Raw genomic sequence first — 115,343 nt, 5'->3', positions numbered from 1 at the left:
TGTACGCCGTCGGGCTGGCCGCCGCGGCCGTGTCGGCCGTCTACAGCGTCAAGGCCCTGTGGTACGTCACCCGGCCCCTGCCCACCGACGCGGAGGCGGGGTATGACACCGAGGGGCACGGCACCCGCCGTGTCCCGCGCCCCGTGTCCTTCCCTCTGTGGGCGCTGACGGGGCTCGCGGCGGTGCTGGGCGTCCTGGCTCTCCCCGGTCCCGCCTCCTGGGTCAGGCATCTGGTCGGCACCCCCGCCGAGCCGTCGCCCACGGCGTGGGAGCTGGGTCTGTCGGCCGGCGTGGCGCTCGCCGCCGCCACGTGGGCCTGGAGGTACTCCTCCCGTCCTGCCCCCGTACCCGGGGCCGTGGCGCGCTGGGCGAAGGGCTGGCTCGGCCTGGAGCGGGGCGCGCGTCTGCTCGTCGCCGGTCCGGTGCCGGCCCTGGCCCGTGCCCTGGCCGTCTTCGACGACCGGGTCGTGGACGGCGCGGTCCGGCAGTCGGCCCGAGCCGGCCTTGCCGCCGCCCGGTTCGCACGCCGCCTGGACGACGGCGGCATCGACGCCGCCGTCGGCGCTGTCGCCTCCGGGGCGCGCGGTCTCGGGCGGTGGGCGCGCCGCCCGCAGACCGGGCTGGTGCACCAGTACTACGCCCAAGCCGCTGTCGGCTTCTGCGCGCTGATCCTGATCGTGCTGTTGGTGAGGTGACCCCCTGTGCTGAGTGTCGTCGTCTTCCTCCCGCTGGCCGTGTGCACGGCGCTGCTGCTCCTGCCCTCACGCGCGCTGTCGGACCGTGCCTGCGGCCGGGTGTGGATCGCCACCGCGACCGCCGATCTGGCGCTCGTGATCGCCTTGTGGGCGTCGTTCGACTCCCGCGGCGGCCTCCAGTACCAGCAGCGGGTGCGCTGGATTCCCAGCGCCGGGGTCGGCTACCACGTCGGTGTCGACGGGCTCTCCCTGCCCCTGGTCGCGCTGAGCTGCCTGTTGTTCCTGGCCGTCGCCGTGTTCTCGCTGCGCGAGCGGCGCCGGGTGCGTTCGTACGTGTGCCTGTTCCTGTTCCTGCAGACCGTCAGCCTGGGCCTGTTCGTCGCCCTGGACCTGATCCTGTTCTTCGTCTTCTTCGACCTCTCCATCGTCGGCATGTTCTTCGTCATCGCCGGCTGGGGCCACGGCGAACGCGCCCGCGCAGCAGCGCTGAAGTTCTTCCTCTACACCTTCATCGGCTCCCTCGCCCTGCTGCTCGGCTTCATCGGCCTGTATCTGGCCGCGGACCCGCACACCTTCGACATCGTCGACCTCACCCGCGCCGACCCGCTGGCCGGGCGAGGACTCTATGCCGGCCTGGTGCTGCTGGCCATCGGCGTGGGACTGGCGGTCAAAACGCCGACCGTGCCCTTCCACACCTGGCTGCCGCCCGCCCACACCGACGCCCCCGCCGCCGGCTCGGCGATCCTGGCCGGCGTCCTGCTGAAGATGGGCACCTACGGGTTCGTCCGCATCGCCATGCCCCTGCTGCCCGGCAGCTGGCGTCGCTACGCCCTGGCCATCGTCGTCGTCGGCGCCGTCTCCGTCGTCTACGGCGCACTGGTCGCCCTCGCCCAGACCGACTTCAAACGCATGATCGCCTATACGTCGGTCAACCACATGGGATACATCATCCTCGCCGTCGGCGCCGCCGGCACCCTCGCCGGCAGCGACGCCCAGACCCGCTCCCTGGCGGTGACCGGTGCCGTCACCCAGATGGTCAGCCACGGCCTGATCACCGGTGCTCTGTTCCTGCTCACCGGTGTCCTGTACGACCGCGGCCGCACCTACGCCATCGACGCCTACTCCGGCCTGGCCGCCCACACCCCACGCTTCGCCGCCGTCACCGCAGTGGCCGCCTTCGCCTCCCTCGGCATCCCCGGCTTCTCCGGGTTCATCGCCGAGTTCCAGATCTTCACCGGCTCCCTCGCCTCCCAGACCGTGGCCACCGCCATCGCGGTGACCGGCATCCTGATCACCGCCGCCCTGTTCCTGCGGGCGCTGCGCGGCATGTTCCTCGGCGTCCCCCGGCTGCCGCGTACCATCGCCACCCGTGGCATCGCCGACCTGAAGGGCAGCGAAGCGATGTCCACGGTGGCACTGCTGGCCGTCGCACTCGTCATCGGCGTCGCACCGCGGTGGCTGCTGGACGTCATCGAACCCGCCGGTCACACCGTCATCGGGCTGGTGGCCAGGTGAACCAGAACCTCACCGCTCTCATCCCCGAACTGTCCCTGGCCGGCGCGGCCGTGATCGGGCTGCTCGCCGGTTCCTGGCTGCCGCGCCGCCGCCAGTGGCTGATCGCCGCCCTGGCGGCCGTGGCATGCGCCGCGGGTCTGGTCGCGACCGCGGTCACGATGGCCACGGACCGCGAACAGACGGTCTTCTTCGGCCAGTTCGCCGTGGACGTCGCCACCGACGCAGGTCGCCTCATCGTTCTCGGCGCGCTGCTGCTGGTCATCGCCATGTCGGTGGAGACCGTGCGCGGCCACAAACGCGAAACCGAGTACTGGGTCCTGCTCCTGCTGACCGGCGCCGGCACCCTCGCCCTCATCGGTGCGAACGACCTGCTGATGCTGTTCGCCGCGTACCTGCTCGCGTCCATCCCCGCCTATGCCCTGGCCGCCTTCGCCAAGGACGCCCGCGGCACGGAAGCGGCCCTGAAGTACTACCTGATGGGCGCCCTGCTCGGCACAACCATGCTCGCCGGCGCGGCCCTGCTCTACGGCGCCGGCCACACCACTGTCTACCGCGCCCTGCGCACCGCCCTGCCCGCAGCACCCTACGGCCTGGTCGCCGTCGGCCTGGTCGCCGTACTGGTCGGGCTGCTGTTCAAAGCCGGCGCCGTCCCCGCGCACTTCTGGGTCCCCGACGTCACCGACGGCGCACCCACCCCCGTCGCTGCCTACGTCACCACCCTGCCCAAGACCGGCGCGCTCATCGCCGGCTACCGCCTGCTCCACCAGGCACTACCCGCCAGCGGCGTCAACTGGCCGCTCCTCCTGGCGATCCTGGCCGCCGCCACCATGACCCTCGGCAACCTCGCCGCGTTCTTCCAGACCTCCGTCAAACGCCTGCTCGCCTATTCCACCATCAGCCAGGTCGGCTACCTCCTCATGGCCCTGGCCGTCGCCACCCGCAGCGACCTCGCCCAAAAGAGCCTGCTGTTCTACCTGGCCGCCTACGCCGCCACCAACCTCGGCGCCTTCGCCGTCGTCACCGAACTCCCGCACGCCCGAACCCTCGACGACTACCGCGGCCTCTCCCGCCGCCGCCCCGCTCTCGCCGCCGTCCTGCTCGTCTGCCTCCTCGGCCTGGTGGGCACCCCGCCGACCGGTGTCTTCCTCGGCAAGCTGGAGATCTTCAGCGCCGCCATCGACGGCGGCTACACCTGGCTCGCCGCCCTCGCCGTCGCCAACACCGTCGCCTCCCTCTTCTACTACCTGCGCTGGCTCGCTCCCCTCTTCACCCCCACCGCCCCCGCACCGGCCGACACCCAGACCGTCCTCGGCCGCTGGGCCGCCGCCACCGCCTACGCCTCAGCCGCCGTCTCCCTCGCGCTGGGCATCGCCGGCGGAGCCGTGCTCCCCTTCGCCACCGGCAGCCTCCTGCCATGACGGCCCCACCCCGCCCGGGGCCCAACCTCCGCACCACCCATGGACCTACCGGACCACCGGGACGCGACACTCCTCACGGTCACCGTCCCTCAAACCGAGCCGCACCCATCCGACATCGCCGCACCCGATTCGTTGCTCCCGTCTTTCCCACTTCTGGTGCTGCTCGCCGCCGCCGAGGGGATGCCGCCTCGGCCCGGCACTGACGTCGATCTTCCGCGACGGTTCGTCGGGGCGTTGTCGACGTGAGCCGGTGGCCTCGGGGCCGATGGTGATGAGTTGATCAACTCCTTTACCGCGTGGGAAGCGGAAGTACAGCCGCCCGGAGTGCACGATGATCTCCACCAGGTAGCGGTGGCCCTTGTACGACGGCGATCACAGGCCCTTGCCGTGATCATCCCCGAGCGCGGCTCACCAGCGGGCTGACACGACAGCACCAGCGCTCTTCGGAGGCCCTAGTATGCCGAGCAGCGAGGCCGAGGGACCCGGGGTGGTTCGTCCGGCCGGTGTGCACCGCCTCCCCCTGCGGTTCGAGATCGTCATGGTGCAGCTTGTCGCTGCTCTCGCGGCACTCGACCAGACGAGTGTGTCGACGGCCTTGCCCAAGATCGTGGACGACCTCGGAGCGGTCGCGGATCTGCCGTGGGTGGTGACGGGCAGCCTGCTGGCTGTCACCGTCGCAGGCCCGTTCTGGGGCAAGCTCAGCGACATGTACGGCCGGTTGCGGGTCCTCCAGATCTGCCTCGCCGTCTTTCTGACGGGTTCGTTCCTGTGCGGGGCCGCGCAGGACATGTCGGAGCTGATCATCTTCCGCCTGCTGCAGGGGGTGGGAAGCGGCGGCTTGCTGGTGCTGGCACTGGCACTCATCGGTGATCTCGTGGAGCCACGCGACCGGGGACGCTACCAGGGGACGGTCAGCGGGCTGTACGCCGCTGCCAGTGGTGCCGGTCCTCTGCTGGGAGGAGCGCTCTCCCAGTACGCCTCATGGCGCTGGCTGTTCTACGTCAACGGGTTGATCGCCGCGGGAGCACTCTGCGCGTTGCTTGTGACGCTGCGTCGCGACAAGTCCCGCCGTGTCCCCCACAGCATCGACTACGCGGGCAGCTTCGCCCTCGCCGCTCTCACCTCCCTCGTGGTCCTGGCGATCTCACTCGCCGCCGGCGCCCAAACCGGAAGATGGAAGGCATGGCAGGTGATGATGCTGGTGCTGATCGTCGCGCTGCTGGTCGCGCTCTTCGTCTCCGTCGAGCGCCGAGCGGCCGAGCCGGTGATGCCTCTCGGCCTGTTCGGCAACCCTGTCTTCAGCCTCATGGCGCTGATGGCTTTCCTCATCGGCGTCGCCAGGTCGGCCGCGACTACATACCTCCCGGTCTTCCTGCAGTTCATCCGTGGCGTCGGTCCGCTGGGCGCAGGCATCTATCTGCTCCCGACAATCGTCGGGTACACGACCGGAGCCGTGGTGAGCGGGAAGCTGGTCAGCCGCACCGGCCGCTGCAAGCCCTACCTGGTCATGGGCACCGCGCTGCTCACCATCGGCTCGCTGGGCATGCATCAGTTCAGCACCCGCACTGGTGACTTGTGGCTGGTCAGCTCCTTCCTCCTTCTCGGCCTCGGCATCGGCATGACGCTGCCCGTCCTGGTCCTGGCCGCGGAGAACGCGGTCGACTACACGCAGATCGGTGTCACTGTCGCCGGCGTCACCTACTTCCGCAGTGCGGGCCAGGTGATCGGCGTGGCAGGTGTCGGCGCCGTGTTCACCATCCGGCTGGGCGCCCACATCGCGGACGTGGGCATCGCCCAGCAGGACATCCCCCCTGGCTTCGACCCGGCTGTGATCCGGGACAACCCGGCCCTCCTCCACAGCTACACGATGTCCATCACCGAGGCGTTCCTGGGTGCCGTCCTGCTGGGAGCGGTCGTCTTCATCTGCTCCTGGTTGCTCAGGGAACGGCCGGTCAAGCCCGCCGTGACGGTGCCCGACGTGAGCCAGACGCTGGGGAGCGCACCAGTGGAACGGACCTCACTGGAGGAGATCGAGCGGAGCCTGTCGGTACTCGGCAGCCGTCAGGCGCAAAGAAGCCTCCACCAGCGGATCGCGGAGGCATCCGGGCTCGGCCTCGCTCCCGCGGCGTGCTGGCTCCTGCTGCGGTCGTCCCAGCAGGCTCACGTCGAACCGTCGAGCCTGGCAGCGGGGAGCGTGGTGACGGAGGAGGCCATGGAAGCCGCCGTGAACCAGCTCCGCGACCGCCGACTCGCGGTGATGGAGAACAACCTGCTGGTTCTCACCGACAAGGGCCGCGACGCGGCAGCCGAACTCGCGCACGCCTGCCGCCAGGGCCTCGCCGAACTGCTCGGTGACTGGGATCCGGAACAGTACGCCGACCTGGCGAGGCTCCTGACCGATCTCAGCGAGCGGCTGCTGGGCGGTGAGGCACGTCGATGAAGGACTGACGGCCATCACCCGTACGGTGACCGTGGCCGCGGGCCTGTTCGCCCACGGCCACTTGGGAGAGCCGACCGCCGTGGTGCCGTTCGAGCTCGTGGCCGCGGTGCCGTTCGAGCTCGTGGCCGCGGTGCCGGCAGAGACGCGGACGGTGCAGCGGCGGCTGCGCGATCTGCCGCCCCGGGTCGGGAGGTACTTCCTGCTCGCGATGTGCCTGTTCCCCGAGGTCGGCAACTGTCCCGACGGGCCGGCACCGGGCTCATCCACAAGCTCGGACCCGGCCTCTACGCAGCCACAGCCTGGACCCGCGCGGACAAGCCGCTGCTGACGTTGAAGGGGCGAGGAGGCCGGACGGCGCCGGCTACGACGACACTCCGGCCGTGGCCAGCGCGGTTCGCGCCAGCCCGCGCAACCAGGCGTGGGCGTGGTCGGTGTCGTATCGCTGATGCCATGACAGGTACACCGGCGCCGACGGCAGTTCGAGCGGGAGGGGGAGCACGACCAGGCCGCGGTCGGCGGCCGCCGACCGCGTGGTGGCTTCGGGGACGCTGATCAGGAGATCTGAGTCGCGCGCGAACTCCATCGCGGCCGCTTCCGTGGGCGCGGTCGCCACCACGCGGCGGGTGAGGCCGAGCCGCGCGAGGGCGTCGTCGATGGCGTTGCCGAGGTTGCCGCGCCGGGAGACGGTGACGTGCTCGGCGGCGGCGTACCGCTCCGCGGTGACGGCCCTGCCCCGGGTGAGGGGGTGGCCCTGCCTGACCGCGATGACGAGGCGGGTCTCGCCGACGCTCTCGGCGCGGATGTCCGGCGCGCTCGGGCGGTTGGCGTTCGCCTCCAGGTCCACCTCGCCGCGCCGCAACTCGGGTGTGTCGAGGCTCGATTCCGCGACGAAGCGCAGTCGCACGCCCGGCGCCTGCGCGCGCACGGCCGCGAGCAGCGCGGGGCCGCCCAGGGCGACGAGGGAGTCGTGCCAGCGGAGCGTGAAAGTGCGCTCCATTGTCGCCAGGTCGAGTTCACGGCTCGGTGCCAGCACTTGCCGGACCTGGTGCAGCAGTTCGTGCACCTGTTCCCGGACGGCGATCGCGTACGGCGTCGGAGTCATCGTCCGCCCGGTGCGTACCAGGATCTGGTCCCCGGTCGTGCGCCGGATCCGGCCCAGACTCCGGCTCATCGCGGGTGCGGTGACATGCAGGCGCGCAGCCGCCCCGGCCACGCTGCCCTCCTCCAGCAGCGCGTCGAGCGCGGCCAGCAGGTTCAAATCCAATTGCATGCGAGTAATCCTAGCCGTGCTTTACATGCATTTGAAGTTAATCGTGGGGCTGTATAGCTTCGAGACCGGAGCGCCGGACAGAGCACGAAGTCCGGCCCCGAAAACCCCACCGCATCCTCCACAAAAGGGAGTTCGCCATGTCCGAAACGCTGCGGACCACTGACGTCGCCGCCTCCGACGCCGACGTGCTCGGCCAGAGTGCGACCGCCGTGCGCGCGGCCGGATCCGCACTGCGCGAGCGCTTCGGGGAGGTCGTCCGCCACCAGACCCGCGAAGAGCTGATGCGCGCGCTCGCCGCCAACGACGACACGGCCCTCGCCATCCTGCGCCCCCGCCTCACGCGCCTGCGCCCGGACGCCGGCTGGGTGGAGGACGAACTGGACGGCGGGGCTCTGCCGCCCGGCGAATGGTGGGTCGTGGACCCGGCCGAGGGCAACGTCAACCACCTGCACGCCCTGCCGGAGTGGGCGGTGACCGCCACGCTCGTGCGCGACAACCAGCCCGTGCTCACCGCGGTCCACCTGCCGTTGACCGGCGAGACCTACACCGCGCTCACCGGCGCGGGCGCCCACCTCGACGGCCGGCCGCTGCACGTCTCCCGGACCACGGACCTCGGCCTGAGCATCGTGGCCACCAGCCAGGCCCGGCCCGACGAGGACGAGGAGGTCGTGCGCCGCGTCGGCTCCTCGATCACCGCCATGCTCTTCGACACGCTCGTCGTCCGCACCTCCGTGCCCGCGACCCTGCACCTGCTGAACGTGGCCGCAGGCCGGATCGACGCCTTCTGGCAGTTCGCCGGCGCCCGCGCGGACCTGCTTCCCGGGGCGCTGCTCGTCACCGAGGCCGGCGGACAGATCTCCGACGCCCAGGGCCGCCCCTGGACCCCACAGAGCGAGAGCTTCCTGGCCGCCGCGCCCGGCGTCCACGCCGCGGCCGTCGCCACGCTCTCACGCTGACCACCACCAACGCACACGGAAGGACCAGATCATCATGACCACGATCGCAGTTCTCGGAAACGGCCGCGTCGGCGGCGGTCTGGCCACCGCCCTCACCCGGGCGGGACACCAGGTGAGGGTGGCGGACCGCACGCCGGGCGCCGCCGCCGACGCCGCCCGCACAGCCCGGATCGTCATCAACGCCACCCCGGGAGCCGGCTCCCTGGAACGGCTCGCCGCCCTGCGCGCGGAACTGCGCGACAAGATCCTCGTCGACGTCTCCAACGCCACCGTCGACGGACCGGACGGCCTGCCGGTCGACCTGCTCTACCCCGGCTCGAGCCTCGCCGAGCAACTCCAGGAAGCGCTTCCCGGAACGCGCGTCGTCAAGACGCTCAACACCATGCTCTTCCCGGTGATGACCGCGCCGGCCACGCTCACCCGGACACCGACCGCGTTCCTCTCCGGCGACGACCCGCAGGCCAAGCAGACCGTCCGTGAACTGCTCACCGGCCTCGGCTGGCACGAGGAATGGATCACCGATCTCGGCGGTATCCGCACCGCCCGCGCCACGGAGGCCGCGATACTGTTCGTCCCGCACGTGATCCGGTCCAGCGGATTCGCGCCCTTCGCCATCTCGATCGCCCGCTGATCCGCACACACTGAGCCCTCACCAGCCTGAAGGCGCAGGTCAAATCGCTGGTGTGACAGTCTTCGGGGATGCTCACGCTGGTCCGGAGCGGCTGTCTGTGGAGTAAATCGTCGGTCAGCAATTGACTTCAAGGTTCGACAGGACGAGAAGGGCGCGCAGGAGGTGGGTGGCGCGGGCGGGGTCGGTGCGGAGTCTGGTGAGGGTCCGCCAGTTCTTGAGGTGGGCAAAGCCGTGTTCGACGGGAGCGCGTCCGGTGGCGAGGACGCGGTTGGCGGTCTTCTGGCCGGGGCTGAGCTTGTGAGCGCGGGTGGCTGTGAAGCCGGTGACGACCACGGGGTCGCGTACTCCGGCGTCCCTGGTCACAGGCAGGTGGTGAACCGGCCGTCGGGAAGCTTTCGCAGCCAGCCGCGATCGACGAGTCTGACCAGTATTCCGCGTAGCGGTTCCGGCTCGGCCCGCACGCTGACGTCGGTCCCCAGCGCGTCGCCGACCTGCCGGGCCATGACCGGTCCGGCGGCCTGCCGCACGGAGGCGAGAATGCGCTGGCAGTCCGGCGGGAGTGTGCTCTCCTCTACGCCTGACGTGCGGTGCGGGATCAGCATCACCGCTCTCCCGCCCACCCGCCCGGGCGTCGGCGTGACCGAGGCCCGTTCGTTGGCAAGCTGTTCGCTCACCCGTTCAAGGACGTGTTCGGCGACGGCGAGTTCGTCCCGCTCGGTCCGTACCTCCACCAGCTGCTTGACCAGATGTTCTTCGAGTTCGTCCAGTTCCGCGCGCCGCGCGGTGATCCGTTCCAGCAGCTCAGGATTCATGCACCGGATCGCAGGGACGCCGAGCCACAGCGAGCAAGAACCGGCGAGCTGGCGAGGTTCAGGCCGTGTTCGACGGGCCCGGCGATCAGCCAAGGGCGTCCCGTCGCGCCGTGCCCCACTCCCACATGCTGCGCACCACTGGTTCCAGCGCCCGTCCCTGGCTGGTCAGAATATAGCGGACGCGGGGAGGCCAGCCCGGGGTGCGGTGGCGCTCGATGACGCCTGCACTGGTCAACTGGGCCAGCCGGTCCGAGAGGACCTTGTCCGAGAGAGCGGGCAGGGCGCCGGACAGTTCGGAGTATGTGGCCTCGCCGCGGCGTAGGAACTCGCGGACTGCCAACGGCGTCCACCGACCACCCAGCGCAGCGAGGGTGACGTCAACAGGGCATCGCGGTTCGTGGCCCGGCGGAACGAGGGCGCTGTCCGGGCAGTCCGCCAGCGGGCCGTCCCGATCAGCCGTCGGTGCCACTCGGCGAAGAACTTCCGGACGTCGCCATGAACCGCGAACGGGCCGTTGCCTGCCATTGCCTGCTCATCGAGACGGACTCGGACGGGCTGGTCCTGGTCGACACCGGCCTCGGCACCGCCGATCTACAGCACCCTGACCAGTCGCTGGGTGCGGCCTGGGTGGCCTACGCCCAGCCCGAGTTGAACCCCGAGGAGAGCGCGCTGCGCCAAATCGTCCGCCTCGGGTACGCGCCCCAGGACGTGCGGCACATCGTGCTCACCCACCTGCATCGCGATCACACCACTGGTGAAGAGTCGGTGTTCCAACCTCGCGCTATTCGCTGGGCTGGACGACTCCTTCGGTCACCGGCAGGGGCAGAGGCAGTCGGGAGCAGCCAGTGGGAGCGGACCGCCTCGACAGGAAGGGGCCGCGTGTCGGCGCGGTGCCGGAGCCAGACGCCAAGCGAGGACACCGACGTGGCCGGCGAGTACGCCGCCGTTCCAGGCCGCGCCCGGTGACAACCAGATCACTTTTACCCGTTTGACTACTCATGGTCGTTTTCCACCAGATTGCGCACCTCCTGAGCCAATCGGTGACTCCATGCAGTCGCCGAGCTGCTCTTTGTGTGCATCCTGGGTCTGCCGGGATCTTGGAGTCATGAGCCCGGGCAGGCCGGTACAACACACGCCACTGGAGAGGAACACTCATGGCCATCGATCAGTCCACCGAGTCCCAGGACAGCGCGCCGCAGAACAGCGGGCTCTACGACACGCCGCCGCCGGAGTTGGCGGAGAGGGCGGAGCGCGCGCGCAAGGAGCTGGAGGCGCTGGGCGCCACCGTGGACTTCAAGGCGAAGTGGTGGGGGTTCGAGGTTCACCTGAACCAGGCGGCGGTGGACGCGTACCTGGAGATCAAGGACCTCCTCGCAGACACCCTCGGTGAGGTGCTCAAGGAGCCCCTCTCATCGCTGGTCACCCTGGCGGCCATGGCGCAGAAAGTCTGGGTGCAGGCGGTGTCGAGGGGGTATGGCTGCAAGCTAGTCTCGCCATGGGTCTCACCGACGATGCTCATCCCGATCGCTGTCAATCCCGCCGAGGACCCCAACTTGTGGTGGACGGTGTTCGGCCGGAATCCGGATACTGGTCGCTTTCAGTGGAACGAGGACACCATGTTCCCGGGCCACGCCAGCGCCGCGAACCCGGCGGCGGCGGTGTTCAACGGCCGTCTGATCGTCGTCCACCGGGGTCACGGCAACGGCGACCAGCAGCTGTGGTGGACCGAGTTCGATCCGGACAAGGGCTGGTCCGAGGACAAGCAGTTCCCGGCCCACTCCAGCGCTGCTGGCCCGGCTCTGGCCGTATACGAAGGGAAACTGCACTGCGTCCACCGGGGCCACGGGAACGACACCCAGCTGTGGCACACCACCTTCAACGGCAACGGTTGGTCCCAAGACACGCGGCTCGGCGCCCACTCCAGCTCTGTCGGCCCGGCCCTGGCGGTGTACGAAGGGAAACTGCACTGCGTCCACAAGGGCGCCAGCTCTGACAGCCAGCTGTGGCACACCACCTTCGACGGCAACCGCTGGTCCGAAGACCGTCGGCTCCCCGCCCACTCCACAGCCTCGAACCCGGCCCTGGCGGTGTACGGCGGCAAGCTGCACATGGTCCACCGCGGGAGCGGCAACGACACCTCCCTGTGGCACACCACCTACACCACCAGCGGTGGCTGGACCACAGACAACCGGTTCCGCGCACACTCCAGCCTGGAAGGGCCCGGTCTGGCGGTCTTCGACAACAAGCTCTTCTGCATCCACCGCGGACATGGCAGTGCCGACCAGAATCTGTGGTGGACCACCTATCAGAGCGGCAGCCCCTGGACCGACGACCAGCAGTTCCCCGGCCACACCAGCGGCGCCGGACCAGCCGTGGTCGTCTACCGGGACAAGAACGGCACGCAAAACCAACTCATGGTCATCCACCGCGGCTACGGCAAGCGCGCCGCCGGCACCGACAGCGCCGAAGTGCAGGCCCGGATCGCCGCCGAGGAAGGCGCCGGCTGATCACCCGCACTCCCGCCGACCGGCCCTGATCGCCGGTCAGCGGGAGCGCCACCCGCGCCGGTCTTCTGTGGCTGTGACCCATCCGGCGGCGCGGGCGGGCGACACACCGAGTGCCGCCCGGCCCGGCCTCCGCCGTCCCCCGTCCTCAACCCCCTCACCTACTCGCATCCGGTGACCTGGGCGGGTGTGTCAATTTAGTTAATTAGACACTCCCCCGGCTGGCGCCCTCGGGCCACAGCACCCGCACCGAGACGCCGGCCCGTTCGGCGTAGGCGACCACGTCTGCGGTGCCCCCGTAACCCCGGGCCGGTTTCCCGTCCCATACCGCGACCAGCTCGTCGACCAGGCCGACGAGGATCTCGGATCCGGCCTGATGGGCTTCGGAGGTCGACTCGGTCATGCCTGTGTGGTGGACTTCGGCTGCGCGGGCGATGAGCTGGTCGTAGACCCGGTGGTGCCAGTCGGGCAGGCCCTGGCGGTACTCGGCGGCCGGGATGACGACCTCGAGGCGGCCGCCGTGGTGCAGGACGGTTTCGGCGAACCAGGAGTCGGGGCCGTCGGCGATGCACGAGACGCCGACCAGGTCGCTCGGGTCGTGTGCCGTGACGTACTCGGTCACAACCGCCCGTACCTGTGCCTCGACCGGTGTGCTCAGTCCGCGGTGCCCGGTGATTCCCACCCTCATGCGGTGTTCCCCTCCTACAGGTAGACGCCGTGCAGGCGCTCGTCGAAACCCCGTACCACCCTGGGCGGCGAGGCGGTGGTGAGGCTACGGCGCAGGGCACGAGCGTGTTCCACGATCCGCCCGGACCGGTACTGCAGGCCGGCCTCAAGGGCGCGGGAAGCAAGAGCGAACGCGGCCTCCACCCGCCCGCCGGCGAGGTGCCCGGCGGCGATGTCGAGCACGAGCAGCGCGCGTTGTTTCGCATGTCCGGTGGCGAGGGCTTCCACGTCCTCGGCGAGCACCCACTCGGGCAGCCCGAGGCGTGCGCCGCAGGTGACGCGGCAGGCGGCCACCTTGCCGGGAGTGAAGGAGAACACCCACGGCCACGGTGGCGGTTCCTGCTCGGCGGTCAGCGCCTCGGCGGCTGTGCGGGACTCGGCCAGGGCCCGGTCCGCCCCGCGCCGGTCGCCGACTGCCGCGTGCCCGAGGGCATCCACGGTCAGCAGCCAGGCGTCGGCGACGGCCGGGCGCTGCTCGCCCAGAATCCGCCGGGCGCGCCGGGCGAGGTTCAGCGCTTCCACGCCGTTGCCGGCGTGTGCCTCGAACTGGGCGAGCGTGCCTATCTGGTACGCGGTCAGGAGCGGGTTCTGGGCAGTGCGCGCGGCTTTGACGGCTCCGCCGTACCAGGAGCGGGCCGACCCGTGGTCGCCCTTGTCCCACGCGAGCCAGCCCGCGAAGGAGGCGGCCTCGCTGCCCACGGCGGCCAGCCGTGCCCGGTCCGCATCGCCGGTCGCGGTGCGGGTGATGGTCTGGATGAGCCGGATATGGCCTTCCACCGCGTCGGCGAGGTCACGGGACGGGGTGGTGCCATCGAGTCTGCGGTAGGAGCTCGTGGTCAACCGGAGGGCGGCGGCCTGCCCGCCGATCGTGTCGTGCGTGTCCGGCACGGCGGCCAGGATGGGGGCTGCCATCGCGGCGACCGCGCCACCGAGGACGGTGCGTCGGTGCATGGGATCGTCGTCTCTCACCTGAACCTGCGCCGTGCTCCCGTCTGCAAGGCCCACCAGCGCCGGCGGGATCTGAAGATGGGCAGCCGCCGCAGCCAGGACGTCGGTGCTGTAGGAGGCTTGGCCGCGTTTCTCCAGACGGGAGACGGCCGACTGGGACATGCCCAGGGCCTGTCCCAGAGCCGCCTGCGTCATCTGCCGTCCCTTGCGGGCCAGTTCGATCACGCGTCCGTAGTCCCCAGCTCGTGAGGCGTCCCGGATCGGCCCTGCCTGGAAGTCCACGACGTCCCCCACGCTACGAGTCCCTGCGGCTTTCGGCGCCTGCCCGTACCCGCTGAGCGCGTACCCGTATGCACATGCCGCATGGGTGATGGTCCCACAGCGGACGGTGATCGTTGACTGGTGGCAGCCGAACCGGCCCCGCACCAGGGTGGGTTGCGGCCGGTGGTCGTCCCCGCAACCCCCGTCGGGGACGACCACGCCGAACCGACCGCGAGCGCGAGGCGACTGCTCATGACGACGCGCAGCACGAATGGCCACCTGCCGCCGCTGGTGGGCGCCCCGACGATCAACCTGGACGCCCTGACGGACCGGCAGCGTGCGGGCACCTCGTGCGTGTGGTGCGCGGGCACGGCATCGCCCCGGTACCCCGTGGGCGGCCTGCGTGCCTGCGAATGCTGCGCGGCCATGTACGGCGTCCCGGCCGCTGGGGCGGACCAGTGAACGGCGCCGACGAGGCATTCCTGTCGGCCCTGGACCAATGGACCCCCGAGGACTGGCAGGAGTACCGCCGCCGCATCGAGGACGGCGAGGGCAGCGTGAGATCCATGGACGCGATCACGCGTCGCCGCACCCGCGAGTCGGAGACGTCCCGGTGACCAGCGGGACGACTCCCCCTCATAGACCCCGGCGAGGCCGGGATCAGTCGGCCAGCTTCACCCGTCGCCCGGCTTGCGCGAAGCCGGGCACGGGCCAGTCACACCCACCACCGTTGGAGGCGTACGTGAGCACCACATCCGTGAGCACCTCGCCCGACCTTGCGACTCCCACCGCAGCGGAGGTCTTCGCCTTCGCGGACCTGGAGATCGGCGCGGCTGCCACCGAGCAGTGGCCGCACGCCGACTTCGATGTCGGCGACCAGGTCCCGAGCGTCACCGGATACGTGCGCCGCATCCATGTGGACGGCCGCCCGCTCCACGCCAAATACTCGCTGCTGGGGGTGCCTGGTGTCGTTGCTGCGCGGCGACACCGCGGCCCCTGGCCCCAGGTCCGCGTCGCGCAGCAGGAGTACGTGCAGCGCACGGACGGGCTGATCGGACGGGAAGCGGCTCAGCTGCAGCTCCTGGCGGAGCTCGGCCGGCCCCGGGTCTGCCCGGTCGCCGGCGTGCGGCGGGGCGTGCTGTTCACCGAGTCCGTCACCGGCCCGAGCCTGGCCCAGCTTCTGCTGGACCAGGCGCAGGACAGCGCCGGTCTGCTCGTCGGGATCTTCGGCGAACGCAGCATCGCCGGTACCTTCCAGCGCAAGTTCAACGGACTGTCGGGCCCCATCGAGCCTCCACCAACTTGAAGTCGCTGGTCAAGGGGCTGTTGTGACGGGCTTTCGGGGTGCTCGTGCTTGTCAGGGGCAGCAGTCCGGGGAGTAGATCGTCTGCCATCGGTTGGAGTCGAGGTGCGTCAACGCGGCAGTGATCCGACGCGGCTGGGCAAGGATCCGAGGTTTCCTGTGACGGTCGCCGCTGCGTGCCCCTGATCTTCAGCAAGTTTTTCGCGGCGCGATCTGTGGGGTGCATGTCGTGGACGCCGTCACGCCGAGTCCCCGAAGGTGGAGGCGTGACGAAACGCAGCATTGTCTTCGTGATCTATGAGGGGTTTCAGCCCCTCGACCTCACCGGCCCGCACGAGGTTTTCCAGCACGCGGGGCGGCTGGCCGGCGGTTATCGCCGACTGGTGGTGGCGCCTCGTTCGGGGCCGGTGCCGGCGGCGAGCGGGCTTGTGGTCCACGCCGGGTACGGGGTGGACGAGGTGGATCCCGAGGGTGTCGACACTCTGGTCGTGGCCGGTGGCGAGGGAGTCGACCTGGCGCGCCTCGATACGGGGCTGACCGGGTGGATCCGAGCCGTCGGGTCGCATGCCCGCCGCGTCACCTCGGTGTGCAGCGGGGTGTTCCTGCTGGCTGCCGCCGGACTCGTCGACGGACGCAGGGTCACCACCCACTGGGCCCGCGAGCAGCAGCTCATCAGGGAACATCCGGGTGTCGAGGTCGACTGCGAGCCCATCTTCATCCGGGACGGGCAGGTGTGGACGTCGGCCGGTGTGACCGCCGGAATGGATCTCGCTCTCGCGCTCGTCGAGGAGGATCTCGGGCGGGACGTCGCTCACGCTGTTGCCCGCGAGATGGTCATGTTCCTGCGCAGGCCCGGCGGTCAGTCCCAGTTCAGCGTGGCGCTGTGGTCGAAAGAACCCGAGACCGACCCGGTCCGTGCCGCGGTGTCGGCCATCCACGCCGATCCCGCCGCGCGGCACACAATCGCCGATCTGGCGCGGAGCGCGCGGCTGAGCCCGCGTCATCTGCAGCGCCGGTTCACCGCCGAACTGGGCACGCCGCCCGCCTCGTACGTGGAGCGAGTACGTGTCGAGGCCGCCCAGCGCGCGCTCGCCGGGGGCGACGACCCGGTCGAGGCCATCGCGCGACACTGCGGGTTCGGCACCACCGAGACACTGCGTCGCACCTTCCACCGTCACCTGGGCATCGCGCCCTCCGATTACCGGGCGCGGTTCCGGTCCACTGCCACCACCATCACCGCCGTCCGAGCGGAACAGAATCAGGATCAGGAACGGGAGCATTCATGACCACCTACGGACTGCTGATCTTCGACGGTGCCGAGGAGCTGGACTTCGTCGGCCCCTGGGAGGTGTTCACCGCGTCCTCGATGCTGCGCGACGGTGTGGACACCGCCGTCCTGATCTCCGAACGGCCCGGCCCCGTGCGCTGCAGCAAAGGCATGCGCGTCCTGCCCGACCACACCTTCGGCGACCACCCGCCCCTCGATGTGCTGCTGGTCCCCGGTGGGCCCGGGGCTCGTGAGACGGAGCCGTACAACCCAGTCGTCACCGGCTGGGTCGCCAAGAACGCAGAACAGGCCGCCTGGGTCAGCAGCGTGTGCACCGGTGCGGTGATCATGCACGCCGCCGGGCCCGCGCGCGGGCGGCGGGTCGCCACCCACTGGAGCTACGAGGACACGCTCGAGGCGCGCGGCGATGTCACCGTCGTCCGTGACGCCCGCTATGTCGTGGACGGGAATCTGATCACCAGCCAGGGTGTGTCGGCCGGGATCGACAGCGCCCTCTGGCTGGTGGGCCGGCTGCACGGTGTCGAGCACGCCCGCGCGGTGCGCCGGTACCTCCAGTACGACCCGGCGCCGCCCTACCTCGCCGACGAGCCCATCGTCGGCTGACAGGCCCTGGCAGCCGCGCTCGGCGCCGTCGGGCCGATCAAACCACCCGCGGCACGGATCGTCCGTCAGCGGTTGACTCACCGGTTGCTGCCCGAGGTGGCCGGCCGGCCTTCTACGATCCGGTGCATGGATCCCGAGCTGCTGGAACGGATCACCGCGCGGCGCGCGGAACTGGACGAACTCGAAGAACGGCTGGCCAAGCACTCGGCGGAGGTGCGGGCCGAGCGCGACGAACTCGCCGTCGCGGAGCGGGTTCCTGAGCACGAGCACCCCGGGAGCCGGTCACACCAGCCCTTTGAACAGCAACTTCAAGCGGAGCTTCAGCAGGGAGTTACCTCGGGGTCGATCGGAGGCAGTCCCCAGGGGTCCAGGGTTCCGTCGCAGTACTCGGCAAGGAACTTGACGGCGCCGACGGCGCGCTCAAGTGCCTCGATCGCCCGCGCCGGATCCGTGATGCGCTGCGCTGGTTCCTGTGTCCCGGTCAAATCGTCAGTCATGGCAGCACCGTGACGCCCTGCTCGGCCGGCGTCTCCATGACAGGCACCACGTCGACCAACCTTCCACCCCACACGTTCGAACGAGCAGGTCATGCTGCACGGGCTGGCCGTCCCGACGCGGGCAGCGCTGTTCGGCGAGGACCCCGCCTCGCCCCGAGTCCTACGCCGTGGTCGGCTTCGTCAGCGGTGCAGCCTCCCGCACGGAGACGGCGCCAGCACCCACGCGCACCCACGGCACAGCTCGATCTGGCCGTGCCCGGTCGAACTCAGCACCCGCGGTCCTTCGTCCGCGCAAGCCGGGCAGCCGGGCGGCTCGGCACCGTCCAGAATCGCGTTCCGCCGCCGGACGTACTCGGACAGTCGCAGGGACGGGTGACGATACGGGTCTTGGTGCCGGACGCGGTCCGGGCCGTCCCACCTGCTCCGCAGCCACCTGGTCATGGCGCGGGCGTCAGGTCCAGTGCCCGTACCAGGGCGGCGGTGACGGCGGCGGCGTGTGCCGGCAGGTGTTGTTCGGCCCAGGTTCCGGCAAGGCCGAGGAAGTGCCGCAAGTCTAGCTGGGCACCCGCGACGAGCGTGCGTACGTGGTCCACAGACAGCTGGATCACCGGGCTGCCGTCTCCTCCGTGGACGTCGAGCGTCAGCCGGACGGTGTCGCCGACGCGTTCGGCCACCGAGGACGGATCGTGACCGAAGGAGGAGCAGCCGGTGCCGTCGAGCACATCCAGCCAGTCCCGCCAGGTCTCAAGGCCGTTGCAGCAGCCCGGCTCGACGAAGACGGTGCCGGTGGCGTCGTCCGTCACCCGGAACCCGCCGGTGGCGACCAGATCAGGCATTATGAGCAGCCCGTTCAGGAATGCGCCGAGGGGGTCGGCCGGGCACGGCCCGTGTTCCTCCTCCGGTCCGAAGCCGTTGCAGTCGGCTATCTGCCTCACCGCCGTGCCGACCTCCGCCAAAGTCAGCTCCCCGTTCAGCACGAGGTAGCCATATGACTCGTGCTCGCCGACCGGCCAGAGCGCGAAGTCGTCGACAGCGAAGATCTCCAGAACGGGTTGCATCACGATCACACGGGGATGATGCCGGACCCACTGCTGCACCGCCACGGTTTTCAGCTGCGGCATCGGGTTCGGAACAGGGCCGCCAACTGGGCGATTTCGCGGTGCGCTCCGGGCAGACGGTGCCGGCACAGCGCATGGCGAGGCCGCCGGGACCGAGCCTGCCGGCACCGCCACCGCGCAGGCCTCGCACTCATGAAATGGCGCTGCGGGCCGATGCCGCGGACCGTCGGCACCGGCCCGCAGATGGGCGGCTTCCTCCGTCCGGCGGGCCCTCCCGCCTCACCTCTCGGGCGGGACCGCGGCCGCGAAGGGACAGCACCGGGATGACGGGCGAGTCGTCCGGCGTCGCACGCGGGCCCGCCGCCGCGCGCGGGGTGCACCGGCGGTTTTCGCCTCCTCGCCCGCCGCGAGGGGACACCGGCGGAGCGCCGGCCGCTCCCGGCCTGCCCGGTTCACCGGTCCGCGGCGCTGGTGGCGTCCCGGTCCGCGGCGGCCGCCGCGGACTCGGCCGCGTCCAGCTTGTGTTCCATCTCGCCGTAGCCCGAGGGGGTGCCGGTGGCGGCCGGTGCCGACGGGGAGGCGCCCGGTGCCTTGGGCGACGCGGCGCCGTCCTGGTGCGAGCAGCCCGTGGTGAGGGCCACCAGGACGGCGGCCGCCCCCGCGGCCCGGACCGGCCACCGGCCCCGCATCAGCCCGCCGCCTTCCCGCTGTCGTTCTTCTGGCACCACGTCTTGACGGCCGCCACGTCCTTCTGCCGCTGCTGCAAGGTGGTGCGCAGCGACTCGCGGGAGGTCAGCCGGTTCTGGAGGTAGGTGGCGATCTCGGTGTGCCCGGCCTTCTTCGCGTTGTCCACGCGCTTCTCCAGCCGGGCCACCGAACCTCGCGTACCAGCCTTGGCGTCCAGTCGCTTCAGGGCCCGCTCGACGTGCCGGTCGACCTTGGGCAGCCGCTTGCACAGCGCCTTCGCCCCGTCGCCGGACGGCCCCGCCGAGGACGTGCCGTCGGCGGCGGCCGCCGCTGTCGCCGAGCCCGCCAGCACCGCCGTCGCGGCCAGACCGGCGAGCAGGGTGCGCGTGCGTCGTCGTCCGTTCATCTGCCTCTCCGTTCACTTCCCGGACGGCCACGGCCGGCCGCCCGTCGTGAGGGAGGCTAGGAAGGCTTCTTGGGGAAACCTTGTGACCGGTTCGTCCCTGCGGTGCCGATCAGCCAGTCCCGCCGGCCGGGCAGTCCGCCGTCGCCCGAGGGCAGCCGCACCTCGAAGCGGGCACCCGTCTCACCGGGCGCGTCCGAGACGCTCACGCTCCCCCGGTGCAGCGCCGCCTGCTGGGCGACGAGGGTGAGGCCGAGTCCGGAGCCGTCGCTGCCGGGGCCGCGCCGGAAGCGTTCGAAGACCGCCTCGCGGGCGTCCGGGGGCACGCCCGGCCCCTGGTCGTCCACCGTGACCGTCACCCGGTCCGGGCCGCCGTGCACGCCCACCCGTACCACGGCCCGGCCCCGGTCGTCGCGGCCGTGGGCCAGCGCGTTGCCGACCAGGTTGTCGAGCAGCATCCGCAGGCCGGGCTCCCAGCCGTGCACGGTGACGCCGGGCGCCGCGTCCAGGCGCACGTCGGCGTCCGGTGCCGCGCGGCGGGCCCCGGCGACGGCCGCCTCGGCCAGCTCGGACACGTCGACGGCGCCCAGGGACTCCGCCTCCACCAGGTCGCCGCGCCCCAACGCGCGCAGCATCACCAGCAGGTTGAGCAGGCGGGCGTGTTCGCCGCGCAGGTCGGCGACGATCTCGTCCCGGTCGGCGGCGGGCAGGGACGGGTGCCCGGCGAGGATGTCGAGGTTGGTGCCCATGCTCATCAGCGGGGTGCGCAGTTCGTGCGCGGCGGCCGAGGAGAAGGAGCGGGCCGTGTCGAGGGCCTCGGCGGTACGGGCGGCCTGCTCGTCGTAGCGGGCGAGCACGGTCCGCACGGTGGACGCCAGTTCGTCCACCTCGCTCACCCCGGTGGGCCGGTGGTCGAGCCGGGCGGTGCTGATGCGCGGGTCGAGGCCCGCGGTACGGCGGGTCAGCCGGCGCAGCGGTGCCCCGGCGCCGGCGGCCAGGCCCCAGGCGAGCAGCCCGGACAGCGGCGCGGCGAGCAGCGCGGCGAGCAGCACGCGGCGCCTGACCAGTTGCAGTTGGGTGCGGTCGGCGGTGTCGGGCGCGAACACCCACAGGGTGCCGGTGCCGTCGGCCGCCCGGACCGGCCGGGACAGGACGCGCCAGCCCCGGGCGCCGTCGTGCACGGTGACCGGTGCGGTGGCGTGGGCCGGCAGCGGGGTCGCGGGGCCGGGCTGGGGGCCGCCGCGGAAGTCGGCGTCCGCCGCGGTGACGCGTACGCCGACGTCGAGGGCGGCGCTGAACAACTGCCGTTCCCGGGTGTCGGCCGCCTTGGAGCGGTCGTTCGCCGTGGCGCGCAGCAGGGACCGGGCCTGGGGGGCGAGTGCCGTGGCGCGCTGTCTCAGGTGCTGGTCCTCGGCGCGGTGCAGGTCGCGGGCGACCAGGTGCAGCAGCAGCCAGCCGGCGGCCAGGACCAGCAGCGGGACGGTGCAGCCGACGGCGAGGCCGATCCGGGTGGAGAGCCTCACCGGGGGTCCTTCTCCTCGCGGAGCACGAAGCCGACCCCGCGGACCGTGTGGACGAGCCGGCCGCGCCCGCCGGTCTCCAGCTTGCGCCGCAAGTAGCTGACGAAGGTGTCGACCGTGTCGGTGCGCACGTCGAAGTCGTAGCCCCACACCCGCTCCAGCAGCTGGGTCCGGGTGAGCACCAGGCCCGCGTTGCGGGCGAGCACCTCCAGCAGCTCGAACTCGCGGCGGGTCAGCTCCAGCGGGTATCCCTCGCGGGTGGCGGTGCGGGCCGCCGGGTCGATCACCAGGCCCGCGACCCGCAGCGTGTCCCGGACGTCCGGGGGCCTGCGGCGCAGCAGGGCGTGCAGTCGCAGCACGAGTTCCTGGAGGGCGAAGGGTTTGACGAGGTAGTCGTCGCCGCCGGCCTGGAGCCCGGCGATGCGGTCGGCGGTCTCGTCCAGGGCGGAGAGCATGAGCACCGGCAGGTCGCTGCCCTCGTCCCGGAGCCGGACGCACACGTCGATGCCGCTGATGCCGGGCATGGAGACGTCCAGGACGAGCACGTCGGGGGGCAGCTCGCCGATCGCGGCCAGCGCCTGGGCGCCGTCGGCGGCGGTGCGTACCGTGAAGCCGCCCAGCCGCAGCCCGCGCTCCAGCGAACGGCGGATCGCGGCGTCGTCGTCCACCACCAGCACCGTGCCGGAGCCTGCCCTTTCAGCCATGCGCCCCCTCCTCGTCGCCCGGACAGGGTACGGCGCGGCGTGAGCCGGGTCCCGCCCGGGTCGTCACCCCGGCCGGCGCCCGCCCGGGACCACCGTGCAAGCGCCCCCGTGAGCACATCGACGCCGATCACCCACGGGTGGCACCCGGGCCTCAGGCCCGGGTGCCACCCGTCACGCGGACGGGAGCGGGACGGTTCAGTGCACGTCGACGCCGGTCCAGGCCGCCTCGACCGCCTTGTACTCGGCGCTGTCGGCGCCGTACAGGTCGGTCGCCGCGGACAGCGTGCCCTTGCGGGCGCCGGCGTAGTCGGTGGTCGACGTGAAGTAGGTCGTCAGCGCCTTGTACCAGATCTGGAGGGCCTTGTCCCGGCCGATGCCGGTGACCGTCGAGCCGTCCTTGGTCGGCGAGTCGTAGTCGACGCCGTTGATGGTCTTCGCGCCGCTGCCCTCGGACAGCAGGTAGAAGAAGTGGTTGGCGACGCCGGACGAGTAGTGGACGTCCTCGTTGCCGACGGACGAGGTCCAGTAGTCGGCGGAACCGCCGTCCTTGCTGGGCTTGTCCATGTAGCGCAGCGGGGTGCCGTCGCCGTTGATGTCGATCTTCTCGCCGATGAGGTAGTCACCGGGGTCCGAGCTGTTGTTCGCGTAGAACTCCACGCCGGTGCCGAAGATGTCGGAGGTGGCCTCGTTCAGACCGCCCGACTCGCCCGAGTACTCCAGGCCCGCGGTGTTGGAGGTGACCCCGTGGCTCATCTCGTGGCCGGCGACGTCCAGCGCGGTCAGCGGGTCGCTGTTGTTCGTGCCGTCGCCGTAGGTCATGCAGAAGCAGCTGTCGTCCCAGAACGCGTTCACGTACGAGTCGCCGTAGTGGACGCGGGAGTAGGCGCCGACGCCGTCGTTCTTGATGCCGCTGCGCCCGAACGTGTTCTTGTAGAAGTCCCAGGTCTCCTGCGCGCCGTAGGCGGCGTCGGCCGCGGCGGTGGCGGCGTTCGACGTCGTCCCGTCGCCCCAGGTGTCGTTGTCCTGGGAGAACAGCGTGCCGGTACCGTCCTGCCGGTGGTCCAGGTTGTAGGTCTTGTGGCCGCCGCGGGAGTCGTCGGTGAGGGTGTACGACGAGCCCGACCGCGCCGTGGCCAGGTCGACCTTGCCGCTGTACCGGGTGTTGCCGACGCCGGTCTCGATGCCCTGGTACCGGAAGAGCTCCTTGCCGGTGGTGGCGTCGGTGATGACGTGCAGCCGGCTCGGCGTGCCGTCGTCCTGGAAGCCGCCGATCACGGTCTCGTAGGCGAGGACGGGCTTGCCGCTCGCCGCCCAGACGACCTTGCGCGGAGCCCGGTCGACGGCGGGCTTCGCCGAACGATTCTGCCTGGCCAGGCTCAGGGCCTGCTTCCGCGCCGTGCCGGAGGCGATCCGCGGGGTGAGCGAGGCGAGCTTCAGCGTGGCCTTCGACGCTCTGGTCACGCCCTCCGTCCTGCCGGACCTGGAGGTGTGCACGACCAGGTCGCCACCGAGCACCGGGAGGCCGGCGTAGGTGCGCTCGTATCGGGTGTGGACGGTGCCGTCGCCGTCCCTGACGACGTCCTTGACGACCAGTTTCTCCTCGCTGCCCAGGCCGAGGGCCCTGGCGGTCCCGGCGAGCCCGGCCTGCGCGTCGCGGATGAGACCGGTGCGGGCGGCGGCCGACAGGGCGACGGGCGCAGCGGCCGGGCGTGCGGCGCCGGCGGTGGGCCGGGCGGCGGCCGAGGCGGTGAGCGAGGTGCTCAGCAGAGCGGCCGCGGCGGCGACGGCGGTGGCCGCGGCGAGGGCCGTGCGCCGGGGACGTATGTTGCCGTGGGTCATGCAGGCTTCTCTTTCCGTGGGGGGATTTTCCGGTCGGTGTGGGGCCGGCCGGTGTGAGCTACATGAGGGGCGCCCCTGGAATGACAGGGGCATGCCAATTCGAGACGAAGGTCTGTGGCCGGGCAACTCTCCTTGTTTCGTGGGAGGTTGACTGTGACATCCCGAGAAAACCCCAGCGGCGACCGCTCGCGCCATACGGCTGGGGCACAAACGACAACAACCCCACGCCTCCTTCACAGGCGACGCACAGCCTGTTCCGCATGTGTACGCCGCGCGAACTCCCGGGAAGGCGCGGACCGTGCGCGCACGGTGCACGGGACGGGCCTCGGGCGGCGGAGGACGTGCCCCGGCCGCCCGCCGCGTACGGGCCTCACGACCGGGCCCGCCGCGCATGGGCCTCACGACCGGACACGCCGCGCATGGGCCTCACCACCGGACACGCCGCGTACGGGCCTCACGACCGGCGCCTGGCGTGTGCCCGAACACCGGTCCACGCCAGGCACGTCGGCGGAGCCGGCCGCCTGGCGTACTCCCGATCGGCCCCGAGCCCCGAGCCCCGCGTCAGGGCCGCGGAGCGGCTCCCTCGTCGACGGGCAGTGCGACGGGTTCCTCGGCCGGGAGCGCTCCCGCCCGCCCCGATCCCGGATCCGCGCCGGGTGCCGTACCCGCCCCGCGCGTCCGCGCCGCCCGGTTCGCGCGGTGCAGCGCCAGATGAAGGGCCGGGATCAGCACGCAGGTGACGGCGGCCGACCGCCACAGCAGGGCGTCGAGCCGGCCCGCCGCCAGGCAGGCGCCCGCGGCCACCGCGGCCAGGGCACACACACCGCGGTCCACGATGCTCTCCACCGACAGCAGGGTGGCACGCGGGGCGTCCTTCGGGATCGCGTCGTTGACGAGTTTGCGCTGGACCGGATAGCAGAAGCCGGTGCTCGCGGCGAACACGCAGAGCAGCCCGGCCACCGTCCACGGGCCGCCGACGGTGGTGCCGGCCAGCGTGGCCGCGAGCGCCACGCTCAGCAAGGACACCCAGGCCGTGGGCGACAGCCGGGAACCCAGCCACTGGGGCCGCGCGGAGGCGACCGCCTCGGCGATCGTCATCGCCGCGAGCACACTGCCGTTGCTGCCCTCGCCGATGCCATGGTCCAGCAGCATCGGCTGGAAGAGGTTGACCTGGCAGATCCGCGACAGCGTGAAGACGGCCACGCCCTGAACCATGAGCAGGGCGAGCCGTGGCGACGACCGGAGGGCCCGCAGCGCGGCGCCGGTCTCGCGCAGCGGCGCGGCCCCGCGCCGCCCGGCGGCGCGTGTCGGGGTGCCGTTAACGAGCGGCGAATCAGGTGACAAGTAACCCGTCAGTAGCTTTTGGATCGAAGGTTGGCCCCCGCGCCCGATGTGGCGAGGGGGCCAAGTGGTGTGTGCTGGTGTTCAGGCCGCAGCTGGCTCCGGCTCGGGATCGGTGGGGACGGGGACCGCGAGTTGGAGGCGGCTGCCCATGTTCAGTCGCACCTCGCCATAGGGCTGGATGTGCATCCAGAAAAGCGGGGTCAGGGCCCGCTTGTCCTCGTCGGTCAGCGCGTCGGCCCATTCAGGGTCGGCGAGCATGTCCTGGATCATCAGGGTGTTCACGAAGACGAGCGCCGTTTGCAGGAGATGGAGCGCGAGAACGGACAGTTCTTGCTGGTCACGGCGGTTGGAGGAGAGTTCGCCGCTCTTGCCGAAGAAGATGATGTCGTTGGCGCCGTTCCAGCCTTCGACGACGTTCAGGCCCTCCTGGATCTCGCGCTGGAGGTCGCGGTCGCGCAGGTAGCGGGCGGCGAAGATGGTCTTCTGCGCGCGGCCGACCTCCAGCATGGCCTGGTAGACGGGGTGGGAGGCGGTGCGGGTGAAGCGGCGCAGGATGGCCTCGGTGGAGGCGGTGCCCACCCGGATCGCGGTGGCGTACTTGATGAGCTGGTCGTAGTTGTTCTCGATGACGTCCCAGCGGATCGGGCGGGTCATCGCGTCGGCGAGGTTGTCGTAGGTGTCCTCGTCCTCGCGGCCGGGCCGGTACAGCTTGACCTTGTTGATCTGCTTGATGCGGGGCAGCAGGTCGTAGCCCAGGAGCCTCGTGAGGCCGAACCCGATTTCCGACTGGCCGTGCGAGTCGACGTAGTTGCCCTCGGTCTGCATCGTCGTGGCGTGCCGCATCATGCCCTCGATCGCGGCGGCGACCTCGGAGGCGGTGCAGTTCAGAAGCTGGCTGTGAATGGCCATCGACCCTTTCTCGATGTGCCAGTACACGAGGACTCCGCGGCCTCCGTAGCGGGAGTGCCATTCGGTGAAGATGTTGCGGTCCCAGGCTTTGAAGTGCGTGGAGTCGCTGGCCACGGTGGTGGTGCCCTGTCCCCACACGGTTTCCTGGCGGGCGGTGAAGGTGGCGTTGGCGATCTCCACCCCGGCGGCCTTGAGGCCGACGGCGGTCAGGTAGCGGCGGGCGGTGTAGCGCAGTTCCTCCTCGCTGTGCCCGTGCTCGCCGGCCGCGACCGCGCTGATCCCTGAGTTCGTGCCGTACGCGTACGCGATCAGGAGCAGGCGTTCGAGGAGTTTCGCTTCGTCGATGGCCTCGCGGGTGCCGACCGGGGCGAGGGCCTTGAGCATCCTGGTGCGCAGAGCGGCTTCCTTGAGGATGTCGATCAGGGCGACGGTGCCCCACTTCTTGCGGATCGCCTTCTTGAGGCGGCGCAGGTTCTTGGGTTCCTTCTGTGGTTCGGGCTCCGTGAACTTGATCGCCCCGCTTCGGTGCTTGCCGCTGATCGTCACCCACGGCAGCTTCGGCAGTTTGGTGTCCAGGGCGCCGAGTTCGGCGCGCATCTCGGACTGGAGCTGGGCGATGAACACTTTCGCGTCGCGCGGCTTGTTCAGCTTCTCGTAGTACTCCGCGCGCCTGACCTCGAAGTCGTCGGGCAGGTCCTCGTCGGGGTTGCGCCACTTGTCGGCGCCGACCACCCAGATCTCCTTGCAGCGCAGCCGGTCGCGCAGGGCCTGGAAGACGCACGCCTCGTACACGGTGCGGATCACCCGTTGAAGGCCCTTGTCGGGGGTGTGGAGGGCGAACTCCATCCAGTCCTTGCGTACGACGCCGTCCAGCGGGACGGTCTCGCCGAGCGGCAGGTAGGTGGTGGAGGAGTCCTTGTGTCGTTCGATGAGGGCCAGGGCCTCGATGACGGGCTTGTGCCGGTCGTTGGAGGAGCGGAAGTCGAGTACCTCCAGCAGCTTCATCAGCCCGGCCCGGTAGTGGTTGCTGTAGGAGGATTTGAACACCTCCCGCTTGGAGCGGGCGAAGGCGGCGTTGGTCGCCTTCATCTCGGCGACCAGGTCCTTCAGCGTCTTCTCCCCGCCGGCCGCGGGGTAGATCACCTCACGCACTCTGCCTTCGGGGGCGCCGAGGGAGGCGGCGGCGATCTTCCCGAGCAGTCCGGCCTTGCCGCGGACCTTGGTGAACTCGGCGACGAACGCCTCGGTCACCTTCTTCTCCGCCCGCGCGTTGATGCGGTGCACGGTGGAGTTCAGCAGCTCCACCAGGGTGTCGGTGATCTCCCGCTGCCGCTGGAACAGCAGGGCTGCGAGCAGGACGTGGCGCACCTGCGGAGCGAAGCGCCGCAGGTGGCTGGGGGAGGACGCCGATGCTCTGGCCCGCCAGGCGTTGATGACCTGCACGCCGATCCCCGTGAACGCCTTCTCCGGGACGCCGATGGCGCGGACCTGCTTGAGCTTGGATATCTCGTCCAGCAGCGAGTTGAGGCTGACGTTGCCGGGGTGGGCCTTGATGTCCGCCAGGACCGACTCCACGTCGTCTTCGTCGTCCTCGGCGGTGTCCCCGTCCGCCTCGGCCGTGTCGCCCTGCTCGGCGGGGTTGCTGGTCGGGCCGGTGAAGACGACCAGCGCGTCCAGCCGGCGGGTGCAGTCCTCGGCCCGTGCGAGGCGGGCGGCGACCTCGGCGACGGCGCGCTCGTCGGCCTGGTGCAGCGCGGAACGGATGATCGTGTTGACCTGGGCCGCAGTCGGCGGCTCGATCATCTCCGCGCGCATCTGCCGCAGCAGCTCGGACCGCACCTGCTCCTCGCGGCGTTCGTCGTGCCAGATCACGTCCACCAGGTGCGAGACGAGCTTGACCAGGTCGGTCTTGGTGCACTCGTGCCAGCCTGTCAGATCCCGCAGCTCGCTGCGGTGCCGCTTGGCCGCGCGGGAGGTGAAGTCGTAGAAGGCCAGCTCGGACGCGGCCACGCCGACCTGCTTGGCGACGTGCTCGACCGCGTCGGACGGAAGCTCCAGGCGCATCCGGGGAAACCGGCCGCGCCAGGTCAAGAACTTGAGCTGAACGGCGAAGCCCAGCCGGGTGGCGCCGGACTTGTTCCGTAACCAGCCCGCCTCCTCGCTGTTCAGGGTGAAGTGGTCCACCACCCCGTCCAGGCCCAGATCCCGCCCCACTGTTCCGCTCCTCTCGCGCACCTCCGTGATCACATGTCGGGCTGGATGGTAGGCGCGCCGATGTACAGCGGGCGCGGGTATCGGCGAAGTGCCCCGCAGGGGCGGGGTGAGCTGATAGGCGTACCGGCTTGTGCCCGGGCGCCTGGAACGTACGGCCCGGTCGGGCTGCCGTGGCGGCAAGGCGACGTGAGCGGTGGCCGCGCGCTCAGTTCGGCCGTCGGCACATGGTTACGAGCTGCCGGCGGCTTCCTTGGACACGGCGGCGTGGACATCGTGGATGAGGTCCTGCTGTGCCTCGGTGAGGCCGCACAGCAGTGGTTCCTCGTTGCCGGGGGCGCTCTGGCTGCCGCAGATGGCCAGGTTGCCGAAGATGTACTCCTGAGGGCCGCCCAGGGCTGCCACGAGTGAGGTGGCGACGCGGTTCGGCGGGCAGGTGCCCAGGACGGCCACGTCGCTGACGTGGCCGTGCAGGCCGTTGCCGCCCCACGCGGCACGCTGAATGGTGAAGGCTGCCGCAGTCCCATGCTGAGGGTCTGCGTCCCTCAGCATCCGATCCGGGACACCGTCGCGGAACTCCAGTCGGCCGTCGGGACGGATGAGTGCGTAGATTCCAGTCATGCCATCGCCCGGATCCGGCGGTGGGGCCGGGCGAGCCGCCCCACCGCAGCACTGACTTCAGGCTTCGGTGATCTCGATATGGTGCGGCTTGGCCGCCTGTGCCTTGGGGACGGTGACGGTCAGCACCCCGTCGGCCAGCGTCGCCGTGATCTCTTCGGCCTTGACGTCGGCGGGCAGCAGCGCCCGGTACTCGAAGCGCCCGGTGCGCCGGGTGCTGCGGCGCAGGACGCCTTCCCGCTCGCGCTCCTTGTACTCCCCGGTGGTGCGCAGTTCCCGCTCGCGTGGCTCCACCGGATGCAACGCCGGCGGCGGCGCAGAAGACAGGCCCGGCACTCTGCACGTCCGCACGACGCCGGGCCTGTTCGGGTGCTGGGGTCAGATGACGCGGATGTTCTCCGCCTGGGGCCCCTTCTGGCCCTGGGTGACATCGAACTCGACGTGCTGGCCCTCCTGCAGTTCGCGGTAGCCCTGACCGGCGATGTTGGAGTAGTGGGCGAAGACGTCAGGGCCGCCGCCCTCCTGTGCGATGAAGCCGAAGCCCTTCTCCGCGTTGAACCACTTCACAGTGCCCTTGGCCATGCCTGTCTCCTTCGAGGGGGCCCGGGCCCGCACGGTGCCGCGGGTCCGGAGGGGGAGCGCCCTGGTCCAGGCCTGCGCGGCAAAAAGCCCGCGGGCAAGGTGACCGCGGGCGAACAACTTCGGAACCACGACTGCTCTGTGGATTACGCTAATCCCTCCGCTGGGGGCACTGCCAGGCCGAAACACCGCCAGCCTTGCCGTGAGCCCAGGCGGGCGCCGCTGCTTGCGGAAGCCGTCGAATTGGCTTCCTCCTCGTCAAGAGCCGCACAGCGCTGACCAGCAGGCACGGTCAGCTTTTTCGGCGGGCCGCCGGGTCGGATGCCGCGACGTGGGCTGCGACCGCGTCGACACCGGGGCGGGCGTACCGCTCCAGGGAACGCACGGAGGCGTGGCGGGAGCGGGCCAGCAGCATCGGGGTGGAGGTGCCGCCCTCGGCGTCGTGTGTGAGGGCACTGTGGCGGAGCCGGTGGAGTGTGAAGCCGTCCAGGTCCTCGATGTCCGCCGGGGAGGCGAGCGGGTTGGCCAGCAGCCGGGTGTTCTCCTCGAAGATCTCCTCAGCGCGGCGGTAGGAGAGCCGGGCCCGGCCGGTCTCCGGGCACACGTCGAGCGTCGGCGTTCCGTCCGGGGCCTTGCGGTCGGTGAGGAACAGCGGGCCGCGGGTACGGCGGGCGATGAGGCGGGGCAGCAACTGGGCGGTGCTGGATTGCCAGTGAATCCACTCGGTCGCCCCGCCCTTGGCGGTGATCTTCCCGCGCTTGTCCTGCGGGTACAGGTCTTCCACGTTCAGGCACAGCACCTCGTCGGCCCGGGCAGCGGACTCGTAGAGCATCTTCCAGAACGTCTTCTCCCGCAGGGCGACATCGAGGCGCCACAGAGCGGCGATTTGATTCTCGGCCAGGGCCTTGGTGCGGTCCGGCGGTGCCGGCCGCCGCTCGATGCCGATCGTCGGGTCGCTCTCGATCCAGCCCTGGCGCTGCCACCAGCCGATCGCCTTGCGGGCGATGGACAGTTCCCGGTTGACGGTGTCGGCGTCCATCTCGTCCGCCCGCGCCGCCGCCAGCTCGGCCAGGACCTCCGGCAGCGCCGGGTCGTCGATCGCGGCGACGGGGAAGACGGGCGGCTTCGCGCCCCGGCGGGCGGGGCCGGTCGGCGCCGCCTCGCCGGCGAGCATCCATCCCCATGTCGTCAGCGAGATCCGGTAGATCCGCGCGGAGGACTTCGCGATGCCCGCACCGATGAGGTAGCGCTCGACCGCCGCGGTGTACGACGACGGCGGGGCGGACAGGGGCACCACCCGGGCGCGCGGCAGCCGGAGCACGCCCCCGCTCCCGAGTTCGGTCACCGGTTCGATCGCCATGCCCGCCTCGCCTCCCCGGCTCTGCCGCAGTAAATGCGTACACCTCGCCCCGGCGGCCGGAATGGCCCGCCGCAGGTCGCGGTGATCACGATAGGGGCTCCGTCGCAGTAAATCCGGTATTTACTGCGGCAGTTCCCGGACCAATCCACCGCGGTCGGATGTCTACTCGAATCCGGTTCTGCTGCGCGAACCGGTGAGAGGGGGCTGTCAGTGTGCGTCGCTGTCCGTGCCGCTGCTCGGCGCACACGATGTGTCAGCTCCGCGCCGGAGCTTCCACAAGGTCTGCCGGGCAGTGGCGGCCTACAGACACTGGTAATTGATCAGGGCACAGGCGGTCAGGACGCGGCTGGCCAGTTCTGTACGGCAGATGAGGAGGTCCGGAAGCAGCGGATCGGGGTGGTTGTAGGTGAGCGGGCTGCCGTCCAGACGGCTGGTGTGGAAGCCCCGCGCCTGCGCCACGGCCGCCGGCGCGGCGGAGTCCCATTCGTGCTGGCCTCCTGCCTGCAGGTACAGGCCGGCTGCTCCCAGCAGGACGTCGGCGGTCTTGGCTCCTGCGGAGCCCTGCCGCACGACGCGCGCACCGAGGATGTCCGCCAGCTGCTCGGCGAAGGGCGGCGGTCGGGTGCGGCTGACCAGCATCTTGACGGGGCCGGCCCGGGTGGGTGGTGCGGGCGGGTGTTCACCGGTGGACAGCACCAGTGCACGGGCGGGCAGGGCAATCGCGCCGGCCGTCAGCCGGTTCTTCTCCCACAGGGCGACGTGCACCGCCCAGTCGTCGCGGGGAGGTTCGCCGAACTCACGGGTTCCGTCGAGAGGATCGATGATCCAGACGCGGTCGGCGTGGAGCCGGGCCGGGTCATCAGGCGCTTCCTCCGACAGCACTGCGTCGCCTGGACGGTGTTCCCGCAGGAGCCGGGCCAGGAGTACCTGGGCCGCACGGTCACCGGCCATGCCCAGCAGTGCGGGAGAGGCGCCGGTGATGCGAGAGCGCACCTGCAGGAGCCGGATACCGGTGGCATCGGCAGCAAAGCGGGCGAAGCTGTGGTCGTCCATGCCCTCGATCCGTGTCCGCTGGCCCCGGACACGGCGCCAGCGCTGTCGCTCCGGTGGCGCAGGGTTCAGGCTGGTGCGTAGGTCAGGCAGTCGACGTCGGTCTGGTGGTAGCCCACCGCGATGCCGGGGGCGTGGCATTCGAAGTCGACGCTGTGCCGGCAGTCGGACATCTTGCAGGCGCCGACGCGGCCGGTGGCGGTCGGGTCTCCACCCTTGGACGGGGCAGTGAAGAAGGTGTCGCAGTGTGCGTGCGGGACATCGCCCACGGTGATGGCCAGGGCGTGGCAGGCGTGATCCCGGTTGTAGGCGCAGTCTCCGACCGCGCACTCGTTCACAATGGGCATCTCCATGACGAAGTCCTCCTGAATCGCTCTGTACCGGCTCTGTCGGCGAGGGCGCCAGGTGTGCGGCCGTGGCGCGCTCCCGCCGTGTCGAGCGTCACCGTATGTGCCGACGGCGGCCAGCGGGCCTCGCCCGAACGGGGCACTCCACTTCCCGGCGGCCTCGGGAGTGTCGTTCAGGCTGAGGCGGGCTCGGGGCGCGGCCGGACGATGGCCACGGGGCATGCCGAGAAGTGCAGGAGGTGGTGGCTGACGGAGCCCAGGGCCAGGCCGTGGAAGCCGCCGCGGCCTCGGGAGCCCAGGACGAGCAGGTCGGCCCGGTCGGAGGCACGGGTCAGTGCCGGAATCGGGGCGTCACGCACCAGGTCTTCGGTCACCTCGACCTCTGGGTAGCGCTTGCGCAGTCCGCTGATCTGCTCTTCCAGTTCCTGCTGGTGCTTCCTTGCGATCTCGTCCGGGTCGGGGTCGATCAGCACGGGCGGCTCGGGCGGGTACGGCATGCTCCAGGCGTGCACGATCAGCAGCCGGGCCTTGCGCAGGGAGGCTGCCTGCAAGGCGTAGTCCAGCGCGGCCGTGGAGTGCGGTGAGCCGTCGGCGCCGACCACGACGCGGCGGTGGCCGGTCGTGATGTGGTTGACGATGATCACCGGGCTGGCGGCGTGCCCGACGACCTGCAGGCTGACCGAGCCCAGCGCCAGGTTCCCGAACCCGCCCTCGCCCTTGGCTCCCAGCACCACGGCGTGCGCGTGCTCGGCTTCTTCCAGGAACACCTTCGCCGGCGCCTTTCCCGAGGGCAGGGCAGAGGTCACCTCCAGGTCGGGGTACGCCTCGCGGGCGATCGCCGCGGCCTCGGCGACGAACTCCCTGCCGCGCTTGGCCGCCTCCGCGAACCGGCCCTCGGGGAAGAACGGCAGGTCGTACTCGTAGCGGGGCAGCACATGCACGATCTTCAGCAGACAGTGGTGTAGTGCGGCGGAGTGCGCGGCCCACACCAGGGCACGCAGACTCCGGCCGGAGCCGTCGACCCCGACCACGATCGGTTCCGTCATCGTCGCTCCTTTTCCGCCCCCGGGCTCGTCACCGCTCGCCGCCCGACCTGCGCAGCTCGTCCACGTCACGGCGGAGGGCCGCGATCTCCTCCTCCAGCCGTCGCAGGAAGCCCGTGAGATCCTCCGTCTCAGCTGTGCGACGGGCCCGCTCCGGCGGGGGGCCGTAGTACTCGGGCGGCGGGTAGTAGCCCGGCGGGTAGGGGTGCACGTAGTGGTGCCACGGTCCGTGTCCACACCAGCAGCTCATAGCAGGCTCCCTCCGTCTCCTTCCACCGTCCGGCATGCGCGCCGCCCCGGCACCTCGAAAAGGGAGGAGGAGGACCCACCGGCCTCGGCTGCACGCGTCCCGCCGGGCACGATGCACGATGGTTGGACCAGGAAGACGCTCCCACCGTCCAGGTGGTAGACGCCTGTGCACAGGGCGCATGCGGTCGTCATTGGAGAGAGGGGGTGACGTGATGGAACACCTGGTGGAAGAGCGCCACATCGACGGTCACAGGGTCCTGATCGTGGAGGAGTGCCAGGACGAGGGAACCGGGTTCCTCCTGATCATCGACGGCGTACTCGCCGACGAGGCAGAGCCACTCGACCGGATCCCCTCCGACGAGGAGATCCGTACCCTGATGCGCGTACGCAGACCGGCCTGAACGGCCGGCCCCGGACCTGCGAGACGTATTCACCCGCTCGTGGTTCAGGCCAGCACAGCGACCCCCAGCAGTACGGCCAGCCCCAGGACGAAGCATGCCGTGTGCAGGACCTTCTCCCGAGGCGCAGGGGACGTGGTGATCTCCGGCAGCAGGTCAGCGACCGCGATGTAGAGGAAGTTGCCGGCCGCGAACGGCACCAGCACCGCGATATCGACCTCGCCGGCCAGCGAATAGGCGATCACACCGCCGAGCGGGAAGGTCAGCGCCGAGGCCAGATTGAACGCCAGTGCCCGAGCGGGACTCCAGCCGCTGTGCACCAGAATCCCGAAGTCCCCCAACTCCTGAGGCACCTCGTGCGCCGCCGCCACCAGCCACGTCACCACACCCAGGCGCACGTCAACCACGAACGCGCTGCCCACTGCCAGCCCGCCGATGAAATTGTGCAGCCCGTCGGCGACCAGAACGAGGTAGCCCAGTGGCCGGTGGGCCGCGATCGGGCGGTGACAGTGGTGCCAGTGCAGGAACTGCTCCAGTACCAGGAACGACAGCAGCCCCGCCGCCACGCACACGTACACGTACAGATGATTGCCCAGCGCCCGGACCGACTCGGGCAGCATGTGGAACAGGGCACCGCCCAGCAGCGCACCCGCTGCGAGGGCCACCAACGGCAGCACCACACGCTCGAAGGTCCGCTCGGGCAGCAGCAACGCGACGCCCCCCACCAGCGACAGCAGGCCCATGGCCAGCCCGGACAGCACGATCCACCACAGCACCGACACATCAGGACGGTACCGGCAGGCCACCAACGCCCGACAGCAGCGCCGCGATCAGGGCACAGTCACCTGCTCGGCAGCACAACAAACGACGTGCCGTTCCCCCGAGCACCCAGAGGACAACTCAGACACGCTCCGCCGCCCCTCCCAGATAACTACTGACGGGTTACTTGTCACTTGGTTCGCCACTCGTTAGCGGCACCCCGTGTCGCCCCGCTCGCGTCGCGCGGAGCGAGCCGTGGCAGGGCGAGGGCGCAGCCGAGCGAGCCCGCCGCGCTCAGCACATACGGAGTCTGCGGCGCGAGCGCCATCAGCGGTCCGACGAGCGGCCAGCAGACGACCTTGGCCACCAGGCCCAGGGACCGCGCCGTACCCTCCGCGCGGAGGTAGTGGGCGTCCGCCGCTTCCGCGCGCAGCCCGTCGTAGAGGCAGGCGCTGGCCGCGCCCGACGTCAGGGAGCGCCCCGCGGCGATGGCCAGGAAGTGGAGGAGGAAGCCCGTGCAGGAGGGGGAGAACACCGGCATCAGGTTCGCCGCTGTCATGACCACCGCGCCTGCCCACAGGCAGTTGCGTGCGCCGATACGGTCGGCGGCGAGTCCGGTGGGGATCTCGAAGAGACAGAAGGCGACGTAGTAGATGCTCTGGATGCCGAAGATCTGGCCGTCGGACAGGCCCGCGTCACGCTGGTAGGCGTAGAAGACGGGCATCCACCACAGCAGATTGAACAGCAGCTGGAACCCGTTGTTGAGGCGGATCACACGGCGGGCCGCCGGGGTCAGGTCCTCCTGCGGGGCGCGGCGCCACGGAGCCGGCGTACGGCGGCTCATCGCGCGTACGGGCGGACCTGGACCAGCTGGAACGCCCCCTCGTCGGTCATCAGCCACTCGATGTCCAGGGCGTCGTCCGGGTCGTCCTCGCTGAAGTGGGACTGCAGCAGGCGCCCCGCCAGGGCCAGTTGGGCCAGCGCCTCCCTCGTCCCCGCCGGCAGGTCCGTGCCCGAGGACCCGACGGCCACCGTACGGCCACCGCCCTCGACCGTGTTGTACAGGTACTGGTGGGGCAGGACCGTGCCGTCCACCACGCGCTCGGGCGAACCAGCCGTGCAGTTGAGGTACACGTTCCGGAAGTCCTCCCGGCGCGTCGGGTTGCAGGTGACCAGCACGCCCCCGAGGTCTGCCGGCGTGTACTCCTGGATGATCACCCCCATGTAGGTGTCGTCCAGCGAGATGCCGACCTGGTGCCGCATCCGTACGCTCCGCGGTGACAGCAGCGACGCCCACACATGGACGACGGCGTCCATCAGCTGATCCACGCCGCGTACCGTCGTCACCGAGTCGTAGATGCCCGCTGCCGAGAACCCCGGCAGGTCCTCGGCGTTGGAGGAGGAACGCACCACCAGCCGGCGCCCGTCGGCCAGCAGCCGCGGCACGGCTGTGGTGATGGCTCGCGCCACCTCCTCGGGCATCGGCGTACCGCGCATCAGGTGCTGGAGGTCCAGCGAGAGCGCGTCGACCACGTCGAGCGCGTCGAGTTCGAGCGCCATCTTCAGCTTGCCGATGCCCTGTTGGAGCGCCGGCGACGAGGTCAGGTAGAGGTGGTGCAGATGGAACGGCAGCGCCACGCCCCGCGGAGCCCGGACCGTCCGGGCCACGCGTTCGGCGGCCGAGAACCGGAGCCGCTCCAGGGGCGCCTCCGGCTCACCGAGGCGCGCGCCGAGATGGGCGAGCAGATCCGGCCGCGGCGGGCGGGGCCGGGCGTAGAAGGCCGTCAGCTCCGCGCTGCGGCTGTCCAGCACATGGTGCAGTTCGCCGAGGTGGGCGGCCTTGGTGCCGTATCCGTCGCGGTCGTCGAGCCGCAGCCGGTGCAGTTCCATGATCGGCGCGTCCCCGATGAGCGGGGCGTCGATGTGGATGCGCTGGGTGTCCCAGACCGGCCGCTCCAGCACGGGGGCGCAGGACAGCGGTTCCAGCGTGACGGCGTCCTCCTGCACCCGGTAGCGGACCCAGGCGTCGTCCAGGCCGTCCCGCTCCACAAGAGCGTCCAGGTCGCGGACGATCGCGTTCGGGATACCCCAGCCCGAGGCCAGCACGTTGGTGTGCGAGAGCGGTGTCGTGGGGCGGGTGCTGATGAATCCGGCCACCCTGGGTACGTCGTCGGGCAGGCCCGCCATGGCGACGATGTCCGCCCAGCCGAGGCCCGCGGCGCCGGCCCGGTACTCCTGCGGGCTGCGGAAGTACCGCAGACGTCCCTCCGCCGTACCCGGGTTGAGGCAGGTCCGGGTTCGGCTGCCGAACAGCTCCTGGCTCAGGATGCGCGGGACGCGGGCGTCGCCGACCGGGGCGAGCTCATGCTCCTGGCCGTGGTTGGCCGGCTTCAGCAGCAACGGGAGCCGCCCGTCCACGCGGTGGCGGACGTAGTCGTAGAACTCCTGGAGCAGGGCGCCGTGCATGGTGTCCGCCTCCGTCGTCTCCAGGACGAGGAAGGGCCGTTCGGTGCCGTCGGAGTTCACGTCGCTGTGCAACGAGAGGATTCCCAGCAGGAAGCGGCGGTCCGGCGCCATGTACACCGAGGCGTTGAACGCGTCCAGCTCCGCGTCGAGCCGCTGCGGCGTCATGCCGAGTACGCGCGTGGCGATGTAGTCGACGTGGAAGGGGTGCACCCGGGTGTCGAGCAGATGCCAGGTGTCCTCGGTCCGGTCCACCACGACCTTCAGATACGGGTGTCCGGCCAGCACGCCGGACAGCGTGCGGAACAGCGGCAGCGACAGGTTGACGCCGACGACGGTACGGTCGCCCGCCGTACCGGGGACCCGGGCCTCGTCCGGTGCGACCGTCATGCGAGTGCCTCCTCGGCGCCGTCCACCCGCAGGATGTCCGGCAGTGCGTCCACCAGGGCGGTGAGGTCGCGCACCACGGACTGCGGCCGGTCGGCCGACAACAGGCACAGCCCCGCCATGGTGTTGGCGCCGCCCGCGGGGTCGTAGACGGGGACCGGAGAGCCGTCCGGAAGGGAACTCTCCCGGACCACGGACAGCGTGCTGCCGGCACCGAGCGGCGCCTTGCGGACCACCGCCGAGGAGTCCCAGAGACGCCGCCGCCGCCACGGCGTGCCGTCGCCGTCGAGCGCGAGCACCACCAGAGAACCCGCCGCGCCCCGGGTATCTACGTCGACGTCACCGACTACGTCCGGGCGATGGACCAACGGAGCCGGGCCGAGGCGGACTTACGCGCACTGCGCGACCACAGCGGACTGGCCTGCGTCCGGCTGGCCCCGGACGGAAGAGTGAGCGAGGCCGGCACCGCCACGGCCGAGATCCTGCGTGTCCGCCTCTCCGATCTGACCGGTCTGCGCGCCGCCTCCCTGCTCGCCGACACACCCGAACGCGGCGCCCTGCTACGAGTCTGGGACGACCTGATCGCCGGCCGGCGCAGGAGCGCCCGCGCCTCAGCGGTGCTCGTGGACGGGGAGGGCTGGCAGCGCCGGGCCCGCATCCGGCTGACCACCGTCGGCGCGGCGGCGCCGGGCGTGACCGGCGTGTGGGCCGTCGTCACCCACCTGGGCCGACGCCAACAGACCCAGCCCACTCTGACCGCCGCCCAGGTACGCATAGTCGCCCTGCTCGCGGCGGGCCGCAGCAACGCGGACATCGCTGAGGAACTGCATCTGTCGCGGCAGACCTTGGACTACCACCTGAGCCGTCTTCGCGTCCTCCTCGAAGCGCCGACGCGCCCGGCACTGGTGGCCCGAGCCTACGTCCTCGGCATCCTCTCGCCCCGGACATGGCCACCACGCTCGCCCACGGCGGCCCACCCCTCCAGCCCGGTGTGATCGCCCCCCGCGACGCGGGCGGCCTGAAGGCGGACGCCGGTTCCTCCTGCACCACTCGGACCGTCGGCGAGACCGGCCGGCCGGGCCGCCCCGGTACTCGACCGCGAGCTGAAGATCGTCCGCCCGGCTGCCCGGACCCGCCCCGTGATCCGGCGGGCCGCCCTCCCCGTCGCATCCGCACGCACGCGCACGCCCGAAGAACGGGCGACGACACCGAACGACGGCAGGAAGCGACGGCAGGAAGCGAGGCACGGCGGTGACGGCATGGACCGTACGACCGGACGGCGGGCGCCCGCAGGGCCGTGTGTGCCCGCACGCGGCGGCCCTGGGTCCGGAGTCGGCGCCCCTGAGCGGCGCGTGCCTCGAGTGCGTCGCCCGCGGACGTCACGAGCACCGCTTGCGACTGTGCCTGACCTGCGGCCACGTGGGGTGCAGCGACAGCTCTCCCGGCGGGCACGCCACCGCTCACCACGAGTCCACCGGGCATCCTGTCGTGCGTTCGACGGAGCCCGGCCACGAGTGGGCCTGGTGCTACGTGGACGAAGTGTTCCTGGAACCGGACTGCGGCCGTAGGCCGGCCTGACGCCTCCCGAAGCGGTGGGCGTGTGCCGCGCGACCGGCGTCGACCGCGGACCGGGCCCCGCACCGCCGTGCGGAGCCCGGGAGCGCGCCGCCTCCCGGATCCCTCGACCGACGGCCGCTCGACCGGGCAGCGGGCCCGGTCCCTCGATGGGTACTTCCGCTCGCGCCCCGAACCGGATGCACGGGAGCGTCGCCCGGATCCGCAGGGGTGAACCCACCCACCGAGCTGAACGCCGTGCGAGCCGCACGCCGAGGAAGTCATCACCGCCCGCGCGGACGACCACCGGGCCGCACACAACCGGTAACCGGCGGTGGTCGGCGCTCCGGTGCCGGCCGTTCCGTCTTCCTCCGTACCGGGCTCGCCCGCGCCCGAGGGGCCCCCACAGGTCATCGCACGGTGGGGAGCCCGCCCGGGGCGGAAGCGGTGCCGCCGAGCCGGGCCTCGACGTCCACCACGCCCTCCACGGCGCGGATGAGCCGCTCGGCGACCCAGATGAGCGAGGTGTCGTACACGGGTCCGCGCAGCGTGACGATTCCGTCCCGCACGGATACGTGGATGGCATGGGCGAGGGTGGGGAACAGATAGGAAACCACAGTGCGGCGGACCTCCTCTTCGATGTCCTCGTCCGGTCGCAGGAAGACCTTCAGGAGGTCGCCGCGGCTCACGACGCCCCGCAGCCGGTCCGCGCCGTCCACCACCGGCAGCCGCTTCACGTGTTCCACGGCCATGAGGCGAGCCGCCTGGGCCAGCGTGTCGTCCGGACGGACCGTGACAGCGGGCGTGGTCATCAGCTCCTCGGCCGTCAGCGCCTCCGCTCGAACCAGATCGGTCCGGCGCGCGATCCGTTCGAAGCGGGTGAGCTCGCGACCGCCGAATTCCTCTTTGGGCAGCAGGTCGGCCTCGGAGACCACACCGACGACGTGCCCGTCGTCCCCCACCACGGGCAGGGCGCTCACCTGCCGCTGCTCCATCACACGCACGATCTCCTTGAAGCGCGCGCCGCGTCCGACGATCACCGCGGGCACGGTCATCACGTCACTCACGATGTGCGCGGCGTCAGGCATGTCTCGTTCCTTGGCGGGGCTTTCCGCGGCGGGGCCTCATCAGCAGGAAGGCCAGCACCGCCACAACGAGCGGCAGGACACTCACGGTCAGCATGGTGAGCCGCAGCGCGTCGGCGAAGTCGAGTCCGAGGTTCAGTCCCGAAGCCTGTCGGAGCAGATTCGGGTCGTACACGGTGGTTCCGGGGGTCTGCGCCAGCCCGCTGCGCACGGCGCCCACGGCCCGCGAGGCCTGGGCCACCGTCAGCCCGCGCGTTCTCGCGTCCGCCAGCCACTGCCGGTGGAAGAAGTGGTTGAGGAGCAGAAGGTACGTGGTGGGACCGAACGCGGCGCCGCTCACCGCGAACGCCATCTGCACGGACGCCACCGTGCCGGAACGCCCTTCCGGTGCCTGGGAGAGCACGGTCTCGGACACCGATGCGGAAGTGACGACGGAGCCGAGGTTGCACAGCCATGTGACGAGCACCAGCAGCCACAGCGCCACGGTGGGACTGGCGGTGCCCGCTGCCAGCAAGCCGCTTGCCGCCATCACCAGCAGGCCGGTGACCATGACCGGTCTCGGGGTGCGTTTCCCGACCAGGTGGCCGGCCAGGATCACGGCACCGGCGATCAGCAGGGTGCCGGGCAGATACAGCAGGCCGATGCTCTCCGGGGACATCGACAGCACCACGCTGCCGAACTGCCCCAGAACGATGCCGAGCCCCGCGATCAGGAAGTTCAGCGTCAGGGTCGCGGCCAGGGCCACGCTGAAGGGCGCGCTGCGGAACAGCGCCAGATCCAGCGCGGGTTCGGGAACCCGGCGCGCATGGCGTACGAACAAGGCGACGGCGACCGCGCTGAGCACCAGCGGCACCCAGGTCTGGGGCCGGGAGACACCGTTCTGTGCCGCGGCGAGTCCGACGACGAGAGTCAGCAGCGTCAGTCCGATCAGCGCGATACCGGGCACGTCGACGCGACTGCCCTGGCGGACCTCGGACTCCGGGACGTAGCGGATGGTCAGCCAGAGCGAGACCAGGCACAGCAGAGGGGCGATCAAGAAGAGCAACCGCCAACCGACCGCCGTCACCGCCCAGCCCGTGAAGGCGGGGAGCAGTCCGCACAGGAGCACGTCGACGGCCATCAGGCCGCCGATGGCCACCGGTCGCTTCTCCGGTGCCACGGACACCTTCAGCAGGGCCAGCGGCACTCCCAGCAGCGCCGTCATCCCCAGCCCGGCGAGGAAGCGCATCACCAGCAGGAAAACGTAACCCGGCGACAGGCAGGACAGCAGGTCGACGACCGTGACGACGACCAGCCCCAGCTTCAGCAGCCGCTTGAGCCCGAACGCGTCCCCGATCCTGCCCGCGGCGAGGACGGAAGCGGCCATCGTCAGCGTGGCCGCCCCGCCCAGCAGTCCGATCGCCTGCGGCGGAACGTGGAGGGCCCGGCTCACTTGCGGCATGTTCAGATTGAGCACCAACGGGTCGACGACCGTTACCGTGAAGGCGAGGGAGAGGGCGAGGATGATCGGCAGCGTCCTCGTGACGGTGCGGTCCCCTGCGGTCGACACCACAACGACTCCCGTGCTCCCTCGTGCCGTGTCGACCCACGGTAACCCGGCCGGCACGTGGCGCAGCGGTTCACAGGCAGACACCGGTACAGGTCCCAGCTTTCGGCCCAGCGGGAGTTCCGCGCCCGCCGCGGAGGACCGGCACCGGTCACCGGTGCGGCGGCGGCGCCAGGTGTAGACGGGCATTGCCGCCGGACCGGTCACCCGCCTACGTCGAGTTCGGTGTACATCCCGGCGCGGTAGTGGCCGGGAAGGTTGCACACGAGTTCGTAGTGCCCGGGACGCAGCGTCAGCGTGGTCCATCCCCTGGCGCCGGGGGCGATCCCGTCCCCTTCGCCCGTCCCGCAGGTGCGGGACGCCTCGCCGAGGCTGCCCGCCTCGTCGACCCTTCCGTCGGGGCCGGTGGAGCGCTGCCCGATTCCCTGGCCGGACGGCAGCGGGAGCACGACCACCTCGTGCACCGCGGCACCGATGTTCGTCACGCGCAGCGACACCACGCCGGCGGAGACCGTGGCCGGGCGGGCCACGAGACGCATCATGCGCATCCCGTCTCCGCCGGGAGTGCCGCCCGTCATGCCCGACCCCATGTCGCTCACGGTCACGTCCACCACCTTGCCCGGCAGTGCCGGTGAGCCGCAGCGCGCACCCTGGGCCCGCCATGGCGCGGGAGCCGCATGGCGGGAAGCGCCGGAGCCGGCCACCAGCATGGTGGTCGCGATGCCCAGCACCAGCGCGGCGACAGCCCCGGCGATGACCGGCCAGGTGCCGCGCCGACGGTACGCGTTCACCGGTGCTCCCGCAGCAGCGCGAGCCGTCGTTTGTACTCGTCCTCCTCGATCTCCCCGCGGGCGAACCGCTCGGCGAGCAGCTCCTCGGCCCGCCTGCTCCCCCATCCCCGCTCGTCGGAGGAGGGAGGCCGTGCGGACTCGCGGTCACGGTGGCCGCCACCGACGTAGCGGACGAGCGCGACGATCCCGGCGATCACCAGCGCCCAGAACAGAACCATGAAGACAGCCATGAAGAACCAGCCGCCCCAGCCGCCGCCGTACCACATCATGACGATCACCTTCCGGGCGTAGCCTCCTGGATTCCAGCGTGCGCCCGGGTGTCTCGGCGCGCAGGGGCAGCCCGGTCCACCACCGAGGGCCGAACGGCTCCCGGCTCACCCCGGGGACGCTTCGGCAACCGGCTCGCCCCGGGGATGCTTCGGCTCCCTGATGCTCCGCGCGGGCTGTCCCGGCGCCCGTCCGGACCGGAGCGGGCGCCCGCCCGGTACCCGCGGCACCGGACGGGACTCGGACTCCGCCTCAGTCGCCCTCCTGGGGGTACAGAACAGCGCCGATCCTGTGTGCCAGGTGGTGCTGCGGCTCACCGGACGGGGTCGGGGCCGCGGCTACGAGCGCGCTGGCGACGTCCCGCATCCTCCGGTTCGTGTGCTGGGACTGCCAGCGCATGATGCGCAGGGCCACGTCGGCGTCAACTCCGTACTGGGCCATGAGGATCCCGCGCGCCAGGTCGATGTCCTCCTGGCTGAGCCGGGCTCTGCTGACGTCGCCGTCGGCGAGATGGCGGGCGTGGTGGCTGACGGGGTCCGTGATGTCGACGATGAAGCCACGCACGGTCACCACGCCACCGGCGTCGTCGGTCCGGGCGTCGGCCACCATGACGACCGCGTGCTCCTTCCCGGCAGCGTCCTCGACGCGGTGGTAACAGCCGATCGGCTTCCCGTCCTTGCGCACCGCCGCGAGCGCCCTCTCCACCCGATCGCGGTCATCGGCGTGCTGGTGCTCACGCAGCAGTTCGCTCGTCGGTTCGACCGAGTCGGGCGGGTAGCCGTACAGGCGGTACATCTCGTCCGACCACCACCAGGTGCCTTCCGGCACTCGATAGATGAAAACCCCTGTCAGCTCGTCCGTCTCGCCCACGGTCCGAATGAACTCTTCCTGCACCATCGGGCCTCCCGTCCAGGCCCCGCACCGACATGACCGAGTCTTTTTTTCATGCTATTACAGACATTCGCGAAAGCTCTCAGCGGCGCCGGACGCCCCCACCACTCGCCGGGCGGAACCGAATGCGGCACGGCCGTCCTCGCGGTGGCTCGGTCAAGGAGCGAGCAGGCGACGGAGGACGTCGATCTGCGCTCGGGTGAGGTCGGTCCGCGTCAGTGCCGAAGTCTTGTCCAGGTGTTGCAGGGACCAGCGGTCGAGGCATCGCAGGACATCGCTCACGAGGGCGGCCTGCAGGGAAGGTGGCAGGTCGTCGCGGATGGCGCCGCACTCACGACCGGTGCTCAGCGTCCGGTCCAGCCACGAACGGATCGAGCGCAGCGCCTCGCGGACCGCCGGGCTGCGCCCGACGGGTGCGTCCGGCAGGTAGAAGAGCTTTCCGACTTCGGCGTGCCAGTCCCCTCGACCGGCGACGGTGAGCACATCGGCGAGGAGCCTGGTCACCCGGTCCCAGAAGTGCGGGCCGGCCAGCTCCTGTGGTGCGGGGATATCGAGCGAGCGGGCCAACTCGTCCGTCGCCTCGCGCACCACCGCGTCGAACAGCCCCGCCTTCGAGCCCACGTAGTGGTAGAAGGAGCTCTTGCTCATGTCGCAGGCGTGGATGATCGCGTTGAGCGAGGCCTGCTCGTACCCCCTCGCGGCGAACTCCCGCGCGGCGGTCTCGAGCAGACGTCGACGTCGCTCCGGGGCGAGCTCTCCTGCTGGCATCGCCCCAGCCTAGTCACGCTGTACCGGCTGGTCCAATCTTGGTACGGTCGTTGTGGACCAGCCGGTACAACAGGCGAGGCGGGGAATGCGGAGAGCGACGGATGTGATGGCGCAACGCGGGCTCGCCCGTGAGGATCCGATTCGGCTGCTGATCGTCGGCGCCGGTGTCGCGGGGGTGGCCGTCGCCCGGTTGCTGCGAGCCCGCGGGCTCCACCCACTGGTGGTCGAGCGGGCAGGTCCGGGTGGGGACGGCGGCTACATGCTGGGTTTGATGCCGTTCGTCGATCCTGTGTTGCGCGAGATCGGTGTACATGACCGTTACCTCGAGTCCAGCGTCGGGATGCACCGGTACAGGTTGCACGGCGCGTCCGGGCGAGTCCTGAAGGAGTACTCGCTGGACGAGGCGATAGGCCGATTCGGCCACTACCGCGGCATCGAACGTGGGCAACTGCTGGGACTGCTCGGCATCGAGGCGATTCCGGTGGCCTACCGGACCACCCTGACCGGACTCCATCAGGAAGCCGACCGGGTCCACGTCACCTTGGCCGAACAGGGGAAGCGACTCGACCTCGAGTTCGACGCCGTGATCGCGGCCGACGGCCTCCATTCGGCCACCCGCTCGCTCCTGCTCGATCCCGGCCAGGTGCACTCCTACGACACCGGCTGGGGCGGCTGGGTCGCCTGGACCCACGCCGACACCCACACCGACGACGGCTGCGGCGCTTACGAGGAGATATGGGGCGCGGGCTCGTTCATCGGGCTCTATCCCGTGCGCGACCGCATCGGCGTATTCGTCGGCGGGCCCCACGATGCCACGGCCGAGGGGCCGGCCGCGTTCGCCGAGCGGGTCCGGCGAACCCTCCGCACGCTCGACGGTCGCTGCGCGCGCGCCCTTCGGGCTGTCGCCGACACGCCTGACGCCTACTACTGGAACATGTCCGACGTGCGTGCCTCGCCGTGGACCACCGGACGCGTGGCGCTGCTCGGCGACGCCGCGGCGGGGTTCCTGCCCACCGCGGGCGTCGGCGCGGCGATGGCGATGGAGTCCGCGGCTGTCCTCGCCGAGGAACTGGGCGCCACCGGCGCCGCTTCGATTCCGCGCGCGTTGAGCACATACGAGCGCACGCAGCGCCCTCGCGTGGAGACCGCCCAGAACAACTCGCGCCGGCTCGCCCGCCTGATGTTCCAGCGAGGCCGACTGATCACCGGGGCGCGCGACGTGGTCACGCGATTCGTCGGCGTGAACACCGCGCTCGGCCCCATCCGAACGCTGCTGGAGCAACGCCCCCCGTCCATGCCCTGACCTGCCCGCCGGCAGTGGTCCGATGGCTGGGCAGGCGTCGGGCCGCGCGACGACGCCTGCCGAATTCCCTTCGCCTGCCCGCCGGGCCGATCAGCCCGCGGCGCCTCCGGGGACGCCGCCGGCCTGGGCCGATGGGCTGGTCGTGGGTGCGGGCGAGGTGGTACCACCGGTGGTGCCACCGCCCGTGCTGCCACCGCCCGGGGCGCCACCACCCGTGGTGCCACCGCCCGTGGCGCCGCCGAACAGCCCGCCGCCCGCACCCCCGGTGGTGGTGCCGGAGGTGTCCGTCGGCCCCGGGCTGACGCACCGCTTCTTCCGCCCGTGGCACGGCCTGGTGCTGGGGTTCGGTGTCACCGAAGGACTCGCGCTGGCCGAGGGCGTGCTCTGCGTGGCGGTGACGGAGGGGCTGGGTGAGGGCGCGCCCGTTTCGTCGGTGCCCTGGCCCAGCGTGGGTGCGGGCGGGAACTGCTGGAGCGGCTGTCCCTGAAGAGCGGCGGTCATGTAGCCCGTCCACACCTCGGTGGGCATGTCGGCGCCGAAGACCTTGGAGTAGCCGCCGACACCTCCCATCGACTGGAGGCCGGCGTTCTTCGGGTCCTCCTTGAACATGGCGACGGACGTGACCAGTTGCGGGGTGTAGCCGATGAACCAGGCCGACTTGTAGTCATCGGTCGTACCGGTCTTGCCGGCCACCGGGCGGCCGAGAGCCTTGGCGTTCGTGCCGGTTCCGCTCTTCACGACACTTTGCAGCACGTCGGTGACGGTGTCGGCGGTCGAGGAAGGCATGGCCGTCGTCCCCTTGGGCTTGCCGAAGCCGGGCAGTTGTGCGCCGTCGGCGACGACCTTGGTCACCGAGTACGGCTCGTGCTGGACACCGCTGTCGTCGAAGGTGGCGTACGCGTCGGCCATGCGGATCGCCGAGGGGGTGGAGGTGCCGATGTAGAAGCCGGGGGTGTCGTACTGCAGGCTCTTGCGCAGCAGACCCGCCTTGAGCGCCTCGTTCTCCACGTTGTCGTAGCCGACGTACTCGCCGAGCTGGACGTAGGGGGTGTTGACCGACTGCTCCATAGCCTTGCGCAGAGTGATGTAACCCCACTTCGTGGGGACGTCGTTGCGCTGGTGGAGGAGTCCCGTGGCGTCGCCCGGGTCCGGCAGCTCCTGGCCCTGCTGGTTCTTGATCGTGATGCCGTCGTCGCCGTCGAACTTGGAGTCCGGGGTGATCGGCGAGGCCGGCCGGCCGGGGGAGAGCACGGCTCCGTGGTCGAGCGCGGCAGCCAGGTCGATCGGCTTGAAGGTGGAGCCGACCGGCACACCGGTGGTGTCGGCGTTGTTGGTCCAGTGGCCCTTGTCCCAGCCCGCGCCGCCGTACAGGGCCACGACCGCGCCGGTGGACGGGTCGATGGACGCCGCGCCGACCTGGACGTCCTTGTCGGCCGAACGGTGCTTCGGGTCGAGGTGCTTTTTCTGCATCGCCGCCACGGACGCCGACAGCGCCTTCACCCTCTTCTTGTCGAAGGTGGTGTAGATCTGGTAGCCGCCGCGGCCCAGTTGCTGGTCCGTGAGGGACGTGTGGGCTTCGACGTACTTCTCCGCGGTCTGCATCAGATATCCGGTCTGCCCGGACATCCCCGCCGACGGGGAGTACGGCTTGGGCGTCGGGAACCCCGCGGCCAGATACTGCTGCTCCTGCGCGGCGGTGATCTTGTTGATCTTGGCCATGCGCTGCAGCACGTACTTCCAGCGCGCCGTGGCCTGAGCCTTGGCCCGGGGGTCCGAGTCGGCGTGCATCAGCAGGCTCGGCTCGTTGACCGTGGCGGCGATGAAGGCGCCCTGGCTGACGGTCAGCTGGGAGGCGTGCTCGTGGTAGTAGGTACGCGCCGCGGCCTCGATGCCATAGGCGTCACGGCCGTAGTAGCAACTGTTGAGATAGCCCTGGAGGATCTGCGGCTTGGACATCTGGCCACCGATCTTCAGGGAGATCATGATCTCCCTGAACTTGCGGGTGACCGACTGGTTCTGGGTCAGGTAGGTGTTCTTCACGAACTGCTGGGTGATGGTTGACCCGGACTGCACCTCGCCGCCCGTGGCCATGTGGTAGACGGCGCGGAGCATGCCCCGGGTGTCGACGCCGGGGTCGGTGTAGAAGGTGGCGTTCTCCGCGGCGAGGAAGTCCCACTGCACCGACTTCGGCACCTGGGAGAGATCGACGTTCTGCCGGTTGGTCGACCCCTGGGTGGTCATGACCGAGCCGTCCGACCAGTAATAGGTGTTGCTCTGCGCCTGAGTGCTGGGATTGGCGCTGGGAATCGTCGTCGTGGCGTAGGCATACCCGAACAGGCCCACCCCAGCGCCGACGAACAGCAGGAACGTACCGGTCACCAGCTTCCACGACGGAAGCCACCGCCGAAAGCCGCGCTTGCCCGCCCGTGGGTAGTCGATGAGGCGGCGCCTGCCGGGTGGCCCCGCGGGCGCACGCCGAGTGGGCGCCGCGCGGCGGCCGCGTCCGGCGTCGGCCTGGCCGGCCCGGCGCGCTTCGGCCCGGCCGCCCCCGGCCGGGCCGGCTCCGCGCGCATCGGCCCGGCCGCCGTCCCGTACGTCGGCCGGGCCGGACGGCTTGGTCCTTCCCGAGGGCTTACGCCGCTGTCCGCTCATGATTTCGCCACTCCTCGGCCAAGCACCGGCCCGCACGCCATCGCTACACCACCCCGCCGCGCCTCCGTGGTTCACGACGGCGGACCTGACCGGGCGCAGGCTGAGGCTGACACTCCTGGATTCTTCCTACGAGATGTGAGACTAGCCAGTGCCTGATGAGCGGCGGCAACCGCCCCCTGTACGAAGCCCCACGCCGCGTAGGATCGGGCGGAGCCCGCACGCGGGTAGACAGGAGGGTCGGGGTGGCTCACGAGATCAGTGGCGCCCGTGCCGACCGTCGGCCGAGCGGCGCTCTGGAAGCCGAGATCATGGCCGTGCTGTGGGGCGCCGACGAGCCGATGACCGCGAGCGCCGTCCGGTCCGCCCTCACACCAGGGCTCGCCTACAAGACCGTGCTGACCGTCCTGGGCAGGTTGCACACCAAGGGGATGCTCGAACGCGAGCGCGTCGGCCGGGCGCACGCCTATCGCCCACGCCGGGAATCCGCCCAGACATCCGCAGAGCGGATGAAAATCGCGCTGGACCGCGGCCACGACCGCGCAGCCGTGCTGCAGCGTTTCGTCCAGACCCTCGATCCCGCGGACGAGACCGCGCTGCGGGCCCTGCTCGCCTCGACGGAATGACACCGCACGAAGCACGAAGAGAACGGCTTCCGCTCGGCATCGACGTCCGGGGCTCCCGCGAGCCCGGCGTCCGGTGCACCCGCGTAGCCGTCCACCGGGGCTCGGCGCGGCGGACGGATCCCGGAGCCGGGTGAGAAGGCGCCTCCTCGGGACAGGTGCGGAACGCGCCTGCGACGGGCCAGGTCGAAGGCGACCCCCGCGAAGACTGGACCGGCCGACGCCGTTGCCACGGCGGCGGGCAGGACCGCGGCCCGGCGGCTGGTCGGGCGTTCGGCCCGCGGAGCGCCGACGCGCGAGCGGACGATCGGCCGAGCCCGGCCGGCTTCGCGAGCGCCGGTCGAACGAAGCGTGCCACATGTCCGGGTGAGACCACGCCTGCCGAATGGCCTACCCGGGTTGCATCGAGCAGACGCCGCCCGCCTTTGCTGCTTATCTTCACCCGAGGAACAACTCATCCCGGTACGGGCCATTACGGGCTTGAGGAATAAATCGGACAGAGCGGCTGAAGGCTGGCGACGCCGCCGCAGAAGAAGAATTCCGGGTGTCAAGGAGGTCGGCAATGACGACGCGAGAACCGCGGTCTCGCCGGACAGGGAGAAGGACCCGCCGCACCGTCGGCGCCTGCGTGCTCGCCGCCGGGTGCGTTGCGGCGAACTGCGTACCCTCGGCCGCGACGGGGTCGCAGGAGGTCACGTCCCACCTGTGCGCGACAAAGCCCTTCCCTCCGTCGGAAAGTACTCCGCCCCCGATCCTGTCGGGCCGCGACGTGTGGAGTTTCGTTTCCGAACCGGGCCTTCACCCCATGCGGGTGAGCGTGACGGCGAACAAACGGGGGACGGCTCGCGGAGACATCTTCGTCGCCCCGTTCAGCGCGGACCGGATGGTCGGCCAGACCGGGGCACTGATCAACGACAACTCCGGTGATCCGGTCTGGTTCCGCCCCCTGCCCTCGACGAACCTCCAGAACGCCGACTTCAAGGTCCAGACCTATCACGACGGCCGCAGGGACCGGGGGCGACCGGTGCTCACCTGGTGGCAGGGGACCCTCGCGCTTCCTCCGGCGTACACGAACCTGCCGGCCGGTGCGCCCGAACCGGGCGGGTGCTACTACATCTACGACACCCACTACCGCCTGCTCAGGACGGTGTTCGCGCATCACGGCTACTACCCGGACGAGCACGAGTTCACCCTGACCCGCCGGGGTACCGCGCTGCTCATCGCATCCAAACCCGTGCCCGTGGATCTCACGCCCTACGGAGGCCCGAAGAACGGCTCCATCGAGAACAGTGAAATCCAGGAGGTCGACCTCGCGACGGGCAGACTCGTCTTCTCGTGGAACGCGCTGGACCACCTGGACCCCGCGGATTCCGAGGAACCTGTCTCGAGTGCGTCGTCGTCCGACGGGGTGTGGGACGCCTTTCACATCAACTCGGTCGACGAGGGGCCCGACGGCCGACTGCTGATCTCGGCCCGGAACATGTGGGCGATCTACGACGTCACCAAGAGATCCGGGAAAATCCGCTATCAGATCGGAGGGAAGAAAAGCGACTTCACCTTCGGTCCGAACGCGGACTTCTACTGGCAGCACGATGCCCGATTCCGGCCGGGAAACCGGATCAGTATGTTCGACGACGGCTGCTGCGACCTGCCCGACGGCGAACCCGAACAGGTGTCGCACGGCCTGATCCTCAACCTCGACTTCCGCAGCCGCAGAGCGACCGTGGACAGGACCTACTACCACCAGCCGCCGCTGGAGTCGCCGACCCAGGGAAACACCCAGGCCCTCTCGAACGGCAACGAATTCATCGGATGGGGCCAGAGCCCGTACTACTCGGAGTACGCGGGCGCGGGAAACACCCAGGGCAACGGCTCGCGGAACCTGCTCTACGACGCGAAGCTGCCGGGTTCCGACATCTCGTACCGAGTGTTGCGGAACGAATGGATCGGCACACCGTACTACCCACCGAGTGCCGCGGCACGGTCCGCCGGCGGTCACAGTGTCGTCTACGCCTCCTGGAACGGCTCGACCCAGACCAGAGCATGGCAGGTGCTCGCCGGGGCCGACCCCCACTCGCTGTCGGTCGTTGTCGGACACGCCCGACGGTCCGGATTCGAGACAGCCGTCACGACGAACGCCCCCGGACCGTACTTCCAGGTAAAGGCGCTGGACGAAAAGGGACGCGTCCTCAAGCCCTCCGACGTCGTGATCCTCACCCGATAGAGGCCGGCACGGGCCGGAACCGCGCCCCGGTCCCGGCCGTCGGACCCGCCTGGGCATGTGGCCCGACCCGCGCGACCACGGACCGCTTCAACCCCCCGAGCACCGCGTCGGGTTCCGGTGCGCGGCTACCCGTGATCGCCAGGGACGGCGGTACGCCGGTCGCCCCAGCCGGCCCCGGCGATGAGGTCGTGCCAGTCCGGCACCGTGCCGTGCGGAAGGCGCTGGCGCAGCAGCTGGCCGGCGAGGCTCAGGGGGGAGGCCTTCGCGGGGTTGGCCATGGCCTGGGCGACGATCGCGTCGGCTATCACGTAGCCGAGGTCGTCGCGCGGGAAGGCGCTGTGCACCCGCTCGGCGAAGCCCTCGGTCAGGGCCTCCTTGCCCCGGCCCATGACATCGAGGGCGATCCCGGCCTGGGCCAGGGCGACCTCCGGTTCCTTGCGGGAGGCGATCCCGTCGGAGGTGTGGAGGGCGACGGCGTCCCACACCACGGCGACCGTGCTGTCGTCGGCCCCGTGCTCACGCAGGAAGGCGGCCGCGAGGTCGGCACCGTCCACCTCGAACCGCTGGTCGCCGTTGCCCTGTTCGGTCAGGCCCAGGTCGTGCAGCACGCAACCCAGGAAGAGCTGTTCGTCGTGGTAGTCCACGTCCGGCCGCAGGCCTCGATGGTTCGCGATCTCCCGGGCGAAGAGGTAGCCGCGGACGCTGTGCCGGAAGAGGTACGGCTGCTCCGCGCCTTCGGCGAACTGCAAGGCCGCGACTGCGAGCTCGCTCTGCGGCAGCTCGAACTCGACGTGCCAGTCGGCCAGTTGGATGTTCACAGCGTGTTCTCCTCGGTTCGCGGCGGAAGGGATGCACCGATCCTGCGTCCGATGCCGGGTCCCCGCGAGAGGCTGGAATGCCCAACTACGCTAAATTCTGGCCATGCATGTTGTCGCGGTCCTGGCGCTGGACGGCGCCCTTCCCTTCGAGCTGTCCCTGCCGGGTCAGGTCTTCGGCGCAGCGGGCCAGGCGGACGGCCACCCGCACTACGAGGTGCGGGTGTGCGCACAGGGGCGAGCCGTCACCACCCCGCCCGAGTACGGGGCCTTCCGGCTGACCGCCCCGTACGGCCTGGATGCCGCGGCCGAGGCGGACACCGTGATCGTTCCCGGTCACTCGGGGTTCCTCGACCCGGCGCCCGCCCCGGTGCGCGAGGTCCTGCGGACGGCGGCCGACCGCGGGGCCCGCATCGCCTCGCTGTGCATCGGAGCGTTCACCCTCGCCGCCACCGGCCTGCTCGACGGCCAACGGGCCACCACCCACTGGCAGTACGCGGACGAGCTCGCGCGCCGCCACCCCGGCATCGAGGTCGACAGCGGCGCCCTGTTCATCGACAACGGCTCGCTGGCGACCTCCGCCGGCATCGCGGCCGGGCTCGACCTGTGCCTCCACCTGGTCCGCCGGGACCTCGGCTCCGGGGTCGCCGCCGCCACCGCCCGCCGTACCGTCATGCCGCTCCAACGCGACGGTGGGCAGGCCCAGTTCATCGAACACCCGGTGCCCGAGGACCGCAGCACGTCCCTGCGGCCCACCCTCACCTGGATGGAGCGCAACCTGCACCGGCCGCTCACCCTGGCGGAGATCGCGGGCCACGCCGCGATGAGCATCCGCAGCCTCAACCGCCGGTTCCGCGCACAGACCGGCAGCACACCGCTGCAGTGGCTCCTCCGGGCCCGTGTCGACCTGGCCCGCGAACTGCTCGAAACCACCGAGCTGTCCATCGGGCAGATCGCCGACCGCACCGGCCTCGGTACCCCCGCCACGCTCCGGCACCACTTCCACCGCACGCTCGACACGACACCGCTGGCGTACCGGAGGACCTTCCGCCGCTCGGCGTAGGAGCGACGGCGCCGCACGCGACAGGGCCGGGACCGGCCCCTTCCCGGGACCGGGACCCGGGGCCCGGCCCCTCCTCGGGTCGGGACCGGGCCCCGGACGCACCGTCAGCATCGACGGGCGAGCCCTCCGGCCCCCGTCGGTCAGGGCCTCACGGTCCTGGCATCGGCGGCGGGCCCGGGGAGAGCGGGTGCGGTGCGCGGTCGGCACCCGGACGAGCCGACGACGAGGAGAGGGCCCGGGTGGGTACGGCGGACGAGTACGGCGGTGCGCTCGCCCGTCACGACGCGCAGCGCCGTCCGCGCGGCCGGGCCGTGACCCGCGACGACCGCCGGGCCGGCCGAATCGGGGCGGCAGCCGACCGATCCGTAACTGGCCGATCCGCCGGCAGAAATTTGACGGATCGATTGATTAGGCACCATATTACTTGCATGACACCGCACCACCAGGCCGACCCGGCCGCCCCCTCCCTCGAACAGGCCCGACGCCAGATCGCGCGCTACGGCCTGACGGCCGACCCCCAGGCGGTCCTGGTGGCGGCCCGCCTGATGGGGGCGGGGGCTCGGATCGGACAGGCCGGCGAAGTGCACTTCGGCCGCTTCGGGCTCTCCACCGGTCGCTACCGGCTACTGGCCGACCTCGAGGACCACGGCGGCGAGAAGTCCCCGTCGCAGCTCGCGGCCAGCCTCGGGGTTTCCCGGGCAACCGTGACCGGGCTGGTCGACGGGCTGGAACGGGAGGGTCTGGTGGCCCGCCGCCCATCCACCGAGGACGGGCGGGGCAACGTCGTGATCCTCACCGCTCGCGGCGCCGACAGGCTGCGCGAGCTGGCACCGGAGCACTTCGCCCGGATGCAGTCCATGGTCGAGGGCCTCTCCGTCGAGGAGCGGACCGTCTTCCTCGACCTGCTCGCCCGGATCGTGGCCGGCATCGAGGCGCTCACCGAGGACTGACCCCGCCACCCACGGCGGGCCGCCGATCCGTCCACGCACAGGCGGGCGGACGCTGCGGCCCGCCGCCACTCCGTCCAAATAGTTAGGCACCTAAGCATTCATACTTAGGCGGCTAATCACATTTCTGCGAGTAGGGAGAAGCATGAGCAAGAAGGCCCCCGGAGCACCCCCTCCGTTCGTCCTGTGGCGCGAGGTCCTCACCGCTTACGCCATGCCCGCCGTCACGGCCGGGCTCGGCGGAGTCGTCGCACACCAGCCGCAGCTGGCCGTCGCCGCGCCGACCACCATCGGCGGCACCTCCGCCGTGGTGGCCGCCGCCCTCGGCGCCGTCCTACGCCGCCGCGTCCGCTCCCGCCCCACCCGGACACCCCGCGCCCTCGCGGCCGCCGGAACGGGCCTGGCGGCCGCGGCGCTCGCCCTCCTGCCCGGCCTCGCCGCCGCGCACTGGCTCCCGCTGGTCCCCGTACTCGGCGACAGCCCATGGCCGCGCCGCCTACCGATCGACCTGCCGGTCTCGTCGGCGATCGCCGCCACGATCACCACCTGGCGCTGGCGCGGCAGCCGCCCCGACCTGGGGGCCGGGCGCCCGCTCGACCCCTCGCTCCGACCTGAAGGGCACACCCCATGATCGTCGTCATGGGCGCCGCCGGCGCCACCGGCGGTGCCACGCTGCGCAGCCTCGCCGCTCTCGGCGTTCCGGCCCGCGCGCTCAGCCGCGACCCCGCTCGCCTGGCCGCCGGACTCGACGACCAGACACGCGCCCGGACCGAGATCAGCCCGGTGGACGCCGCTGATCCCGACTCCCTGCGCACGGCCTTCCGCGGTGCACACCAGCTGTTCCTCACCATGGCCAACGGCCCGCACCAGGTGCGGTACGAGCTGAACGCCGTCGACGCCGCCGTCGACCGCGGTGTGGCGCACATCGTCAAGGTCTCCGCCCCCGCCGCCGAACCGAACTCACCGGTCAGGGTCTCCCGCGGACACCACGAGATAGAGGCGCGCCTGCGCTCCTCGGGCATCCTCACCACCGTTCTGCGCCCGTACGCCTTCATGCAGAAGCTGCTCCTGCTGGCCCCGGGCATCGCCGCGGCCGGAGTGGTGCACGGGGCGACCGGGCAGGCCCGGTGCAACTACGTGGACGTCCGGGACATCGGTGACGCCGCCGCCGAGGTACTCACCTGCCCCGAGCTGACCGGCGCGACGTACCCGCTGACCGGCGGGCGGGCCTACAGCCACCCCGAACTCGCCGACCTGCTGAGCGAGTTGCTCGGCCGGCCGGTGCGCTACCTCGACCTGGCCCCGGCCGAGTTGCACGCCCACCTGGTGACCCGGGCCGGAATGCCGGACTGGCTCGCGGCCCACGTGGTGGAGATCCAGCGGCTCGCCGTGGTCCGCGAGGAGTCGCCGGACGGCGTCTTCACCCGCCTGACCGGCCGCACCCCGCGCACCCTGGAAGCCTTCCTCGGCGAGCACCTGCACCGCTTCCGCTGAGCACCCGTTCGGCGCGGTGAGCCCGGCACGAGGCCGAAATCAGGCGGAGCATACGGCCGGGCCGTCCTTCCTGCCCGCCGACCCCGATACCGCGGAGATCCGCCGCAAAGGGTCGAGCGGCCCGTCCTGCTGGACGGACGGAAGTTCCGCGATCTGGTTCTCGGCCAGTTCGACGGATCGGGCTTTCGGCCCGGTCCGGAGGAACGAGGGCTGCCCTGTGCCCTGGCCCCGGCTGGGAAGGAGGTCGCTCACGGGGCCGGCGGCGTCCCGAGGGCACGCCGGTACGGCAGACGTCCGCTCGCCGTGCCGGCTCGGTACCGCGGACTCACCGCCCATGCGGCGGGCCCGGCGTCACCGGGGACGTACGCGCCCCCGATCGGCTCGCTTATTGGATGGTCCGAGGCGAGCGTGACGCGGCAGGATGCTCCGCATGACTCTGCCCACCCCCGAACTGCACACCGCCCGCCTGCGACTGCGGCCGTTCACCGACGCCGACGCGGCGCCGCTCTACGCGCTGCACAGCAGCGCCGACGTGCTGCGCTACTGGGACTCCCCGCCATGGACCACGCCGGCCCGCGCCCAGCGCTTCATCGCGGCCTGCCGCACGATCGAGGAGGAAGGCACGGGAGCGCGGATGGCCGTCGAACGCGTCTCCAACGGCGCGTTCATCGGCTGGTGCGGCCTGACCAGCTGGAACCCGGACTTCCGCAGCGCGTCCCTGGGCTACGTCTTCGAAACCGCCGCGTGGGGCCGCGGCTACGCCACGGAGACCGCGCACGCCGTCCTGCGGTGGGCGTTCGACGCCCTGGACCTGAACCGCGTCCAGGCCGAGACCGACACCCGCAACGCGGCGTCCGCCCGGGTCCTGGAGAAGCTCGGCTTCGTCCGCGAAGGCACCCTCCGCGAGGACTGCGTCGTCAACGGCGACGTCTCCGACTCCTGGGTCTTCGGCCTCCTGCGCCGCGAGTGGCATCCGACGGCCGCGCCGACAGCCGGCCGCTAGGACCGTTCACTGACGCTCACCGCTGTCTTTCACGCCCGTTGCCGGCCGCTGCGCTTTGGCGTCCGCCGTGTCAGCGGGCCCGGCGGATGCGGACGGGACCACGGGCCGTGGCCGGATCGACGGGGTGGCCGGACTGAGTGATCTCCACCTCGCCGGCCACGACCAGCCGCCGTGCGGCGCGGCGGGCCGGTTCCATGAGCGCGCGCCAGCCGTCGTCGTCCCCGTCGTACACCGCCCGCGCGGCGTCGGAGGGGCAGATCGTCGCGGTCGGGCCGCGACGGTCCAGCAGTTCCAGGACGGCTCGCTCCAAACGCCGGTCCGTCTCCTGAACCCTGTGCGCCATCCCACCAGTGTCACACCGGCGCTGCCGGGACGGGCGTCGGAAGCCGATACGGCTGACGGCCGGCCGCTGGGCGGTGGACGACACCACGGTGTGTTCTCACGCGGTCGGCCGGATGCACCGGAACTGCTCATGCACCGGCACCGGTCGGCCGAACCGCGGGCACCCAGCGCCCAGCCCCCGCGCACGGCCCGCACCGAGCTGACGCGCGCCGGCGCCCGGCGGTCGCACACGGACCCGGCACCGGCGCACGTACCGCCTGGGCCTTGGACCAGGCGGCTGCGCACCCCGAAGGCCCAGGCAGGTCCCTCCCCCCGGCGGCAAGGCCCGCGGCGGCATCGTCCAAGCCCGAGAACGCGTCGGCCGCGGTGGGGCGTCCATGCTGCGGGCAGGTCATCGCGGAGCTGAGCTTCGGCTTCCGGCGCTTCCCGCCGGCCCGCCGGCCCGCCGGTGCAAGACCAACCCGTCACCCGGCCGTGACCCGACGACGGCGACGACGACGGCGACGGCGACGACCCGCTCTCATGTACGGCCGCTCCCCGCACCACGCGTCGTACCGCCGCTCAGGGCGCACGCGAGCTCCGGCGGACCCGGACATGTCAGCCCCGTGTCAGGGGCTCGTGTCACTCTCTTTCACGTGAACGGCCCCCGACACCCACGGGAGCCGGGAGCGAGGAGAGGTGCCCGGAGTGGTTGATCGGGGACCGACGAGCACGCCTCGAGGTCGGATCCGCAAGGGTCCACGCAGGTTCGAATCCTGCCCTCTCCGCATCACGGGCCCTGAGCCTGAAGTGGCCTCGCCATCGGCCCGGCTTCGTGTGCAGCACGACCCCGATGGGGCGGCCGGCGCGTGAATGCCAGGTCTCCTCCGGCGTTTCCGGCGCCACCTGGGGCGGACGGCGACCGCGCGGAAGACCGCGCCGGGCATCCGACCGACCCGGACATGCGTGTTAGCGTCGTCGTGGCGGCTCATAGGTGCCTGCCCCGGACGAGATGTGCGCCGTACCCGGCCCGCCAAGACGACGCACTCAAGGAGACGTCATGGGTGCCGGCACTTCCCTGATCGACTTCACCGGAGCGACTCCCAGGCCTCGTGCGCTGGACGTCCGGTGGATCCACGGCTCGCCGTCGGCCAAGCACAACACCGACCCGGACATCCAGGTCCACGGCTATGACGAGCACACGTTCATCCTCCGACAGAACATGGCGATCGACTACGAGGCGCCCTTCCTGTTCCTGCTGTTCGGCAACGAGCGGGCGGTGCTGATCGACACCGGTGCCACCGAATCCGCCGAGTTCTTCCCCCTTCGCCAGGTGGTCGACGAGCTCATGGAGTCCTGGCTCGCGCGTCACCCGCGGCCCGGGTACCGACTGCTGGTGCTGCACACTCATCCGCACGGTGACCACGTCGCGGGTGACGGCCAGTTCGGCGATCGTCCTGACACCACGGTGATCGGCGCGGAGCCGGCCACCGCCTGGCCGTACTTCGGATTCACCGACCGCCCCGATTCCGTGGCGCGGGTCGACCTCGGGGGGCGGGCGCTGGAATGTCTGGCGACCCCGGGCCATCACGAGGCGGCGGTCACGTTCTACGACCCGTGGACCGGGTTCCTCCTCACCGGCGACACCGTCTACCCCGGCCGGCTCTACATCGAGGACTGGCAGGCATTCATCCGGACGATCGATCGCTTGATCGACTTCTGCGACCAGCGGACGGTCACCCACGTGCTCGGCTGCCACATCGAAATGTCCCGAGAACCGGGCGTGGACTATCCGATCCGCACCGTCTACCAGCCCGACGAGGCCCCGCTGCAGATGACCACCGACCACCTGCGCGAGATCCGCGCAGCACTGGAGGAGATCGGCAACCAGCCCAGCCGCCGGGCCTTCCCGCACTTCGTCCTGTGCCCCAGCACACGCACGCCGTGATCCGCTGGTCGTCGATTCTCCGCTCGCCGGCCTCGGAGCCGTGGGCCGGGCCACGGGAACTCCGGACGATCACCCCCCTCATCGACATCGCGGCGGCCCCTCCCCCGACGACCTGCTTCCCCGAAAGCTGCGTCTGGGCGGATCACCAGATGGACGGTCCGCAGAGCCCCTCGCTCAGTATGAGCTGACGCTCGGGTAGTTCGGACCGGCGAAGCTGCCGAGGTGCCCGTTGTCCCTTCGCGCCCGTTCCGATCACAGCGTGCTGGCCGATTTCCGTGACCGTCTCACCGAGGGCGGCCGAGCCGACCGTCTTCTCGACCTCGCGCTCGCGCGCCTGAAGGAGGCCGGTCTCGTCCGCGAGCGCACCACGCAGCGCACCGGTTCCCCCCACGTCCTGGCCGCGGTGCGCGACCTGACCCGTCTGGAGCTGATCACCGAGGCCGTCCGCGCCGCACTCGAAGAAGTCGCCGGCACGTCCCCGCACCCGCTCGACGAACTGGTCGATGAGGACTGGGGCTCCGCTACGGCCGGCCGGTCCGCCTGGGCAAGAACCCCACCGAGCCCAAGACCAGGATCCTTGCCGCCGGGAACGACGCCGTCCGGCTCCTGGAACACCACCCACGCCCCGCCGACCGACTGCCTTCCAGGACTACCTCGACCAGCGCGACTGCTGGGCGTGAACCGGTCCGTTCCACCGGTCTGTCACACGCTGTGGGACCCATGTACTGCTTTCCACGTGCTCAAGGCGGTGATCGGTTCTCAGCGCCGCAGCGACTGCGAACGGACCCGGCGGGGTGTCCCGCCAGGGCTGTTTCGGTGTGCAGGCCTCAGCCCGCGTCGGGCGTGACCCGGGTGCCCGCCGTACCGGCGAGGATTTCTCTGGCGTCGGCCAGCCTGCCGATGACCGCACGTCCCCCGGTCCGTTCCACGAACCGCGCCGCAGCTCGCGTCTTCGGTCCCATCGACCCTGCCAGGAAGTCGTACCCGCCCAACTGCCGGGGCGTCGTCTCCCGCAGCGGGCGCGCACGAGGGGTGCCGTGGTCGAGTTCGACGTACGGCACGTCGGTGAGGATCAGCAGGGTGTCTGCCTTCAACTGCTCGGCCAGCAGCGCGGCGGTCAGGTCCTTGTCGACCACTGCCTCGACCCCGGACAGCCTTCCCGACTCGTCGATAACCACCGGGATGCCGCCGCCCCCGCCGCACACGACGACCGCGCCGGCCTCCAGCAGCACGCCGACCAGGTCCGCCTCCACCACACTCACTGGTTCGGGCGACGGCACAACCCGCCGCCACGCCTCGCCGTCCCGCCCGACATCCCAGCCGAGCCGCTCGCGCTGCTCACGTGCCTGGGCCTCGGTGAGGACCGCGCCGACGAACTTGGTGGGGCGGGCGAACGCAGGGTCGTCCCGGTCCACCACGGTCTGGTTGAGCAGGCAGGCGGTGCGCCGGTCCGGCAGGGCGTTGTGCAGTGCCTGGAGCAACCAGTATCCGATCATTCCTTGCGTCTCCGCGCCGAGCACGTCGAACGGGTACGGGCGGCTGAGCCGGGGGTCACCGGCGCTCTCCAGGGCCAGCAAGCCGACCTGCGGCCCGTTGCCGTGGGTGACGACGAGTTCGCCGCAGGCGGCGAGCGGTGCCAGGGCCGCGGCGGCGCGACGCACCTGGTCGGCCTGCGGGGCGGCGTCGGGACGCTCGCCCCGCGGCAGCAGGGCGTTTCCTCCCAGCGCGACGACTGTACGCATGCTCTTCTCCTGTACGCCTCGGCGGCCGGTCAGCGACCGAGGGTGGCGACCATGACCGCCTTGATGGTGTGCAGGCGGTTCTCCGCCTGGTCGAAGACGAGCGAGTGGTGGGACTCGAAGACCTCGTCGGTGACCTCCAGCGCGTCCAGTCCGGTGAGTCGGTGGACGGCCTCACCCAGTTCGGTGCTGCGGTCGTGCAGCGCCGGGAGGCAGTGCAGGAATCCCACGTCCGGGTTGCCGGTGGCTTTCAGCACCGTCTCGTCGACCTGGTACGGGCGCAGCTGCGCCACGCGCTCGGCCCACATCTCCTGCGGTTCGCCCATCGACAGCCACACGTCGGTGTAGATGAAGTCCGCACCCGCCACGCCCTCCGTGACGTCCTCGGTGTGCGCCGGCCTTGCGCCGGAGCGGCGGGCCAGATCGTTCGCGGCGGCCCGCACCGGCTCGGGGTTCCACAGCGCCCGCGGCGCCACCATGGTGACGTCCATGCCCAGCAACGCAGCTGACACCAGAAGGGAGTTGGCCACGTTGTTGCGCGCGTCGCCCACGTAGGCCAGCGAGATCCGGTCGTACGGCTTGCCGCTGTGCTCCCGCATCGTCAGCAGGTCGGCCAGCATCTGGGTGGGGTGCCACTCGTTCGTCAGCCCGTTCCACACCGGCACGCCCGCGTATCGCGCCAGCTCCTCGACCAGTTCCTGGCCGGCGCCCCGGTACTCGATGCCGTCGAACATCCGGCCCAGCACCCGTGCCGTGTCCTTCATCGATTCCTTGTGTCCGATGTGGCTGCCCGACGGGTCCAGGTAGGTCACGTGCGCGCCCTGATCGTACGCGGCGGTCTCGAAGGCACAGCGGGTCCGGGTCGAGGTCTTCTCGAAGACCAGCGCGATGTTGCGGCCGGTCAGCCGGGGGACCTCGGTGCCGTCCTTCTTCGCCGCCTTCAGCTCTCCGGCCAGGTCGATCAGGGAGCGGAACTCCTCGGCGGAGAAGTCGGTCTCCTTCAGGAAGCTGCGGCCGTACAGGGAGGTGGTCATGGCCTGACTCCGGTCTCTCAAGGGGGCACGCGGGTGCCCTGGTCAGCGCCCCCAGGGCGCGCCGGGTCGGGGTGACGCGACGTGCTCACGGAGGATCGCGACCACGCTCGCAGCCTGCGGCGCGGCCGGGCAGTGCGCAAGGGTCCTCGTCACCGGGCCTAACGACCCTCCTCCCGAGAGGCATTCGGCCCAGTCTGGGCCCGTCATGCCTTCCGGCCCTGCGACGAGGGACTTTCGGCCCGCTCGGCGGCGTCCGTGACTGGCACATGATCGGCGTCGTCAGCCCCGGCGCCGCTCGTCACCGCTCAGGACGCACTGGCCGGGTCGCTCACCGAACGATGGGGAACGGCATGCCGCACACCACCAGACCACCCGCCTCCGGGCCGGCACCGCAGCAGACGTCCGAAGTCCGGAGCGACGGAAAGTCCTTCGGTCTGCCGACCGCCACCGCGCTCATCGTGGGTAGCATCATCGGCACCGGGGTCTTCGCTCTTCCCTCCGCTCTCGCGCCCTATGGCCCCATTTCGCTGGTGGCGTTCGCCGTGGTGACCGTCGGGGCGATCGCGCTGGCCCTGACCTTCGGGCGGCTCGCCAAGCGGGTCCCCGGCGGCGGCGGCCCCTACGTCTACGCTCGCGAGGCGTTCGGCGAGTTCGCCGGATTCCTCAACGCCTGGTCGTACTGGATCACCGCCTGGGCGGGCAACGCCGCCATCGCGGTCGCCTGGGTCGGCTACGTCGAGGTCTTCGTCAACACCGGCCACGCCAAGTGGGGCTCCGCGGCCGTCGCGCTGGCCGGGCTGTGGATTCCGGCCGCCGTCAACCTCGCGGGCCTGCGCAGCATGGGCGTGTTCCAGATCGTTACCACGGTGCTCAAGTTCGCTCCCCTGATCCTCATGGCCACCGTCGGACTCGCCTTCCTCAATGCCCGCAACCTCGGCCATTTCAACGCTACTTCGGGCTCGCCGCTCAGCGCGATCTCGGCCTCCGGCGCCATCGCCCTGTTCAGTTACATCGGCCTGGAGACCGCCTCGGTGGCCGCGGGACGGGTTCGTGATCCAGGCCGCAACGTGCCCCGGGCCACCGTCTACGGCACTCTGGCCTGCGCCGCCGTCTACCTGCTGGGCACCCTCGCGGTCTTCGGCGCCGTGCCGCACAGCCAACTGCTCACCTCTACCGCGCCGTTCACCGACGCCGCCAACCACATCGTCGGCGGGACCTGGGCAGGCGACGCCATCGCCGTCGCCGCGATCGTCTCCGGCATCGGGGCGCTCGGCGGCTGGACCATGATCTGCGCCGAGATGCCCGATGCCGCCGCCCGTGACGGCTTGTTCCCCAAGGCGTTCGCCCGCAGGCACCGTGACGTACCGGTCTTCGGCATCCTGGCCGCCACGATCCTCGCCTCGCTGATCACCGTGGCCGCCTACAGCAGCTTCGACAACGTCTTCACCGCGATCGTCCTGCTGAGCGTGCTGACCGCGGCTATCCCCTACCTCTTCTCCGCCGCCGCCCAGCTGTACTGGCTGATCACGCACCGCCGTGCCGTGCCGCGCGGTCGGCTGGTGCGCGACATCGTGATCAGCGCGGCGGCGATGGCCTTCTCCTACTGGTCGATCCAGGGCAGCGGCTACCAGACCGTCTACTACGGGCTGTTCGCCGTCCTGCTCGGCATCCCCGTCTACATCGCCCTCAAGCGCTCACGCGGCGAGTACGGGGAGAACGCTGCTTGCGGCGACGGGGGCGCCGCCTCCGCCCACCCGGCGCACGACGGTGTCCGCCACCTGCCTCCGCGTACCGCGGCCTGAGTCCTCTGACATCCCTCGTCCCCTTTCACACCACCAGGAGCAGAACCATGACCGGGATCAACGTCGCCTCGGAGGTCGGGACACTGCGGCGGGCCGTGCTGCACCGCCCTGGGCTGGAGCTGTCCCGCCTTACCCCGCGCAACGTCGACAGCCTGCTCTTCGACGACGTGCTGTGGGCTGAGCGGGCCCGTGCCGAACACGACGCGTTTGCCCAGGTGTTGCGCGACAACGGGGTACGCGTCCACTACTTCGCCGACCTGCTCGCGCAGACCCTCTCCATCGCGGAGGCCCGCAAGTGGGTGGTCGAGCGCGTGGTCAACGACGACACCGTGGGCCCGGCACTCGTGCTGCCGATCCGCGAACTGTGCTACGCCGCGACCCCGTCCGCCCTGGCCGAGCACCTCATCGGCGGCGTGCTCAAGCACGACCTGCACCCGGTCGGCGCGCACAGCCTGGCCTGGAACACCCTGGACGACGACGACTTCGCGCTCAGCCCGCTGCCCAACCACCTCTTCCAGCGCGACAATTCCTGCTGGATCGGCGACCGCGTCTCGATCAACCCGATGGCCAAGGCCGCCCGCCGTCGCGAAACCGTGCACAGCGCCGCCATCTACCGCTTCCACCCGATGTTCGCCGGCACCCGGCCGCTGCTCGACGGCACCGACGACCACGGCCCCGCTACCGTCGAGGGCGGCGACGTCCACGTCCTCGGCAACGGCGCCGTGATGATCGGCATGGGCGAGCGGACGGCACCACAGGCAGTGGAACAGCTGACCCGGGAACTGTTCGCGGAGGGTGCCTTCCGCCGGGTGATCGCCGTCGAACTCCCCGCCCGCCGAGCCTTCATGCACCTCGACACGGTACTGTCGATGGTCGACCGCGACGCTTTCGTGCTCTACCCGCAGCTGCCCGCGCTGCGTTCCTGGACCCTGACCCCAGCCGTCGGCGCCTGCGGCTTCGACGTCAGCGCCGACGACGACCTCGGCTCCTCGCTCGCCCGCGCCCTCGACCTGAACGCGGTCCGGCTGCTGACGGCACCGCTGGACGGCCGGTCGGCCGAGCGCGAACAGTGGGACGACGGCAACAACTTCCTCGCCCTCGCCCCCGGCTTGGTCGTCGGCTACGAACGCAACACCACGACCAACGCCTACCTCGCCGACCAGGGCGTCAAAGTCATCCCCATCGCCGGAAGCGAGCTGGGCCGAGGGCGCGGCGGCCCGCGCTGCATGACCTGCCCCGTCCAGCGCGACCCCGCGTGACCCGCCGGACCCCCACCAGGACCCGCGGCGTGCGCCCCGAACACCGGGACGCACGCCGCTCGCTGAGACAACAGCGTGTGCCGAGACGCACGCACGTCGTCCATGCGGCCCCGAGTGCCCAACGGCCCTAGCTGTGACCAGCACTTTCACAACAGGCCCTAGTCGCAACGACCCGACGCGAGGAAGAGCGATGGCAGGCGGAACGAAGGCCGTTCCCACGCTCACAGATGTCATGGCAATGACAACAAGAACCAGCCCGGCGATCACGACTCCCACGTACGGCGGACACCGGACACACGAATCGCACTGAAGACGCGAGGCATCGGCTCCCGACACGTCGACGGAGCCTGGTGGCCACGTTCCAACGACCTCGCGGAATGGGTCGACTGGTTCGACGACCAGCGCCTCCGCAGCGCGATCGGTGACATGCCGCCCACCGGGCACGAGACCAACCGCTACGCTCAACACCAGCCCCAACCGGCGGCTGGAGTCAACGCATAGAACCTCCACAGATCCCGGAGCGGTTCATTCGACGCCGGACGTCAAAGGTCAAGCTAGTGCCTGTTGCGGCACCTAGGACCGGCGGCGTGCGAAGAGGACCGCACCTGGAACGCTCTCGTCGGGGTCGATCAGCATTCGGGCCTCGACGGTGAACCCGGCATCGCCTAGCCAGGCCGCCACCTGGTCAGGCCGGCGGCGGTGAACGTGGACGTTCATCGGATGGCCGCCGTAGCCCTGCGTCTTCAGCCTCGACCCGTCGCCGACGTGAAAGCCGAGCAGCAGTGGCCCGCCGGGACGCAGCACGCGCCGGAAGTGGCCGAAGACCGTGGGGACTGCTTCGTCGGGGACGTGGATCAACGACCAGAACGCGAGCAGGCCGACGACGGAGGCGTCGGCGAGGTCGAGGTCGGTCATCGAGCCCACCTCGAACCGCAGGCGGGGGTGGTCACGCCGGGCCACGTCGACCATCCCGGGTGAAAGGTCGACGCCGAAGGCGTCCACACCCAGATCGTGCAGGTGAGCGGTGATGTGTCCAGGTCCGCAGCCCACGTCCGCCACCGGCCCGCCGCCGGCGGTGTGCACCAGGTCGGCGAACAGTGCCAGAGCCGCCCGAAGATACGGCGCCCCGGCCAGCGCCTCGCGTAGTTGGTCGGCATAGCTGACCGCGACCGTGTCGTAGGAGGTCCGGGTGTCTGCCAACCAGCGGTCCACGTTCATGGCCCGACAGAGTAGTGCGGCGACCGGGAAGACGAACCACGTCAATTGAGACCAACGACGAGTCGGGCCAGGCTGCTTGAGAAGCGCGGCCAGGACACTGGAGACGGGAGGGCACGCGATCGGGATTCGTCCAGCATTTCGACGACTCGCGCCCCTCGTCCGGCTGCTGTGCTGTGGTTTCGCTCTCCCGACGCGGACGTCACCGCAGTGGGGGGGCGGCCCTGCCGTCGGTCCGGCCTCGGGCCGCGATCCCAGTAGGGTGCGTGTAGTGCTGCGTCTTCGGGGTCCTCTCGGGAAGCCGCCTGGTTCCGAATCCGATTGATCCTTCGCGGCCGGTTACGCATCCTGCTGGGATGCGCTTCTCCATCAACATCCCCAACTTCGGTGACTTCGCCGACCCCCGTAACGTCGCGACTGTGGCGGCCGCCGCCGAACAGGCCGGCTGGGACGGGCTCTTCGTCTGGGACCACGTACTGCACCGACAACACCAGGGGCGCCCCTTCGGAGACCCCTGGATGCTGCTGACCGCGGCCGCGCTGGCGACCTCGCGGATCCGGCTGGGCACCCTGCTGACACCGGTCCCCCGTTATCGTCCGCAGCAACTTGCCCGCCAAGTGGCCACCCTGGACCAGCTCAGCGGCGGCCGGGTGATCTTCGCAGCCGGCCTGGGCGGGCCGGTCGAGGACGAGTACCGCAGTTTCGGCGACACCACCGAGCCGCGGCTCCTCGGCGAGCGGCTGGACGAGGGGCTGGAGCTGTTGAGGCGCTGGTGGTCCGGCGAGGCGGTGGACCACCATGGCCGGCACTACGAGGTCCGGGACGTGACGCTGCTGCCCGCAACCGTGCAACGGCCTGGTCCGCCAGTGTGGATCGGCGGATTCTGGCCGCGTCGCCCGCCGATGCGGCGGGCAGCACGGTGGGACGGGGCGGTACCGCTCTTCGAGACGGCCCGGCATGGGCATGTGCCCGATGTGGCGGAGGTCCGGGATCTTGCCGGTTATGTGCGCAAGTACCGTATGGGCGGGGCCGAGCGGCCTTTCGAGCTCGTGCTCGGCGGGGCCACGCCCTCGGATGCCGTGAAGGCGAAGGACGTGATCGGTCCGCTGCGTGACGCCGGCGCCACTTGGTGGGACGAGCGGCAGGTTCAGGCCGGCCCCGATCTGGACCGCTTGCCCCCGGTGATGCGCCGGATCGAGGCGGGGCCGCCGGTGATCTGATCAGCCTTTCGAGGGTGTGCCGGGTTTGTCGGTGGGATTCTCCGGTCGCTTGTCGGGCCGGCAGCCGGGGCCGTTCGCGCAGGGCGGCCAGGTCGCGGATCTGGGCAGCGGGCAGCTTCGGTGAGGCGTCGCAGTCGAACCCCTCCAGGGTGGTCGTGGGGAATCGTGACCACGCGGGTGGGGAATCGCGTGACGCCGATCATGCAGGTCGTGGGGAATCGCGTGACCGCCGACAGCCACCGGACCTCCAGCGGTCGGACGGACGTCACCGCCCGTCCGACCACCGCGACTACCGATCCGACGAACGTTCCCGGTCGGAGCGCCGGCCGAAGTCCATCACCGGCAGCAGTCGGTGATCCCTGTCGTCGCCGGTGCCGGCCCAGGCGGCCAGCGCCGCAGGGTCAGGAGCCGTGTTCGTCAGGGCGGCGACCCGGTCGTGAACCGCCCGGACCACTTCGGGACCGTGGCTCAGCGACCGCATCGCCGCCTCCTCGTCCGCTTCGTGGGCGGCACGCCTGCGTATCGTGACGAGGAGGCGGGCCCAAGGGTCCGCGGGCAGAGGGTGCTCCCGCTGCGTCCCCGGCTCACAGGCTGCTCGGCACAGCAGCATCGTGTGCTCGTTGAGGGAGGGGACGTCGGGGTCCGGGCACACCGCGACCGGGACACGGGGCTCCGAGGACCGCGGCCGCGGCTCACCGGACAACCACGCCTCGGCCAGTTCGGCCACCGCGGCCGGATCTGGCCGCAGATGGTGCAGTCGCCAGCGTACGCGGTGGGCCAGCACTGCCTCCTCGGCGAGTGCCGCCACGTTCTCGGGGAGCGGATCGGCTTCGGTCCAGCCGTTCGAGGCTTGAGTCATCATCGTCGCGAACAGCGTTCCGCTCGCGGTGAGCCGGGGGACCCTCAACAGCGTCGTGTGCGCGTCCGAAGCCTGTCGCCGCCAGTACGCCGACTGGAACTGGCTGCGCCGGAGGGTTTCCCCCTCCGTGTGCCGGCCCAGGCCGCGCCAGAAGTCGACGACGCCGAAGAACGCGAAGACACCGTGGAACAGACCGTGCAGCGAGCGCGGGTCGTCCCGCCATGGGGCGTAGTACAGCGCGCCGTCCCTCTGCTCGTCCTCTTCTTCTTCGAAGAGATCGACGGCGTCCAGGACGGAGTTCAGCAACATGTGCCGGTACTCGTGGACCAGGGTCGCGGCGAGCTCCACGGCGTCCGGAGGACTGCTGAGGACAATGCCGCCGAAGGCGTCGCTGCCCGAGATGGAGGTCATCACACCGCCGGGTTCGGCCGGGCGGGGCGTCAGCGTGGTGAGCGCGACGGCCATGGCTGTCGCCCGCCGGGTGCCGATGGCGGCCAGGAGCTTCTGGGCCTCACCGGTCAGCTGCTTCCAGCGGTCGCTCTCCGGGGGGCTCAAGCGGGACGGCGGCACCGGGCCGTCGGTCTCCCGGTAGGGGTCCATGTCGTCGAGGACGAGGTCGAAGGAGCGGAACCCGACAGAGGTGTGGACGTTCTCCACGGGGATCCAGCCGGACGATACCGACCCCTCCGGCCGCGGCAGCCGGACGGTGGTCCCACCGCACGTGATCTCGGCCCGGCCCGCCGAGGCCGTGATGTGCGCCGTGACGCTGTCGGTGGGACGCAGGTCGGCGGTGCCCAACGCGGGCAGAACGGCGAACCCGTCGCGGACCGGGACCGGGAGGGTGAAGTCCACCCCCGCCCGGATGGCGGCGGCCGCCGCGACGGCGTGCAGATGGGGCAGATCGTCCTCGGTGGGCCGGGGGCCCGGCGAGCCGCCCGGAGCCGGGCCGCGGTTGCGGAGCGTCTTGCTGAGCCAGCGGCCGACGGACGGGTGGAGCAGGACCGTGGTGACCGCCTCGGGGTCGGCGCGGTCCGCTCTCAGGAGAACCGCCCGTACTTGAGGAGGAAGGGGCAGCCGGCCCGGTTCACCGGATCCGAGCAGGTCAGCGTGGCTCAGGACGGCTCTGAGGGCGAGCAGCCGGGTGCCGCGTTGCCGGGTCCGCAGCTGCTCGACCAGGTCGGGGTGCTCCAGCCCGGTTGCCAGGGCCCGCAGGTCGGTGGTGCTCGGAAAGGCCGATCCGGACGGCCGCTCGGGCGGACGGTCGGCAGCGGGGCGGTAGGTATGGGACGGCGGGTTCTGCTTCGGGACCACCGGGCTCGGGGCGGGGCGGGCTCGTGAATACCCGCCGTCTCCCGGGTTGACGCCGCCCCGGCTCATACGGGGATGGATGAACCGATCCATGGACCGAGCCGAGTGCGCGGGCGGGTCCACGTCGTCGTGCTCGGTGGACAAGGCTGACGACAGCGTGACCGAAGCCGGGTCCGGGGCGGACGGAGGCGGGTTCCGATCGTCGTGTTCGTCGTCCATCACGGTCTCTCCCTCTGCTGACCGGGGTCGCGGGCCGGAAAGTACGTCGGCGAGGTTACGGGCGCTGACCAGGACGTCGGGATGGTCCTCCCCCAGCCGGCGCCGGCCTGCCTCGAGCGCCGCGCGGAAGTGTTCGGCGGCCAGATCGGGCCGCCCGAGGAGGTGCCAGACCGTTCCGAGTTCGTGCCGGGTGGCGATGACGTCCGGATGGTCGGCTCCCAGGCGGCGCTCGTTGGTCTTCCAGATGTCGGTGAACTCGTCCCTGGCCCGCTCCAGGAGCCGGCAGTCCGACTCCTGGTCCCGGAGAATCCGGGCGCGTTCGTGCCGGGCGAGAAGCAGGTGCGGGTGGTCGGGCGCCAGCACGCGCCCGTACTCCAGAACCACGTTCTCGGCAGTGGCCGCAGCTTGTGCCGCGTACCCCGCGTCCCTCAGGGCGCGGACCAGACTGACCTCCACGGCCAGGGCGTCCAGGTGGACTTCGGCAGCCGGCACGTCCGGATGGCCCTCCGAGACCAGTGCCCGGATCTGCCGGCGGACGTCCGTCAGTTCCGCTACGGCCTCCTCGTACCGGCCGCGTCTGTGGGCCAGCATGGCCAGGGCGTGGCGGATGCGCAGAATGCCCAGAGGCGCGGCCCGCGCATCCCGCCGGCGCATGTCGAGCGCGGTGAGCAGCTCTTCCTCGGCCTCCTGGTAGCGCCCCAGTTCCCGCAGCACGCGCCCCCGGCCGGTCCTGACCGACAGCAGACAGGGATGACCGGGCGGCAGTGCCTCCGATGCGGCCAGAGCCACCTCCTGGTAGAGCCGGTCCGCCTCCGTGAGATCTCCGTTGTCGCGTAGTGCCCAGGCCAGATGGAGCCGCGCGACGATGGTGGCTGGATGGGTGTCGCCCAGGAGCCGTGCCCTGAGCGAGCAGACGGCGTCGAGTTCGGCGATCGCCTCGCCGTACATTCCGACGATGTTGTGGTACTGAGCGACACCGACGGAGGGCTCGGTGGCCGCCGCGACCAGACTCGGGTCGATGTCCTCGCCGAGCCGGGACTCGCAGGAGAGAAACAGGACGCGGGCTGCGCCACAGTGCGGCGCGATCACCCGCCACACCGGCCAGTCCGCCGGATCGGCGAGCCGCAGCGGGCCGGTGACACCGAGCAGGAGGTCGGCGACGAGAGCGAGCATGTCCGTCGCCCGCGCGGTGAAATCGGGGTGGGCCCGGCCGGCGGCCCGGACCATCGGGTGGATGGTGACCTGCCTCCGCCTGCCCGCGCCCCGCGTACCTTCGCCCTCGCGGGTCCGCTCGATCGTGACGAGCCTCATGCCCGCCAGGCCGTTCAGCGCCTCCTCGAGTCGAGGGAGCCGTGGGTCCTCGAAGAGTGCGCTGCGGGCGAGAAGTTCCGGATCGAGGAGTTCCAGGTAAGGGAGAGGTGCTGGTCCGAATGCGCACAGCAGCCGCAGCAGCGGGCGCGCCAGGCCGATGCCCTGCCCGTGCAGATGGTCGAGGGAGAGTTCCCAAGTGCTCACCAGCGCGCGGCGGGTCCGCTCATGGGGCTCGAGGTCGCGGTCCGGGTCGGAGGCCATGTCGGCCAGTCGTGCGTCAAGGCTCGCGCGGTAGGCGGGAAAGGTATCCGGTACCGAAGGCGACGGCCAGGTGCTTTCGAGCGCGCGGGCCAGATAGGAGCCGGCGAGGTCGAGGGCGAGCGGCAGCCCTCCGAGGTGATCGGCCAGTGTCCGGGCCTCCTGGGCCGTTCCCGCCTGCGGCGCCACGTCCAGGAGCATCCGTGCGCCGTCCTCGCTCGACAAGAGCCCGACATCCGCCCCGCGCACCCAGGTTCCCCAGCGCTCTTCCCGTGACTCACGGCTGGTGACCAGCACCATTCCCCAGTGGTGGGCCGGTTCGCGCAGCCATCCGGTACCCCGGGCGGTGGGGGCGCCGCTGGACAGGACGGCGGGATCGTCGACGTTGTCCAGGACCAGCAGCCACGGTGTGGTGAGGGCGTCGAGGCGGTTCCACAGCACATCGGCCGGATGGGCCCTGCCGAAGTCGGACAACCGGGCTCCGGCCGCGAACGCCACCGCCCGCAGAGCAGAGATCAGTTCTCCGTCGTCCGCCCCTGACACCCACCACACCCGTGTCGACGCGTCCGCCAGTCGGTGCGCGGTCTCCAGGGCGATCGTGGTCTTCCCGCTCCCTCCCATGCCGGACAGGAGCCAGACCCCGGGCCGATCCCTGTCCCCGCCGGGTCCGGCCGCCGCGGCGGTCAGTTCGGCCACCAGTCCGTCCCGTCCCCGCAAGCGGTCCGCCGGAACCCTGCGCCGAGGCAGGGCGATCGACGCCATGGCCTCGGCGGAGGGCTGCCGTGTCCGGGTGTGACCGGCAGGGTCGTCGGCCGGGTCGGGTGCGGCGGCCCACCGGGGCGGCACGTCGGCCATCCGCACCCGCTGCCACGGTGCCTCTGGCATCGGCGCGGCGTGGAAGTGCTCGACGTGACCAACTGCGATCGAGTGCTGTCGCGCGGTGATCCGCGTGTTCTCGGCGTCCCCCGGCGCGAGGGTTGTCCCGGGCCCGGTCAGCTCTGGTCCGGGCTCGGCCGGGAAGGGTCCGAGGGAGAGGCCCCGATGTTCACGCTGCCCATCTTCAGCGCGGCGGCCGAGCCGCCCTCCGCCTTGATGTTCACGCGGCCGCGGACCGCCACGCCCTCGCCGGACGCGGACACATCGCCGGGCGCCGCTGTCGTCCGGGCTGCCTGCAGTTGCTCGACCAGGGCCGTGAGTGCCTGGGCGAAGTCGGGGTCGCGCTCGGCGGCGTCCTCCAGGGAGTCGGTCAGGCGGCGCCCGGTGCGCTCACTGAGCCCGTCCTGCCCGGCCTCGGCCTCCTGGGCGGCACGTTCAAGCGCGGGGTCGTTCCCGAGCTTGGCGCTGATCAGGTCGTGCAGCCGGTCCATGCCCGCGTCCAGGCCCCGGTCGACCTCCTGGTCGGCCCGTCGGCCGACGCGCTTGGCCTTGCGGACCATGTAGGCGAACATGTAGCCGACCGCGATCTCGATCCCCGTCATCCCGTACCCCCACCGATTCGTTTTTGACCCGGCATCAGACCGTACCGCCCGCTACCGCTCCCACGTCGGCGATCCGCCGGATCCGCCCGGCTCCCGGGCGCAGCGCGGGCGGCACCACGTACGACGCGGCCGGCCCACCCGTATGCCCGGCAGCATCCCGCAGGCGAGCACCTGAGCATGGGTCTCCCGGAACCGGGACACGTGACCCGCACAAGCCCGACCGATGAGCCTCGGTCCTCCTGCGCCTTGCCTTCCGAGGACATCTTCGGTTTATGATCATCAGCAAGGCGGGGTCGTAGCACAGAGGTAGTGCGCCGCGACATCATCTCGGAGGACGTCGGTTCGAATCCGACCGCCCCGCCCCTCTCAGGGCGACACCTGCCGAGTGCCCCCGTTCTCGTGGTCCTGACCGGCCGGTCGAACAATTCCGAGACCCGCGTCGGCGTCCACTTCGCCGACGTCGGCCTCATGGCCCTCCGCCCCGGCCGCGATGGCCTGGTCGTCCGTCGGGCCGACGACGAGGAGTGTGCGAAGGTCGTCCTGGACGCGACTTAGAACTCCTAACGAAATGATCTTCAAGGTGGTTGGATCACCCCGGACCGATGATCCGGAGGTGTGGGGTGGCTCGGCGGAAGCCGTGGGATGTCGATGACGAGCTGTGGGCGGTGATCGAGCCGTTGTTGCCCAAGGTGGAGCGTCGGGTTCGGCATCCAGGGCGCAAGCGGCATCCGGACCGGCTGGTGTTCCAGGGGATCCTGTTCTTGCTGAACACCGGGATCGCCTGGGAACACCTTCCGCAGGAACTCGGCTTCGGCTCCGGCATGACCTGCTGGCGGCGCCTGGCCGAATGGACCGAGGCGGGGGTGTGGCCACGGCTGCACGAGGTCCTCCTCGCCGAGCTCCGCGGCGCGAATGCCCTGGACTTCTCCCGTGCGGCTGTCGACGGCTCCCACATCCGCGCGTCAAAGGGGGCCCCAAGACGGGACGAAGCCCTGTCGACCGGGGCAGGGCGGGCAGCAAACACCACCTGATCACCGACGCGACCGGCATCCCACTCGCCGCTACTTTGACCGGCGGCAATCGCAACGACGTCACTCAGCTGATCCCGTTGCTCCAGGCCGTACCACCGGTGCGGGGCAAGCGCGGCCGGCCCCGGCGCCGCCCTGATGTGGTGCTGGCCGACCGGGGCTACGACCACGACAAGTACCGCCGCCTGCTCTGGGGCCTCGGCGTGAAGCCGCAGATCGCCCGCCGCGGCACCGAGCACGGCTCCGGCCTGGGCACCCAACGCTGGGTTGTCGAGCGAGCGTTCGCCCACCTGCACTGGTTCCGCCGCCTGCGCATCCGCTGGGAGATACGCGATGACATCCACGAAGCCTTCCTCAGCATCGCTTGCAGCATCCTCTGCTGGCGACGGCTGAAGAAGCTCCGGGCGCGTTAGATCCTGTTCCTGAACGTCGAATCGGCAGGTCAAGAGCCATCAGCCCAGAATGAGAGCTTTAGGTAAGCATTCGGGGAACGGTCACGGTGACCGTTCCCCGGACGCAACTGCTGTGGTTGGTATGGCGCGAGCGGCAGGGGCTACGCGTCGGTGGTCTGAACAGGCGCTCAGCTTCGATAGTGCAAGCACGTCAGTTACATGGCGCCCCGGAGCACGGCCCAATAGGCACTCTATATAGCGAATTAGTCCATAAAATACTGACTTTCACTCACCTTACGCTTACGATTCGATGCACTCAGTAGTCACCTGTCGGTGAAAGAAGGGACTGAACATGGGCTCTGCTCGTACTCGCCGTGCTGGACGACGTCTGGGGGGCTGCGTGGCCGCTGTCGTTGCCGCAGCCGTGTTCCCCACGGTGACCGCGAGTCCCGCCGCTGCGCAGGACTCCTTCAAGATCAAGGCCTTCGGCCGTTGCGTGGAGGTCAAGGACGGCAGTCGGCAGGACGGTGCCCCGATCCAGCTGTACCGTTGCCTCGACTGGGACAGTCAGCGCTTCACGTTCGAGGATGTCGGCAACGGCACCGTCAGGATCAAGACCTTCGCCGGCAAGTGTCTGGAGGTCCAGGACGGGTCTTTGCTGGACGGTGCTCCGATCGTGCAGGGCCCCTGCCACGACTGGCGCGTCGACCAGGAGTTCGCGATCGTGGACCTCGGTAACGGCGAGGTCGGCATTGAGAACGCAGGGACGCTCCTGTGGTGGACGGTTGAGGGTCGGGGCATCCCCGCTCCGATTGTGCAGGACCCACTCGATTTCCACCCGGGACGGTTCACGCTGGAGTACTGACCGGGCCCAGCACGCGCCCGGCTCCAAGCTCCTGTGGACTCCGATGCGGATTCCGCAGGAGCTGGTGCCCGCCCCGTGCTGACCGCTGCCGTCAGGCAGCGGCCGACGACCGGATGTTGATCAGCCTGCCGGGGATGCCGTACGCGTCGGCAATCAACCGATGGCTCTTGACTTGCCGATTCGAGGTTCAGGAACAGGCTTTTCGTTGTCCTGGGCAGCACTGAAGCCTCGATCTTGGATCACCGGGAAGACTTGCTGTGTGGTGGTGATCCAGGCGTCGATGTCGGCATGGGACGACCTGATGGCGCCGATCAGTGCCTCGATCACGTCCAGCTTCGGCGTGCCGACGTTCCGGCTGAGCTCGTCCATCGACACCTCTTGGTACGACATGACCAGCTGCCACCAGAACCGCATAAGGAAGCGGCATTCCTGCGGGTCACGGTCGTCTGCGAGGCGATCATGAATGACCCTCTGGACGTGCCGCCGCTGCTCATCGTCACGAAAGCCGTTGTTGAGGTCAGTCAGAGTCACGTCCGGACAGTAGCAACCGTTCGTTCACGTCCCCTGAGTTAGCTCTCAAGTCCGCGTAGAGCATTCCGTTAGGGGTTCTTAGGGCGGCCTGCCGTCCCGGCCACGAAGATCGTAGTGGTCGGCCGCGGTCCGGCGCCCGGTCCACCACGCGTGGCCGGTGTAGGCGCCGGGCCTGGGAGGTCTGGTCGGATACGCGATTCGCCGTGTACATGTCGATGTGTTGGTGGCCGTGCCGAGAGCGCCGGCGGCGGCGAGGTGACGGCGGGGTGTCAGGTGTCCCGGTGCCGCCCGTTCAGAACAGTTCCAGGTCCGGGCCGCTGGTGTCCGCGATGACGGGTCGGAACCGCGTCGGGAGGCCGTCCAGGCGGTCGGGGCCGGCCGCGGCGGCCACGGCGGGGGCCGTCTCGGCCAGCCAGGCACCGAACCGCTCGGCGGCTTGGCGGTAGGGGACTTGCGCCAGGACACGGTGCTCGCCGGAGGGACAGAAGTCGACGACGACAGTGAGCAGACAGGAACGGGGCGCGTTCTGACTGCCCGTCCAGGACACCCGCAGGACCCCGCAGGGCCTGCGCCCGCGAGGGGCGCGGTGGGTCGGGCGCAGCGATCGGCAGGCTATGTCGGCGGTCCATGCGGCGAGGTGCGGCAGGGGCAGGGTGGTGCGTGCGCGGCAGCCGGGGCAGCGGTGCCAGTGCCGGAGCCAGGCGTCGGTGTCGGTGTGGAAGAGGCGTGTGTAGCGGTTCGCCACGCGGATGTCGTTGCTGTACAGGTGGTCGGGACGTTCGAGTGTGTTGCAGGACTGGCATACGGGGGCGCGGACGTAGCCGTGTTCGTGGCAGTGGTCGAGCACAGTGGCGGGCGCGGTGCGGCAGACGGCGCACGCCCACCCGGCCACCTTGCGGGAGATACCGGGCTTTCTGCTGAGCACCGAGTACAGCTGGCCTTCCAGCTCCTTGCCGTACGGGCGCGGCGCGGCGGTGGGGCCCTCGGGGCTCGTCGGCCGCCGTCCGTCGGTGTCCCGGGCCTGCCGGGGGCGGGAGGGCGGCTCGGGGACGGCCGCCCCTGCCCGGCGGGCCTGCGCGGCTTGCAGCCACTGTGTTTCGGCGTGCTCGGCCGCGTCCAGCAACCTGACCACGGCGCGCGGCAGCCACCAGGTGCGTCGCGTCCCGTCACGGGTCTGCTCCACGAGCAGCTGTCGCCAGTCGATCCCCGCCAGATGGTGCGGCCGGCCGGCTTCCTGTCGTGCCGGCTGCTCGGGGCCGCCCGGCTCCCGCAGTTCCGCCGTGACACGCCGGCGCCAGCGCAGCGGCGTCTCCTCGTCACGCTCCTGCCTCGGCGCCCCGCCAAACGGACCGATGCGGACCAGGTGCCCGCGGTCCATCCCCACCGCGTTGAGTTCCGCGGCCGCCCGGCGCACGTCAGCCTCCGAGACGCTCCACCGGCCGCCGCCCGTCCTCACCGTCGCCACCACACGGCCGCCGAGCAGGACGTACCCCACCCGGGCGTGGGCAGGAGGGCGGGTGAATGCCCCGGATGCCGTCGGCACAGCACTGCCGGCCGTCAGATCGGCCCACAGAGCGTCCGCGGCGGCCAGGGTGATCAGGCCGTCCGTGTGACCGGGTATGACACGCTCTGACATACCCACAGGCTAGCGGCGCCCTCGGTACCGGTGGCAGCCCGGCTTCCTCGGCGTTGTCGTCACGGGAGGTGCGTGAGACGTCCGCTAGGCCGGCGCCCGACGCGTGGCCGGACTCGCGCCGGCCTGGGCACCACCGACGAAGACGCGCAGATCGGAGTGCCTGGTCGGCACCTTCCACCGACGAAAGGCGTCCATCCCACCGGATGGCCGGCCGGCCTCGTCCTGGTCGGCGACGAAGCGCACGACACGCTGCTGAACGTCGCTCAGGTCACCGAAGGACCGCGGCGGTTCGGCGGGGACGTCCGGGAAGACCAGCCTGAACAGTGTCTGCGCCGTGTAGTACCTGTCGTCGAACGCCTCGGCGCCCCTGCAATCGGCGAGGCCGGCCAGCATGGCATCGACCGCCCGGAGCGTCGTGGCTCCGGGTGTTTCGGCCAGGGCCATCGCCGCGAGACCCATGTACGAGCCGCTCAGGAACGACATGGTCTCGGTCTTCTCGGGCGGCCTGGCGACGACCTGCGTGAGCACGTCGCCGACGGCCGGGTCGGCGATGCCGAATCGCGTCAACGCGAAGGCGGAGGCCCAGCGCAGCTCGACGACCGGGCTGTCCAGGTAGCGCCGGATGAAGGGGACGGCAGCCGGTTCGCCGAGCAGGCCGAGGGCGACGACTCCCGTCGCCGCCGCGCCGGGTGAGACTTCATCGGCGACGAAAGCCTTCAGGAGCGGAACCGACGTCGCCGCGGACTCGGGGAACCACGCGAGCAGGTTCGCTGTACTGGAACGCAGTTCAGGGCTGTCCGAGGTCAGCAGGACGGCGAGTGCGGGAAGTGCTTCGCGGACGGCGTCGTACGAACGCACCACCGCTTCGGCGTCGATGAGCACTTGCGCGCAGCTGCCCTCGCGCTGTTTGCGCTGCTCGTCGTCCGCCGCTTCGTCGATCCACCGAGCCGCGTCGTCGGCTTCGCCGCGTACATCCGCCAGGGTGGCGCGGTCTTCGCGGGGGTCATAGCCGTTCGGCAGACAGTTGTTGTCCAGCCCGATCGCGATGGCGGCCAGCAGACCGACGAACCGGTGCCTGTCGGCCAGTCCCGGGTCGAGTGCCATCCGCACAAGGAACGGAACGGTGTGCACCGCAGCCTGCGATCGCGTGCCCTGGTGCACGATACGGTTCGCGAGCTGTGCGATCGGCGGGTACCGGCCCTCCCAGACCCCCGCCCGCATCGCCCGGAGGTGCCCGGGGACGTCGTCGGCCATGCCGTAGGAGTGCTGCAGTTGGGCCCAGGGCACATCGTCCAGGCCGGTGAGAGGGTCGTCGTCCGTCACAGCAGCAGATCCTGGCATACCGGGATTCCGTCCCGCGGTTCGAGTGGTCATGCGATCACCGGAGACCCGGGGCCGAGGAACACAGGCGGGTCAGCTGACATGGGCAGGTGTCATCGGTGGTCGCCGGCCGGCGCCCACCACTTCTGCGCCCTTGAGGCCGTACGGCGTCGTTCCGCATGGTCACCGTCTTGGCGGCGGTCCGGGTGACGAACGAGTAGCCGGGTGAGGTGCCCCAGTCGGAGGTGTTCCATCCGTAGGTGCCGATGTCCCAGGTGAAGCGCTCGCGGCTCTTCCGGGTGAACTCCTCGGTGGCGGCGAAGGCACCGCAGCCGGCGCTGCTGGTACGCGCGGGATCGGGTGTCGTGTTCTTGTCCGGCGGGTGCTCCACGACCAGCGAATAGCAGTCGTGCGAGGGGCCGGGGTCGTACAGCAGTGAGACGGATCCGGTGTCGGCCGACGCGGGCTGCGCCGACGGCCACAGGGCCGGTACGAAGAGGAGGAGTGCGGACAGTGCCGGCAGGACGATCCGGCGAGGTGGGGGTGGTGAGGACCTCATACAGCGCTCCGGTGGTGAGAGGGGCCGCAGCGGGTGGCGGCGGGCCGGCATCGGGGCCGGGCCGCGTCCGTCCGGCGGCGGGCTTCGGGTACCTCGTGGGTCCCCGGTTGCTCGTGTGCGCCCCCTCCCCCGCCGTCGGTGTGGCGCCTCCCGCCGGCCGAGGGGGCGGCTGCCGCGACCGCCCGCGGTCAGCCGACGGTGTTCACCTCGGCGGACCAGTACGACGGGAGGGTGTCCCACGGGTTGCCCCACGCGTGGCCCGGGGGGTGGGAGTTGTCGTCGTCGGTGACGTAGACGTAGCCCGCGTCGCGTTGCTTCGAGAGGGCGATGGCGTTCTTCATCTGCGACCGGCTTCCCGTGGTGTGGATCAGGTGCCAGATCTTGGACGGGTCGGCCGACGCCTCCCAGGACTCACGGCCGTCGCCGTAGTCGTTCACGTAGTCGTCGTAGGTGCCCTCGAACGTGACCAGTGTGTCGGCGGCCTGCGTGTAGCACTCCTTGGGTGAGGCACCCGGGTTGATGACGACCTCGGCGTCGGCGTTCTTCCCCTTCACATAGGACTGGAGCCTCTTGTACGCGTCGACGAAGGCGTTGGCGACGGCCTGGGTGCCGCACGCGGTCGGGCCGTCGTCGAAGAAGATCCCGTCCAGGCCGGAAGCGCCGTAGTAGCCGTACCACTTGTCGACGTTTCGCTCCGCGCCCTCGACCCAGTCGTCGATGGACGTGCCGCCGTCGGGCGCGGTCCAGCCCTTGGTACCGAGGTATCCGGAGTCGACGTATCCGATCACCTTCGTCCCGGCGTTGTGGGCCGTCCTGATGGCGTCGGCGTAGCCGCCGTCCTTGCTGTCGCCGGGTCCGGACTGCGGGTTGGCGACGGCCAGGCCCGCGCCGGGGGCCGGACTCGACAGCCGTGCCCACAGATCGCCGTCACCGGGGTCGAAGTACGCGGGTACGGCCACCGTCTGCTTGATGCCGGCGACGGCGGACGCGTCGCCCACCGGGACGCAGACCAGGGCGCCGGCGGCCAGGCCCGCGCTCACGGCCGCCGCGCACAGGCGGGTCCTCCTTCCGGCGCCCGGTCCATGGTCCAGGTGACTCCTGCTTCTCATCGCGGTATGCCTCCATCTGCCTTCCTCCGGCGGACTGCCGAGACACTCGGCCTTCACGAGGAGAGGGAATGTTCACCGGGCGAGGGATTTCCCTCGACCGCATCGGGGCGGAGCCGACGCCCGGATCGAGCGGAACCGAATGCGGCCGACCTCGATCGCCCCGAGGGCAGCACGCGCGGGGCGGCCTTCCGGGGCATCGGACGTCGGTGTGCCGAGGAAGGGCGCCGCACACATCGATTTCGGATCCGTGAGCGATGAGGCGGCCTGCGGTACGCGTGAAAGTGTGGGGGGAAAGGGGATTGACTGTTGCGGCCGGCTCCGCGGTGTGTTTTTAGTGCCCGGGGTCGTTTCACGTCAAGACGCTGAATTTGCAGGTGCCTCAAGGGTTCAAAGCCCCGGAACCTTCTTCATCGGCTCCGGGGCGAAAGCCCCGCGGGCGCCCGCGGGGCGCCCCGCGGGCGTGCCGTGGCAGAGCGAGCAGCGGCGATTCACCGGCAATGCCCCCGGACGGCCGCGCGATGGCGCGGTCCGGATCTTCGTCCCACCGCGGCGGTCCGGGAGGGCCGGAAGGGGCCGGAGATGATGACGGCGGGCCGGAAACGCTCACCGTTCGTGCACGGTTGGCCCGAACACATTCCCGAGGGATTACCCCGAGGACTTACACCGAGGGCTTACCCGAGGTTCTTTTCGTTCCGCGCGATTCCGGGGAGGGCGGTGCGCAGCGCGCGACCACGCCCGCGTCCGTCTGTCCCGGGGCGCCGCCCGTAACGCCCGTACCGCGGATCTTCACCGTCGCCGGTGGCATAGGCCGCCGTTCGCGTCCCGCGGGCGGCGCCATGCGACGTGGACCGGGCCTGCGGGCGGTCCGACGGGGGGCCTCGGCGGTCGGCGTCACGGCATACCCGACGGGGACAGTCACCTGGTCGCCGTCGGACTGGACGGAAACATGTACCACGCCGTCCGGAGCCCGGACGGCGACCGGACGGCCTTCCGGGCGGCCGGCGGTCTCCGGCCGGGACCTTCACGGGGGACCAGGTCGGCATCGCCGGTCTGCCGGCGGGTCGAGCCGGCTCCTGCTCACCAGCAGCCGAGCGGTGCCGGGGCGACATGTCCCCGGCGCCTGCCCCGCACCTCCCGGAACCCTGCACGCCGCCGGCCGCGTCCAGTGGGCCCTGACGGCAGGGATTCCCCGAAGTCACAGCGAGCACCGCGGAGTTCTCCGCCCGCGCCGCGGGAGACCGGCCGCCGGGTCACCCGGCTCAGGCCCGCACGGTTCCCGGTCCCGGCCGTCCGCCGTGCCGGGCTCCCGGGCTCGAAGGCGAGCCCGGGAGCGGTGTCCTACCGGTGTGTGTCGGGGTAGGCGGCGGTCGCGCGGATCTCGACGAGGAGTCCCGGGCTGGCGAGGCCGCTGACCCCGATGATCGTCCAGGTCGGGTAAGGCGCTTCGACGAGCCGCCGCTTGGCCTCGATGAAGCCGGGCAGGTGGCGGCGGATGTCGACGTGGTAGCTGGTCACGTCCACGAGGGCGGACATGTCGAGATCCTCCAGCCGGAGGATCTCCTCGATCTTCCGGAGGGCGGTCTCGGTCTGTTCCTCGATGGTGTCCGGGATGGTTCCGTCGGCGCGGCGGCCGATCGTTCCGGCGATGAACAGGAGACCGTGCGCGCGGACCGCGGCGGAATAGCCGAAGCCCGCGAAGGCGCTGGTGGTCTCGCCGAAGACCGGGTTGTTCTCGGGAACCTCGATGGTGCGGACGGTCATTGCGGTGCGTCCTTCTCTCTGTCGATGGATCGTGGGGCCGGTAGGGCCGGTGGGGCCCGTAGGGTCGGTGGAGTCGGTGGGGTCAGCTGTCCCAGCGGGACGAACGGCAGGCGTGCTCCAGCCGGGTCCGGCCGAAGGTCTCGCGTTCACGGAGGAATTCGCCGGGGATCGTGTAGCGGGGCGCGTTGTTGGGGTCCTTCGCGGCCTGCGCGACGATCGCGTCGGTGAGGGATCGGACCATGTCCAGCCGTGGATGGGCGGCGTGCACGGCGGCGGCCTGCTCGTCGGTGACGAGGTCGAGACGGCCGGCGCCCACCGGGCCTCCGAAGTCGAGAGCCACGCCCTCGCGCACGAGCGCGCACAGCGTGCCGCGGCGCTCCGCGATGCCCGGGGAGGTGTGCAGGGCGATGGCCTGCCAGACCTGGTCGGCGTCGGCCTCGGACACCGCGTGGTCGATCAGGAACGAGGCGGCCCGGTCGGCGCCTTCCACTTCGAACCGCTGGTTGTGCGGGCCGTCCGGCGCCACGCCGATGTCGTGCATGGCGCACGCGGCGAACAGCAGGTCGTCGTCGTAGTCGCGGCCGGCGGCCAGGCCGAGACGGCCGGCGAGCAGCCGGGCGAACAGGTAGCTGCGGATGCTGTGGTGGAAGACGGACGGCGTCTCCACCGATCGGATGAGGCCGATGACGGCATCGGCGAGTGGCGTGCCGGGCAGCGCGATCGGGTCGGCGGTCGCCTCGTGAGTAGGTCCGGTCATGCCTTCAGCCTGGCCGCGACGGCCACGACCCGGCGAGTGGCAAAATTTCCTCGCTTCGATAGATTCTTGCCATGACAGTGCATCACGTCGCGGTTCTGGCGCTGGACGGGGTCACCCCGCTGGACCTGGCGATCCCGACGCAGATCTTCACCGCCCGGCCGGAAACCACCTACGAGATGACCCTGTGCGCGCTGGATGCGAAGGTGCGGACCACCGCGGGTTTCGCCCTCGTCGCCGACGGGGGCCTGGAACAGCTGCGCACCGCCGACACCGTGGTCGTACCGGGGTTCGAACCGATCGATCCGATCACCACGTTGCCCGACGCCGTGCTCGACGCGCTGGCCGAGGCCCGCGACCGGGGCAGGCGCGTGGTGTCGATCTGCACGGGCGCCTTCGCGCTGGCCGCGGCGGGCGTACTGGACGGGCTGCACGCCACCACCCACTGGAGGCACATCGACGACTTCGAGCGGGCTTTCCCGGCCGTCACGGTCGACCGTGACGTGCTCTACGTCGACGAGGGCGACGTGCTCACCTCGGCCGGCGTGTGCTGCGGCATCGATCTGTGCCTGCACATCGTCCGCCGTGACCTCGGCGCGGAGGTGGCCAACCAGATCGCCCGCGGTCTGGTCGCCGCCCCGCACCGGGACGGTGGGCAGGCCCAGTACGTGCCGGCCCCCGTCGCGGTGGCCGGCGAGGCGTCGCTCTCCGGTACCCGCTGCTGGGCCCTGCACCGGCTCGGCGAGCCGCTCACGCTGCGCGTACTCGCCCGGCACGCGGGCCTCTCGCAGCGCACCTTCATGCGCCGGTTCACCGAGGAGACGGGCACCACCCCGTTGCAGTGGCTGCTCGCCGCCCGGCTCGGCAGGGCGCGGGAACTGCTGGAATCCACGGACCGGTCGGTGGACCAGGTGGCGCGGGACTGCGGGCTGGGCACGGCGGCCAATCTGCGCCTGCACTTCCGGCGCGCGCTGGACACCACCCCCACCGCCTACCGCCGCGCCTTCACGCGCCTGGCCTCGCGCGGCCCGGCCGCTTCGCCGGCGGTCCCCCGGGAGCACACCCGCGCCGGTGACACCGCTGCCGCCGCCCCCTGAACGGGCCGCCGGCACGTCCGTGGGAGCGGAGTTCACGGACAGGATGGTCCGGGCACCCTGGTCCTCGGGCGCGAAAGCCCTGCCGACGCCGCTGTTCAGCGCCGCGGCCTCGGTGGCGCGGGTGGCACCGGCACGCACGCGCGTCGACGTCATCCGGCCGGGCCGCGTACGGGGTCGTCCGTCGGCGGACCGGCCGGGGCGGCGGGTCCGCGGCCCGCGCTCCCTCCTCCGACTCCCGGACCGGGCTGGTCACTTACCCCGAAGCCGTCGTTCCCGGCGGCCTGTCGGCCTCGGCGTAGTGGCGAGACCGACCTCGGCTGCCGACCGAAGCGGCATGGCGGCTCGACATCACACGCCATCAGCTTCCGCCGCGTGAGATGGTCGCCGTCACGACCGAGAAGGGACGCCTGATCCTGGGCGAACCCCGGGCTCCTGCATTTCGTCAAGCAGGTCGTACAGGCGGCTGGTCTGCGTGCGCCGTTCGACACCGCCGCGCGACAAGCATGGTTCACCGCGTGCGGCCGGTTCGCGGTGTCGATGTCGACCCGTACGCGACTTGGTCGGCGCGTGTTCGGGAGTGGCCGTACCGCCCTTGCCGGCTCCCGGCTCCCGGCTCCCGGCTCAGCATCCACACCTTGGACCCGACTTCGCCGCGGCGACCGCCCAGCCGTCCGAGCCCTGGCCCTGAGCCGGCACCTGGCCGAGAACGCCGTCCACCCGCACGGCGCGGAGCGGCACCCACCACCGCTCCGCGATCAGGAGTGGTGGAGCAGGGCGGTGATGTCGGCGTTGCACTGCGCCGTGTCGGTCAGGCCGAAAGCGACCCGCTGGAGCAGGAATCCGTGCAGCAGGCCCATCACCACGCGCGCACCGTGATCCGGGTGGACGGACGGCGGGACGGCGCCTGCTGCCTGGCCACGCTCGATCGCCTCGGCGATGCTGCGGCGCACCCCGTCGAAGCCCTCGACGGCAGCGGAGCGCACTGTCTCGTTGCGCAGCATCTCCGACCAGGTCTGCACGGCGCAGCGGAGCAGTTCGTCGACGGGCACGTCGTTTCCGGCGGCGTCGATGACGGTGTCGGCGGTGAGCGCGTCGAGCGCGGTGGCCGTCAGTTCGGCGACGGAAGGGGCGTCGGCCTCGGAAGCCAGCCGCTGCACCGGAGCGAAGATCAGACGGAAGGCGTCTCCTGCGATGGCGAGGATGATCTCGTCCTTGCCCGCGAAGTATCGGTACGCGGCGCCTTGTGACAGGCCGGCCTCGGCCGCGATGTCGGGCATCGAGGTCTGGTGGAAGCCGTCGCGTGAGAAGCAGCGGCGCGCGGCCGCCACGATCTGCGCGCGCTTGGCCTCGCGACGCTCGGGTGTGAGGCGCGGCATGACCGGCCCTCCTTCGAAGTGAATGAGCTTTTACCTTGACGGGCCCGGCCGTCGACTCTAGCGTAAAAGTGAAAGGTCATTCACGGAAGTGAGGAATGGCGTCATGCCTACGCGCCTGCGGATCGCCACCTACGCCTACGAGCACACCGAGGCACTGCTCGACGGGCGCGTCCCCGTCGACGGAGTGGACGCCGACTTCGAGACGGCCTCACTGGTCTCCGACATCTTCCGGCGCACCGTCGAGGGGCACTACGACGTCGCCGAGTACGGCCTGACCTACTTCCTGCGCACCTTCGACCTCCACGACTCGCCGTTCCTCGCCCTACCGGTCTTCCCGAACCGCAACTTCCGGCACTCGTCCGTCTTCGTCAACACCGCCTCGGGAATCGAGAGGCCACAGGACCTCGCGGGCAGGACCATCGGCGAGTTCGCCCTGTTCGGCCACGATCCCGGCGTATGGATCAAGGGCATCTTCTCCGACGAGTACGGCCTCACTCCCGATCAGTCCCGCTGGGTCATCGGCGGCACCGACCGCCCGATCTCCGCGTTCGACTGGGTTCCGCAGCCCGTACCGGAAGGAGTGGACGTGCGGCACGCGGCCGACGGCGAGACCCTGGGCGCGATGCTCGAATCGGGCGAGATCGACGCGCTCATCTCGGTCGACGTCCCTCAAGCCCTGCTGAGCGGCTCCACGAGGATCGCCCGGCTGTTCCCCGACTACGAGTGCGTGGAACGCGACTACTACCGGCGCACCCGGATCTTCCCCGCCATGCACATCGTCGCGGTCCCCCGCGAACTGGCCACGCAGACCGACCTGATGACCTCGCTCTACCGCGCGTTCTGCGAGGCCAAGGACATCGCCCAGCAGAAGTACCGCGACGGTGCGCTCAAACAGCACATGGGCCTGGTCACCCCCTGGTTCAGCCGCCACTTCGAGCAGAACAGGTCCCTGCTCGGCGCGGACTGGTGGCCCTACGGTCTCGGTGCCAACCGCAAGGTCCTCGACACGTTCCTGCGCTACCACCATGAACAGGGGCTGTCCAAGCGCCTGTTGACCAGCGAGGACGTCATCGTCCCGGCGCTCATGGACACCTGAGGGCCCCGCGGCCGGCCGCGCCCGCGGTCGCGTCGGCCTCGACTGTGGCTCGTCGGCGCCGGCTGTCGGCCGCTCTGTCACAGGCTGCTGACATGATCGTCCGAACAGTGCGGACGAGAGGGCAGGGCATGGACCCGACAGTGGAACAGGCGGCGCGGCAGATCACGGCGGAGGTCGTCGCCAAGGCGCCGGAGGGCTGGACGGAGTGTGTGCTGCGGGGGCGCGGGAGCCGGTCGGGCGTCGGCATGTTCGGCGGCGGGTACGTGGTGCCGAGCCGTCCGGGCTCGTACTTCGAGATGCCGTTCCCGAGCCAGTGCCTCGGCTCACTGGCGTCCTGGTTCCGTGACGCCCACGACTGGGAAGCCATCGTCCTGGAGTTGACCTGCCGACCGTCGGGCGCCTTCGAGCTGGTGGTGTTCCGGGACGCGCTGCAGCCCGGGAGCGGCCCCGAGGACGGCTGGACCCTGACCGTCGACCCCGGCTTCCGACCGTCCGAACCGGGCGCGGCCGACGGCGTGGAACCGTCCGGGCTGCGCCAGGCCGGGGACCCGGCGGAGGCGGTCGAGCGGTTGCGGGCCGTACTCCGGCAGCACGCCGAACGCCACGGCGCGGAACCGGAGATGCCGGCGCCCGTCACCGAGGCTCAGCTCGCCGCCGCCGAGCGCCACCTCGGCCGGCCGCTGCCCGCGGACCTGCGGGCTCTCTACCTGGAGGCGGACGGGGACGGCGACAGCGAGGCGCTGGACGGGTACTGCTGGATGCCGCTCGACGGGGCCCTGGCCGAGCGCGACGACTACATCGGAGTGCCGACCTGGTACGGCTGGGAGCTCGGCTGGAACAACGTGATCTTCGACGCCGACCCGCCGAACACGGTACGCCGCTGCTCGGGGCATCCGGGCTGGCTGCCGTTCGCCACCTGGTTCGACGGCAACTTCCTCGCCGTGGACCTCGCGCCTGCCGCGGACGGCCGCCCCGGCCAGGTGATCGAGGTCGGCCGCGACTTCGACGACGGCCCGCGCCATGTCGCTTCCTCCGTCACCGCCTGGCTCGGCCAGGTCCTGGGCCGGCCCGATCCGCACGCCCCGCAGCAGTCCGGGGACGACCCGCGCCAGTTGATCGTCTCAGCCCTGGACGAGCGGCTTGCACCGGGCGTCCAGGCGATCCATCTCAACGACGCCGGGTCGCCCGTCGACCTCGGCCCGCTCTCCGCCACCCCGCACCTGCGCCGACTGCACCTCAACCGCTGCGCCACCGCCGACCTGTCCCCCGTGGCGGCACTCCCCGTCGAGGACCTGGCCGTCGGCCTCGCCGCCGAGGCCGACCTCACCCCGCTCACCGGCCACCCCCACCTCGCCTCACTCGCCGTCGGCTCCGAGACCCCGATCGACCTGGCCCCGCTGCGCACCCTCCCCGCGCTGCGCTCCCTCGACCTGTCCGGTTGTCCCACGCCGGACCTGGCGTTGCTGGCCGATCTCCCCGGCCTGCGCTACCTAGCACTCTCCGGCACCCAGTGGACAGCCCTGATCGCCACCGGCCGCCTTCCCGCCCACCTTGCCGCCGCTCGCCTGGCCGGAGCCCCGCCCCTCACCGCGGCCCTCGACCTGCTCGCCGCCCTCGGCGTCGACACCGCCACCGCCTACCGCCTCTCCGGAACCGTCGACGACGCCTCCTAGTGCCGCCCGGGGCCGACCGTGGGCGCGGCCGGTTGCCGGGCGGGCCGACCAGTGTCCGGTGTACGGCCCGCGCAGGCCTTCTGAGAACCGGCTCGGGCCACGGAGTACGCCTTCTCGCCCAGCGTGAAGCGCGCCTCGGCCGGGTCCTTCGACGCAGGGACCGCGCCAGATCAGGAGGTGTTCTGGAACGCCGGCACACCACTGTCGGACCAGTAGATCCGGACGGTCCACCAAGCCCGGACCGCTCAGGCCGCGACCGGCGTGCGACCGGGGCCCCGCAAGAAGCAGATTCCCCGACCCGCTCCGGCTCCGGCTCCGGCTCCGGCCGATTCTGATGACGGTGGCCAGTTGGAATTCCCCATTGGCGGCCGGCAAGTGGGGAGCTGACCGGCCGTCGACGGCTACTGAGTGTGAAGCGCCGGAGGTGCAGGACTCTGGGTCGTGGGCTGTCCGGCCCGATGGCCGAGGTTCGTCGCTGGTTCTGATGGGACCAGTTCGTCGGCTTTCTCGGGGCTCTGGTGGTGACGTCGCTGGTTGGCAGGACCGTGGTCAGGGGCGGAAGGTGCGGCGGTAGGTGTCGGGCGGTACTCCGACGCTGCGGTGGAAGTGGCGGCGCAGGGTGGCGGCGGTGCCCATGCCGGTGGCTGCGGCGATGGTGTCGACGGTGGCGTTGGTGGTTTCCAGGAGTTCCTGGGCGTGGCGGATGCGTTGGGTGTGGAGCCAGTGCAGTGGTGTGGTGCCGGTGAGGTGTTTGAAGTGGCGGGCGAGGTGGCGTGAGCTCATGCGGGCCTGGCGGGCCAGGTCTTCCACGGTGAGGGGTTGGTCGAGGTGTTCCAGGGCCCAGGGGAACAGGTCGCGCAGGGGATGGTTGCCGGGTTCGGGCAGGGGGGTGGCGATGAACTGGGCCTGGCCGCCGTCGCGGTGGGGCGGGATGACCAGACGCCGCGCGATCTTGTTGGCGTTGGTTGCGCCGTGGTCGAGGCGGACCAGGTGCAGGCACAGGTCCATGGCGGCGGCCTTGCCCGCGGAGGTGAGGACGTCGCCGTTGTCGACGTAGAGGACGTCCGGGTCGACGGTGGCCGCCGGGTGGCGCCGGGCCAGTTCCCGGGTGTGCGCCCAGTGGGTGGTCGCGCGTCTGCCGTCGAGCAGACCCGCCTTGCCCAGGACGAAGGCGCCCGTGCACAGCGAGGCCACACGGGCCCCGGCCGCGTGGGCGGCGCGCAGCGCGTCGACGAGGTCGGCGGGTGGTTCGCGGTCGGTGTCGGCCCAGCCAGGGACGATCACCGTGTCGGCCCGGGCGAGATGGTCGAGGCCGTGGTCGGGCTCCAGGCGGAAGCGGTCGACGTGCACCGGGCCGGTCCCGCACAGGGAGAAGTCGTACCAGGGGTCGACGACGTGGGTCAGGTCGGACCCGAAGACCTCGAAGGCCACGGCGAGTTCGTAGTGGAGCATGCCGTCGGTGACGGCCAGCGCAACAGCAGGCATGTCCGAAACTGTACGCACCATGTCGTTTCCGACGCTCGTACGGGGTGCCGTCGAGGGGACAGGATGCGAGTGTCAGGCCGCGGCGGATCAACAGCGCAGCGGGCGTTCGCAGGTACGGGAGCAGTCTTATGGGGTCAGGTCAGTTGGTGGCGGTGTTCGGCGCTTACGGTCACACCGGGCGGTTCGTGCTCGCGGAGCTGGCGGCACGGGGGTTCGTCCCGGTGCCCTCCGGACGCAACGCACAGGCGCTCAGGGAACTGGCCGACGAACACGGCCTGGAGGCCCGTGTGGCATCGGTCGAGGATCCGGCCTCGCTGGACGGGGCCCTGTCGGGCACGGTGGCGGTCATCAACTGCGCGGGCCCCTTCGCGACGACCACCGGCCCGGTGATCGAGGCCGCGCTCCGCGCGAAAATCCCGTACCTGGACGTGGCCGCCGAGCTGGAGGCCAACCTCGACACCTTCGCCCACTACCGGGAACGGGCCCGGGAAGCGGGCGCGGTGATCGTCCCGGCCATGGCCTTCTTCGGCGGTCTCGGCGACCTGCTGGCCACCGCGGCGATGGGCGACTGGACAACGGCCGACGAGGCCCACATCGCCTACGCGCTCAGCAGCTGGCACCCCACCACCGGCACCCGCCTGTCCGGGGCCGTCTCCCGCGAGCGCCGCGGCGACGTGCGCCTGCGCTACCGCGGCGGGCAGTGGGAACAGCGCACCGACGCCGCGCCCACCCTCAGGTGGACCTTCCCGGAACCGACGGGAGTCCGGGAGGTGATCGGGGAGTTCACGATGGCGGACGTCGTCACCGTCCCCCAGCACCTGTCCATCCCCGACGTGACCACCTACATGACCACCGAGGCGGTCCGCGACGTCGCCGCCGCCCACACACCGGCCCCGACCGCCGCCGACGCCGGCGGCCGCTCGGACCAGACATTCCTCGTCGACGCCGTCGTCCGCTCCGGCGGTACCGAGCGCCGGGCCACGGCCGGCGGCCAGGACATCTACGCCGTCACCGCACCGCTCGTCGTCGAGGCACTCGAACGCGTCCTGACCGGCCGCGCCAAGACCATCGGCGTCGCCTCCGCCGGCGAGATCTTCGACGCCCCGGACTTCCTGCACGCACTCGCCCCGCACATCACGCTCGACCTCCACCTGCCCAACGCCTGACTGCAACCCTCCGAGTCACCGTGAGTCACATTCCAACCGGCCGTACGTGGGGAAACTTTGACGGCCGCCCACATCCCGACACGTCAGCTCGCCGTCAGGTGTCGAGCATCGGCGGCAGAGCCGTCTTCTCCTTGTCGGTGGGGGTCGGCTTCCAGCCGACGGCGCCGGAGCGCCATGCGCTGGCGGCGGACCGCCGGCGTACCGTTCCAGCGATGCCGGGAGTCGTGGTCGTGGTTCGCCGTCTGCCACGTCCTCCAGGAACTCGAAGAGCCGGTCAGGCCGCGCGGACGGGCAGCAGCCGGTAGGCGTTCCCGTGGGCGACGACCCGGCCGGCGGTGGGCGGAGCGAAGTGCGTGCCGAGCAGCAGGGTGTCGGTGCCGGCGAGGGAAGCGAGCAGCGTGCGGCGGGTGGCCTCGGACCGGTGGGGGTCGATGTCGACGCAGGCGCCGATGGCGGGGTGGGCGAGCTGGACCGGGTGATGGATGCAGTCGCCGGTGATCAGCGCCCTCTCACCCCGGCTGGTCAGTTCGACGGCGACATGGCCCGGGGTGTGGCCGGGAGTCGGGAGCAGGCGCAGGCCCGGGACGATCTCCACGCCGCCGGCCGGGACGTCGATCAGGTCGAGCAGGCCGGCCCGCTCGACCGGGATCACCGAGTCGCGGAACATCTGGCGGCGTGCCTCCTCCATGTCGTACCCAGCCCAGAACTCCCGTTCGGCGCGGGCGGTGACGTAGCGGGCGGCGGGGAAGGTGGGGACCCACGCGCCTTGTATCTGCCGGGTGTTCCAACCGACGTGATCGGCGTGCAGGTGGGTGAGGACCACCAGGTCGACGGCCTCCGGCGGGAAGCCGGCGGCGGTGAGACGCTCCAGGTAGCCGGTGCGCAGGCCGTGCCAGGCCGGGTTGGCCCGCTCCTTGTCGTTGCCGATGCCGGTGTCGACGAGCACGCGTAGCCCGTCCACGACGAACGCGAAGCTGTGGCTGTCGATGCGGAGGATGCCGTCGTGGCCGGCGAAGTGGGGGCGCAGCCAGTCCTGGCCTGCCGTCAGTTCGGGGGTGGCGCCGGGCAGCAGCCACGCTCCGGTCGCCGGCGGCAGCAAGACCTCGTCGATGCGGTGGACGGTCACGTCGCCCACGGTCCAGGAGGGGGTGGTGGCGGAGGAGGACTGCATGATCTGTCGATTCCTTTGTCTTGAGCGGAGGCGGTCGGTCACGGGGTGGGAGACGGCTGCCCCGCGCGGTGACACGGCGAGGGCCGTAAGGGGCGGCTACGGCGAGGAGGGAAGCGATGACGTCATGGGCGTGGGAGGTGGTCCCGAGCGTGTAGCGCGGGATGGTGACGCCCACGGTGATGGCGGGCAGGTCCATGGAGAGGTGGCCGAGGATGCCGTAGGCGGCTGGGGTCGCGGCATCCCGGGCCGGTCAGCCCTGATCAACACCATCGTCCCGGTCACCGGCAGGGCCGCAGGCGTCCTCCTCTCCACCTTCCTCGTCCACACGGCCCCGGCCCCCGCAGTCTTCGCGCTACCGGCCGTACTGTTCGCCGCCCGGACGATCGCTACACGGCCGGGGCTCCCGCCAGGACCGGGCACCGGCCCAGGCGGTCGGCGAGCGCGAGCGCGGAAAGGCCACGGTCGGCCTGATGCGGGGGGCACGGGGGCGCGGGTACGACCGGCTTGAACGGGGCGGTGCGCGGGTGCGCCGAACGTGACGCCGGGCATGGGACTCCCATCTCTTAAAAGCTAATGATTTGCTTTAAGCGACGGTAGAGCCTACCGTCACTTAAAGCAAATCATTAGCTTTTGGCGCGGGGGGCTCCGCCACTCCGGTTCCGAACAGATGAGGGATCCGTGTCTTCCACCGAACTCAAGCTGGACTTCGGGGACACCCCGCCCGCCGGCGCCTACCGGGCGGAGGAGGAGAAGCTCGATGCGGCCGTATGAACTGACCCTCGCCGCCGCCGCGACCGAGATCCAGGAACGGCGGCTGTCCCCCGTCGAACTGGTCGACTCCGTCCTCGAACGCATCGACCAGGTGGATCCCCGGGTCGATGCCTACGTCACGGTCGCCGCGGAGCAGGCCCGCCGCGCGGCGCGCGAGGCCGCGCAGGAGATCGCCCGGGGCAGACGCCTGGGGCCGCTGCACGGCATCCCGGCCGGTCTCAAGGACCTGATCGACGTCGCCGGGACTCCCACCAGCGCCAGCGCCCAGGTCCGCAACGGCCACCGCGCGGCCGCCGACAGCACGGTCGCCGCCCGGCTGCGGGCCGCCGGCGCGGTCCTGGTCGGCAAGACCCACACCCATGAGTTCGCCTACGGTCTGATCGCCCCGCAGACCAGCAACGCCTGGGACGGCGGCCGAGTAGCCGGAGGTTCCAGCGGCGGGTCCGCCGTCGCGGTCGCCGCCGGGGCGGCGACCTTCGCCCTCGGCACCGACACCGGCGGGTCGATCCGGGTGCCCGCCGCGCTGAACGGCGTGGTCGGCCTCAAGCCGACGTACGGGCTGGTGTCCCGCCACGGCATCACCTCGCTGTCCTGGTCGCTCGACCACGTCGGCCCGATCACCCGCACCGTCGAGGACGCGGCCCTGGTGCTGGCGGCTGTCGCCGGACACGATCCGCACGCCCCCTCCTCACTGGACGCCCCCGCCGTCGGCCACCGGCCAGAAGCGGAGCCGGACCTGACAGATGTGCGCGTCGGGGTGCCGAGCAACCACTACTTCGACCACGTGGGCCCGGAGGTGGCCACCGCCGTCCACCACGCCATCGCCCAGCTGGAGGCGCTCGGCGCCCGGCTCGTCGAGATCGGCATCCCGATGACCCGCTACTTCCAGGCCACCCAGTGGGGCCTGATGGTGCCGGAGGCCACCGCCTACCACGAGCGCACCCTGCGCACCGTGCCCGAGCTGTACCAGGCGGACGTGCGAATCCTCCTGGAGGCCGGCGAACTGATGAGCGCGGGCGACCACCTGCGGGCCCAGCGCGCCCGCACGCTGACACGCGGCGCATGGGCCCGCCTCCTGGAGGAGGTCGACGTGATCGCCGCACCGACGGTCCTGACCGCGGTCCCGGCCGCCCAGGAGACCGTCACCTGGCCCGACGGTACGACCGAGAACGTCTCCGACGCCTACGTCCGCCTGTCCTCCCCGGCCAACATCACCGGGGTGCCCGCCCTGTCCCTCCCGGTCGGCCACGACACGGCGGGCATGCCCATAGGCATGCAGCTGCTCGGCCGGCCCTTCGGCGAGCGGACACTGCTGCGGGTGGGCCACGCCTTCGAACGGACGCATCCCGCCCGAGCACTCGCGCCGGCCGCCTGAGCGTGACGTGGGGGCCTGGCCCGGCCTGAACCGTCCGGCCCGGCTCACCGGCCGCCGAATCGGATTCGGAGTTCTCCGGCCTCATCACAGCCCGGACGGGCCGGGTGACGTCGCCGTCCGGGAAGTCGACGATCAGGATGTGCCGCGATCCGGGGCTCGGGACTCAGCGGCACACGCCCCGTGGAGTACGTGGAGGGTCGGCGGGGCGGAGTCAGGCGGCGCGAAGGTACCTGGCGCTCAGCCCGCCCGCACGGGGGCGAGGAGGTCGTCGGCACCCACAGGCAGGTGATCACCAGCCTGCGCGGAGCAACCCCCTAAACGCAAAGTCTGCGCTTTAAACTGGTCTCATGAGTCGCAAGCAATTGGTGCGCCCCGGCGGGCGCAGCGCCCGTGTCCAGGCCTCGGTGCACTCTGCCGTGCGTGAACTCCTGGCGGAGGTGGGGCGCGACGCGCTGACCGTCCCGGTGATCGCCCAGCGCGCCGACGTCACCCCGTCGACGATCTACCGTCGCTGGGGTGATCTGGCCGAACTGTTGTCGGACGTCGCGGTGGAGCGACTGCGCCCCGACAGTGAGCCGGAGGACCATGGCGACCTGCGATCCGACCTCACGGACTGGGCCGAACAGTTCCTCGACGAGATGGCGTCCGGCTCGGGCCGCGCCTACATCCGGGACGCTCTGCTCGGCGACCCGGACGGCAGCAACGCCGGCCGGTGCTCGGCCTACGCGGCCGAACAGATCGACATCATCTTCGCCCGCGCGACCGGCCGCGGGGAGAACACTCCCGACCTCGAAGGGGCCATGGACCGCGTCGTCGCTCCCATGATGTACCGCATCCTCTTCCGCCCGGCCGGCCTCGACGCCGCCTACGCCCGCCGACTTGTGACCGACCTCCTCGACGCCCCCGGCACGGGCGGCCGGTAACCGGGTGGCGGTGGTCCCGGAAGGAGATGTGCGACCAGGCGACTCCCCGTCCTTGAGGCCGTCGCCGAGGCAACGGGCCGCTCCCGTCCCTTTCGGACCACGTGGTTCGAGCCCTTCGCCGACCGCCGGCTGGACGGGCGACAGAGCTCTGGCATGCCCGTGCGGTCATGTCAGCGGCTTGATCTTCTGGCCGCCGGAGCGTCGGCGGCGGTCCGGGCCGGGCACCGGCCGCGTGCCGTTGGGCCCGCACGACGGTGGAGTCCACCGAGTTGTGCGGGGCGATCTCGCCCACGGCGTCGACCGCGGCCCGGACCTGCCGCGGCAGACGCTCCCGGGTGCCGTCCGCCGAGCGGAGGCAGTGGCTTTCATGAACGGTCGTCCAGGGTCCGTACTTCTCGGGAAGGTACCGCCGCCGCACGTCGGTCCGCACCCGGTGCGGTATCCCGTCGATCACCTGCCGGTGATCCCGCCACCGGCCACAACGGCCGCCGCTCACCGGCAGGGCGAGGGCGACGAGAGTCAGGGAAGACCGCCCGAGGCGCCGCGGTGGTGGAGCGGGGCCGCGCGCGGCCTCACGGGCGGACCGTGAGGCCGTCCAACGTGAGGTCGAGCAGGCGCTCCGCCTGCTCTCGGTGTTCGGCACCCGCCGAGGTGAGGGCGATGCCTTCCAGCGCGGCGCCGATGTCGGCGGGCCGGATATCGGCGCGGATCACCCCGGCGGCCGTGCACGCGTCCATGAGCGAGGTGATGGCGGCCTGGATCATTTCCCGGCTGTGACCATAAGGGTTGCTTCCCGTCGCGGCGATGGCGCGCAGGGCGTCGATCATGCCGTACTTGGCGGTGACGTAGTCCAGGAACAGACGTGTCCACGCGCGCAGGGCCTCGTCGGGCGACTTCCGCGCGAGCAGAGCGGGGACGGCGTCGCACAGGTGGGCCACCTCGTTGCGGTAGACCGCCTCGACCAGGGCTTCCCGGGTGGGGAAGTTGCGGTACAGGGTAGCGCTGCCCACGCCCGCCTCCTTGGCTATGCGCTCCATCTGCGCGTCCAGCCCCTCCGTCGTGAACACGCGCGCGGCAGCCGTGAGGATCTTCTCCCTGTTGCGTCGCGCGTCGGCGCGCAACGGACGGTGCGCTTCGTCGCCTGCGCCAGGCCGGTGTGACCCGTTGCCGCATGGCCGTACCGGCCAACGCCTTCCTGTATCTGACCGAGCACGGTGACGTCGTGGTCCAGGGCGAGCCCCTGGTCACCGGTTTCGCGCTCGCGCCGCAGTTCGACGAGGCGGCGCTGATCGCAGCGCTGCGCGCGGACCAGGCCGGCGAGACGACGTTCCCGGAGTTCGTCCGCGGCTGCTGGGACGCGGGGATCGTCTGGTACGACGTCGACACCGCCGCCCGCACCTGCACCTACTACGGCGCCGGCGGCGACTCCTACACCGAGAACTACCCGACCGTCACGCTCCCCTGAGCCGCCGGGATGCCTCAGGGTCGGTCGCCCGCGACCCCGCGCTGGGCCGACCGTGGGGCGGTGGGCATCCGCGGAGGGACCCTCCGGGTGCGGCGCGGCGGGCACCGGCGCGCGTGGTCCTACGGTCGGCTGGTGTGACGCATGAAACGAACGGCCCGGCAGCCTGGCCCGCACGGCGAACCCTGCTGACCGCCGGCGCCGGAGCCGTCCTCGCCACGGGGTGCAGCCGTTCGGCGGCCGCCCCGGACCTCCGGGCGAGCCCGTCGCCCTCCGGCACCACGCGGGGCGCGGATCTGACGCCGGGCGCTATGGCGCTCTTCGAGGACCCGTCGTACAACTTCAACGGGCTGTTCGCGCTCGGCGCGTCCGGCGCGGGCGCGGCCGAGGTCGGGGAGGTGCTCACCGCCGTCAACGCGATCAACAAGGCGGGCCCGTCCGCACAGTCGTACGTCACGACGTTCAGCCGGCTGGGCGACCGGCTCATGGCGGCACCCGAGGGCGGCAGACCGGACGGCCGGACCACGCGCTTCCGGGCCCTGCGGGCGGCGCAGTACTACGGCCAGGCGCTCTTCTTCGTCCTCGGCTCCGACACCCCCGGCGACGAGGAGCGGCTGTACAGGGCGGGGCGGGCCGCCTGGGACAGGTTCTGCTCGCTGTGCGACCCGAAGCCGGTGACGGACCGCGTCCCGTACGGGAAGACCCCCCTGCCGGTGTGGTTCTTCCGGCCCGGCGGGTCCGGGTCGCGGCGGCCCACGGTCATCCTCACCAACGGCAGCGACGGGCAGAACGTCGACATGTGGACGTACGGGGTGCCCGCGGCGCTGGACCGGGGCTGGAACGCGCTCGTCTACGACGGTCCCGGGCAGGGGCAGCTGCTGTTCGTGGACCGGGTGACGTTCACGCCCACCTGGGAGAAGGTCGTCGCTCCGCTGATCGACTGGCTGTCCCGGCGGCCGGACGTGGACACCGGGAAGATCGCGCTCACCGGGCTGAGCATGGCGGGCGATCTGGTGCCCCGGGCGGCCGCGTTCGAGCCACGGCTCGCCGCCGCCGTCGCGATGCCCGGCTGCGTGGAGCCGTGGCGGGGCTTTCCCCCGGAGATCCGGGAGATCCTGCGGCCGGGCAAGGCGGAGACCAACGACATCTGGAACAAGGAGGTCGTCCCGAGCCTGCCCGAAGCGGACGCCGCGACGATGAAGAAGCGCTTCGAGCCGTTCTCCGTCCCGGCGATGCTCGCCGCCCGGCAGGGGAAGACGTTCACGGACTTCTACACACCGGCCCGCGCCATCCAGGCGCTCACCGTCACGGACGTGGTGAGCAGGATCAGGACGCCGATGCTGGTCCTCGACTACGAGGGTGAGCAGTTCTATCCCGGCCAGGCCCGCGAGCTGTACGACAAGCTGGCCTCCCCCAAGGACTACGTGAAACTCACCGCCGCCGAGGGCGCCCAGCTGCACTGCTCGCCGATGGCTCCCCAGCTCCACTGCGAGGTGGTCTTCGACTGGCTCCAGGAGACCCTCTGAGGCGGCGCGCCGCATGCTTCCTCCGCGCCCCCAGGGGCCGTCGGGCGCGGCGAGCACCGCCATGGCCACAACCCGGCCGTCGTGGCAGGGGCCTCCCGCAGGCGGCCGTCGGGACAGGAACGCCTCGATGCCCCGCCGGTCGAGCAGCGGCACGGCGGGCTCTTCGGTGAAGCGGCGCGCGCCGAGTGCCGGGTGGGTCGGTCAACCATGCGCGGACAGAGCGCAACTGCTCGGCGGCGGCCAGGTCGTGGCCGCTTCCGCAAGCGTCGTCGCCGTCGAAGGCCACGGTCGGCGGACGTAGCCGGGCCGGCCCGGGACCGGTCGGCATGACGCGGTTTTCCCCCTGGACATGGTGTGGTGGCTATTGTTCCCGGAAACATCACCCTGGGGGACGAAGTGGTAAATCAGGCAGGCAGCTTAGGGGCGCCGCGGTCGGGGCACGCTCCACTGGAAGATGTCACGCACGACGCCGTCGTGATCGTTCCCGGCATCATGGGCAGCGCCCTGTCCGACGCCACGACCGGCACACTCCTGTGGGGGCTCAATCCCGGATTGCTGTGGCCGGCATGGAAGAACGGGATGCCCGAGCTGCGACTGGACGACGCCGAGCGGTCAGGAGAGTACGGGCGGGTCCCTCTCTGTCAGCCTTGGGTGAGACGTCTCGCTTCGTCGGGTTAGCCTGAGAGGGCACGACAGGAGAACCACCCCCTCATGACCAGCACCACCCCCGTCGGGTCCGACCCCGCTCCCCGGCCGAAGCGCCGCACCTTCAGCCCGGAGTACAAGCTGCGGATCGTCGCCGAATACGACGCCGCCCCGAAGAACGAGAAGGGCGCGGTCCTGCGCCGCGAGCGTCTGTACCACTCGCACGTCAAGGAATGGCGGGCCGCGCGGGATGCCGGGGCTCTGGAGAAGCTGGTCGACCAGAGGACCAGTCCGGCCCGGCCGAAGAAGCCTGCCGCCGAGACGGAGAACGAGAAGCTGCGCCGCCAGGTAGAACGGCTGGAGAAGGAACTGGCCCGGAACAAGGCCGCGTTGGAAGTCATGGGAAAAGCTTCCGCGCTCTTGGAAATGATCTCCGAGGGCGCGGACTGAACGCTGCCGCCGAACCGGTGGCCGACGACGCGTTCACCGGCGTCCAGGGCGAACTGGGCATCACGGCCGCGTGCCGACTGACCGGCCGCTCCCGGGCCACCCACTACCGCCGGCTGCGGCCCCCGCCCGAGCGGAAACCCAGAAAACAGCAGGTCCAGCCCTCATCCCTCACACCCGAGGAGCGGGCGGTGGTCCTGGAGCTGATGAACTCGGGCGAGTACGCCGAGCTGCCGCCCGCGCAGATCCGGGCCCGCGAGCTGGATGCCGGGCGCTACCACTGTTCCGTGGGACCTGGGTGAACGCGGTCAGCACCGCCCGTTCCAGCGCGACCGCGGGGCCGGAGTCGCGGACCGTGGCCGCCGTCCCGTCGAGGGCGCGCTCACGGTGGCCGGCCGCCACCGCCCCGCCGGCCGTGGTGATCAACAGATCCGGCTCACCGAGCCGCCGGCTCACCGTGACCCCCGGGAAGTCCCGACGGGACCCCAGCTTGTCGGTCCTGGGCCGGCCGGGCAGGTTCTTCACGTCCCGGGCATCGACGAGCCAGCACTCCAGGCCCCGGCCCTCCAAGAGGGAGAAGAACACCTTCCGACACGAGCCGGTTGCCTCCATCACCACCCGTGTGACGCCCTGGCACAGCAGCCGGTCACCCAGTTCGAGGACCGCGTTCGTGGTCGCGGCGACATTCCAGATCTCCTGGACACCGCGGACTTCCCGGCTCTGGTGGGGCAATCGCATGCACACCACCCCGACGCCTTCGCCACATCGATCGCGGCGATCCGCTCCATCAGTCCCTCAGCAGCACCGGTCTCTTCCGGTTCCACATCCATCTCTTCGCGGCGAGCCCGGCAGACGGCCGCCGCCCGGAAGCGGGAGGAGAAACAGCAGTACACCGGCCCGTGGAAGCCGGCGCACCCGCAGTGTCACGCGACCGCCCGTCCTCGAACAACAGAGGATAGACCGGGCGGCCAGCCGGACCCGTCAGCCCACGAGCACCGCCGAAGAATCGAGGTCAGCCGCAGAGTTCACTCGTCTTGCGGCGAGCGACACCGGAATCAGGCCATCTCTGCGTGTCGACGGTTTTCACAGGTACAGCGGTGACATGAGAACGCGGCGCATTCCGTTGTGCCTGAAACGGTTTGATAGTAGCTTGCGGGCCCTCTGATTCCTGGAAGGCGGTCACGCGATGCGTGGAGGACGCTTTTTCCTGTTATTCGTGTTATTCGTGGCGGCCGCAGTGTGGCTTGCCGCACTGCCGGCCACCGCGGCGGCAGAACATCCCCGCTTACCCGCCCTGCCCATACCCGGCGATCCTCGTGCGGCACACCTCGAGCCGTTCACCGGTCACGCGGTCGTGGCAGACCCGGTCGATGCCCCGGCCGTCCCCCGTCATCCCTTCATGGCGCCCAACGGCACGAGCAACCTGCACGACGACGCCTATCAGACGGACACCTACGCCCAAGAAGGCCCCGCGGGACACGGTCTGACCGTACGGACCCGGCTGCAGGGCGGGCTGTGCGGCTCGGTCACGTTCGATTCCAGGGGCCGGCTGGTCACCGTCTGCCTGGCCCCGGGGCGCGCGCCGCGACTGATGCTGCTGGACCCGGGCGACCTGCACACGATCGCCAGCATGAAACTCCCGGGAACCGTCGGTACAAGCACCACGGACGTGACGGGCGGCGGATACTTCTATCTGGACGACAAGGATCGCGTGGTCGTCCCGACCAAGACCGGTGACGTCCAGATCGTGGCGGTGAAGGGCAACAGCTTCGTGACCCAGCGCAGTTATGACCTGAAACCGGTCATCGGCACCGCTGGGATCGTCTCTGCCCTGCCTGACTGGTCGGGGCTGCTGTGGTTTGTGACCGGGAGCGGTGTCGTCGGCACCCTCGACCTGGCCACTGGCGTCGTGCGGTCTCAGACACTGCGCGGCGAGCAGATCGCCAACAGCATCGCGGTCGACGAGTCGGGCGGGGTGTTCGTCGTCAGTGACCATGCGCTCTACCGGTTCGACGCGGGTGCGGAGGGAGCACCCCAGGTGACCTGGCGGGCGGTGTACGACAGGGGCACCCGGCGAAAGCCTGGTCAGTTCGACCGGGGCAGCGGTACCACCCCGACTCTCATCGGCCCGGCGTCCGGGCCCGGCGGCGGATACGTGGCGATCACGGACAACGCCGATCCGAGGATGCACGTGCTGGTGATGGCCCGTGGAAAGGCCGGTCCGGCCAAAGTGTGCTCCGAGCCTGTCTTCCCGGCGTGGAGAGGAGCCGACGAGAACGGTCTGATTGCGGTGGACGGCGATCTGATAGCCGAGAACAACTACGGGTACACGGCCGACGGCAAAACGCTGCTCAAGGGGCTTCTCGGGAAGCGGACGTCCGACACGGTCCCCGGTGTGGTCCGGGTCCACGTCGACTACGCGCGCCGGAGCTGCACCATCGCCTGGTCCAACACCACTGAGCGCATCCCAAGCGTGGTCAGCAAAGTGGCACTGGGCAATGGGCTGCTCTACACCTACACCCATCCGTCCGCCGCGGAACTGGCCTTCAAGCCCAAAGAGCACTCTGCCGGAACTCCGGACGCCTGGTACCTCACGGCATTGGACGTCCGGACGGGCAAGCGGGCGTGGAGTCGGCTGGCAGGCGCCGGACCACTGTTCAACAACCATTACGCCCCGGTGTCGATCGGGGCCGACGGTTCGGCGTATGTGGGTTGTGTCGGCGGACTGCTCCGCATCACCGACTCCTGAACCGCGGTGGTCGAGCGCCGTCGCCGGATGGCACGGACCGCTCTTCCCGTCACCTGGTCCGATGCTGAAGCGAGTGGGGAGGACGGCGAGCACGAGCGCGGGCCGCCCAGGTGTCCGGTGACCACGAGTTGGGCCTGGGCGGCCTCGGGCAGGTGAGGCGCGCTCCCACGCCGCCCGGCACGGCACCTGGCCGCGCTGCCGCATCACCCACGTACATATCCAGCACGAGGGCGACGTGGCAGCGCGCCGCTGAACCGCAGGACGGCTCCGAGGAGGAGCGGGAGTTCCTGGTGCGTTCACGCAGCGCCGGCGTGTTTACCGAGCCCGCGTCCGCGCTGCGTGGACCGCAGCCGCCGTGACACTCGCGCTGATCGCCGGCGTCGACACCCGCCTCGTCCACCAGCAACGTGTCAGCGCCCAGCGCGAGGCGGAGTCACACTCGTGTCCGCCGGCCGACTTCTCTGCCGAGGCGGCGAAGCCGGACCCCGGGCAGGCTACAGTTACGCGCGACCGCGACGCGCTTCGACCGACCGGTTGCCCGCTATCGGGGAGGGCTTGGCGTTCTTCGGCGGGCCGATCGACGCCCGCTGGGCTGAGGCGGGGTTCCCCCAGGTGCGGGTGGTGACGCTGACGGAGACCGGCACGCACACCTCGATCGACGCCCGGATCGGCAGCTTCAACGGCGGCGAGCGGGAACTGGCAGTGCAGATGGCCAGTCCGGCAGCCGGGATGCTGGTCATCATGGACCGGGGCTTTCCCGGAGTGGAGCTGTGGAAGGCATACACGGGTGCCGCAGCGCACCTGCTGCTGCGAGCCCGGTCGACGGTCGCGTCCAGGCCGACGAAGATGCCGCGGGACGGCAGCTGTCTGGGGTGAATGAGCCTGGCCGGTCAGCGGGCCTCACATCCCGGCGGAGTGACGGTGCGGGCGATCAAGTACCGCGTCGACGGCGGCGAGATGATCCGACTGCTGACCGATCTGATGGACATCGAGGCTTACCCCGCGGCTGAGCCGGCAGCCTTGTGTCACGAGCGGTGGGAGGTCGAGTCGGCGTACCGCCAGGTCAAGACGTTCCAGCGCGGCCCGGCACAGGTGCTTCGCTCGACGACGCCGGCCCCGGCCCGCCAGGAGGTCTGGGCGCACCTGGTGGTGCACAACTGTCTGAACCGGATCATCGTCAGAGTGGCTGGCGGTGAGCAAATCGATCCGGACCGGGTCTCCTTCGTGACCAACTCAAACAACGGCATCGCGTGCCCGCCGGCCGGGCGGATCCGCGGGCGGGGCCTCCGTCGTCGGGCCGGGTCAGCAGGTCCAGGACCACGTCACCGGGAGCGCGTGGACGCCGAAGATGACCATGTCGGTGCGCAACGGCACCTCCTCCACCGGGACCGCCAGCGACAGGTCGGGGAAGCGGCGGAACAGTGCCGGGAAGGCGACCTTCATCTCGACCCGGGCCAGTTGCTGCCCGAGGCACTGGTGCATGCCGTATCCGAAGGCGAGTTGGCCACCCGCCTGCCGGTCCAGGTCCAGCACGTCCGGGTCGGGGTACTTCTCCGGGTCCCGGTTGCCTCCGGGCAGCGAGACCATGACGGATTCCCCGGCCTTGACGCGCACGCCCTCGACCTCCACGTCCTCCAGGGCCGCCCTGATGGTGCCCGGGATGATCGGCAGGTAGCGCAGAAGCTCCTCCACGGCGTTCTCGACCCTGTCGGGGTCGATGATCGCCGGGATCTGGTCAGGGTGGCGCAGCAGCGCCAGGGTTCCCAGCCCCAACATGTTCGCCGTCGTGTCGAGGCCGGCCGCGAGCAGCATGAAGCCCATGTTGGCCGCCTCCTGATCGGTCAGCTCCCCGCTGCTCACCAGGCCGCCGAGCACGTCGTCGCCCGGTTCCTCGTGCTTGCGCCGCACCAGCCTCCCCACGTGCTCGGTGAGCCGGGCGACGGTCTGCCGCTTCTCCTGCGGGGTGATGTTCTGGCGGAGCATCTGCTCCGTCTCGTGCAGGAAGTCCTCGCGGTACTCCGGAGGCACGCCGAGCAGTTCGCTGATCATGACCGTGGGGATCGGCGTCGCGTAGGCCCGCACCAGGTCCACGGGCGGCCCGGCCTTCGCCATCCTGTCCAGGTGGTCCTCGGCGACCCGCGCGACGCGCGAGGTCAGCCGGCGCATCCGCCGCACGGTGAACTGGCCGGTGAGCAGACGCCGGTACCGGGTGTGTCCGGGCGGGTCCATCGCGGTGAACATCCCGGGCATCGCCGGCGTGGTGTCCCGGACGCTGCTCAGGGGCGAACTGCGCAGTTCCTTCCTGGCGCTGAACCGCCGGTCGCTGAGGACCATGCGCACGGACGCGTGCCTGGTGACGATCCATCCCAGAGCGCCGTCGGGGTACCGGACCCGTGCGATCGGCCGCCCCTCGCGCATCCGCAGCACTTCCTCGGGAGGATCGAACAGACCGGTGTTGGGCATCGGGAAGGTAAGGGGTTCGTCGGGCATCACTGCAGTCCTCCACCTGGCGTCCGCGCGAGCGGCGGTCGGTTGCTCATGTCGGTGCCGGCCCCCGGGAGCCGGCACCGTGTGGTCACGGTCGTCCTGCCGGTCCGTACCGGGCGACGCCCTCACACCAGCTTCTCCAGCGTCGCGACGACTTCCGCCGGGGAAGGCTGTTCCCGCACCTCCTCGCGCAGCCGGCGGGCGGACTCCCGCACCGACACGTCGTTCATCGCGGCAGCCACCGTCCTGCGGATGTCACCGTCGCGGAACCCGTCCACGTCGACGGTCAGCCCGGCGCCGGTGCCGCGCAGCATCGCCGCGTTGAACGGCTGGTCGGTGGCCTGCGGCACGGCCACCTGGGGGACGCCGTGGGCCGCGGCGGTCAGCATGGTGCCCGCGCCGGCCTGGTGCACGATGGCGTGGCACGTCGGCAGCAGCCAGTCCAGAGGCAGGTTCTCCACGAGCCGCACCCGCTCGTCGAGTTCGCCCAGCTTCTCGCGTTCCTCCCGGTTGAGCGTCGCGACGACCTCGACGTCCAGCTCCAGCAGCTCCTCCAGGATCGTCGGCACCACGTACTTCTCACGGCTGGTGAGCGCCGCGGTCGTGGTGCCCCAGGTGACGCAGACCCTGGGCCGCCCGGCGGGCTCGGTCAACCAGCCGGGGACGGTGCCCGAGCCGTTGTAGGGCACGTAGCGGACCGGGAGGCGGTGGGGGATGTCGTCGATCTGCATACGGGTGGGCGTCGGGTCGACGGTCAGGCGCGCGTGGTCGTCACGCACCCTGGCCCCGTACTTCTCGAAGAGGGCCACCAGCTCCGTCGGCCAGGCGTCCGCCGCGGTGCGGTCCGTCGGCCCGCCGTGCCCGGCCAGCCGGCGGGTGGAGTTCGGTCCCCACAGGTGGCGTACCAGGGGCACCTGCAGCACCTCCGCCACGAGGGACGACACGTAGGGCAGGGGGTCGCTGACGACGAGGTCGGGACCCCACTCACGGGCGAACGGCACCAGGTCCGCCGCCATCGCCTCGGCCGCCATGGTGTGCGGCCGGTAGGTCACCTGCTCGCGCAGCCGCTCCTCCTCGGGCGTGAGCTCCCGTAGGGCCGCCCTGTCCCACTTCGGGCTGCGCCCGCCGGTGGCGACGCGGGACATGCGCCGCCGAACCGCCGCCAGGTCGACCGCCGGGTTCTGGAAGATCTCCCGCATGTTCTGGAGCAGGTCGTGCTCGGCGCCCACGCACACGGCGGGCAGCCCGGACCGGGCGATCTGTTCGACGATGGACGGCTGGCCCGCCACGCGGACGTCGTGACCGGCGGCTCTGAAGGCCCAGGCGAGTGTCACCAGCGGGTAGAAGTGCGGCCTCATGGCCGCCGGAACGAACAGCACGCGCATGGGCACTTCTCCTGTCGGAAGCTCACTCCGCCGGGTGGATCCGCTCTCCGGCCTGCTCGCCGGCATGCAACCGGACCTCGCTAAAGCTCCGCTAACTCAGCGCCTCTTTAGGGCGAGCAAAGGGCACCGCAAGTCGCACCGCTGATCCTGGCCGTTCATGTGACCGGGCGCGGCGCCTGCGGCGGCCGCGGATGCCTCGGGTAGGCAGCACGCACGAGGGGACAGTAGGCGACGATGCGAGGCCAGTTCGAGACCCCTGCGACACACCACCCTGACCACCACGGCTTTGAGATCCCGGATCAGCAGGACCGGTTCGCCGTCATCGGGCTGTCCTGCCGACTGCCCCGGGCAGCCGATCCGCAGGGCTTCTGGGAGCTGCTCCGGCAGGGACGGAGCGCCATCACCGACGCCCCCCGGGACCGTTGGGGCGACGCCGTGCCGGCCAGGCCGGAGACCCGTCGCGGCGGCTTCCTCGACGAGGTCGACCGGTTCGACTGCGGCTTCTTCGGCATCTCACCGCGCGAGGCCACGGTGATGGACCCGCAGCAGCGGCTCATGCTGGAGCTCAGCTGGGAGGCGCTGGAGGACGCCGCCATCGTGCCGGACACGCTGCGCGCCACCGCCACCGGCGTCTTCGTCGGAGCGATCTGGGACGAGTACGCCGGCGTGCTGCTCCGCGGGGGGCACGAGGCGATCACGCCGCACACGCTGACGGGCACCCAGCGCAGCATCATCGCCAACCGCATCTCCTACACCTACGGGTTGCAGGGGCCCAGCCTCACGGTCGACGCCGCCCAGGCGTCGTCCCTGGTGGCCGTGCACATGGCGGTCGAGAGCCTGCGCACCGGCGAGTCCGACCTGGCGCTGGCCGGCGGGGTCAACCTCATCCTCACCCCGGAGAGCAGCGAGGGCGCCGCCCGGTTCGGTGGGCTCTCGCCCGACGGCCGCTGCTTCACCTTCGACGCACGGGCCAACGGCTACGTGCGCGGGGAGGGCGGTGTGCTGGTCGTGCTGAAGCGGCTGGCCGACGCCCTGGCCGACGGCGACCCGGTCCACTGCGTGGTGCACGGCAGCGCGGTCAACAACGACGGGACCACGGACGGGCTGACCGTCCCCAGCCCCGACAGGCAGGCCCAGGTGATCCGCCGCGCCTGCGCACGCGCCCGGGTCCGGCCGGCCGATGTCCAGTACGTGGAGCTGCACGGCACCGGAACGCGTGTCGGCGACCCCGTGGAGGCCGCGGCCCTCGGTGCCGTGTTCGGGGACGCCGCCGCTTCCCGGCCGCCGCTGCGGGTGGGATCGGCGAAGACCAACGTGGGGCACCTGGAAGGCGCCGCGGGCATCGTCGGCCTGCTGAAGACCGCGCTCAGCATCAAGCACCGGCTGATCCCGGCCAGCCTCAACTTCGAACGCCCGGCCCCCGGCATCGACCTGGACGCCCTGCGGCTGTCGGTGCAGCGTGACCTCACGCCCTGGCCGGACCCGGACGCCCCCCTGCTCGCCGGCGTCTCCTCGTTCGGCATGGGCGGCACCAACTGCCATGTCGTGCTCGGTGAGGCGCCCGACCGGTCGCAGGCGGAGGACGCCACCGGTGAGCCGGCCAGGAGGGGCACCACGGCCTGGACGGTCTCGGCACCCAGCGCGGCCGCGCTGCGCGAGCAGGCCCGGCGGCTGCGCGAACGTCTCGACGCCGGGCCCGGCCCGGACCTGGCGGACATCGGCCACTCGCTGGCCACGACCCGTACCCACTTCCGCCACCGGGCCGTCGTCCTCGGCGGGGACGCGGACGGGTTCCGCGCCGCTCTGGAGGACCTGGCCGCGGGCCGCGAAGGCGGTGCGCGACTGTTCCGCGGCACGGCCGGCAAGCAGGGCGGCACCGCCTTCCTCTTCACCGGGCAGGGCAGCCAGTACGCCGGCCTGGGCCACCGCCTGCACCGGCGGGAGCCCGTGTTCGCCAGGGCGCTGGACGAGGTCTGCGCCCACCTGGACCCGCTGCTGCCGCGGCCGCTGCGCGAAGTGCTGTTCGCACAGTCCGGTAGCGCCGAGGCCGGGCTGCTGGACCGGACGCTCTTCACCCAGACCGGCCTGTTCGCCGTGGAGACGGCGCTGTGGCGGCTCCTCGAACACTATGGCGTCCGGCCCGACCACCTGGCCGGCCACTCCATCGGTGAGCTCACGGCCGCCCACGCCGCCGGTGTCCTCGAACTGGCGGACGCCTGCACGCTGGTGGCGGCACGCGGCCGCCTCATGCAGTCCCTGGACGCGTGCGGCGCGATGACCGCGGTCGAGGCGACCGAGGACGAGGTGCGGCGGACGCTGGCCGGGCACGAGGACCGGGCGGACATCGCCGCCGTCAACGGCCCTGCCTCCGTGGTGGTCTCCGGGGACGAGGCCGTGGTCGAGGAGGTCGCCGCCCACTGGGCCGCGCAGGGGCGCAGGGTGCGGCGGCTGAAGGTCAGCCACGCCTTCCACTCCCCCCTCATGGAGCCCATGCTCGCCGAGTTCGGCGAGGTGGCCGCGGGGCTCGCCTTCCACGCCCCGCGCATCCCCGTCATCTCCAATCTCACCGGCCGGCCCGCGCTGGCCCGGGAGCTGGCCGACGCCGGCTACTGGGTGGAGCACGTCCGACGCCCGGTGCGGTTCGCCGACGGGGTGGCCGCCCTGCACGGACTGGGTGTCGACACGTTCGTCGAGGTGGGGCCCGGCGGGGTGCTGACCTCCATGGCGGAGACGGTGCTCGCCGAGGTCGACGCCGACGGCACCTCCCGCACCGCGCTGATCCCGGTGCTGCGCCCCGACCAGCCCGAGGAGCAGTCGGTGCTGGCGGCGCTGGCCGAGGCCCACGTCCACGGCGCGGCGGTGGACTGGGGCACGGTGACCGCCGACGGCAGGCGTACGCCCCTGCCCACCTACGCCTTCCAGCGCACCCGGCACTGGCCCGAGCCGGTCCCCGGCGCCGCCACGCCGGTGGAGGCGGCGTTCTGGAAGGCCGTCGACGACGCCGACGTGGAGGCGCTGACCACCACGCTGGAACTCCCCGAGGAGCAGCGGTCCGCACTGCGGGCGGTGGCCCCCGCGCTGTCGGCGTGGCACCGCACGCTGTCGGCGGCGGAGGAAGCCACCGGCGCCACGGCCGAAGAGGTCCCCCCTGCGGAGGGGGTCCCGGGAGCGGAACCCGGGGAGGTCGACGGGACGTCGTGGGGTGCCCGGCTCGCCGGACTCGACGCACCGGAGCAGGACCGCCTGCTGCTGGAACTGGTGCGCACACAGATCGCCATCGTCCTCGGCCACGTCACGGCCGAGGCGGTCGGCACCGACCACGCCTTCAAGGAGCTCGGCTTCGACTCGCCGCTCGCCGTCGAACTGTGCAAGCGGCTGAGCGCCGCCACGGAGCGACGGGTCACCACGAGCGCCTTCTACGGCCACCCGACCCCGACCGCGCTCGCCCGCTACCTCCGTTCCCTCCTGGCGGGGACCGCCGCCGGGCGCACCGGGGCCGGCGACGGCCACGACCGGCCGCGCCCGGCGTCCGAGGACGAGCCCATCGCGGTGATCGGCATGAGCTGCCGTTTCCCCGGCGGTGTCGGGTCCCCCGAGGACCTGTGGCAGCTGGTCGCCTCCGGCACCGACGCGATCTCGGGGTTCCCCACCGATCGCGGCTGGGACCTGCACGGCCTCTACGACCCCGACCCCGACCGTCCCGGCACGGCCTACACCCGGGCGGGCGGTTTCCTGCGGGACGCCGCCGGCTTCGACCCGGCCTTCTTCGGCATCAACCCCCGTGAGGCCCAGGCCATGGACCCGCAGCAGCGACTGCTGCTGGAGATCGCCTGGGAGGCCGCCGAGCGGTCCGGGATCGACGCCTCGTCGCTGCGTGCGTCGCGCACCGGTGTGTTCGTCGGCGCGAGCGCGCAGGAGTACGGCCCGCGTCTGTACGAGTCGCGGGGGCGGCTCGACGGATACCTGCTGACGGGGCAGACGGTCAGTGTCGCCTCGGGCCGGCTGTCCTACGCCCTCGGTCTGGAAGGTCCGGCGGTCACCGTCGACACGGCGTGTTCGTCCTCGCTGGTCGCCCTCCACCTGGCGTGTCAGGCACTGCGGATGGGCGAGTGCACCCTGGCTCTGGCAGGCGGGGCGACGGTGATGGCCGGCCCCGGCATGTTCGTGGAGTTCAGCCGGCAGCGCGGCCTTGCACCCGACGGCCGGTGCAAGGCGTTCGCGGCGGGAGCCGACGGCACGGCATGGGCCGAGGGCGTCGGCATGATCGCGCTGGAACGGCTCTCGGACGCCCGGCGCAACGGCCACCGCGTACTGGCGGTCGTCCGTGGTTCGGCGATCAACCAGGACGGGGCGAGCAACGGTCTCACCGCGCCCAACGGTTCGGCCCAGGAACGCCTCATCCGGCAGGCGCTGGCGACCGCCCGGCTCGAACCGGGCGACGTGGACGCGGTCGAGGCGCACGGCACCGGCACCACGCTGGGCGACCCGATCGAGGCGCAGGCCCTGCTGGCCACCTACGGTCAGGACCGGCCGGCGGAGCGACCGCTGTGGCTCGGGTCGCTCAAGTCCAACATCGGCCACGCGCAGGCGGCGGCCGGGGTGGGTGGCGTCATCAAGATGGTGATGGCGATGCGGCACGGAACGCTGCCGCGGACCCTGCACGTCGACGAGCCCTCACCGCACGTCGACTGGTCGGCCGGCCGGGTGGCACTGCTCACCGAGCCGGTGCAGTGGCCGCCGACGGGGCGGCCCCGGCGGGCAGCCGTGTCCTCGTTCGGGATCAGCGGCACCAACGCCCACCTCATCCTGGAGCAGGCGCCGTCGCAGCCGCGGCACGACGAGGGCGCCGGCGTCGGTGGCGGTGGCGGTGACGCGGACACCGGCCGGGTCCCGGACGACGACGGGTCCCCGAGCGCTGGTGGCGCGACGGCGCCGTGCGTGCCCTGGGTGGTCTCGGCGCGGTCGGAGAGCGCACTGCGCGAACAGGCGGGCCGCCTCGCGGCGTTCGCCGGACGGGGCGGCTCCCCCGACGGCGGGGTGGACGACGGCGTGCCGCCGACGCCCGCGGCCGTCGGCCGGGCACTGGTGACCACGCGTGCCGCTCTGGAGCACCGTGCCGTGGTCACCGGCCGGGACCTGGCCGGGCTGAGCGGTTCCCTCGCGGCCCTGGCCCGCGGTGAGGAGGTCCCGGGAGCCGTGCTGGGCACGGCCGGTGACGAGCTGGGGCGGACCGTCTTCGTCTTCCCCGGTCAGGGCTCGCAGTGGCAGGGCATGGCACGGGACCTGCTGGACAGTTCGCCGGTCTTCCGCGCCCGGGTGCGCGAATGCGCGGACGCTCTCGCTCCGCACACCGACTGGTCGCTCATGGACGTCCTGTACGAGGCCGAGGGCGCGGCCTCCCTGGACCGCGTGGACGTCGTCCAGCCGGCGCTGTTCGCCGTCATGGTCGCCCTGGCGGCACTGTGGGAGTCCGTGGGCGTCGTACCGGACGCGGTGATCGGGCACTCGCAGGGCGAGATCGCGGCGGCGTGCGTGGCCGGCGCCCTGACCGTCGCGGACGCCGCCCGGATCATCGCGCTGCGCAGCCGCGCGCTGCTCACGCTCTCCGGCCGAGGCGGCATGGTCTCCGTACCGTTGTCCGCCGCGGCGGTGGCGGACCTGCTGCCGCGCTGGGAAGGCGAGATCGAGGTCGCCGCGGTCAACGGCCCCTCCTCCACCGTCGTCTCCGGCGGGCCGGACGCGCTGGACGCCTTCCTCGCGGAGTGCTCGCACCTCGGTGTGGCGGCGCGGCGCATCCCCGTCGGCTACGCCTCTCACTCGGCGCAACTCGACGCCGTGCACGACCATCTGCTGGAAGTCCTCGCGGACACCAGTCCGTCACCGGCGACGACCGCCTTCTACTCGACCGTCACCGGTGGCCTGCTCGACACCGCCGAGATGGACGCCGAGTACTGGTTCCGCAACGGCCGGCACACCGTCCGGTTCGAGGAGACCGTGCGCGCCCTGATCCGCTCCGGGCACCGCACGTTCGTCGAGGTCAGCCCGCACCCGGTCCTCACGGTCGGCATCACGGACGTGCTGGAGGACGAACGCGAGCAGGGCGCGGGCGCCGTGGTCGGGACGCTGAGGCGCGGCAAGGGGGGCGTGGAGCGGTTCCTGCTGTCGGCCGCCGAGGGCTATGTCCGCGGCCTGCCCGTGGACTGGATCCCGGCCCTTCCCGGCACCACTGACGGGGCTCCGTTCCTCGACCTGCCGACCTATGCCTTCCAGCACCAGCGGTACTGGATCGCGCCTTCCCGGTCCACCGCGGCCGACGTGTCCGCCGCCGGGCTCGAGGCGAGCGGTCACCCTCTGCTCGGCGCGTCGCTGCCGGTCGCGGACAGCGACGAGTCGGTCTTCACCGGGCGGTTGTCGCTGGCGGCGCATCCGTGGGTGGCGGACCACGTCGTGTCCGGGACCGCCCTGCTGCCGGGTGCCGCCTTCGCGGACCTCGCCATGGAGGTGGCCGTCCAGTGCGGCTGCCAGCGGGTGGACGAACTCGTCGTCGAGGCGCCCCTCGTCCTGGACGAGGAGCGGGCGGTGCGCCTCCAGGTGGTGGTGGGCGCCGCCGACGCCGCCGGCGCCCGGCAGCTGACCGTGCACTCCCGGCCGGAGGACGAGGCACCGGACCGGCCATGGGTGCGGCACGCCACCGGCACCCTGACGACGGCACCGTCCGGTACCGTCCGGCCGGCGGCGGAGGGCGCCTGGCCGCCCGACGGCGCCACGCCCGTCGACGTCGACGGTCTCTACACGGCGCTTCGCACGCAGGGGTACGAGTACGGACCGGCGTTCCGGGGGGTGCGCGCCGCCTGGCGGCTCGGCGAAGAGGTGTACGCGGACGTGGTCCTTCCGGAGGGCGTCGACACCGACGGCTTCGGCACCCACCCGGCCCTCCTCGACGCCGCCCTGCACCCCCTGGCCGCCGTCGGGCTGCTGGGAGGGGACGGGGCCGGCGGTGTACGCCTGCCGTTCGCGTGGGCGGGTGTGGAGTCCCACGCGACCGGAGCCTCGGCGGTGCGCGTACGCGTCCGCCCGGCCGGGAACGACGCCGTGGAACTGCTGCTGGAGGACCGGCTCGGCCGGCCTGTCGTCAGCGTCGACTCCCTCACGACCAGGACGATCTCCCGTGACCTGCTCGCCGCCGCCTCCCGGGACGGCGGAGCCCTGTACACCCTCGGCTGGACTCCGCTGCCCACGGCGGAAAGCGGCGCGGAGAGCACCACCTGGGCGGTTCTCGACGTGGCGGGCAGCGGCTCCGGTGGCCTGTCCGAACTCCTCGCCGGCCACGACGGGATTCCCGACGTGGTGATCGCGGCCCTGCCCTCCCCGGCCGGCGACTCCGGCCAGAGCACGGGTACGGACCACGGTGCGGTGCTCGGCACGCTGGCACTCCTCCAGGAGTGGCTGGCCGACGAACGTCTCGCGGGATCACAGCTGGTCGTGGTGACCCGGGGGGCGGTGGCGGTACGGCCCGGTGAGACGTTGGCCGCCGCGGACCAGGCCGCCGTGTGGGGCCTGGTCCGGGCGGCGCAGGCGGAGCAGCCGGACCGCTTTCTCCTGGTCGACTCCGACGAGCGGGTCCCGGCGCACCGCGTGCCCGGATCGCTCACCGAGTCCGTGACCGCGGCCCGGTCGGCGGGAGAGACCCAGCTCGCCCTCCGCGACGGCACACCCTACGTACCGCGGCTCTCCCGCGACGTGGTCCAGGACGTCGGCACCGGCCGACCGCCGCACCCTGACGGAACCGTCCTGATCACCGGTGCGACCGGCACGCTCGGCGCCCTCGTCGCCCAGCACCTGGTCTCCCGGCACGGCGTACGCCACCTGCTGCTCGTCAGCCGCCGGGGGGCAGAGAGCCCCAACGCCGCGGACCTCGCGGCCCGGCTCACCGCCCGCGGCGCCGAGGTGACCTTCGCCGCCTGTGACGTCGCCGACCAGGCAGCTCTGGCCCGCCTGGTCGCCGAAGTGCCGGCGGAGCACCCCCTCACCGCGATCGTGCACGCGGCCGGTGCCCTGGACGACACCGTCATCACCTCGCTCACCCCGGAGAGGACGGAGTCCGTACTGCGGACGAAGGCCGACGCCGCCTGGCACCTGCACCGGCTCACAGCCGACCTCGACCTGTCGGCCTTCGTACTGTTCTCCTCCGTCGTCGGTGTGGCGGGCGGCGGCGGGCAGGCCAACTACGCGGCCGCGAACACCTCTCTCGACGCGCTCGCCGCACACCGACGGTCCCAGGGCCTGCCGGCGGTCTCCCTGGCGTGGGGGCTGTGGGCCGAGTCCAGCGGCATGACCGGCCATCTCGGCGACCGGGACCTGGCGCGGATGAGCCGCATGGGTATCCGTCCCCTGGCGACCGAACGCGGCCTGGAACTGCTGGACACCGCGCTCACCACCGACGCGCCGCCACTCGTGGTGGCAGCCCGTATCGACGCCGCGGCCCTGCGCTCCCAGGCGGGGACCGGCTCGCTCCCGGCCGTCATGCGTGGTCTGGTCCGCACCCCGACCAGGCGACGCGGCGAGACCGCCGGTGACCGCACCGCGCTCTCCGGTGCGGCCGGTACGGGAACGGACGAGCTGCGCGGGCGTCTGGCCGGGTTGGGACGGGCCGAACAGCACCAGCTGCTACGGGATCTGGTGCAGACGCAGGTGGCCGTCGTGCTCGGCGAACCCGCCGGCCCGACCGGCGATCCCAAACGCTCCTTCAAGATGCTCGGCTTCGACTCCCTCACCTCGGTCGAACTGCGCAACCGGCTCGCCACGGCCACGGGCCTGCGGTTGCCCGCCACCCTCGTGTTCGACCGGCCGACCCCCGAAGCCCTCGCGCGTCACCTGCACAGCGAACTCGTCACGAGCGGCGAGGACGTCTCCGCGCAGACGCTCGCCACTGTGGCCGCCGGGGACGAACCGATCGCGATCGTGTCGATGGCCTGCCGCTATCCCGGTGGAATGGACTCGCCCGAGGCCTTCTGGCAGACCGTCGTCGAGGGGCAGGAGGTGATCTCCGACTTCCCCGAGCAGCGCGGCTGGGGCGTCGCGGACCTCTACGATCCCGATCCTGACCGCCTGGGGAAGAGCTACACCCGCCGCGGCGGATTCCTGCACGACGCGGCCGACTTCGATCCGGAGTTCTTCGGCATCTCGCCGCGCGAGGCACTGGCCATCGACCCGCAGCAGCGCCTGCTGCTGGAGACGAGCTGGGAAGCGCTCGAACGGGCGGGCATCGAGCCGGGAACGCTGCACGGCAGCAACACGGGCGTGTTCACGGGTGTCATGTACAGCGACTACGCCCCCGCTCCGACCGGGTCCCACGCCGGCAGCTTCGAGGGCTATCTGATCACCAGCACGGCCGGCAGCGTGGCCTCGGGGCGGGTCGCCTACACCTTCGGATTCGAGGGTCCCGCGGTGACCGTGGACACGGCGTGTTCTTCGTCGTTGGTGGCGATGCACCTGGCCGCGCAGGCCCTGCGCAACGGCGAGTGCTCCATGGCACTGGCCGGCGGTGTCACCGTCATGGCCTCCCCGACGGTCTTCGTGGAGTTCTCCCGCCAGCGGGGTCTCGCTCAGGACGGCCGGTGCAAGGCGTTCGCCGAAGGCGCCGACGGCACCGGCTTCTCCGAAGGCGTCGGCCTCGTCCTGCTCGAACGACTCTCCGACGCCCAGGCCAACGGCCACCAGGTCCTCGCCGTACTCCGCGGCTCGGCCGTCAACCAGGACGGCGCC

99 protein-coding genes, 2 pseudogenes and 1 riboswitch (1 of these 102 running past the window's edge) are annotated in these 115,343 nt (G+C 71.2%); of the genes and pseudogenes, 46 read left to right on the top strand and 55 right to left on the bottom strand.

From position 1 onward, the window contains the following. The 5 genes from VT52_RS21895 to VT52_RS38915 form a co-directional block, all read left to right on the top strand. On the top strand, positions 1-695 hold the 3' end of the coding sequence (locus VT52_RS21895; protein WP_071387603.1) for an NADH-quinone oxidoreductase subunit 5 family protein. It extends 1,177 nt beyond the left edge of the window; the window shows 695 of its 1,872 coding nt (coding positions 1,178-1,872); its start codon lies beyond the left edge, outside the window; it ends in the stop codon at positions 693-695. A gap of 6 nt (positions 696-701) precedes the next feature. Next, entirely contained in the window at positions 702-2,210 is a 1,509-nt protein-coding gene (locus VT52_RS21890; RefSeq protein WP_071387602.1) for a complex I subunit 4 family protein, read from the top strand. Further along, positions 2,207-3,628 carry an NADH-quinone oxidoreductase subunit N gene (locus tag VT52_RS21885; RefSeq protein ID WP_071387601.1) on the top strand — a complete coding sequence of 474 codons (1,422 nt, stop codon included), beginning with the start codon at positions 2,207-2,209 and terminating at the stop codon, positions 3,626-3,628. The genes VT52_RS21890 and VT52_RS21885 overlap by 4 nt, the downstream gene beginning before the upstream one ends. A 457-nt stretch (positions 3,629-4,085) precedes the next feature. Beyond that, positions 4,086-6,068: an MDR family MFS transporter gene (locus VT52_RS21880; RefSeq protein ID WP_071387600.1), complete on the top strand. Its 1,983-nt coding sequence runs from the start codon at positions 4,086-4,088 to the stop codon at positions 6,066-6,068. After that, positions 6,052-6,396 carry a transposase domain-containing protein gene (locus VT52_RS38915; protein WP_338059197.1) on the top strand — a complete coding sequence of 115 codons (345 nt, stop codon included), beginning with the start codon at positions 6,052-6,054 and terminating at the stop codon, positions 6,394-6,396. Before VT52_RS21880 ends, VT52_RS38915 begins: the two co-directional genes overlap by 17 nt. Positions 6,397-6,429: 33 nt before the next feature. Here the strand turns inward: VT52_RS38915 and VT52_RS21870 are convergent, their stop codons facing one another. Further along, a complete protein-coding gene (locus VT52_RS21870; RefSeq protein ID WP_071387598.1) occupies positions 6,430-7,338 on the bottom strand; it encodes a LysR family transcriptional regulator in 909 nt (302 codons plus the stop codon). Positions 7,339-7,475: 137 nt separating this feature from the next. Between VT52_RS21870 and VT52_RS21865 the strand changes: the two genes are divergently transcribed. Beyond that, the gene (locus VT52_RS21865; RefSeq protein ID WP_071387597.1) at positions 7,476-8,294 is read left to right on the top strand and encodes a 3'(2'),5'-bisphosphate nucleotidase CysQ; all 819 of its coding nucleotides are present in this window, start codon (positions 7,476-7,478) and stop codon (positions 8,292-8,294) included. 34 nt (positions 8,295-8,328) lie between these two features. Beyond that, positions 8,329-8,925, top strand: a complete 597-nt coding sequence (locus tag VT52_RS21860) for an NADPH-dependent F420 reductase (RefSeq protein ID WP_071387596.1) — start codon at positions 8,329-8,331, stop codon at positions 8,923-8,925. A 114-nt stretch (positions 8,926-9,039) separates the two neighbouring features. On the opposite strand, the gene VT52_RS21855 is transcribed toward VT52_RS21860, so the two are convergent. From VT52_RS21855 to VT52_RS21845, 3 genes are all read right to left on the bottom strand, one after another. Beyond that, positions 9,040-9,288, bottom strand: a complete 249-nt coding sequence (locus VT52_RS21855; protein WP_240509844.1) for a transposase family protein — start codon at positions 9,286-9,288, stop codon at positions 9,040-9,042. Continuing rightward, positions 9,285-9,737, bottom strand: coding sequence for a hypothetical protein (locus tag VT52_RS21850; protein WP_206306583.1), 453 nt, complete (start codon positions 9,735-9,737; stop codon positions 9,285-9,287). Before VT52_RS21850 ends, VT52_RS21855 begins: the two co-directional genes overlap by 4 nt. An 85-nt stretch (positions 9,738-9,822) precedes the next feature. After that, positions 9,823-10,206, bottom strand: a complete 384-nt coding sequence (locus VT52_RS21845) for a winged helix-turn-helix transcriptional regulator (RefSeq protein WP_079175189.1) — start codon at positions 10,204-10,206, stop codon at positions 9,823-9,825. Positions 10,207-10,232: 26 nt separating this feature from the next. On the opposite strand from VT52_RS21845, the gene VT52_RS21840 reads away from it, so the two are divergent. Together VT52_RS21840 and VT52_RS21835 are read left to right on the top strand one after the other, a co-directional pair. Then, positions 10,233-10,703, top strand: a complete 471-nt coding sequence (locus tag VT52_RS21840; RefSeq protein WP_071387594.1) for an MBL fold metallo-hydrolase — start codon at positions 10,233-10,235, stop codon at positions 10,701-10,703. Positions 10,704-10,891: 188 nt separating this feature from the next. Continuing rightward, positions 10,892-12,244, top strand: a complete 1,353-nt coding sequence (locus tag VT52_RS21835; RefSeq protein ID WP_071387593.1) for a DUF8189 domain-containing protein — start codon at positions 10,892-10,894, stop codon at positions 12,242-12,244. Between the two features lie 202 nt (positions 12,245-12,446). Here the strand turns inward: VT52_RS21835 and VT52_RS21830 are convergent, their stop codons facing one another. After that, entirely contained in the window at positions 12,447-12,929 is a 483-nt protein-coding gene (locus VT52_RS21830) for a hypothetical protein (protein WP_107481399.1), read from the bottom strand. 14 nt (positions 12,930-12,943) lie between these two features. After that, on the bottom strand, positions 12,944-14,209 hold the full coding sequence (locus tag VT52_RS21825; protein ID WP_240509842.1) for a helix-turn-helix domain-containing protein: 1,266 nt from the start codon (positions 14,207-14,209) through the stop codon (positions 12,944-12,946). A 108-nt stretch (positions 14,210-14,317) separates the two neighbouring features. On the opposite strand from VT52_RS21825, the gene VT52_RS21820 reads away from it, so the two are divergent. The 6 genes from VT52_RS21820 (at position 14,318) to VT52_RS38065 (ending at position 17,880) form a co-directional block, all read left to right on the top strand. Next, positions 14,318-14,638, top strand: coding sequence for a hypothetical protein (locus tag VT52_RS21820; protein ID WP_143070900.1), 321 nt, complete (start codon positions 14,318-14,320; stop codon positions 14,636-14,638). Continuing rightward, on the top strand, positions 14,635-14,793 hold the full coding sequence (locus VT52_RS38070; RefSeq protein WP_167377723.1) for a hypothetical protein: 159 nt from the start codon (positions 14,635-14,637) through the stop codon (positions 14,791-14,793). The genes VT52_RS21820 and VT52_RS38070 overlap by 4 nt, the downstream gene beginning before the upstream one ends. A 125-nt stretch (positions 14,794-14,918) precedes the next feature. Beyond that, the gene (locus VT52_RS38910) at positions 14,919-15,482 is read left to right on the top strand and encodes a hypothetical protein (RefSeq protein ID WP_071387591.1); all 564 of its coding nucleotides are present in this window, start codon (positions 14,919-14,921) and stop codon (positions 15,480-15,482) included. A gap of 263 nt (positions 15,483-15,745) precedes the next feature. Beyond that, positions 15,746-16,765, top strand: coding sequence for a GlxA family transcriptional regulator (locus VT52_RS21810; RefSeq protein ID WP_079175188.1), 1,020 nt, complete (start codon positions 15,746-15,748; stop codon positions 16,763-16,765). Then, positions 16,762-17,370, top strand: coding sequence for a DJ-1/PfpI family protein (locus tag VT52_RS21805; RefSeq protein WP_071387590.1), 609 nt, complete (start codon positions 16,762-16,764; stop codon positions 17,368-17,370). The genes VT52_RS21810 and VT52_RS21805 overlap by 4 nt, the downstream gene beginning before the upstream one ends. Before the next feature lie 126 nt (positions 17,371-17,496). Continuing rightward, positions 17,497-17,880, top strand: coding sequence for a hypothetical protein (locus tag VT52_RS38065; RefSeq protein ID WP_079175187.1), 384 nt, complete (start codon positions 17,497-17,499; stop codon positions 17,878-17,880). 424 nt (positions 17,881-18,304) lie between these two features. On the opposite strand, the gene VT52_RS21800 is transcribed toward VT52_RS38065, so the two are convergent. From VT52_RS21800 to VT52_RS21725, 16 genes are all read right to left on the bottom strand, one after another. Next, positions 18,305-18,925 carry a hypothetical protein gene (locus tag VT52_RS21800; protein WP_079175193.1) on the bottom strand — a complete coding sequence of 207 codons (621 nt, stop codon included), beginning with the start codon at positions 18,923-18,925 and terminating at the stop codon, positions 18,305-18,307. A gap of 452 nt (positions 18,926-19,377) precedes the next feature. Then, positions 19,378-19,614 carry a hypothetical protein gene (locus VT52_RS21795; RefSeq protein WP_071387589.1) on the bottom strand — a complete coding sequence of 79 codons (237 nt, stop codon included), beginning with the start codon at positions 19,612-19,614 and terminating at the stop codon, positions 19,378-19,380. Continuing rightward, complete coding sequence (locus VT52_RS21790; RefSeq protein WP_071387588.1) at positions 19,614-20,018, bottom strand: hypothetical protein; 405 nt, start codon at positions 20,016-20,018, stop codon at positions 19,614-19,616. Before VT52_RS21790 ends, VT52_RS21795 begins: the two co-directional genes overlap by 1 nt. A 56-nt stretch (positions 20,019-20,074) precedes the next feature. Continuing rightward, complete coding sequence (locus VT52_RS39430; RefSeq protein ID WP_071387587.1) at positions 20,075-21,538, bottom strand: sensor histidine kinase; 1,464 nt, start codon at positions 21,536-21,538, stop codon at positions 20,075-20,077. Beyond that, a complete protein-coding gene (locus VT52_RS21780; protein ID WP_071387586.1) occupies positions 21,535-22,239 on the bottom strand; it encodes a response regulator transcription factor in 705 nt (234 codons plus the stop codon). Before VT52_RS21780 ends, VT52_RS39430 begins: the two co-directional genes overlap by 4 nt. 195 nt (positions 22,240-22,434) lie before the next feature. Further along, positions 22,435-24,078, bottom strand: coding sequence for a M4 family metallopeptidase (locus VT52_RS21775; protein ID WP_071387585.1), 1,644 nt, complete (start codon positions 24,076-24,078; stop codon positions 22,435-22,437). 561 nt (positions 24,079-24,639) lie between these two features. Beyond that, positions 24,640-25,422 (bottom strand): hypothetical protein, encoded by a 783-nt coding sequence (locus VT52_RS21770; protein WP_338059196.1) that lies wholly within the window; start codon positions 25,420-25,422, stop codon positions 24,640-24,642. Between the two features lie 81 nt (positions 25,423-25,503). Next, complete coding sequence (locus VT52_RS21765; protein ID WP_071387584.1) at positions 25,504-28,545, bottom strand: Tn3 family transposase; 3,042 nt, start codon at positions 28,543-28,545, stop codon at positions 25,504-25,506. A 228-nt stretch (positions 28,546-28,773) separates the two neighbouring features. Beyond that, complete coding sequence (locus VT52_RS21760) at positions 28,774-29,094, bottom strand: hypothetical protein (protein WP_143070898.1); 321 nt, start codon at positions 29,092-29,094, stop codon at positions 28,774-28,776. A 126-nt stretch (positions 29,095-29,220) separates the two neighbouring features. Continuing rightward, on the bottom strand, positions 29,221-29,454 hold the full coding sequence (locus tag VT52_RS21755) for an Hsp20/alpha crystallin family protein (RefSeq protein WP_420856295.1): 234 nt from the start codon (positions 29,452-29,454) through the stop codon (positions 29,221-29,223). A gap of 84 nt (positions 29,455-29,538) precedes the next feature. Continuing rightward, on the bottom strand, positions 29,539-29,742 hold the full coding sequence (locus VT52_RS21750) for a cold-shock protein (protein WP_071387582.1): 204 nt from the start codon (positions 29,740-29,742) through the stop codon (positions 29,539-29,541). Positions 29,743-30,031: 289 nt separating this feature from the next. Continuing rightward, a complete protein-coding gene (locus VT52_RS38900; protein WP_240509841.1) occupies positions 30,032-31,099 on the bottom strand; it encodes a tyrosine-type recombinase/integrase in 1,068 nt (355 codons plus the stop codon). A gap of 300 nt (positions 31,100-31,399) precedes the next feature. Continuing rightward, a complete protein-coding gene (locus VT52_RS21740) occupies positions 31,400-32,152 on the bottom strand; it encodes a 3'(2'),5'-bisphosphate nucleotidase CysQ (RefSeq protein ID WP_071387581.1) in 753 nt (250 codons plus the stop codon). A gap of 65 nt (positions 32,153-32,217) precedes the next feature. Next, the gene (locus VT52_RS21735; protein WP_071387580.1) at positions 32,218-32,502 is read right to left on the bottom strand and encodes a DUF1540 domain-containing protein; all 285 of its coding nucleotides are present in this window, start codon (positions 32,500-32,502) and stop codon (positions 32,218-32,220) included. Positions 32,503-32,669: 167 nt separating this feature from the next. Beyond that, on the bottom strand, positions 32,670-33,542 hold the full coding sequence (locus VT52_RS21730; protein ID WP_071387579.1) for a universal stress protein: 873 nt from the start codon (positions 33,540-33,542) through the stop codon (positions 32,670-32,672). Between the two features lie 28 nt (positions 33,543-33,570). Beyond that, positions 33,571-33,789, bottom strand: a complete 219-nt coding sequence (locus VT52_RS21725) for a hypothetical protein (RefSeq protein ID WP_071387578.1) — start codon at positions 33,787-33,789, stop codon at positions 33,571-33,573. A 211-nt stretch (positions 33,790-34,000) separates the two neighbouring features. Here VT52_RS21725 and VT52_RS21720 point away from each other — a divergent pair, with 211 nt between their 5' ends. Then, on the top strand, positions 34,001-34,189 hold the full coding sequence (locus VT52_RS21720; protein ID WP_071387577.1) for a hypothetical protein: 189 nt from the start codon (positions 34,001-34,003) through the stop codon (positions 34,187-34,189). Positions 34,190-34,233: 44 nt separating this feature from the next. On the opposite strand, the gene VT52_RS21715 is transcribed toward VT52_RS21720, so the two are convergent. The 4 genes from VT52_RS21715 to VT52_RS21700 form a co-directional block, all read right to left on the bottom strand. Continuing rightward, entirely contained in the window at positions 34,234-34,968 is a 735-nt protein-coding gene (locus tag VT52_RS21715) for a ZIP family metal transporter (RefSeq protein ID WP_206306582.1), read from the bottom strand. A 167-nt stretch (positions 34,969-35,135) separates the two neighbouring features. Then, complete coding sequence (locus VT52_RS21710) at positions 35,136-35,789, bottom strand: hypothetical protein (protein WP_420856294.1); 654 nt, start codon at positions 35,787-35,789, stop codon at positions 35,136-35,138. Beyond that, the gene (locus tag VT52_RS21705) at positions 35,786-37,798 is read right to left on the bottom strand and encodes a PEP/pyruvate-binding domain-containing protein (protein ID WP_071387576.1); all 2,013 of its coding nucleotides are present in this window, start codon (positions 37,796-37,798) and stop codon (positions 35,786-35,788) included. The genes VT52_RS21710 and VT52_RS21705 overlap by 4 nt, the downstream gene beginning before the upstream one ends. Next, positions 37,795-38,097 (bottom strand): hypothetical protein, encoded by a 303-nt coding sequence (locus VT52_RS21700; RefSeq protein WP_071387575.1) that lies wholly within the window; start codon positions 38,095-38,097, stop codon positions 37,795-37,797. Before VT52_RS21700 ends, VT52_RS21705 begins: the two co-directional genes overlap by 4 nt. Before the next feature lie 57 nt (positions 38,098-38,154). Here VT52_RS21700 and VT52_RS21695 point away from each other — a divergent pair, with 57 nt between their 5' ends. Next, complete coding sequence (locus tag VT52_RS21695; RefSeq protein WP_079175185.1) at positions 38,155-38,790, top strand: helix-turn-helix transcriptional regulator; 636 nt, start codon at positions 38,155-38,157, stop codon at positions 38,788-38,790. 304 nt (positions 38,791-39,094) lie between these two features. Beyond that, complete coding sequence (locus VT52_RS35895) at positions 39,095-39,373, top strand: UBP-type zinc finger domain-containing protein (protein WP_079175184.1); 279 nt, start codon at positions 39,095-39,097, stop codon at positions 39,371-39,373. A 386-nt stretch (positions 39,374-39,759) separates the two neighbouring features. Here VT52_RS35895 and VT52_RS21690 read toward each other — a convergent pair whose 3' ends face one another. From VT52_RS21690 to VT52_RS21665, 6 genes are all read right to left on the bottom strand, one after another. Continuing rightward, positions 39,760-40,437 carry a CBS domain-containing protein gene (locus VT52_RS21690; protein ID WP_206306581.1) on the bottom strand — a complete coding sequence of 226 codons (678 nt, stop codon included), beginning with the start codon at positions 40,435-40,437 and terminating at the stop codon, positions 39,760-39,762. Continuing rightward, positions 40,430-41,983 carry an MFS transporter gene (locus VT52_RS21685; RefSeq protein ID WP_071387619.1) on the bottom strand — a complete coding sequence of 518 codons (1,554 nt, stop codon included), beginning with the start codon at positions 41,981-41,983 and terminating at the stop codon, positions 40,430-40,432. Before VT52_RS21685 ends, VT52_RS21690 begins: the two co-directional genes overlap by 8 nt. Positions 41,984-42,183: 200 nt before the next feature. Continuing rightward, positions 42,184-42,771: a hypothetical protein gene (locus tag VT52_RS21680; protein WP_071387573.1), complete on the bottom strand. Its 588-nt coding sequence runs from the start codon at positions 42,769-42,771 to the stop codon at positions 42,184-42,186. Beyond that, entirely contained in the window at positions 42,768-43,040 is a 273-nt protein-coding gene (locus VT52_RS21675; protein ID WP_206306585.1) for an SHOCT domain-containing protein, read from the bottom strand. Before VT52_RS21675 ends, VT52_RS21680 begins: the two co-directional genes overlap by 4 nt. Before the next feature lie 250 nt (positions 43,041-43,290). Then, positions 43,291-43,935: a PAS and ANTAR domain-containing protein gene (locus tag VT52_RS21670; RefSeq protein WP_071387572.1), complete on the bottom strand. Its 645-nt coding sequence runs from the start codon at positions 43,933-43,935 to the stop codon at positions 43,291-43,293. Positions 43,936-44,085: 150 nt separating this feature from the next. Next, entirely contained in the window at positions 44,086-44,697 is a 612-nt protein-coding gene (locus tag VT52_RS21665) for a TetR/AcrR family transcriptional regulator (protein ID WP_071387571.1), read from the bottom strand. Positions 44,698-44,803: 106 nt separating this feature from the next. Between VT52_RS21665 and VT52_RS21660 the strand changes: the two genes are divergently transcribed. Next, entirely contained in the window at positions 44,804-46,000 is a 1,197-nt protein-coding gene (locus VT52_RS21660; RefSeq protein WP_240509846.1) for an FAD-dependent oxidoreductase, read from the top strand. Positions 46,001-46,090: 90 nt separating this feature from the next. Here the strand turns inward: VT52_RS21660 and VT52_RS21655 are convergent, their stop codons facing one another. Continuing rightward, positions 46,091-48,379, bottom strand: coding sequence for a transglycosylase domain-containing protein (locus VT52_RS21655; RefSeq protein WP_240509840.1), 2,289 nt, complete (start codon positions 48,377-48,379; stop codon positions 46,091-46,093). Between the two features lie 515 nt (positions 48,380-48,894). Between VT52_RS21655 and VT52_RS21650 the strand changes: the two genes are divergently transcribed. Next, entirely contained in the window at positions 48,895-49,275 is a 381-nt protein-coding gene (locus VT52_RS21650) for a BlaI/MecI/CopY family transcriptional regulator (RefSeq protein WP_240509839.1), read from the top strand. A gap of 559 nt (positions 49,276-49,834) precedes the next feature. Beyond that, on the top strand, positions 49,835-51,496 hold the full coding sequence (locus tag VT52_RS21645) for an arylsulfotransferase family protein (protein WP_240509838.1): 1,662 nt from the start codon (positions 49,835-49,837) through the stop codon (positions 51,494-51,496). Positions 51,497-51,621: 125 nt separating this feature from the next. On the opposite strand, the gene VT52_RS21640 is transcribed toward VT52_RS21645, so the two are convergent. Further along, entirely contained in the window at positions 51,622-52,314 is a 693-nt protein-coding gene (locus VT52_RS21640; RefSeq protein ID WP_107481398.1) for an HD domain-containing protein, read from the bottom strand. Positions 52,315-52,417: 103 nt separating this feature from the next. On the opposite strand from VT52_RS21640, the gene VT52_RS21635 reads away from it, so the two are divergent. From VT52_RS21635 to VT52_RS21610, 5 genes are all read left to right on the top strand, one after another. After that, entirely contained in the window at positions 52,418-53,374 is a 957-nt protein-coding gene (locus tag VT52_RS21635; protein ID WP_071387569.1) for a GlxA family transcriptional regulator, read from the top strand. A 428-nt stretch (positions 53,375-53,802) separates the two neighbouring features. Next, the gene (locus VT52_RS21630) at positions 53,803-54,324 is read left to right on the top strand and encodes a MarR family winged helix-turn-helix transcriptional regulator (protein WP_071387568.1); all 522 of its coding nucleotides are present in this window, start codon (positions 53,803-53,805) and stop codon (positions 54,322-54,324) included. Between the two features lie 142 nt (positions 54,325-54,466). After that, entirely contained in the window at positions 54,467-54,952 is a 486-nt protein-coding gene (locus VT52_RS21625; protein WP_071387567.1) for a hypothetical protein, read from the top strand. Next, on the top strand, positions 54,949-55,815 hold the full coding sequence (locus VT52_RS21620; protein ID WP_071387566.1) for an NmrA family NAD(P)-binding protein: 867 nt from the start codon (positions 54,949-54,951) through the stop codon (positions 55,813-55,815). The genes VT52_RS21625 and VT52_RS21620 overlap by 4 nt, the downstream gene beginning before the upstream one ends. Positions 55,816-56,245: 430 nt before the next feature. Then, entirely contained in the window at positions 56,246-56,818 is a 573-nt protein-coding gene (locus VT52_RS21610; protein WP_071387564.1) for a GNAT family N-acetyltransferase, read from the top strand. Between the two features lie 70 nt (positions 56,819-56,888). Here the strand turns inward: VT52_RS21610 and VT52_RS21605 are convergent, their stop codons facing one another. Next, complete coding sequence (locus VT52_RS21605) at positions 56,889-57,161, bottom strand: DUF3253 domain-containing protein (RefSeq protein WP_071387563.1); 273 nt, start codon at positions 57,159-57,161, stop codon at positions 56,889-56,891. Positions 57,162-57,832: 671 nt separating this feature from the next. Between VT52_RS21605 and VT52_RS38060 the strand changes: the two are divergent. Together VT52_RS38060 and VT52_RS21600 are read left to right on the top strand one after the other, a co-directional pair. Continuing rightward, positions 57,833-57,927 (top strand): annotated as a pseudogene (locus VT52_RS38060). 192 nt (positions 57,928-58,119) lie between these two features. Next, positions 58,120-58,187, top strand: a riboswitch (guanidine-III (ykkC-III) riboswitch). A 12-nt stretch (positions 58,188-58,199) separates the two neighbouring features. After that, on the top strand, positions 58,200-59,087 hold the full coding sequence (locus tag VT52_RS21600; protein ID WP_071387562.1) for an MBL fold metallo-hydrolase: 888 nt from the start codon (positions 58,200-58,202) through the stop codon (positions 59,085-59,087). A 142-nt stretch (positions 59,088-59,229) separates the two neighbouring features. On the opposite strand, the gene VT52_RS38055 is transcribed toward VT52_RS21600, so the two are convergent. The 3 genes from VT52_RS38055 to argF all read right to left on the bottom strand — a co-directional run bounded on the left by VT52_RS38055 (position 59,230) and on the right by argF (position 61,860). Beyond that, positions 59,230-59,571, bottom strand: a complete 342-nt coding sequence (locus VT52_RS38055; protein ID WP_071387561.1) for a hypothetical protein — start codon at positions 59,569-59,571, stop codon at positions 59,230-59,232. 343 nt (positions 59,572-59,914) lie between these two features. Continuing rightward, on the bottom strand, positions 59,915-60,829 hold the full coding sequence (locus tag VT52_RS21590) for a carbamate kinase (protein WP_071387560.1): 915 nt from the start codon (positions 60,827-60,829) through the stop codon (positions 59,915-59,917). Positions 60,830-60,858: 29 nt separating this feature from the next. Then, positions 60,859-61,860 carry an ornithine carbamoyltransferase gene (gene argF, locus VT52_RS21585; RefSeq protein ID WP_071387559.1) on the bottom strand — a complete coding sequence of 334 codons (1,002 nt, stop codon included), beginning with the start codon at positions 61,858-61,860 and terminating at the stop codon, positions 60,859-60,861. Between the two features lie 455 nt (positions 61,861-62,315). On the opposite strand from argF, the gene VT52_RS21580 reads away from it, so the two are divergent. After that, on the top strand, positions 62,316-63,662 hold the full coding sequence (locus VT52_RS21580; protein WP_420856296.1) for an amino acid permease: 1,347 nt from the start codon (positions 62,316-62,318) through the stop codon (positions 63,660-63,662). Positions 63,663-63,709: 47 nt separating this feature from the next. Next, a complete protein-coding gene (locus VT52_RS21575) occupies positions 63,710-64,921 on the top strand; it encodes an arginine deiminase (RefSeq protein WP_071387558.1) in 1,212 nt (403 codons plus the stop codon). 573 nt (positions 64,922-65,494) lie between these two features. Here VT52_RS21575 and VT52_RS21570 read toward each other — a convergent pair. Next, on the bottom strand, positions 65,495-66,139 hold the full coding sequence (locus VT52_RS21570) for a class I SAM-dependent DNA methyltransferase (protein ID WP_071387557.1): 645 nt from the start codon (positions 66,137-66,139) through the stop codon (positions 65,495-65,497). Between the two features lie 353 nt (positions 66,140-66,492). On the opposite strand from VT52_RS21570, the gene VT52_RS21565 reads away from it, so the two are divergent. Next, positions 66,493-67,356, top strand: a complete 864-nt coding sequence (locus VT52_RS21565; protein WP_071387556.1) for an LLM class flavin-dependent oxidoreductase — start codon at positions 66,493-66,495, stop codon at positions 67,354-67,356. Positions 67,357-67,645: 289 nt separating this feature from the next. On the opposite strand, the gene VT52_RS21560 is transcribed toward VT52_RS21565, so the two are convergent. Next, complete coding sequence (locus tag VT52_RS21560) at positions 67,646-72,196, bottom strand: aKG-HExxH-type peptide beta-hydroxylase (RefSeq protein ID WP_107481397.1); 4,551 nt, start codon at positions 72,194-72,196, stop codon at positions 67,646-67,648. 107 nt (positions 72,197-72,303) lie between these two features. Next, positions 72,304-72,789, bottom strand: a complete 486-nt coding sequence (locus VT52_RS21555) for a hypothetical protein (protein WP_071387554.1) — start codon at positions 72,787-72,789, stop codon at positions 72,304-72,306. Between the two features lie 602 nt (positions 72,790-73,391). Between VT52_RS21555 and VT52_RS35885 the strand changes: the two genes are divergently transcribed. Next, a protein-coding gene (locus tag VT52_RS35885) for an IS5 family transposase (RefSeq protein ID WP_240509845.1) occupies positions 73,392-74,230 on the top strand; the annotation gives its coding sequence in 2 pieces (ribosomal slippage) (positions 73,392-73,736 and positions 73,739-74,230; 837 coding nt in all). 379 nt (positions 74,231-74,609) lie between these two features. Then, positions 74,610-75,074 carry an RICIN domain-containing protein gene (locus VT52_RS21535; RefSeq protein ID WP_071387552.1) on the top strand — a complete coding sequence of 155 codons (465 nt, stop codon included), beginning with the start codon at positions 74,610-74,612 and terminating at the stop codon, positions 75,072-75,074. Positions 75,075-75,227: 153 nt separating this feature from the next. Here VT52_RS21535 and VT52_RS21530 read toward each other — a convergent pair whose 3' ends face one another. The 7 genes from VT52_RS21530 to VT52_RS21500 form a co-directional block, all read right to left on the bottom strand. Continuing rightward, positions 75,228-75,605: a hypothetical protein gene (locus tag VT52_RS21530; protein WP_071387551.1), complete on the bottom strand. Its 378-nt coding sequence runs from the start codon at positions 75,603-75,605 to the stop codon at positions 75,228-75,230. A gap of 292 nt (positions 75,606-75,897) precedes the next feature. Beyond that, the gene (locus tag VT52_RS21525) at positions 75,898-77,241 is read right to left on the bottom strand and encodes an endonuclease domain-containing protein (RefSeq protein ID WP_071387550.1); all 1,344 of its coding nucleotides are present in this window, start codon (positions 77,239-77,241) and stop codon (positions 75,898-75,900) included. A gap of 84 nt (positions 77,242-77,325) precedes the next feature. Further along, the gene (locus tag VT52_RS21520; RefSeq protein WP_143070897.1) at positions 77,326-78,495 is read right to left on the bottom strand and encodes a HEAT repeat domain-containing protein; all 1,170 of its coding nucleotides are present in this window, start codon (positions 78,493-78,495) and stop codon (positions 77,326-77,328) included. 124 nt (positions 78,496-78,619) lie between these two features. After that, on the bottom strand, positions 78,620-79,120 hold the full coding sequence (locus VT52_RS21515) for a hypothetical protein (protein ID WP_071387548.1): 501 nt from the start codon (positions 79,118-79,120) through the stop codon (positions 78,620-78,622). 188 nt (positions 79,121-79,308) lie between these two features. Beyond that, on the bottom strand, positions 79,309-80,229 hold the full coding sequence (locus VT52_RS21510; protein WP_079175178.1) for a spherulation-specific family 4 protein: 921 nt from the start codon (positions 80,227-80,229) through the stop codon (positions 79,309-79,311). A gap of 1,338 nt (positions 80,230-81,567) precedes the next feature. Further along, positions 81,568-81,990, bottom strand: coding sequence for a RidA family protein (locus VT52_RS21505; protein WP_071387546.1), 423 nt, complete (start codon positions 81,988-81,990; stop codon positions 81,568-81,570). Positions 81,991-82,072: 82 nt separating this feature from the next. Then, entirely contained in the window at positions 82,073-82,747 is a 675-nt protein-coding gene (locus VT52_RS21500; RefSeq protein WP_071387545.1) for an HD domain-containing protein, read from the bottom strand. A gap of 71 nt (positions 82,748-82,818) precedes the next feature. On the opposite strand from VT52_RS21500, the gene VT52_RS21495 reads away from it, so the two are divergent. After that, positions 82,819-83,841, top strand: coding sequence for a GlxA family transcriptional regulator (locus VT52_RS21495; protein WP_071387544.1), 1,023 nt, complete (start codon positions 82,819-82,821; stop codon positions 83,839-83,841). A 755-nt stretch (positions 83,842-84,596) separates the two neighbouring features. On the opposite strand, the gene VT52_RS21490 is transcribed toward VT52_RS21495, so the two are convergent. Further along, entirely contained in the window at positions 84,597-85,217 is a 621-nt protein-coding gene (locus VT52_RS21490) for a TetR/AcrR family transcriptional regulator (RefSeq protein ID WP_071387543.1), read from the bottom strand. Positions 85,218-85,320: 103 nt separating this feature from the next. On the opposite strand from VT52_RS21490, the gene VT52_RS21485 reads away from it, so the two are divergent. Both VT52_RS21485 and VT52_RS21480 read left to right on the top strand, forming a co-directional pair. Next, positions 85,321-86,313, top strand: a complete 993-nt coding sequence (locus VT52_RS21485) for a substrate-binding domain-containing protein (protein WP_071387542.1) — start codon at positions 85,321-85,323, stop codon at positions 86,311-86,313. A 128-nt stretch (positions 86,314-86,441) separates the two neighbouring features. Beyond that, complete coding sequence (locus VT52_RS21480; protein ID WP_071387541.1) at positions 86,442-87,986, top strand: SMI1/KNR4 family protein; 1,545 nt, start codon at positions 86,442-86,444, stop codon at positions 87,984-87,986. A 549-nt stretch (positions 87,987-88,535) separates the two neighbouring features. Here VT52_RS21480 and VT52_RS21475 read toward each other — a convergent pair. Then, positions 88,536-89,471: a helix-turn-helix domain-containing protein gene (locus tag VT52_RS21475; RefSeq protein ID WP_071387540.1), complete on the bottom strand. Its 936-nt coding sequence runs from the start codon at positions 89,469-89,471 to the stop codon at positions 88,536-88,538. Positions 89,472-89,599: 128 nt separating this feature from the next. On the opposite strand from VT52_RS21475, the gene VT52_RS21470 reads away from it, so the two are divergent. After that, positions 89,600-90,637: a saccharopine dehydrogenase family protein gene (locus VT52_RS21470; protein WP_206306579.1), complete on the top strand. Its 1,038-nt coding sequence runs from the start codon at positions 89,600-89,602 to the stop codon at positions 90,635-90,637. 274 nt (positions 90,638-90,911) lie between these two features. Here the strand turns inward: VT52_RS21470 and VT52_RS21465 are convergent, their stop codons facing one another. Further along, entirely contained in the window at positions 90,912-91,808 is an 897-nt protein-coding gene (locus VT52_RS21465) for an MBL fold metallo-hydrolase (protein ID WP_071387539.1), read from the bottom strand. Positions 91,809-92,565: 757 nt separating this feature from the next. Between VT52_RS21465 and VT52_RS21460 the strand changes: the two genes are divergently transcribed. Together VT52_RS21460 and VT52_RS21455 are read left to right on the top strand one after the other, a co-directional pair. After that, positions 92,566-93,954: an Asp-tRNA(Asn)/Glu-tRNA(Gln) amidotransferase GatCAB subunit A gene (locus VT52_RS21460; protein ID WP_071387538.1), complete on the top strand. Its 1,389-nt coding sequence runs from the start codon at positions 92,566-92,568 to the stop codon at positions 93,952-93,954. Positions 93,955-94,301: 347 nt separating this feature from the next. Further along, a complete protein-coding gene (locus VT52_RS21455) occupies positions 94,302-94,877 on the top strand; it encodes a TetR/AcrR family transcriptional regulator (protein ID WP_071387537.1) in 576 nt (191 codons plus the stop codon). Positions 94,878-95,211: 334 nt separating this feature from the next. Here the strand turns inward: VT52_RS21455 and VT52_RS39745 are convergent. Together VT52_RS39745 and VT52_RS21450 are read right to left on the bottom strand one after the other, a co-directional pair. Further along, positions 95,212-95,373 (bottom strand): annotated as a pseudogene (locus tag VT52_RS39745) (transposase); the annotation flags it as partial. A gap of 76 nt (positions 95,374-95,449) precedes the next feature. Next, entirely contained in the window at positions 95,450-95,998 is a 549-nt protein-coding gene (locus tag VT52_RS21450; RefSeq protein WP_167377721.1) for a TetR/AcrR family transcriptional regulator, read from the bottom strand. Between the two features lie 50 nt (positions 95,999-96,048). Between VT52_RS21450 and VT52_RS21445 the strand changes: the two genes are divergently transcribed. The 6 genes from VT52_RS21445 (at position 96,049) to VT52_RS21420 (ending at position 102,582) form a co-directional block, all read left to right on the top strand. Continuing rightward, positions 96,049-96,342 (top strand): DUF1398 family protein, encoded by a 294-nt coding sequence (locus tag VT52_RS21445; RefSeq protein WP_079175177.1) that lies wholly within the window; start codon positions 96,049-96,051, stop codon positions 96,340-96,342. A gap of 134 nt (positions 96,343-96,476) precedes the next feature. Next, positions 96,477-97,865, top strand: coding sequence for an alpha/beta hydrolase family protein (locus VT52_RS21440; RefSeq protein WP_071387535.1), 1,389 nt, complete (start codon positions 96,477-96,479; stop codon positions 97,863-97,865). A 711-nt stretch (positions 97,866-98,576) separates the two neighbouring features. Then, complete coding sequence (locus VT52_RS21435) at positions 98,577-98,960, top strand: transposase (protein WP_071387534.1); 384 nt, start codon at positions 98,577-98,579, stop codon at positions 98,958-98,960. 17 nt (positions 98,961-98,977) lie between these two features. Further along, positions 98,978-99,259, top strand: coding sequence for a hypothetical protein (locus VT52_RS21430; protein ID WP_071387533.1), 282 nt, complete (start codon positions 98,978-98,980; stop codon positions 99,257-99,259). A gap of 884 nt (positions 99,260-100,143) precedes the next feature. Beyond that, on the top strand, positions 100,144-101,706 hold the full coding sequence (locus VT52_RS21425; RefSeq protein WP_071387532.1) for a hypothetical protein: 1,563 nt from the start codon (positions 100,144-100,146) through the stop codon (positions 101,704-101,706). A 555-nt stretch (positions 101,707-102,261) separates the two neighbouring features. Next, the gene (locus VT52_RS21420) at positions 102,262-102,582 is read left to right on the top strand and encodes a transposase (RefSeq protein WP_071387531.1); all 321 of its coding nucleotides are present in this window, start codon (positions 102,262-102,264) and stop codon (positions 102,580-102,582) included. A gap of 426 nt (positions 102,583-103,008) precedes the next feature. Here the strand turns inward: VT52_RS21420 and VT52_RS21415 are convergent, their stop codons facing one another. Together VT52_RS21415 and VT52_RS21410 are read right to left on the bottom strand one after the other, a co-directional pair. Then, on the bottom strand, positions 103,009-104,196 hold the full coding sequence (locus VT52_RS21415; protein ID WP_071387530.1) for a cytochrome P450: 1,188 nt from the start codon (positions 104,194-104,196) through the stop codon (positions 103,009-103,011). A 122-nt stretch (positions 104,197-104,318) separates the two neighbouring features. Beyond that, positions 104,319-105,578 (bottom strand): nucleotide disphospho-sugar-binding domain-containing protein, encoded by a 1,260-nt coding sequence (locus tag VT52_RS21410; protein ID WP_071387529.1) that lies wholly within the window; start codon positions 105,576-105,578, stop codon positions 104,319-104,321. Positions 105,579-105,812: 234 nt separating this feature from the next. Here VT52_RS21410 and VT52_RS21405 point away from each other — a divergent pair. Beyond that, positions 105,813-115,343, top strand: a 9,531-nt coding sequence (locus VT52_RS21405) for a type I polyketide synthase (protein WP_071387528.1), incomplete at its 3' end; no start/stop codon positions are given.

Origin of the sequence: Streptomyces malaysiense, from assembly GCF_000980885.2 — a bacterium.
GTDB lineage: Bacteria > Actinomycetota > Actinomycetes > Streptomycetales > Streptomycetaceae > Streptomyces > Streptomyces malaysiense.
Note: the sequence above shows the minus strand (reverse complement) of the source record. Positions and strands in the feature narration are given on the sequence as shown.

Bases quoted from the DNA above. Each gene is read 5' to 3' on its own strand.
- VT52_RS21880 (WP_071387600.1), top strand. From the start codon at position 4,086: ATGCCGAGCAGCGAGGCCGAGGGACCCGGGGTGGTTCGTCCGGCCGGT.
- VT52_RS21870 (WP_071387598.1), bottom strand. From the start codon at position 7,338: ATGCAATTGGATTTGAACCTGCTGGCCGCGCTCGACGCGCTGCTGGAG.
- VT52_RS21865 (WP_071387597.1), top strand. From the start codon at position 7,476: ATGTCCGAAACGCTGCGGACCACTGACGTCGCCGCCTCCGACGCCGAC.
- VT52_RS21860 (WP_071387596.1), top strand. From the start codon at position 8,329: ATGACCACGATCGCAGTTCTCGGAAACGGCCGCGTCGGCGGCGGTCTG.
- VT52_RS21850 (WP_206306583.1), bottom strand. From the start codon at position 9,737: ATGAATCCTGAGCTGCTGGAACGGATCACCGCGCGGCGCGCGGAACTG.
- VT52_RS21840 (WP_071387594.1), top strand. From the start codon at position 10,233: ATGAACCGCGAACGGGCCGTTGCCTGCCATTGCCTGCTCATCGAGACG.
- VT52_RS21835 (WP_071387593.1), top strand. From the start codon at position 10,892: ATGGCCATCGATCAGTCCACCGAGTCCCAGGACAGCGCGCCGCAGAAC.
- VT52_RS21830 (WP_107481399.1), bottom strand. From the start codon at position 12,929: ATGAGGGTGGGAATCACCGGGCACCGCGGACTGAGCACACCGGTCGAG.
- VT52_RS21805 (WP_071387590.1), top strand. From the start codon at position 16,762: ATGACCACCTACGGACTGCTGATCTTCGACGGTGCCGAGGAGCTGGAC.
- VT52_RS38065 (WP_079175187.1), top strand. From the start codon at position 17,497: ATGGATCCCGAGCTGCTGGAACGGATCACCGCGCGGCGCGCGGAACTG.
- VT52_RS21800 (WP_079175193.1), bottom strand. From the start codon at position 18,925: ATGCAACCCGTTCTGGAGATCTTCGCTGTCGACGACTTCGCGCTCTGG.
- VT52_RS21795 (WP_071387589.1), bottom strand. From the start codon at position 19,614: ATGCGGGGCCGGTGGCCGGTCCGGGCCGCGGGGGCGGCCGCCGTCCTG.
- VT52_RS21790 (WP_071387588.1), bottom strand. From the start codon at position 20,018: ATGAACGGACGACGACGCACGCGCACCCTGCTCGCCGGTCTGGCCGCG.
- VT52_RS21780 (WP_071387586.1), bottom strand. From the start codon at position 22,239: ATGGCTGAAAGGGCAGGCTCCGGCACGGTGCTGGTGGTGGACGACGAC.
- VT52_RS21775 (WP_071387585.1), bottom strand. From the start codon at position 24,078: ATGACCCACGGCAACATACGTCCCCGGCGCACGGCCCTCGCCGCGGCC.
- VT52_RS21760 (WP_143070898.1), bottom strand. From the start codon at position 29,094: ATGCTGAGGGACGCAGACCCTCAGCATGGGACTGCGGCAGCCTTCACC.
- VT52_RS21750 (WP_071387582.1), bottom strand. From the start codon at position 29,742: ATGGCCAAGGGCACTGTGAAGTGGTTCAACGCGGAGAAGGGCTTCGGC.
- VT52_RS38900 (WP_240509841.1), bottom strand. From the start codon at position 31,099: ATGGCGATCGAACCGGTGACCGAACTCGGGAGCGGGGGCGTGCTCCGG.
- VT52_RS21740 (WP_071387581.1), bottom strand. From the start codon at position 32,152: ATGGACGACCACAGCTTCGCCCGCTTTGCTGCCGATGCCACCGGTATC.
- VT52_RS21735 (WP_071387580.1), bottom strand. From the start codon at position 32,502: ATGGAGATGCCCATTGTGAACGAGTGCGCGGTCGGAGACTGCGCCTAC.
- VT52_RS21730 (WP_071387579.1), bottom strand. From the start codon at position 33,542: ATGACGGAACCGATCGTGGTCGGGGTCGACGGCTCCGGCCGGAGTCTG.
- VT52_RS21725 (WP_071387578.1), bottom strand. From the start codon at position 33,789: ATGAGCTGCTGGTGTGGACACGGACCGTGGCACCACTACGTGCACCCC.
- VT52_RS21720 (WP_071387577.1), top strand. From the start codon at position 34,001: ATGGAACACCTGGTGGAAGAGCGCCACATCGACGGTCACAGGGTCCTG.
- VT52_RS21710 (WP_420856294.1), bottom strand. From the start codon at position 35,789: ATGAGCCGCCGTACGCCGGCTCCGTGGCGCCGCGCCCCGCAGGAGGAC.
- VT52_RS21705 (WP_071387576.1), bottom strand. From the start codon at position 37,798: ATGACGGTCGCACCGGACGAGGCCCGGGTCCCCGGTACGGCGGGCGAC.
- VT52_RS21695 (WP_079175185.1), top strand. From the start codon at position 38,155: ATGGACCAACGGAGCCGGGCCGAGGCGGACTTACGCGCACTGCGCGAC.
- VT52_RS21690 (WP_206306581.1), bottom strand. From the start codon at position 40,437: ATGCCTGACGCCGCGCACATCGTGAGTGACGTGATGACCGTGCCCGCG.
- VT52_RS21675 (WP_206306585.1), bottom strand. From the start codon at position 43,040: ATGATGTGGTACGGCGGCGGCTGGGGCGGCTGGTTCTTCATGGCTGTC.
- VT52_RS21670 (WP_071387572.1), bottom strand. From the start codon at position 43,935: ATGGTGCAGGAAGAGTTCATTCGGACCGTGGGCGAGACGGACGAGCTG.
- VT52_RS21665 (WP_071387571.1), bottom strand. From the start codon at position 44,697: ATGCCAGCAGGAGAGCTCGCCCCGGAGCGACGTCGACGTCTGCTCGAG.
- VT52_RS21660 (WP_240509846.1), top strand. From the start codon at position 44,804: ATGGCGCAACGCGGGCTCGCCCGTGAGGATCCGATTCGGCTGCTGATC.
- VT52_RS21645 (WP_240509838.1), top strand. From the start codon at position 49,835: ATGACGACGCGAGAACCGCGGTCTCGCCGGACAGGGAGAAGGACCCGC.
- VT52_RS21635 (WP_071387569.1), top strand. From the start codon at position 52,418: ATGCATGTTGTCGCGGTCCTGGCGCTGGACGGCGCCCTTCCCTTCGAG.
- VT52_RS21630 (WP_071387568.1), top strand. From the start codon at position 53,803: ATGACACCGCACCACCAGGCCGACCCGGCCGCCCCCTCCCTCGAACAG.
- VT52_RS21625 (WP_071387567.1), top strand. From the start codon at position 54,467: ATGAGCAAGAAGGCCCCCGGAGCACCCCCTCCGTTCGTCCTGTGGCGC.
- VT52_RS21620 (WP_071387566.1), top strand. From the start codon at position 54,949: ATGATCGTCGTCATGGGCGCCGCCGGCGCCACCGGCGGTGCCACGCTG.
- VT52_RS21610 (WP_071387564.1), top strand. From the start codon at position 56,246: ATGACTCTGCCCACCCCCGAACTGCACACCGCCCGCCTGCGACTGCGG.
- VT52_RS21605 (WP_071387563.1), bottom strand. From the start codon at position 57,161: ATGGCGCACAGGGTTCAGGAGACGGACCGGCGTTTGGAGCGAGCCGTC.
- VT52_RS21600 (WP_071387562.1), top strand. From the start codon at position 58,200: ATGGGTGCCGGCACTTCCCTGATCGACTTCACCGGAGCGACTCCCAGG.
- VT52_RS21590 (WP_071387560.1), bottom strand. From the start codon at position 60,829: ATGCGTACAGTCGTCGCGCTGGGAGGAAACGCCCTGCTGCCGCGGGGC.
- argF (WP_071387559.1), bottom strand. From the start codon at position 61,860: ATGACCACCTCCCTGTACGGCCGCAGCTTCCTGAAGGAGACCGACTTC.
- VT52_RS21575 (WP_071387558.1), top strand. From the start codon at position 63,710: ATGACCGGGATCAACGTCGCCTCGGAGGTCGGGACACTGCGGCGGGCC.
- VT52_RS21570 (WP_071387557.1), bottom strand. From the start codon at position 66,139: ATGAACGTGGACCGCTGGTTGGCAGACACCCGGACCTCCTACGACACG.
- VT52_RS21565 (WP_071387556.1), top strand. From the start codon at position 66,493: ATGCGCTTCTCCATCAACATCCCCAACTTCGGTGACTTCGCCGACCCC.
- VT52_RS21560 (WP_107481397.1), bottom strand. From the start codon at position 72,196: ATGCCAGAGGCACCGTGGCAGCGGGTGCGGATGGCCGACGTGCCGCCC.
- VT52_RS21555 (WP_071387554.1), bottom strand. From the start codon at position 72,789: ATGACGGGGATCGAGATCGCGGTCGGCTACATGTTCGCCTACATGGTC.
- VT52_RS21525 (WP_071387550.1), bottom strand. From the start codon at position 77,241: ATGTCAGAGCGTGTCATACCCGGTCACACGGACGGCCTGATCACCCTG.
- VT52_RS21520 (WP_143070897.1), bottom strand. From the start codon at position 78,495: ATGGCCGACGACGTCCCCGGGCACCTCCGGGCGATGCGGGCGGGGGTC.
- VT52_RS21515 (WP_071387548.1), bottom strand. From the start codon at position 79,120: ATGAGGTCCTCACCACCCCCACCTCGCCGGATCGTCCTGCCGGCACTG.
- VT52_RS21510 (WP_079175178.1), bottom strand. From the start codon at position 80,229: ATGAGAAGCAGGAGTCACCTGGACCATGGACCGGGCGCCGGAAGGAGG.
- VT52_RS21505 (WP_071387546.1), bottom strand. From the start codon at position 81,990: ATGACCGTCCGCACCATCGAGGTTCCCGAGAACAACCCGGTCTTCGGC.
- VT52_RS21500 (WP_071387545.1), bottom strand. From the start codon at position 82,747: ATGACCGGACCTACTCACGAGGCGACCGCCGACCCGATCGCGCTGCCC.
- VT52_RS21495 (WP_071387544.1), top strand. From the start codon at position 82,819: ATGACAGTGCATCACGTCGCGGTTCTGGCGCTGGACGGGGTCACCCCG.
- VT52_RS21490 (WP_071387543.1), bottom strand. From the start codon at position 85,217: ATGCCGCGCCTCACACCCGAGCGTCGCGAGGCCAAGCGCGCGCAGATC.
- VT52_RS21485 (WP_071387542.1), top strand. From the start codon at position 85,321: ATGCCTACGCGCCTGCGGATCGCCACCTACGCCTACGAGCACACCGAG.
- VT52_RS21480 (WP_071387541.1), top strand. From the start codon at position 86,442: ATGGACCCGACAGTGGAACAGGCGGCGCGGCAGATCACGGCGGAGGTC.
- VT52_RS21475 (WP_071387540.1), bottom strand. From the start codon at position 89,471: ATGCCTGCTGTTGCGCTGGCCGTCACCGACGGCATGCTCCACTACGAA.
- VT52_RS21470 (WP_206306579.1), top strand. From the start codon at position 89,600: ATGGGGTCAGGTCAGTTGGTGGCGGTGTTCGGCGCTTACGGTCACACC.
- VT52_RS21465 (WP_071387539.1), bottom strand. From the start codon at position 91,808: ATGCAGTCCTCCTCCGCCACCACCCCCTCCTGGACCGTGGGCGACGTG.
- VT52_RS21460 (WP_071387538.1), top strand. From the start codon at position 92,566: ATGCGGCCGTATGAACTGACCCTCGCCGCCGCCGCGACCGAGATCCAG.
- VT52_RS21455 (WP_071387537.1), top strand. From the start codon at position 94,302: ATGAGTCGCAAGCAATTGGTGCGCCCCGGCGGGCGCAGCGCCCGTGTC.
- VT52_RS21445 (WP_079175177.1), top strand. From the start codon at position 96,049: ATGGCCGTACCGGCCAACGCCTTCCTGTATCTGACCGAGCACGGTGAC.
- VT52_RS21435 (WP_071387534.1), top strand. From the start codon at position 98,577: ATGACCAGCACCACCCCCGTCGGGTCCGACCCCGCTCCCCGGCCGAAG.
- VT52_RS21425 (WP_071387532.1), top strand. From the start codon at position 100,144: ATGCGTGGAGGACGCTTTTTCCTGTTATTCGTGTTATTCGTGGCGGCC.
- VT52_RS21415 (WP_071387530.1), bottom strand. From the start codon at position 104,196: ATGCCCGACGAACCCCTTACCTTCCCGATGCCCAACACCGGTCTGTTC.
- VT52_RS21410 (WP_071387529.1), bottom strand. From the start codon at position 105,578: ATGCGCGTGCTGTTCGTTCCGGCGGCCATGAGGCCGCACTTCTACCCG.